The organism is Streptomyces sp. NPDC051963 (genome assembly GCF_044593495.1).
Lineage (GTDB): Bacteria > Actinomycetota > Actinomycetes > Streptomycetales > Streptomycetaceae > Streptomyces.
In genome coordinates this window covers 227,120-342,462 of the sequence record NZ_JBIUCC010000010.1, presented here as the reverse complement: position 1 = coordinate 342,462, position 115,343 = coordinate 227,120, and the positions used below count along the sequence as shown (strand labels likewise).

Here is a 115,343-nt window from a genome sequence, read left to right as displayed (position 1 = left end):
AACAGCGCAAGCCGGGCACCCAGTGGGGAGCCGTGTCCTCGGACACGGGCGACTGGGTCTGACCGGCGGTGGGGAGTGACACGTTGATGGGCACGGCGGAGCGGCGCGAGGCGCCCAATGACGGCATGGCGGCGCAGGCGACGGCAGAACGGATCCCCGAGGCACGGGATCACCACATTCCGGCAACCGACCGGGACACGACGGACGGGCGGGACGCCGCGGCGGCCGACGCCGGGGCGGTGGCAGGGGTGAGCGTGGCGAAGGGCGGTGCGGGCGTGGTGACACAGGAGCGCGTCGCGGAGACCGGTGCGGATGCGGACACGAAGACGCGGGAGCGCGTCTCGGAGGCCGCTGTTCGTGAGGATGTGCAGGAGCAGCTGTATTACCGGCAGTTGTGGGTCGAGGAGCCCGCGCAGCGGCGTCGGATGCCGGATCCGGTGCGTACGGCGGCGGTGCGGGCGGTGCTCGTCATCGCCGTGACACTGATCCAGGCGATGGTGGCCTTCCTGTGCACGCTGGCCGGATCGTGGCTGGCGTTCCCCATGGTGCTCAGCAGCGTGGCCAGCACGGTGGTGGCCACCTGGGGCGCCCTGGACGTCTGGGTGACCCGGCAGGTGTGGAACCAGCGCAACGGCGTGGTGTCCATACCCAGCAGCACCGCGCGAGCCCTGCGGCGCGAACGACGCAGGGCCAGGCGACAGGCACGGACCGCCGAGCGCGCCCAGGAGCGGATACGGAGTCGGGGTGGCGCCGGTCAGCTGTCGCACTCCTGAGGCGACGCCGGGTCAACTGCCACACTTGCGAGCCGACGATGGCGAGCGGTGCTGCTCCCGATCCCAACGATGGCGAGCAGCACTGCTCCCGACCCCGACGACGGCGAGCCGCGCCACTCCCCACCCGGCGATGGTGACCCGCACCGCTCCCGAGACGCCGACGATCACAGCGCAGCCGGCTGCGCCCGGTGCTCCCCGCGTACGAGTTCCCGTCGCGCCCGCATGAAGGGGCGCGGCCGGTCCACTGAGAGCACTGCGGTCGTGCGGCCGTCCCGCTCGTACAGCGCCAGGAAGCCGCCCTCGGCCGGTGCACCGTCGGCCAGTTCGCCCTCGGTGATGCGGACCGTGTCCCCGGCCTGACGCCGGCCGGCGAACTGGATGCGTGCGCTGTACTGGTCGGACCAGAAGTACGGCACCGACCGCACGCTCTGCACGGTGCGTCCGGCGAGCAGGTTGGCCACGGCGACCTTCGGCTGTTCCGTAGCCGACGTCCAGTGCTCGGCGCGGGATCCGCCGACGCGGGCGACATCGCCGACGGCGACCACCTGCGGCAGCGCGGTCGCACAGCCGTCGTCGCACAGGACGCCGTCGTGCAGGGCGAGCGTCGAGCCCGCCAGCCAGCCCGTGTTGGGGACGGCGCCGATGCCGACGATCACCACATCGGCGGGCAGGGTACGACCGTCGGAGAGTTCCACGCCGGTGACCGAGACGGTGCCGCGCAGTCCTGCGACACCGGTGCCGGTGACCAGGTCGACACCGCCACGCCGGTGCAGCGTGGCGCACACGGAGGCCATCTCGGCGCCGAGTTGGGGCACGAGAGGCAGCGGGGCGGCCTCGACGACGGTGACGGTGTGGCCGAGGCCGGCGCACGAGGACGCGGTCTCGGCGCCGATGAAGCCGCCGCCGATGACGACGACCCGGCGTGGGCCGCTGCCGAGTTCGGCGCGCAGGGCACGGGCGTCGTCCAGGGTACGCAGGGTGTGCACCCCGGCGAGGCCGTCGCCCGGGAGACGGCGGGCCGAGGCGCCGGTGGCGATGACGACGCCGTCGGTGGACACCGTCCGGCCGCCGTCGAGCAGCACGGTGCGGCCGCGGGCGTCGAGCCCTCGGGCACGGACGCCGAGAAGCCACTCGGCGTCGAGTTCGGCGGTCTCCTCGGCGTCGGTGAGAGCGAGACGGTCCTCGTCGGCAGCGCCGGTGAAAAAGTCCTTGGACAGCGGCGGCCGATCGTACGGACGGTGGGGCTCGTCACCGACGATCACCAGCCGCCCGTCGAACCCCTGGGCGCGCAGTTCCCGGGCGGCGTACAGCCCGGAGAGCGAGGCACCGACGACGGTCACGGTCCTCATACGGCGCGGCTCCTCTCTCCACCCACGACAGTCACGACACCCACGACACCCGAGGCACTCTCGGCACCCACGACCCCCGCCACCACGACCCTCCGTGTCAGCGCGTTCATGCGGCGGTGCCCTCCTCCACGGCGATGTGGACGTGCACCACGCCGTCGTCGACGCTGACGCGGTGGGTGCGCACGGCGCGGCGGGCCGGGAGGCAGGTCGGTTCGCCGGTACGGAGATCGAATGAAGCGGCGTGCAGCGGGCATTCGACCAGGCAGCCCTCCAGCCAGCCCTCGGAGAGCGAGGCGTCCTGGTGGGTGCAGGTGTCGTCGATGGCGTACAACTCGCCGTCTTCGGTGTGGAACACGGCGATGGGCGGTGACGTCTCAAGACGGACGGACTCGCCCTCGGGGATGTCTTCGAGGCGGCAGACGGGAATCACGGGCCCCCCTCTCGGTCCGGGACACTGGGGTCCGGACCGACTTGGTCCAGGCAGGTAGGGAGTGCGGACCTTCGTTGGTCCGACAGTCAGGAGGTCAGCGGCGCCGGACCCCGCGGGGTCCGAACGGTTCGGACCCCTTACGGGGACCGGACGCTTCGGTAACATGAAGTTTCGTATGGCGCATGAGCAAGCGCTATGCGCAACAGAATCCGGGCGGGACGACCGTCGCGTCAAGGGTTTCCCGCAGATGCGGCCCAAACAGGGCCGCAAGGTGGTGAGAGTTCAGCCATGACCCGCACGCAGAAGCAGTCCGACCGTACCGAGGAGACCGCCGGGAGCAGCGACATCACTGAGAAGCAGAGCGGTCGGGGCGGGGCGGGCGGTGTGCAGTCGGTGGACCGCGCCGTGAGCGTGCTGGAGATCCTCGCCCGCCACGGCGAGGCGGGCGTCACCGAGATCGCCGACGAGCTGGACGTGCACAAGTCCACCGCGTTCCGGCTGCTCGGCGTCCTGGAGAACCGCGGCCTGGTGGCCCAGGCCAAGGACCGCGGCAAGTACTACCTGGGCGCCGGCGTACTGCGCCTCGCGGGGGCGGCGGCAGTGCGTCTGGACGTCTCGCAGGAGGGCGTTCCGGTCTGCCGGGAACTCGCCGACGAACTGGGCGAGACGGTCAACATCGCGGTCCTGGACGAGGACGCGGCGGTCAACATCATGCAGGCCCGCGGCACCGCGTCCGTGACGGCCCAGAACTGGCTGGGCCGCCGCACCCCGCTGCACGCCACGTCCAGCGGCAAGGTGCTGCTCGCACACCTGCCGCCCACCCTGCGCGAGGGCCTGCTGGCCCGCTCGCTCCCGCGTTTCACCGACCGCACGATCACCGGCACCTCCGCGCTGCGGGTCGAGTTGGAGGCCTCGGTCGAGCAGGGGTTCTGCGTGGCCGTCGAGGAGCTGGAGCTGGGCCTGGCGGCGGCGGCCGCGCCGGTCCGGGCGCACGATGGCAAGGTGATCGCGGCGATCAGCGTGTCGGGGCCGGTGTACCGGCTGAGCAGCGATCGGTTGCCGGAGCTGGCCAAGCGCACCGTGGCAGCGGGGGCCGATCTGTCCCGCCGTATGGGATACGGCTTCTGACGGAGCCCGCGTAGACGATCGAGGCAGGGCGGGACCAGGACACTCCTGGTCCCGCCCTGCTGTGTGTCCGGCAGATTTCGTCCGCCCCGTTCCTTTTGCCAAGGGTTAACTCGTACCTCTTGACGGCCCCCTGACGGCGTTCTCACTATGTTCCTCATCGCGCAACCCATCGTGTATTGCGCAACAGCAGAGGAGCTAGGTCGTGCCACACGAGGTCCGTGCCGTAGTCGCTGTGAAGAAGGGCGCACCGGTCGAGGTGCAGACGATCGTGGTCCCCGATCCGGGGCCCGGTGAGGTGCTGGTGAACGTGCAGGCCTGCGGGGTGTGCCACACGGATCTGCACTACCGCGAGGGCGCGATCACCGACGGGTTCCCGTTTCTGCTGGGCCATGAGGCGGCCGGCACGATCGAGGCGGTCGGCGCCGGCGTGACCGACCTGGAGCCCGGCGACTATGTGGTCCTCGCCTGGCGCGCTCCCTGCGGCTCCTGCCGCTCGTGTCACCGGGGCCGGCCTTGGTACTGCTTCGACTCCCGCAACGCCGCCCAGCCGATGACGCTGCTCGACGGCACCCCGCTCTCCCCTGCCCTCGGTATCGGCGCCTTCACCGAGAAGACCCTGGTCGCGGCGGGCCAGGCCGTGAAGATCAACCCGGCTGCCCGCCCCGAGGCGGCGGGGCTCATCGGTTGCGGGGTGATGGCCGGTTACGGCGCCGCCGTCAACACCGGGAAGGTCGGCCGCGGCGACTCGGTGGCCGTCATCGGCTGCGGTGGCGTCGGCAACGCGGCGATCGCGGGCGCCTGTCTCAACGGCGCCATGAAGGTCATCGCCATCGACATCGACGACAAGAAGCTCGACCAGGCCGAGAGGTTCGGCGCCACGCACACCGTCAACTCCCGTGGCACGGACGCGGTCGAGGCGGTCCGTGAGCTCACCGACGGCTTCGGCGTGGACATCGCGATCGACGCCGTGGGCCGCCCGGAGACCTTCAAGCAGGCCTTCTACATGCGTGACCACGCGGGCACGCTGGTCCAGGTCGGCGTCCCCTCCCCCGAGATGAAGGTCGAACTCCCCCTGATCGACGTGTTCTCGCGCGGCGGCGCGATCAAGTCGTCGTGGTACGGCGACTGTCTGCCGAGCCGCGACTTCCCGTTCCTCATCGACCAGTACCTGTACGGGCTGCTCGACCTCAACGCCTTCGTCACGGAGACCATCGCGCTCGACCAGGTGGAGCGGGCGTTCGCCAAGATGCACCACGGCGAGGTGCTCCGCTCGGTGGTGGTCCTGTGAGCGGCGTCCGCGTGGACCGGGTCGTCACCGAGGGCACCTTCAGCCTCGACGGCGACACCTTCGACGTCGACAACAACGTCTGGCTCGTGGGCGATGACGAGGAGGTGCTGATCGTCGACGCCGCCCATGACGCCCGTACGATCCACGAGGCCGTGGCCGGCCGCCACGTCACCGCCATCGTCTGCACCCACGCCCACGACGACCACATCGACGCGGCCGCCGCGCTCTCCGTCCTGACCGGCGCGCCCGTGCTCCTGCACTCCGACGACTTCGAGCTCTGGTCCCACACGTACCCCGCCCGCAAACCGGACGGCGAACTCACCGACGGCCGGATCCTCACGGTCGCCGGGATCGAACTACAGGTCATCCACAACCCCGGCCACACCTGGGGCAGTTGCTCCCTCTACGCCCCGTTCCTCAACGCGGTCTTCACCGGCGACACCCTCTTCCACGGCGGCCCCGGCGCCACCGGCCGCTCCTACTCGGACCGCCCGACCATCGAGGCCTCCATCCGCAACCGACTGCTCACGCTGCCCGCCGACACGGTCGTCCACACCGGGCACGGCCAGGACACGACGATCGCCGCCGAACGGCCGAACGTCCCCACGCCCTAGGCGAGTTCACCCCCTGAGCGGGTTCACCCCCCCGAACGCATTCAACCCTTGAGCGCGTTCACCCCCACCCCGGCAAGGAGGGGCATGTCCAGCACGCCCGAAAACCAGTCCCCCCGCGTGGTCGTCGTAGGCGCCGGCATCGTCGGCTGCTCGCTCGCCGACGAGTTGACCGCCCGCGGCTGGACCGATGTCACCGTCCTCGAACAGGGCCCGCTGCCCGCGCCCGGCGGCTCGACCTCGCACGCGCCCGGCCTCGTCTTCCAGACCAGCCCGTCCAAGACGCTCGCCGAGTTCGCGAAGTACACGGTCGAGAAGTTCGGCTCGCTGGAAGTCGACGGCGTCTCCTGCTTCAACCAGGTGGGCGGCCTGGAGCTGGCCACGACCCCCGAACGCCTCGCCGACCTGCACCGCAAGGCCGGTTACGCCGCCTCCTGGGGTATCCGCGGCGAGGTGGTCACCGCCGCGCGCTGCAAGGAACTGTGGCCGCTCATCGACGAGTCGGTGGTCCTCGGCGGCTTCCACACCCCCGACGACGGCCTGGCCCGCGCCCTGCTCGCGGCCCGCGCCCAGATGGCACGGGCCACCGAAAGGGGCGCCCGCTTCCTGGACCGCCACACGGTCACCGGGATCGAGCAGGAGAACGGCCGCGTCACCGGCGTGGTCACCGATCAGGGCACCTTCCCCGCCGACCATGTCGTCTCCGCCGCCGGTTTCTGGGGCCCGGTGATCGGCCGTATGGCCGGAGTGGACGTACCGCTGCAGCCGCTCGCCCACCAGTACGCGCGGACGAAGCGACTGCCCGAACTCCAGGACGCCGAGGCGGAGGCATCGAAGCCCATCCTCCGCTTCCAGGACCGCGACCTCTACTTCCGCGAGCACACCGACCGCATCGGCATCGGCTCCTACGCCCACAAGCCGATGCCGGTCGACGCGTACGCGATCCTGCCGTACGACGAGGCCCGCGCGCAGGACATGGACATGCCTTCCTCCTACCCCTTCACCGAGGAGGACTGGGCGCCGAGCTGGGACGACTGCCGATGGCTGCTGCCCGCGCTGCGGGACACGGAGATCGAGGAGGGCTTCAACGGCGTCTTCTCCTTCACCCCGGACGGCATGCCGGTCCTCGGCGAGTCCCGCGCCGTCAGAGGCTTCTGGCTGGCGGAGGCGGTCTGGGTCACCCACTCGGCCGGTGTGGCCAGGGCGGTCGCCGAGTGGATGGTCGACGGGCGGCCCTCCATCGACCTGCACGAGTGCGACCTCACACGTTTCGAGGAGGCGCAGCGCTCACCGTCGTACGTCCGGGAACGCGGTTCACAGCAGTTCGTCGAGGTGTACGACGTCCTGCACCCGCTTCAGCCGATGGAGCAGCCCCGCCCGCTGCGCGTCAGCCCCTTCTACGCCCGCCAGCAGCAGCTCGGCGCGTTCTTCCTGGAGGGCGGCGGCTGGGAGCGCCCGCACTGGTACGAGGCGAACGCGCCGCTGGCCGACGGACTCGAACTCCCCGAACGTGACGCGTGGTCGGCCCGCTTCTGGTCCCCCATCGCGGCGGCGGAAGCGAAGGCGACGCGCGAAAAGGTCGCCCTGTACGACATGACACCGCTGCGCCGGCTGGAGGTCACCGGCCCCGGCGCCCTCGACTTCCTGCACCGCATGACCACCAACAACCTCCGCAAGAAGCCCGGCGCGGTCACCTACACCCTTCTCCTCGACGAGAAGGGCGGCATCCGCTCCGACCTGACCGTGGCCCGGCTCGCCCCCGACCGCTTCCAGGTGGGCGCCAACTCCCCCGCCGACCTGGACTGGCTGCTCAGGCACGCACCCGGGGACGTACACATCAAGGACATCACCTCCGGCACCTGCTGCATCGGGGTCTGGGGCCCCCTCGCCCGTGACCTCGTCCAGCCGCTCACCCGCGACGACTTCTCGCACGAGGCCTTCGGCTACTTCCGCGCGAAGGAGACGTACATCGGCCATGTCCCGGTGACGGCCATGCGCCTGTCGTACGTCGGTGAGCTCGGCTGGGAGCTGTACACCACCGCCGACCTGGGGCTCAGGCTCTGGGACACCCTGTGGGAGGCGGGCCGGGAGCACGGCGTCATCGCGGCCGGGCGCTCGGCCTTCAACTCGCTGCGCCTGGAGAAGGGGTACCGCGCCTGGGGCACCGACATGACCGACGAGCACAACCCGTACGAGGCCGGCGTCGGCTTCGCGGTGCGCAGGGACAAGGTGTTCGTGGGCCGCGAGGCGATCGAGGCCCAGGACATCACCCGCAGGCTCACCCCCCTCCTCCTCGACGACCCGGCCGCCGTCGTGCTCGGCAAGGAGCCCGTCCACGTCGACGGCGTCCCCGCCGGCTACGTGACCAGCGCGTCGTACGGGTACACCCTCGGCCGTTGCATCGCCTACGCCTGGCTGCCGGTGCTGGCCACCGGAGCGGCCGTCCACATCGAGTACTTCGGCGAGAAGGTCCCGGCGACCGTCGCCGAAGAGCCGCTGTTCGACCCCAAGATGACCCGCATCCGCCGTTAGGAGACGCGCATGTCCCCCACGTATGACGTCATCGTCATCGGTCTCGGCGGCATGGGCAGTGCCGCCGCCCACCATCTCTCCGCGCGCGGCGTCCGCGTCCTCGGCCTGGAGAAGTTCGGCCCCGTGCACAACCGCGGCTCCAGCCACGGCGGCTCACGGATCACCCGGCAGTCGTACTTCGAGGACCCGGCGTACGTGCCTCTGCTGCTGCGCGCCTATGAGCTGTACGACGACCTGGAGCAGGCCACCGGCCGGGACATCGCCACCCTGTGCGGGGGCGTCATGGTCGGCCCGCCCGACTCGCTGGCCGTCTCCGGCTCGCTGCGCTCGGCCCTCCAGTGGGACCTGCCGCACGAGATGCTGGACGCGAAGGAGATCCGCCGCCGCTTCCCGACGCTCACGCCGAAGGACGACGAGATCGCGCTGTACGAGACGAAGGCCGGTCTGGTGCGGCCCGAGAACATGGTCGCCGCCCATCTCCAACTGGCCACACGGCAGGGCGCCGACCTGCACTTCGAGGAGCCGATGACGCGCTGGGAGCCTTACCGGGACGGCGTCCGCGTGCACACCGCCGAGAACACCTACACCGCGAGCCAACTGGTGATCTGCCCGGGCGCGTGGGCGCCGCAGCTGCTCACCGATCTCGGCGTGCCGTTCACGATCGAGCGACAGGTCATGTACTGGTTCCAGCCCAGGAACGGTGTCACGCCCTTCCTCCCCGCCAGCCACCCGATCTACATCTGGGAGGACACCGCCGGCGTCCAGGTCTATGGCTTCCCGGCCATCGACGGCCCCGAGCTCGGCGCGAAGGTCGCCTTCTTCCGCAAGGGCACGGTCACCACCCCGGAGACCATCGACCGGATCGTCCACGAGGACGAGATCCGGGCGATGGCCGACCACATGGCCGGCTGCATCCCCGATCTGCCCGGCACCTTCCTCAAGGCCGCGACCTGCATGTACTCCACCACCGCGGACGAGCACTTCGTGATCGCCCGCCATCCCGAGTACCCGGAGTCCGTCACCGTGGCCTGCGGCTTCTCCGGGCACGGCTTCAAGTTCGTGCCCGTGGTCGGGGAGATCCTCGCCGACCTGGCCCTGACCGGCACCACCGAGCACCCCATCGGCCTGTTCGACCCCGCCCGCCTCGCCGCCGCGCCCGCCTGAGGAGCACCCTCGTGACGACGACCCCCATCACCCCCAGCCTCATCACGACGCTGCCGGGCCACTACTACACCGACCCGGAGATCTTCCGGCAGGAACAGCAGCACCTCTTCGAGTCGATGTGGTTCTGCGCCGTCCGCAGCGCCGATCTGGCCGGGCCCGGCGCCTTCCGCACCGTCCAGGTCGGCGGCGAGAACGTGATCATCACCCGGACCCGCAAGGGCGAGCTGCGTGCCTTTCTCAACGTGTGCCGCCACCGCGGGGCCCGGCTGTGCATGGAGGAGTCCGGCGAGATCCGGCGCACCCTCCAGTGCCCGTACCACGCATGGACGTACGACCTCGACGGCAAGCTTGTCGCCGCACCGAACCTGATCAAGATGCCGGACGTCGACCGGGTGGAGTACGGCCTGATCAAGGTGGCCCTGCGGGAATGGCTCGGCTACGCCTGGGTGTGTCTGGCCGAGGAACCGCCCTCCTTCGAGGAGACGGTGATGGGTGCCGCCGTGGAACGGCTGGGCGACGTCGCGGCGATCGAGCACTACGGCACGGAGAACCTCGCGCTCGGCAAACGCATCACCTATGACGTGCGGGCGAACTGGAAACTGATCGTCGAGAACTTCATGGAGTGCTACCACTGCGCGACCATCCACCCCGAGCTCACCGACGTCCTGCCGGAGTTCGCGGACGGCTATGCGGCCCAGTACTACGTGGGTCACGGCGCCGAGTTCGGCGAGGAGGTCAAGGGCTTCACGGTCGACGGCAGCGAAGGCTTCGGCAAGCTGCCGCACATCTCCGACGACCAGGACAGGCGCTACTACGCCATCACGGTGAAACCGACGGTCTTCATCAACCTCGTCCCGGACCATGTGATCCTGCACCGCATGTTCCCGATGGCCGAGGACCGCACGATCGTCGAGTGCGACTGGCTGTACGCCCCGGAGGTCGTCGAGTCGGGGGCGGACGTGTCGAGGTCGGTGGAGCTGTTCCACCGGGTGAACGAGCAGGACTTTGCGGCCTGTGAACGGACACAACCGGCGATGGCGTCGCGAGCGTACCGGAAGGGTGGTGTGCTGGTTCCGAACGAGCACCACATCGGGATCTTCCACGAGTGGGTCCTTCAGCGTCTGGGAGGCGGCCATGCCGGATCTGTTCATTGACGGCGAGTGGCGGAGCGCGGTCGACGAGCGCACCCGCGAGATCCGCTGTCCGGCGGACGGCTCACTCGTCGGGGTGGTGGACGAGGCCGGCGGCAAGGACACCGTCGAGGCGATAGCCGCCGCCCGCCGTGCCTTCGACGACGGGCCCTGGCCGCACACACCCTCCGACCAGCGCGGTGACCTGCTGCTTCGGGTCGCCGACCTGCTGCTGCGGGACAAGGACGCGCTCGCCCGCGCCGAGTCCCTGGACACCGGCAAGCGGCTGGTCGAGAGCGAGTACGACATCGACGACATCGCGAACTGCTTCCGCTACTTCGGCCGGACGGTCGCGAGCGAGACGGGGCGGGTCGTCGACACGGGCACGGAGGGCGTGGACAGCCGGGTCGTGTACGAACCGGTCGGCGTCTGCGCGCTGATCACGCCCTGGAACTACCCGCTCCTCCAGACCGCCTGGAAGGTCGCCCCGGCGCTCGCCGCCGGCAACACCTTCATCCTCAAGCCCAGCGAGCTGACCCCGCACACCGCGATCCATCTGATGCGGCTGCTGGAGGAGGCGGGCGTACCCGCGGGCGTCGCCAACCTGGTCCTGGGCGCCGGTCCCGAGGCGGGCGCCCCGCTCGGCGACCACCCGGACGTGGACCTCGTCTCCTTCACCGGCGGACTCCAGACCGGCCGCCGGCTGATGGCGGCCGCGGCCGGGACCGTGAAGAAGGTGGCACTGGAGCTCGGCGGCAAGAACCCCAACATCGTCTTCGCGGACGCCGACTTCGACACAGCCGTGGACATGGCACTGACCGCGGTGTTCCTGCACTCCGGTCAGGTCTGCTCGGCGGGCGCACGCCTGCTGGTGGAGGACTCGCTGCACGACCGGTTCGTCGACGAGGTGGTACGCCGGGCCTCGGAGATCCGGCTCGGGGGCCCCTTCGACGAACGGGCCCAGACCGGACCGCTGATCTCCGCCGCCCACCTTGCCAAGATCGAGGCCTATGTCGCCAAGGGCCTGGAGGAGGGCGCGGTCCTGCGCTGCGGCGGCACCCGCCCCGACGGTCCGGACTTCGACAAGGGCTTCTACTACCGGCCCACCGTGCTGGACGAGTGCACGGGCGGGATGTCGGTGGTGCAGGACGAGTCCTTCGGACCGGTGCTGACGGTCGAGCGGTTCAGCAGCGAGGACGAGGCGGTACGGCTCGCCAACGACACGATCTACGGCCTGGCAGGCGCCGTCTGGACCAGCGACGAGGCCAGGGCCGCCCGGGTCGCGGCGCGACTGCGGATCGGCACGGTCTGGATCAACGACTTCCACCCGTATGTCCCGCAGGCGGAGTGGGGCGGTTTCAAGCAATCCGGATTCGGACGCGAACTCGGGCCGGCGGGCCTGGCAGAGTACCGCGAGCCAAAGCACATCTGGCGCAACACAAACCCCACGCCACAGGGGTGGTTCGCCTGACTCCCGGGTAGCAGCAGGCTCATCACCCGTCCTTGATCCAGGCACCCGCAGGAGCCGCTCTCCCCGTTCCCCTGCCCACCAGGAGTCCGCTCATGACCACAACTCAACAGCCGGCCGGCGAGCACGACGACGCCGAACTGGCCGAATTCGGATACAAACCCGAACTCAAGCGCACCCTCGGCAACTTCCACACCTTCGCCGCCGGCATCAGCTACATCTCCATCCTCACCGGCACCTTCCAGCTCTTCTATTTCGGATACGGCAGCGGCGGCCCCGCCTACTGGTGGTCGTGGCCGATGGTCTTCGTCGGCCAGTTCATGGTCGCCCTCTGTTTCGCCGAGCTGGCCGCCCGCTATCCGGTCGCGGGCTCCGTCTACAACTGGTCGAAGAAGATAGGCAATCCGCACCTGGGCTGGCTGGCCGGCTGGACGATGCTGGTCGCCTCGATCGTGTCGATCGCGGCCGTGGCACTCGCCTATCAGCTGACGCTGCCGCAGATCTCCGACGTGTTCCAGATCGTCGGTGACGGCACGGGCAAGTACGACGTGGCGACCAACGCGGTCATCCTGGCCGCGGTGTTGATCCTGTTCACCACGCTGGTGAACGCCTTCGGCGTCAAGCTGATGGCCACGATCAACTCGGCGGGCGTCTTCATCGAGCTGGTCGCCACCGTCGTACTCATCATCCTGTTCGCCGTGCACATCACCCGTGGCCCGCAGGTGGTCATGGACACCAACGGCACGGGTGCCGGCTACGGCACCGGGTATCTCGGCGCCTTCCTGGTGGCCTCGCTGGCCTCGGCGTACGTCATGTACGGCTTCGACACGGCCGCCTCGCTCGGCGAGGAGTCCCTGGACCCGTCCCGGAACGCGCCGCGCGCCATCATCCGGGCAATCGTCGCCTCGTTCATCCTGGGCGGTCTGATCCTGCTGTTCGCGCTGATGAGCGTCTCCAGCCTGAAGGGCGAGCAGCTGTCCACGGACGGTCTTCAGTACATCGTGCTCGATGTGCTCGGCCCGACGGCGGGCAAGGCGATGCTGTGGTGCGTGATGATCGCGGTGACGGTGTGCGCGCTGGCCGTGCACACGGCGGCGATCCGGCTGACGTTCGCCATGGCCCGGGACAACAACCTGCCCGCGTCCTCGAAGCTGGCGAAGGTGAGCCCGCGCTTCAAGACACCGGTGCTCCCGGCAGTGATCATCGGCATCCTCGCGCTGGCGATCCTGGTCGTGAACATCCGCCAGCCGCAGATCTTCACGGTCGTCACCAGCATCGGCATCATCATGATCTACCTCGCCTACCTGGGCGTCACCGTGCCGTTGCTGGTGGCGCGGCTGCGGGGCCAGTGGCAGCCCGCGGGCGACGGCAAGTTCTCGCTCGGCCGCTGGGGGCTGCTCGTCAACATCCTGGCCGTGCTGTGGGGCCTGGGCATGACCATCAACCTGCTCTGGCCGCGGGCGGCCGTCTACAACGCCACCGCCCCCTTCCACTGGTACCTCCAGTGGGGCGCGGTGCTGTTCGTCGGCGTGATCATGGGCGGCGGCTTCGCCTACTACTGGTTCATCCAGCGGAGCAAGACGGGCGTGCTCGCCGAACACCAGCTGGGCTCCGCACCGGCGACCGGGCCCTACGCCGCCCCGGCGGCCGACTGAAATTCCGCAAGAAGGCTGTCAAGGAGGTCAACTCCCCATGAGTATCGATGAGTTCGACTACGTCGTGGTCGGCGGCGGCACCGCGGGCAATGTGGTGGCGGCCCGGCTGTCCCAGGACCCGTCCGTCACCGTCTGCGTCCTGGAAGCAGGTCCCAGCGATGTCGGCGACGACGACGTCCTGAAGCTGGAACGCTGGATGGGGCTGCTGGAGTCCGGCTACGACTGGGACTACCCCGTCGAACCCCAGCCCAGCGGCAACAGCTTCATGCGGCACGCCAGAGCGAAGGTGCTCGGCGGTTGCTCCTCGCACAACTCCTGTATCGCCTTCTGGGCCCCGGCCGAGGACCTCGACGACTGGGCCGCGGCAGGCTGTACGGGCTGGAGCGCCGCCGACCTCTTCCCGCTCTACCAGCGGCTGGAGAACAACGATGCTCCCGGGAAGCACCACGGCCGCACGGGTCCGGTGAAACTCCGCACGCTGAAGAGCGAAGACCCGTGCGGCACGGCGCTGTTGGAGGCCTGCGCGCAGGCAGACATTCCCACCACGGGTTTCAACACCGGCAAGACGGTGATCCGGGGCGCCAACTGGTTCCAGATCAACTCCGACGAGAACAACATCCGTCAGTCGTCGTCCGTCGCCTATCTGCACCCGGTCCTGGGCAAGCGGCCGAACCTGGAGGTGCGGACGGGGGTACGGGCCAAGAAGCTGGTGCTGGAGGGCCGGCGCTGCGTGGGCGCCGAGTACCTCGACCCGGACCTCATCCACACCCGGACGGTACGGGCCCGGCGGGAGGTCATCGTCTCCTGCGGCGCCATCGACACGCCCAAGCTGCTGATGCTGTCGGGCATCGGACCGGCCGCTCACCTGCGCGAGTTCGGCGTGGACGTGGTGGTCGACTCGGCGGGCGTCGGCGAGAACCTCCAGGACCACCCCGAGGGCGTCATCATGTGGGACGCCAAGCAGCCCATGACCACCACGTCCAGCCAGTGGTGGGAGGCGGGCATCTTCTACGACACCGAACCGGGCCTGGACCGGCCTGACCTGATGTTCCACTACGGGTCCGTCCCGTTCGACATGAACACGGCACGGTGGGGCTATCCGACGTCGGAGAACGCGTTCTGCCTCACGCCGAACGTGACGCGCGCGAAGTCGCGTGGCACGGTACGGCTGCGGACCCGCGACTACCGGGACAAGCCGAAGGTGGATCCGCGGTACTTCACGCATGAGCACGATGCGCGGGTGATGACGTTCGGGCTGCGCCTCGCCCGGCGAATCGCCGAGCAGCCCGCGCTGAGCGGCTGGGCGGGCGCGGAGCTGGCCCCCGGTCCGGACGTCCGGACCGACGACGAGCTCCTCGACTACATCCACAAGACCCACAACACCGTCTACCACCCGTCCTGCACGGTGAAGATGGGCGCCGACGACGACCCGACGGCCCCACTCGACGCACGGCTCCGGGTCAAGGGCGTGGAGGGGCTGCGGGTGGCGGACGGTTCGGTGATGCCGGATCTGGTGAGCGTCAATCCGTGCATCACGACGATGGCGATCGGCGAGAAGTGCGCGGACATGTTGAAGGAGGACGCGTAGCGATACCCGTCTCAGGAGGCGGTCGAAGCCGGGCGCTTGAACATCCGCGTCGCCGTGATCTCGCTGTGTCCGGCTTCCCCGGCGGGAGCCTGCGGCAGCCCCGGCCTCAGGTGCTCCTCCACGCTGATGTACTTGAGGCCGGCCCGCAGATCGGCGTCGTTCCGCAGCCGGATGACCAGCGGGAACTCCGCCAGCGCGGTCGTGTCGAACAGACCGGTGGTGTACAGGAGTTGGACACCGAGAGCGTCTGACACGGCCCGCTGAAGCTCCAGCAGATACGTGGCGTTGGCGCGCCCGATGGGGTTGTCGAGGAACAGCGTGCCGGCGTGCCGGTGCTTGTCGCGTCCCCGGTCGTTGCTTCTGAGGGACGCCATCGTGCAGTACAGCGCGATGGCGGCGGTCAGCAGCTGACCGCCGGAGAACACGTCGCCCATCTGCCCCACCGGTACCCGCTCCGCACGGAGCACCGCGTCCGGCTTGAGGATCTCGACGGCCACACCCTTGGGCTGGAGCGCCGCCGCGACTCCCCGCAGCAGCAAGGACATTCCGTCCCGGCGCAGATCGGAGTTCTTCTTCACCGCGGCCCGCGTCGCCTCGTCGACGACCTCGCCGAGCCGCTCGGTGAGCGTGGCCTGGTCGGGTTCCTCGAAGCGGATGCGGAGGAACTCCTGCCCGGACCACTCCCCGAGCCCCTCGGGCAGCCGGGACAGCCGTTGGGCGGACCGCAGCGTCGCCAGCGCCGACTCGACCAGCCCGCGCAGCCGGTCCACGATCGAGTCCCGGTTCCGCTCCAGCTGCGCCAACTCATCGGTGAGGACCCGCAGTCGGGGCGCGAACGCGTCCGCCCACTTCTGCGCGTGCTCGGGCAGCGCGGCAGCGGGCAGTTCCCGGATCTGCTGCCGCGCCGGCGTCCGTACCTGCTCGTACCGCGTGGAGTTGGCATGCCGTACGAGCACATCGCTCGCTTCTCGTACGGCGGACTCGGCGGCGGACAGATCGGCGGCACAGCCGCGCAGGGAGCGCCGCGCCTCGGCGGCGGAGTGGCGAGCCTCGTCCAGGCTGCCGGGATACGGCTCCGGCTCCTCCTGCTCCTCGTCCGAGCCGTGCTCGCGCAGCAGGTCACGGAGCATGGCGGCGATCTCGTCGAAGCCACCGACCGCGTCCTCGGCGGCACGGTGGGTATCGAGGAGTTCGGCGTGCGCCTCCCGGGCCTGGCTCAACGCCTCGGTGCGGGAGGCGAGTTCGGCCGTGGCGGTCCGCAGCAGGGCCTGCGCGTGCTCGGCGTCCCGCGGCACCAGCTCCTCGGGCAGCTCGGTGTGCGCCTCGCCGTCCTCGGGCGCGTGCCGCTCGGCCTCGCCCCGCAGCCGCCCGAGTTGTTCGCTCGCGCTCGACATCCGGGTCTCCAGGAGCTGCACCAGCTCCTCGGCGCGGGCGGCGGCGGCCTGCCGGGAGGGCCCGTCGGAACCGTCCGGGGACTGGAGCAACTGTGCCGCGCGCGTGCGGACCTTGTTGCTGAGCCGGTCGAGTTCGGTCCGCGCCGCGCTCTCGTCGCTCTCCGCGCGGGCCTGCTCGGCCCGCAGATCGGCGCCGACGCCGACCTTCTCGTACACCTGGGAGGCGGCACGATAGGCCTCGCGGAGGGCGGGAAGGGACGACGTCGAAGCATCCGCGTCGGCTTCCGGTACGTCGTCGGGGGCGCCCGCGATCTCGGCGCGCTCGGCGCGCAGCGCACGGGCCGTGCGGCGCGCGTCGTCGGCGGCACGCTGGGCGCCCCGACGGTCCTCGTCGGCGGCGCGGGCGCGCTCCAGACAGGTCTGGGCGCGGGCCTCCGACTCGGTTGCCTCGTCGGCGAGTTCACGCACCTTGACCTGCCAGCCGGAGCGTTCCCGCAGCCGGAAGGCGAGCCCGGCGAGGGCGTCGGCGGAGCGGCGGGCGCGCTGGGCGGCCTCCTGCCGCTCGTCCCGTACCTGGGTGGCCTCGGCGGCGGCTTCGTCGGCCTCTGCCCGGACGGTGCGCGCCTCGGCCAGCTCTGCCTCGGCCTCCTCGGCGAACGCACGTGTCTCCCGGGCCGCTTCCGCCAGCTCGACCAGTCGCCCGGCCGGACAGCCGGTACGCCAGGACGCGAGCCGCGCGGCCAGCTCCCGGTCCTTGCCGAGCCGTGCCGCGAGCGTCCGGATCTCCTCGTCCCGCTCGGTCGCCCGCGCCCGCAGCGCCTGCCGTTCCTCGTCGGCAGCGTGCTCGTCGTGCATGGCGGGGTTCGGCGGTACGAGGAACACGTCGCCGCTGTTCGCGTCGGCAGCCGGGGTCGGGGCCAGCAGGGCGGCCGCCGTACCGACCGCGACGGCGGACCGCGGCAGCAGCGCGGCCTCGCTGAGCGTCTCCCGGGCACGCGCGTGCGTGTCGGGGTCGGTGATGATCACTCCGTCGACCAGCTCCGGCCGGGCGGCCAGCACGCGTGCGTGGTCGGTGGGATCGACGGCCTGCGCGAGATACCGCCATCCGGGCAGCGCCGGGATGCCGTGCTCGCCGAGGAACTCCACCGTGGCCAGCACGTCCGGCCCGGGCGGCAGCAGTCCTCCGTCGCCGAGCGCACCGAGGATCCTGGAGTCGTCGGCGGCGGCGGTCCGCAGCTCGAACAGCTGCCGCTCGGCGGAGGAGACGGTGTCGTCGAGGAGCTGCCGGAGGTCGTCGGCCGAGCGGTCGAGTTCCTCGGGGGTGAGGAGGCCTTCGGCGAGGGGGCGGGGGGTCGTCAGGGGGCCGCGGGAGCGCGGGACGGCAGCATCGCCGTGCGCGGGGCGCGCGTCTTCGTCGCTCTCGGCGGTCTCGCCCCGGCCCGTTGAGGCGGGGCGCTCGTCTCCCGTCCGAGGGGCCGGCACGACGCCGCCGGTCCCCGTGCCCAAGGCGCCGGTCAGGCTCAGCAGCTCGGCCAGCCGCTCCTCCCCCGCGAGCCCGTCGGCGAGGCGGCGCTCCGCCTCGTACGACCGTTCCGCAGCCGTCGCCGCGTCCGCCGCTCGGGCCGCCGTGAGCTCGGCGCGGGATTCGGTCGACGCTGCTTCCCGCGCGTGCTCGGTGGCCCTGTGGGATGCCTCGCGCGCCGTGTCCCAGGCGGCGACGGCCGTCTTCTCGGCGTCGCTGGCGGCGAGCGCGGCGCGCGCGGGATCGGCGTCGGGCGCGCTGTCGTCGAGCCAGCCCGCCCGCACCGCCTCGGCGGTCTCCTGCTCGACCTCGGACAGGCGCTGCCGCAGGTGCCCGACCTCACTGCGGGCTCGCTGGGCCTCCGTGGCGGCGGAGGTGGAGTCCCGGTGGGCGGTCTCGCTGACCTCCTGGAGCGCGGCGGACCGCTCCTCCCCTTCGTTGGCCAGGGTTTCAGCGCTCTCCGCGGCCGAGTGCAGGGCCCGGACGAGATCGACGGCGGCCTTGGCGCGGGCGGCCAGCGCCGGGGCCGCGTCGCGCTCGGCCTCCTGGATGGCGGAGGCGACGCGCGCGACCCGGTCAGCGGCGGCGCGGTGCCGCAACACGGCCTCGGCGGCCTGCCAGGCAGCGTGCAGAGTGCGCGCGTCGGCGAGCTCCCGCTTCTGTGCGGCGGCCGACTTCTCGGTGCCGGCGAGCGCCAACGAGGCGTGCCGGTAGGCGAGTTCGGCGGCGATCAGCGCGCTGCGCTCCCGTCCGCTCTCGGCATGCGTGACGGCGTACGCGGCGGCCGTGACCCGCTGGGCGAGGTCCGCGGCACGCACGCGTTCCCGGGCGCCGCGCGCCGACAGCCGTCGGGCCAGCGTCCGGGTCCGGCGCTCGGCACCGGCGTGGATGTCACGCGCGCGTGCCCGTGCCTCGGCGGCCTCGACGATCCGCCCCAGCAGATCGACCGAGCCGGCGGTGAAGTCCCGTTCGGCGATCAGCTCGGCACGCCGCCCGAGCTTGTTGCCGAAGCCGCCGACCAGGTCGGCGAGACCGTCGGTGTCCCGCGTGTCGGTCACCGCGCGCAGCAGCAGGTCGGTGAAGTCGGAGTCCTTCTTGACCGCGAAGAGACCGGCCGCCTCGCCTTCGTCTGCGTTCATCTCCCGCTGGTAGCGGAAGAGTTCGGGGTCGAGGCCGAGGTCGCCGAGGTGCTCGATCCACCGGTCGTGGATCTCCTCCCAGTGCACCTCCAGATGCGGATACGCCTTGCCTGCCTCGGTGAGGGCGTCCCGGAAGCCCTTCATGGTGCGCCGCCGCCCCTGCGCACCGGACGCGCCCTCGACGGGCGGCCGTACGAGGGTGGATTCGGCGACCGGCAGATTGTCCAGGCTCAGCCCGGGTCCGGGCCGGAACGAGTACCAGGCCTCGGCGAACTTCCGCGGATCGTTCGAGACCTGCCGCCCGCGCCACTCGCTCACCTTGCCGACGACGACGCACTCGCCCGTCAGCACGTGCTGCCACTCCAGCGCCACATGCCCGCAGTCGTCGGCGAGTAGGAACTTGCGCAGCACACCCGAGCTGGCGCCACCCAGTGTGTTGCGGTGACCCGGCAGCATCACCGAGAAGATCAGCTTCAGCAGAACGGACTTGCCGCCGCCGTTCTCCAGGAAGAGCACGCCGGCGGGCGCGGGGCGGCGCGGCGGGCCGACGGGCTCCTCCTCGAAGAACTCCGCCTGCGTGGGCGCGGGGTCGGGCACGTGCTCGCCGACACCCCGCAGGTCAAGCACGGTGTCGGCGTAGCGCGCACCGGCCGGACCGATGGAGTAGAGGCGGACCCGGGACAGCTCGTACATGGCGGACTCTCGTAGTCGTGAAGGCAGTCGGTGCGGTCAGGAGTGGAACGGCAGCCCGGCGTCGGCCACCAGCTCCAGGTCGTCGGACTCCTCGGCGGGCAGCAGCGTCGGCGTGCCGTCGGTGACCGGGACGACGCCCAGTTCCAGCAGCTCGGCCATGGCGGCGCTGCCCGCCATGTCGCGTACCTGGAGCTGGTAGCGGGCCGTCGTCCGGTATGTGCCGCCGTTGTCGTCGCCCGTGCGCTGGAGGAAACCGGAGTCGGTCAGGAAGGCGACGGCCTTGCCGATGATGCCGGTCGTCGAACCGGCCAGTCTCCGCGCGTCCTTGGTGGCGCCCGTCGCGCTGCGTCTCACCCAGATCCGCCAGGCGGCCTCGAGCCCGGGCGCGTCCGTGGCCGGATCGGTGTTCTCGCCCTGTTCGTCGGCGCGCTCCTCCAACCGGCGGCACGCCTGCCGTACGAAGGCATCCACGCCGTTGACCGTGATCCGCCCGATGTACCCGTCGTCGGCCAGGTCCTCGGGCCGCGGAAACGCCATGGCGGCAACGGCGAGATGGGCGAGCCCGTGCAGGAACCGGTCCCCGGAGTCGGCGGACGTCCGACGCGCGTAGTCCCCCATCCGCACCGCGAACACCGAGTCCTCGCCTGCGGTCACCGCCATCCCCGCGCGCGGGGACACCTCCAGCACGACCAGCCCCAGCCCGGTGGCAACGGCGTCGGCGAGCCGGGCGAAGGGCGGGTCCTCGCGGTACCGGCGCAGCAACTCGGCGTACTCCTGATCCCGCGCGGGCTGCAACTTGGGCTGCAACCCGAACGCGACGAGCCGAGCGGCGTCGGCGGCATCGGCGGGGGTGACGGCTGCGGTCACCGGCGCGGAGGCGACACCCTCCGGCTCACCCCGGTCGACGTGCTCGGTCACGACTGCAACTCCTTGGTCTTGTAACGCCCGCGCCCGAAAGACATCACGCGGCCTCCGTCCGATCCGCGGCCATCCCCACCGCGTCGAGCAATGCCGTCCCCACGATCAGATCGGCCCCACCGAACTCGGGATCATCCAGCTCGGTCCCGTCGTCCACGGCGAAGAGCAGCTTCTCCTCGCCCTGCCGATAGGCGGTCCCCACCGGCGGACTGGCCGCATGGACTGCCAACAGGGCCACCAGATAGGGCAGATCAGGGTCCAGCCGACGCGCGTCGACCAGCAGCCCCGACAACCGCCGAGGCGCGTCCGCGGGCAGATCGAGCAACTCCATGGCGGCCGCCAACTGCTCCTCGCTGAACCGACTGTCGTTCGGCGTGGCGATGAGATCAGGCTCGGGCATCTCCGCGCCGAGATGCTCCCGCTCCACCGGCGGGGTCAGCAGAATGTCCACGAGATCGCCCAGCCGAACGGCCACCGTGGTGCGCAGCCCGGTCCCCCGCGAGAAGAACGCGTCCGTCACCCGAACCGCCTGCTCCACCCCCAACGGCAGTACCGGCGCGACAAGATGGCCGTACAGATCGATCCCCGACGAGGTCATCGGCGTGGCGAAGGCCTGCCGGTCCTGCTCGGCCCGGAACAGCGGCCCGGCCTCCAGCAGTCGCGACTGCAACTGCGTGTGCCGCCGGATGCAGTCCTTGACGATGTCGACCAGCTCGGCGGCCCGCCGCTTCTGCTCGGGGTCCTCGGACTCGTCCCGCGCCTTGCGGATGTTGGTGAGGATCGCGTTCTCGTGGCGATACCGGTCGGCGACATGGTCGAGCGCCTCGGCGATCATGTCCGGCACGGCGCTGAGCCAGTCCACGGCGCGCACATTGCGCCGGGTGGCATCCAGCGCCCGCCGCAGTGTCTCGGAGTACTGCACGGTCCGATACCGGGCCTGCTCGGCCGCGAGCTGCGCATCCGCGAGCCGCCCGCGGTTGATCAGCACCTCCAACTTGACCTCTGCCGCGATCTGGGCGCTGGTGACGTCGGTGTCGAGGGCGCCCACCAGCACATTGACCGCTTCGTCCGTCGTACGGAGGTAGACGCTCCCGCCGGGCCCCGGCACCTCTTCGATCAGCTTGAAGTCGTAGTCCCGCCGCACATACGTGCCGTCCGGGGCGAATGTGCCGTAAACAGCCCGAAAGCCTCGATCGACGCTTCCGACGTTGATCAGGTTCTCCAGCACCCAGCGGGCCACCCGCTCATGCTCGACGACCGGCCGCTGCGGGGCCTGGGCGGCGATGCGGGGGATGAGCCGGGCGACGATCTGGTCGTGGTCGGCGCCGGTGTCGAAGTCCATGTTCAGCGTGACGAGGTCGATGGAGGCGAGGGCCACCTCCGCCATGCCGTACACCGAGTACTCGCCCGCGAGGTTGGCCTTGCGGGCGTCGAGGTCGTGCAGCGGCGCGGTGCAGGCGAGCGCGCGCAGCCGCCGCGCCAGTCCCTCGTCGGCGGCCGGGCCCAGTGCAGGGCGCGGCCCCGCGGTGAACTGGGGCGGAACACGGTCCGTCGAAGCAGGCGAAGTCACGGTGCACAGACTAGGTCCTCGGTCTGACAACGACCCAAACGACGCAGAATGCCTCCGGCGGTCGGCCGGGCGACTACCGGTCGTATCTCGTCTGCGGGCGGGTGGGGGGCTGGTCGCGCTCACGCGGCGGAGCCGCATATCAGATACAGCCCCGCGCCCCTCAGGTGTCCTCTGCCACCCTTCGCTTGTAGACCTCCACCACTCGCTCCAGCGAGTCGCTGAGATACACAGCCAGCAGCTTCTCGGCCTCGAACCGGTCGCCGTCCTGAAGCGCCTGGAGGATCTGCCGGTTGCGCGCCAGATAGGGCTCGTGGAGGCGCCGCGGGTCGTCCACGACGTGGAAGGCGAGCCGCAACTCGGCGAAGACGCTGCGCATCAGCTCGTCGGTGCGTGCGCTGTCGGCGAGGGCGACCAGCTCCCGGTGGAAGTGGATGTTGGCCGTTCCCACCTCTTTCCAGTCACCTTCGCGCGCCGCCCGCTGCCCCTCGGCGACGGCCTCCGCGAGTCCGTCCAGCGCGTACGGCGGCTCGCCCAGTCCGCGGACGACGGCGCACTCGACGAGGCCGCGGGTGCGGTAGATGTCCTCGACGTCCTCGACGGTCAGCACCCGGACGAAGACGCCCCGGTTCAGCTCGTGGACGAGCAGTCGTTCATGGGTGAGCAGCCGGAACGCCTCGCGCAGCGTGTTGCGGGAGACACCGAGGGCGCCGCCGATGCTGTCCTCCGAGAGGCGCGTCCCGGGCGGGAAGTAGCCCTCGGCGATGCGGCTCCTGAGGATGTCCGAGACCCGTTCGGCGGTGCTGGTGCGACCGAGAAGGGCGCGGTCGTCGGCCAGTCCCGACAGCTGCTCTGCCATGCCCGGAATTCAATCGCAGATACAAGAACGAAACAACATGGGTATTGAGGGATCGTTGAACGATCCTCTACGTTGCTACGAACGGCGCCGCCCCGCTCACCACGGTGCCGACGGCTTCCGCACGGCCCGGCTCAGTCCTCACGCACCCTCCGTCCTCCCTCTGCGAGGTGCCCATGAGTACGACCCCTCCACCGCAGGCCCTGACCACCGACGCACATCCGGCCACTGATGAACGCACCGCCGACGACGGCGCGTTGGGCTGGCTCCGCGCCCTGGGTCCGCGCGGCCGACGTGCCTTCGCCGGCGCGTTCGGCGGCTATGCCCTCGACTCCTACGACTACTTCACGCTGCCGCTGAGCATGGTCGCGCTGGCCGCGTACTTCGGCCTGAACAGCGGCCAGACCGGTCTGTTCACCACGGTGACGCTGCTGGCGTCCGGCATCGGCGGCGCCCTGGCCGGGGTGATGGCCGACCGGTTCGGCCGGGTCAGGGCGCTGATGATCACGGTGGTCACCTATGCGGTCTTCACCGTCGCCTGCGGCTTCGCCCCCAACTTCGAGTCCCTGCTGGTCTTCCGCGCCCTCCAGGGCCTCGGCTTCGGCGGCGAGTGGGCGGTCGGCGCGATCCTGGTCGCCGAGTACGCGAGCGCGAAGCACCGGGGCCGTACGCTCGGCGCGATCCAGAGCTCCTGGGCCGTCGGCTGGGCGCTGGCCGCGATCGTGTACACGCTGGTGTTCTCGGTCATGGACGACGACCTGGCCTGGCGCGTGATGTTCTGGACCGGCGCACTGCCCGCGCTGCTCGTCGTCTGGATGCGGCGCCGGGTGCAGGACGCACCCGAGGCGATAGCCGCGCGGAAGAAGAGCGCCGGGAAGGGCTCCTTCAAGGCGATCTTCAGGCCCGGTCTCCTGCGCACCACGATCTTCGCCGGACTGCTCTCCACCGGCGTCCAGGGCGGCTACTACACGCTGGCCACTTGGGTGCCGACGTACCTGAAGAGCGATCGCGGACTGTCGGTCGTCAACACCGGCGGCTATCTGACGTTCCTTATCTCCGGCGCCTTCCTCGGCTATCTGACCGGCGGTTACCTCACCGACCGGCTCGGCCGCCGGCGCAACATCTGGCTGTTCGCGCTGTTGTCGGCCGTCTGCATCGTGGCGTACGGGAACATCCCCAGCGGCGCCGACACCCTGCTCCTGGTGCTCGGCTTCCCCCTCGGGTTCTGTATGTCCGCGATCTTCAGCGGCTTCGGTTCCTATCTGAGCGAGCTGTACCCGACGGCAGTGCGCGGCGCCGGACAGGGCTTCACCTACAACGCCGGTCGCGCCGTGGGCGCCGTCTTCCCCACGACCGTGGGCTTCCTGGCCGACAGCTGGGGTGTGGGCGGAGCACTGGTCTTCGGAGCCATCGGATACGGGCTTGCCGCACTGGCGCTTCTCGGGCTTCCCGAGACGCGCGGGAAGGAGCTGGAGTGAACCGCACGGTGGACCGCCCCCTGACCCTCGTCGACGAGCACGCGCACGCGTGGAGCCCGGAGAACGCCCGCTACCGCTTCCGCGCGGGCCTGACGGGCGCCACCGCGGGGGTCGCCTCGGGCCACACGCAGGCCAACCTGATCTCGGTGCCCGCGGACTGGGCGTACGACATGCTGCTGTTCTGCCAGCGCAACCCGAAGCCCTGTCCGGTCCTCGACGTCACGGACGCCGGGTCCTGCACGACGGTCCTGGCGGACGGCGCGGATCTGCGCACCGATCTGCCGCGCTACCGGGTGTGGGAGCACGGCGAGTTGGTGGACGAGCCGACCGATGTGCGCGGGCACTGGCGGGGCGACCTGGTGTCGTTCCTGATCGGGTGCAGCTTCACCTTCGAGTGGTCGCTCGCCGCGGCGGGGGTCCCGATCCGTCACCTCGAACAGGGCCGCAACGTCCCGATGTACGTGACCGGCCGTCAGTGCCGTCCGGCCGGACGGCTGCGCGGTCCGCTGGTGGTGTCGATGCGGCCGGTGCCGCCGGAGCACCTCTCGGCGGCGATCCGGGAGAGCAGCCTGCTCCCGGCGGTGCACGGCAGCCCCGTACACTGCGGCGATCCGTCGGGGCTCGGCATCGACGACCTCGACCGTCCCGACTTCGGCGATCCGGTGGCTGCCGGACCGGACGACATCCCGGTGTTCTGGGCCTGCGGAGTGACCCCGCAGGCCGCGGTGATGGCGTCCCGCCCGCCGTTCGCCATCACGCACGCACCGGGGCAGATGTTCCTCACCGACGCCCGCGACGCGCAGTTCCGCGTGGCATGAACAGTGACACGAGCACCAGAGGGGACCGATGACCGCGATCGATCTGAACGCCGACCTCGGCGAGGGCTTCGGCCGCTGGCGGCTGACCGACGACGAACAGCTGCTGTCCGTCGTCACCAGCGCCAACGTGGCCTGCGGCTTCCACGCCGGGGACGCGGTCACCATGCGGCGGGTCTGCGAGCTCGCGGCCGAGCGCGGCGTACGGATCGGAGCCCAGGTCGCCTACCGCGATCTGGCCGGGTTCGGACGGCGCGCGATGGACGTGCCGGCCGCCGAGCTGGCGGCCGAAGTGGCCTACCAGATCGGCGCCCTGGAGGTGTTCGCCCGCGCGGCCGGCACGCGCGTGTCGTACGTCAAGCCGCACGGCGCGCTCTACAACCGCGTCGTGCACGACGAGGAGCAGGCCGGCGCGGTCGTCGACGGTGTGCTCCTCGCGGACGCCTCACTGCACGTGCTCGGACTGCCCGGCTCGCGTCTGCTGGCGCTGGCCGGGAAGGCCGGACTCCCGGCCGTCACGGAGGCGTTCGCGGACCGCGCCTACACCGAGGAGGGCACGTTGGTGCCGCGCGGGCAGGACGGCGCCGTGGTCACCGACCCGGACACCGTCGTGGAGCGCTCGATGGACCTGGCCCGCTTCGGCGTCGTCACCTCCCGCTCCGGGTCGCCCATCGAAGTACGGGCGCAGTCCTTGTGCCTGCACGGGGACACGCCCGGCGCGGTGGAACTGGCCCGCCGGGTCCGGGCCCGACTCCAGGAGTCGGGTGTCCGGGTGGAGGCCTTCACATGAGCATCAGGGTGCTGCCCGTCGGTGACAGCGCCCTGCTCGTCGAGGTCGCTTCCGGCGACGAGGCACAGGCCCTGCACGCGGAGCTGCTGCGGCGCCGCGCGGACGGCTCGCTCTCCGTGGGCGAGATCGTCCCCGCGGCCCGCACGGTCCTCCTCGACGGCCTCGCCGATCCCGCCGGACTGGCCTGCGAACTGGCCGCAACCGAACTGCCGCCCACTCCCCCACGCGCGCGTGAGGTGATCGACCTCCCGGTGCGCTACGACGGCCCGGACCTGGCCGACGTGGCGGCGCACTGGGGTGTGGCCGAGCACGAGGTGGCCCGCATCCACGCGGAGACCGAATTCTGCGTCGCCTTCTGCGGTTTCGCGCCCGGCTTCGGGTACCTCACCGGGCTGCCGGAGCGCTACGACGTCCCACGCCGGGCCACGCCGCGAACCGCCGTCCCCGACGGTGCCGTGGCGCTCGCGGGCCGCTACACGGGCGTGTACCCGCGCTCCTCACCCGGTGGCTGGCAGCTGATCGGCACCACGGACGCCGTGCTGTGGGACCACGCGCGCGTGCCGGCCGCGCTGCTGTCACCGGGCACGCGCGTCCGTTTCGTCCCGGTGGGGCACTCATGACGGACCGTGCGCTCGTCGTCGTACGAGCCGGGGCGCTGACCACCGTGCAGGACCGCGGGCGTCCCGGACACGCGCACCTCGGGGTGCCCCGCTCCGGGGCGCTGGACGGTCCGGCGGCGGCCGTCGTCAACCGCCTCGTCGGAAATCCGCCGGAGACGGCCGTCCTGGAGACCACGCTCAACGGCTGTGCCGTGCGCCCGCGTTCGACGGTCACCATGGCGGTCGGAGGCGCCCCCTGCCCCGTCTCGGTGGACGGCCGCCCGGTCGCCTGGGGCGCACCGGTGCGCGTGCCGGCCGGGTCAGTACTGGACGTCGGTTTCGCCGCCTCCGGCATACGCAGCTATCTGGCCGTCACCGGCGGTGTCGCCGTCGAGCCCGTGCTCGGCAGCCGCTCCACGGACCTGCTCTCCGGACTCGGCCCGCCACCGCTCACGAACGGCACGGTACTGCCCCTGGGACATCCCTTCGGACCGCACGCACGCGTGGACGTCGCCCCGCAACCGGCTCCCCCGGCCGAACTCGTACTCCACGTGACGCTCGGCCCGCGTGACGACTGGTTCACCCGAGAGGCGCTCCGCACGTTCACCTCACGGCCCTACCGCGTGTCCGCCTCCAGCAATCGCATCGGCCTGCGCACCGAAGGGCCCACCCTGGAACGGGCCCTCCCCGGTGAACTCCCCAGCGAGGGCATGGTCCTGGGCGCGGTCCAAGTACCCCCCGACGGCCACCCGGTGATCTTCCTGGCCGACCACCCGACGACGGGGGGCTACCCCGTGATCGCGGTGGTCCGCCGGACCGACCTACCACCAACGGCACAGGCGGCCCCTGGAACCCCCATCCGCTTCGTACCCATACGCCGCCACTGACCCCCTGCGCGTCACCTTCGGAGCCTCACCGACATACGTTGCGTACCCGCGCTCCTCCAGGGGCGCGGGGAACTGCGCGACCAGCCCCAACGCACCCGCAGACAGCGACGGCCCAACGCCCAACGCCCAACCAGCGGAGCTAAGCCGCATCAGGCTCCGGCCGCTGGTCCAGCTCCATCGACAGCGCCGCCAGCGCGGCTGACACCGCATGTGCCGCCCGCAGATCGAGCTTCGCGCTCGTCCCGCGCGCACGGTGCCGCATCTCGTCGACGGCGAGCGTCAACAGGTTCGGCAGCAGATCGGTGCACCGCCGGATCACCCAGGCCGTCCCCGCGGTCGCCAGCCACAGCAGGCTCGCCGACTTGGTGGGAGCCGCGAACTCGGGCTCCCGGGAGGGTGCGAAGCCCTTGGCGACGCCGGCCCCGGCCAACAACCCGTGGAACCGCAGCGCCAGCTCCCGGTGCCCGCGCTCGCTGGGGTGCAGCCGGTCCGCGCTCCAGATCGCCCGGTCCTGGATCCAGTCCTCCTCGGCGGCGTGCAGATGCACGACTCCGTACCGCTCGGACAGCGCATGGACCACGGCGTTGACCGCGCGCTGCCTCCGGGCCAGCGGGCGGGCCAGCGAGCCCGGCAGCCTCAGCATCGAACCGGGGTCGGGCAGACAGGCCGTGAGGATGACCGTGCCCTGGGCGGCGAGGGCCGCGTACACCTTGTCGAGCCGTTCGGCCACGGCGTGGATGTCGAAGGTGCAGCGCAGCGTGTCGTTGACGCCGATGACGACGGACGCCACGTCCGGCCGCAGGTCCAGCGCGGCGGGCAGCTGGCGTTCCAGGACGTCGCGCGTCTGCGCCCCGCTCACGGCGAGGTTGGTGAACTGCGCGGGCTCCGCACTGAGCCCGTCAGCGAGCAGCGCGGCCCAGCCACGCCAGACTTTCCCGACGGGATCGCCCACCCCCTCGGTGAGCGAATCGCCGAGGGAGACGAAACTCAGCGGTCTCATATCACACGCTCCGGCACGACCCGATGCACCTGACCCGTCACCACCGCGTCGTGCGCGGCAAGGAACGACTCGACTGCCGCACCCCATCCGAAACACTCGGCACGCGCGCGTGCCGCCTCCCGCCGGTCCGTCTCGGGCCGCTCCAGCAGCATGTCCACGGCGTCCGCGAAGGCCGCGCCGCGATCCGCGGCGGTGGCCCCGGCGGAGCCGATCACCTCCGGCAGCGCCGACGACGCGCTCGCCACCACGGGCGTGCCGCACGCCATCGCCTCCAGTGCGGCGAGCCCGAAGGTCTCGGCGGGTCCAGGCGCCAGGCACACGTCGGCGGACGCCTGGAGCGCGCCCAGCCGGCCACGGTCCTTCAGATGGCCCAGGAAGGTGACCGGAAGCGAACGCTCACGCGCCCGCTGCTCGAGACGCTCCCGCAGGGGACCGTCACCGGCCACGACCAGCCGCACCCGGCGCCCGCGCCGGACCAGCTCCTCGGCGGCGTCGATCGCGGTGATGGGGCGCTTCTCCACCGACAGCCGGGAGCACATCACCAGCAGAATCTCGTCCATGCGCGCGTACTCGGCACGCAGAGAGGCATCCCGCAGGGCAGGGTGCCGTTCCATCACATCGACGCCCAGCGGGGCCCGTACGACGTTGCGCGCCCCGATCCGCACGAACTCGCGCTCCGCGAACTCGGTGGTGCACACGACCCGCGAGTACGTGTGCGCCGTACGGACGTTGATGGCGTCGGCGGTCCGCCGGGACAGGTTCTCCGACAGGCCCCAGGTGCGCAGGACGCCGTCGGCGGTCTCGTGGGAGACCATCACGGCGGGGACCCGGGCGCGGCGTGCCCACTTGCCGGTCCAGCGCAGCGTCGTGCGGTCGGAGACCTCCAGGCGGTCGGGGCCCAGCTCCTCCAGGAGCTTGGCCACGCGCCGCTTGTCGATGAGCACGCGGTAGCCGCCGGTGCCGGGCAGCACCGGCCCGGGCAGGGTGATCACCCGGCCCTGCTCGGTCTCCCGGTCGGAGTACCGCTCACCCGGCACGATCAGCACGGGCTCGTGCCCTGCCGCCTTGAAGCCCTTGCCGAGTTCACGCAGCGCGGTACGCAGACCGCCTGATGCGGGCGCGACGAAGTTCGCCAGCCGCACGATGCGCAATGACTCGCTCACGCCGCCACCACCGTCTTGTTCCGTGTCTTGAGCACCTGGGCATAGTGCCCGATGAGTTGGTCTCCGACGGCCGCCCACGTGCGGCCCTCGACCATGGTGCGCGCGGCGGCGCCGTATTCGGCCCGCAACGTGGGGTCGGCGGCCAGCGTCTGCACCGCGTCCCGTACGGCGCCCGCGTCGCGCGGCGGGACCAGCAGCCCGGTGCGCCCGTGGGCGACCAGGTCCAGCGGACCTCCCGCGGCGGGCGCGATGACCGGCACACCGCTCGCCATGGCCTCCTGGACGGTCTGGCAGAACGTCTCGAAGGGGCCGGTGTGCGCGAAGACGTCGAAGGAGGCGAAGATCCGGGCGAGGTCCTCGCCGGTGCGGCGGCCGAGGAAGACCGCGCCCGGCAGCGCCTCCTCCAGGTTCGGCTGACTGGGTCCGTCGCCCACGACCACGACACGGACGCCGGGCAGTGCGGAGGCACCGGCCAGCAGTTCCACGTGCTTCTCGGGGGCGAGCCGCCCGACGTAGCCGACGATCAGCTCACCGTTCGGGGCGAGTTCCCGGCGCAGCTTCTCGTCCCGGAGGTCGGGGCGGAAGCGGACGGTGTCCACGCCACGCTGCCAGAGCTTCACCCGGGGCACTTCGTGGGCCTCCAGGTCGGTCAGGGACACGCTGGACGGCGCGAGGGTGAGGTCGGCGGCGGAGTGGACGGAGCGGATGCGACGCCAGGCCGCGGCCTCGCCGGCGCCCACATAGGTGCGGGCGTATCCGGCCAGGTCGGTCTGGTAGATGGCTACGGCGGGGATACCGAGCCGGGCGGCGGCGGCCATGCCGCGGACGCCGAGGATGAAGGGGCTTGCCAGGTGGACGATGTCCGCGCGGTGCTCGATGAGCGCCGCGGCGAGGCGCCGGCTGGGGAGGGCGACGCGGACCTGGGGGTAGCCGGGGAGCGGTAGGGAGGGGACGTGGACGACGGGGCACGGCGAAAGGCCGGCCGCCTTGTTCCCGGGAGCGGGAGCCGGGGCGACGACGATGGGGGCGTGACCGCGATCGACGAGGTGTCGGGCGGTCTGGAGCGCGCAGTGGGCCACGCCGTTCACGTCGGGGGGAAAGGATTCGGTCACGATGACGACACGCATACGGGTGTTGTCGCCGTACTGGACGTGGTCGCGTCAACGTGGATCTTTCCCAACGGCGAACGACTCGTGAGCGTTCCGCTGCCCACCCGAGCAGGCCAGATCGCGTCCATGCCCGTCTGACCCGCGAGTCACCTCGTGTTCACACAGCGGGCGCGTCAGGGCCGATTCGGCTGCGTACGGCTGTCTGGACCTCGGCCTCCTCCGCGGGGTCCGCGGCGAGCCTGCGGAGCTGCTCCACGACCCGGGCATCGCCGGTCTCGGCATGCCGGGCGGCGATCTCGCGGGTGGCTTCCTCGCAGTCCCAGAGGCATTCGACGGCGAATCCCGCGGCGAAGGACGGGTCGGTGGCGGCCAGCGCACGGGCGGCCCGACCACGCAGATGGGATGACGCGGTCTCTCGGTACACATGGCGCAGCACGGGTGCCGCACAGAGGATGCCGAGCCGTCCGGCGCCGTCCACCAGGGTCCACAGGGTCGGCGCGTCGGGCCCTTCGCCCCGTACGGCCTCCCGCAGCGCACCTAGGACCAGATCCCGGTCCCCGGTGCCGCCCCGGCAGGCGAGCACCCGTCCGGCGGCGGCGCCCAGGGCGTCGGGCCGGTGGGCCCAGCCGCGGGCCCGGTCGACCGCGGCGACACTGCGCATCCGTTCGAAGGCGTCGACGGCGGCCTCCACGACAGGTGTCGAGCCGGTGGCCACGGCGCCGTCGATCAGGTCGAGGGCCTCCCGGTCGTTGCTGTCGGCGAGGTAGCGCAGCGCCGTGCAGCGGGCGCCCTCGCTGCCGTCCTTGGCGGCGGCGACGATTTCCGGCCGGTCCTCGGGACCGGCCACGGCGGTGAGACAGCGGGCGGCCGGAACATGGAGAGCCACTCCGCGTTCGACGCCCTGCTGGGCCCACTCGAAGACGGCCTGCACGCTCCACCCGGGGCGTGGGCCGGTCGGCCGCATCTGGCGTTGCCAGCGGTCGAAACAGCCGGTCTCCTGGGCGGCACGCACGCGCGTGGCGATGGATTCGCGGTGATCCTCGGCCCAAAGGCGCCATGGCCGCGGCTCGAAGGCGTCGCGTACGGCGGCGGACAGTTCGGCCTCTCCCTCGGCGTCGGCCGGGAAGCGCGCCAGGACGGGGGCCGCGAGGGCACGCAGACCGGCGTCGTCGTCGCGCAGGGCGAGCTCGTCCAGGGCCCAGGCCCAGTTGGAGCCCGACGCCGCGTACCTGCGCAGCAGTCCCAGGGCGTCCAGCCTGCCGTACGAGGCGAGATGGCCGAGGACGGCCAGGGCGAGCCCGGTGCGTGACTCCTCGGTGTCGAGGGCGTCCTCGACGTCGAAGAGGTGGGCCTCGATCTCGTCCAGCTCGCCGTTCAGGTCGAGATAGAGCCGGGCGTAGTACAGGGAGCGGTTCTCCACCTGCCAGTCGTGGCGGGGGTCGAGCAGCACGCAGTGATTGAGTGCCGCGAGCGCTTCGGCGCGCGGGGCGGTGAGCGCGTGCAGTGTGCCGTCGCCGCGGCCCCGCTGGAGCAGGCCGAGCAGCGTACCGCTGGGCGCTATGACCGGATCGAACATGGGAAACAGCCTCACATCAAGCGTCGACGCAACCGGGATCTTGCTCTACCTGGCCGCGTGACAACACGTCGGGGCGCCCGCCGTTTCCTGCTTGCTGTAAGCCATCTTCCTCTGCCTCTCGTTGGTGGCCCGTTGCGGACCGCTCACGGCCCGCGCGGTGCGGCAACATCTGCCCAGCCATCGCGTCCGTGAATCACGACGTCATGATGACTCGGCAGTTCTGCCTGCCGCGACCGAAATATCCGGCGGCCTGGTACCGCCTCCCCCGTTGTCCGTTTCCTGCCTGCTTCGAATACCTGTTTTTCCTGGTCAGGACGTCCGGATCAAAGTGCGCCGAACAGTTCCAGCAGTTCTGCCCTGCCGAACATGCGGGCGGTGTCGATGGCCGACGGAGTACCCGCGGCCGGGTCGGCGCCACCCTCCAGGAGGGCTCTGATCACTTCTTCCTCGCCCTTGAAGACGGCCCCCGCGAGGGGGCTCTGCCCTCGGTCGTTGATCCGGTCGGCCTCGGCGCCCCGGGCGAGCAGCGCCCGCACCGCGTCCGCGTGCCCGTGGTACGCGGCGAGCATCACCAGGGAGTCACCGCGGTCGTTGGTGAGGTTGGCCGGAACGCCCGCGTCGACATAGGCCACGAGCGCCTCGGTCCGTCCCTGCCGAGCAAGATCGAAGATCTTGGTCGCCAGCTCCACGACCTCGGGGTCGGGGGCTTCAGTCATCGACCGGACCGCCTCTCACTAGTACGAGTGAATCGCCAGAGTACTGGCTTCCCGGGCACATGACCGGATGCGCCCGCGGCAAAGATCATTGCAGGACCGCATCCTCCGACCGACCCGCCCGTACCGCCCACGAGCGCTACGCCACCGGAGCGAAATCCACCGAAATTCACCCAGTTGCACCTTTTATAGTATGGATACATCCTGTGAGCCTGGAAGTACTCATGGTGACTGTCCCCACGAACCAGGAGAACTCACATGATCCTGTCCATCTCAGGCGTGGTCCTGCTCGGCATCATCGTCTTCCTCTTCTTCCGCAAGGACGGGCTCAAGGCGTCGCATGCCCTGGTCTCGGCCCTGTTCGGCTTCTATCTGGCGAGTACGGCCATCGCCCCGAGCATCAAGGCCGGCGGCGAGAGCCTGGCGAGCCTCCTCGGCGGAATCAAGTTCTGACGCCGCCCTTCCGCCCGTACGCACGCACTTTCAGGAGACAGCAGTGGCCCGCCGCCCCCTCCCCCGCATTCTGAGCAACGGCAGCGCGCAGCTCGCCCGGAGCCGGGTGCTGGCCCGGACGGCGGCCGACAGCGCCACCGACGTCCTCCACCCGCTGATCACGATCACCCGTGGTCTGCGCCGGCTGGCCGCGGCCGGACGGCGCAAGTGGGCCGACACCCCCAAGGACAGGCGCGGACCGCTGCTGTTCCTGGTGGCCTCGGTGGTCCTGGTCGTGGCGCTCGCTCCGTACGGCCCGCTGCTGGCCGTCATCACCGTGATGGCGGCGGCAGCCTGGCAGGGCCGGGACCGTGCCCCGACGGCCCCGGACGGCCCGGACGAGGCACAGACGAAGCGCCTCCAGGCGTTGTACGAGGCGCTGGTGCCCTACTTCTCGACCGCCGAGGACCCCGCGCCCCTGTATGCGCACGGCGGCGAGTGGGAGAAGGCCTTCCCCACCTACGGGTTCGACGACACCGGCCGCGTCACGCACCTGGTCGTCCGCTACCCGGCGTACTTCACGGACGGCGAGGCCGAGTCCCGGGCCCGCATCGAGCACCTGCTCACCGCCAAGTCCGGTCGCGGCCGCGAATACCACTTCGCCTGGGACGAGGAGGGCAACCTCCTCACGGTCACGGTCCTCGCACCGCTGCCGACCGACATCACCGCCCAGCGTTTCGTCACGTCCCCCGGCGAGACGGTGCTCGGTTTCACCGACCCCATCGGGGTCCAGCGCACGCTCCCCCTCACCTTCGGTGAGGAACAGCGCGACGCACCGCCGGTCGTCTGGCGCACGGGCGTCCGCTCGACCGAGCCGCACCTGCTGGTCATGGGCCAGCCGGGCAGCGGCACCTCGACCCTGCTGCGCTCGATCGCCCTCCAGGCCCTCCAGTACGGCGACGTGCTGATCGTCGAGGGCGGCGGCACCGGCGAGTACGCCTGCCTCACCGGCAGGGACGGCGTCCTGGCCGTCGAGTGCGCGCTGGCCGGGGCACTGGCCAGCCTGGAGTGGGCCGCGGCCGAGACGGAGCGCCGCCTGATCGCGGTCAACCGCGCCCGCCAGGCGGGCCACCCGCCGCCGGAGGACACCAAGCGCCCCCTGTGGATCCTCCTGGACCGCCCGAGCGCCTTCAGCCACGTCGCCGCCGCCGACGGCCGCAAGGACCCGCAGTCCCTGCTCCAGGTCCCCCTGCGGCACGGCCGTTCGGCCAATGTGACGGTGGTCGTGGCCGACCAGTTCGACAGCGTGGACACCCTGAGCGATCCGGTACGACAGCACACGCGCGCGCGGGTCGTCCTGGGCCCGGCCTCGGCCGACCAGCTGAAGACGGTCCTCGGCACACCCCCGCACACCACGCCCGTCGCCCACGTCCCACCCGGCCGCGGCTACGCCCGCCTCGGCACGGGCCCGGTCCACCGCCTCCAGGTCCCGGCGACCCCGGACCCCTACGAGGACGCCGCGACGGACGCCCACCGCGAGGCGGTCCTGGCCCTGCTCCCGCCGAAGACGACACCGGCGGACGCGGAACCGCAGCCGGAACCGCAGCCCGAGCCGCATTCGGAAGCGCAGTCGGCCCCGCAGCCCGAGCCGGTACCGGCAGAGGCGGCCGCGGTGGAGCCCGCGTAGCTACGCGACGAACGTACGAGGCCCCTCCGTCCCCCCGGACATCCCGCTCTCCACCAACCGGGCCGCAGCGGCAAGCCGCGCCGCGGCCTCCTCCGCCACCGCGCCCCCCACCGTGAACGGCAGCCGCACATACCCCTCGAAGGCCCCGTCGACCCCGAAGCGAGGCCCGGACGGCACCCGCACGCCCACCCGCTCCCCCGCCTCCGCAAGCCGCGACCCGGACAGCCCGCCGGTCCGCACCCACAGCGTCAGGCCGCCCTGCGGCACCTCGAACTCCCACTCCGGCAGCTGTCTGCGCACCGCGGCCACCAGCGCCTCCCGGTTGTCCCTGGCCTGACCGCGCCGCACCTGAACGGCCTGCTCCCAACCCCCGGTGCTGAACAACCAGTTCACGGCCAGCTGCTCCAGCACCGGCGTGCCCAGATCTGCGTACGCCCGCGCGGCGACCAGGCTCCGGATCACGTCAGGGGCGGCCCGCACCCATCCGATCCGCATCCCGGCCCAGAAAGCCTTGCTCGCGGACCCCACGGTGATGACGGTCGACCCGGCCGGGTCGAAGGCACACACGGGCCGCGGCATCTCCACATCGTCGTCCAGCCACAGCTCGCTCATCGTCTCGTCGGCGACCAGCACGGTCCCCGCCGAGCGCGCCGCGTCCACCAGTTGCCGCCGCTGGTCCTCGCCGGCCAGCGCGCCGGTGGGGTTATGGAAGTCGGCGACGACGTACGCGATCCGCGGTGCCGCGTCCCGCAACACCTGCCGCCACCGGTCGACGTCCCACCCGGTGAGCCCCTCGGCCATCGCGACGGGCACCAGCCGGGCACCGGCCTCCCGCATCAGTTGCAGGATGTTGGCGTACGACGGCGACTCCACCGCGATCCGCTCACCCCGCCCTCCGAAGAGATGACAGATGGCGTCGATCGCCCCCATCGCCCCCGTCGTCACCATGACCTGCTCGGGCATGGTCGGAATCCCGCGCACGGTGTACCGCTCGGCGATCATCGCGCGCAGCGCGGGCAGCCCGGCCGGATAGTCGCCGTGCGTGTGCGCGTACGGCGGCAGCTCCTCCAGGGCCCCCTGCACCGCACGCGTCAGCCACGGCTCGGGCGCGGGCAGCGCCGCACAGCCGAGGTCGATCATGGATCCGAGCGCCTCCGGCGGCAGGGGTTCCAGGCCGCGCGCCGGCAGCGGGTTGCCGGCCGGCACCGCGGTCCAACTGCCCGCCCCGCGCCGGGACTCCAGGAATCCCTCGGTGCGCAGCGCCTCGTAGGCCGCGGCGACGGTCGTACGACTGACGGAGAGGGAGAGGGCCAGCTCGCGTTCGGCGGGCAGCCGGGCGGCCACCGGGACGCGGCCTTCGAGCACGAGCAGCCGGATGCCGTCGGCGAGCGCGCGGTAGGCGGGCGGGCGGCGCGTGCCCGGTCCCGCCGGGCGGTCCTGCTGGGAGCCGAGCAGCCGGGCGAGCTGAGCCGGCCCCACCGCAGAGGTCCACTGCGCCATGGAAATCAGTCCACCTTCCCCGAATTGGCCATGGTTGTTGTTTCTTTCCAAGCCACAGGGTGTCATGCATCAGGCCACAACCACCACCAGGGGGGAACGTCTTGTCCGCGAAGGGCCAATTGACCCGCCGACTGATCCAGCTGTACGCCGGTCTCGCGCTCTACGGAGCGAGTTCGGCCCTGCTCGTCGAGGCGGGTCTGGGCCTTGAGCCCTGGAACGTGCTGCACCAGGGCCTGGCCGAGCTGACGGGCCTGACGATCGGCGTGGTGTCGATCGTGGCCGGCGCGGCGGTCCTGCTCCTGTGGATCCCCCTGCGCCAGCGCCCCGGCCTCGGCACCGTCTCGAACGTCTTCGTCGTCGGCCTCGCCATGGACGGCACCCTCGCCGCGCTCCCCGACGCCCACTCCCCGGCCGTACGCGTCCCCCTCCTCCTGGCCGGCATCCTGCTCAACGGCGCCGCCACCGGCCTCTACATCGCCGCCCGCTTCGGTCCTGGCCCCCGGGACGGACTGATGACCGGGCTGCACCGGCGCACCGGACGTTCGATCCGGCTGATGCGGACGGCCATCGAGGTGGCCGTGGTCGTGACGGGTTTCGTCCTGGGCGGCACGGTCGGTGTCGGCACACTCCTGTACGCGGTGTCGATCGGCCCGATGGCTCAGTTCTTCCTGCGGGTGTTCGCCGTCCCGTCGGCACCGGACCGCAGCACGGTGGTTGCCGAAGGGCAACCCCGTGGGGCGATACTTCGACCGTGAGCACCCGGATACGCCACCCCTACCTCGACCACCCCGGCCCGATCGCCTTCGCCCACCGAGGCGGAGACGCGGACGGCCTGGAGAACACCGCGCTCCAGTTCCGGCGCGCGGTGGAGGCGGGCTACCGGTATCTGGAGACCGACGTCCATGCCACGTCGGACGGGAAGCTCGTCGCCTTCCACGACTCGACCCTGGACCGGGTGACCGACGGCGCGGGCCGGATCGCCGACCTGCCGTGGAAGGACGTGGTGCACGCGCGCGTGGCGGGCCAGGAGCCGGTGCCCCTCTTCGAGGACCTGCTCGAGGAGTTCCCCGACGTCCGCTGGAACGTCGACATGAAGGCCGAGCCCGCGCTGCACCCGCTCCTCGATCTGATCGAGCGCACGAACACCTGGGACCGGATCTGCGTCGGCTCCTTCTCCGAGGCGCGCGTGGTGCGCGCCCAACGGCTGGCCGGGCCGCGCCTGGCGACCTCGTACGGCACCCGTGGCGTCCTCAACCTGCGGCTGCGCTCCTGGGGCGTCCCGGCGGCGCTGCGCCGCTCGGCGGTCGCCGCGCAGGTGCCCGAGGCCCAGTCCGGCATTCAGGTGGTGGACCACCGCTTCATCCGCACCGCGCACGCGCGCGGGCTCCAGGTGCATGTGTGGACGATCAACGAAGCCGATGACATGCACCGGCTCCTCGAGCTGGGCGTCGATGGCATCATGACCGATCACATCGACACACTGCGCAAGGTCATGGAGGACCGGGGCGTCTGGGTCTGAGCCCCAGGAGACCCCTTGCCTTCACGGGGAAGCGAGGGGCACGGGTGGGCACCGACACCGTGCAGACGGAGGTGGCCGACGAGGCCGCCGAGCGGCGGCGCGAGCAGCGCGGCTGGTACTTCTACGACTGGGCGTGCTCCGTCTACTCGACGAGCGTGCTCACCGTGTTCCTCGGCCCCTATCTGACCTCGGTCGCCAAGGAGGCCGCGGACGGGGACGGATTCGTGCACCCCCTGGGGATCCCGGTCCGCGCGGGGGCCTTCTTCGCGTACTCGGTGTCCCTGTCGGTGATCGTGGCCGTGCTGGTGATGCCTTTGGTGGGTGCGGCCGCCGACCGCACCGGCCGCAAGAAGCCGCTCCTCGCGGCCGCCGCCTACGTGGGCTCCGCGGCGACCACGGCGATGTTCTTCCTCGACGGGAACCGATACCTGCTCGGCGGTCTCCTGCTGGTGGTCGCGAACGCCGCGCAGTCCGTGGCGATGATGCTCTACAACTCCTATCTGCCGCAGATCGCCCCGCCCGAGGAACGCGACGCGGTCTCCTCCCGGGGCTGGGCGTTCGGCTACGCGGCGGGCGCGCTGGTCCTCGTGCTGAATCTGGTGCTCTACCTCGCCCACGACACCTTCGGTGTCTCGGAGGGCACCGCCGTCCGCATCTGTCTGGCCTCGGCCGGTCTGTGGTGGGGCGCCTTCACGCTCGTACCGCTACGACGGCTGCGCGACCGCCGGTCCACCACGGCGAAGGAGGCGACCGCCCCCGGATTCCGGCAGCTGGCGGCGACCGTCCGCGACATGCGCGGCCATCGGCTGACGCTGGCGTTCCTGTTGGCGTACCTCGTCTACAACGACGGCATCCAGACGGTGATCTCCCAGGCCTCCGTCTACGGCTCCGAGGAGCTGGGGCTCGGACAGTCCACGCTGATCGGGGCGATTCTCATGGTCCAGGTGCTGGCGGTGGCGGGCGCCCTCGCATTCGGCCGGCTCGCCCGGGTGTACGGCGCCAAGCGCACGATCCTCGGCTCACTGATCGCCTGGACGGTGACGCTGGCCGCCGGTTACTTCCTGCCCGCGGGTGCACCCGTCTGGTTCTTCGTGCTCGCCGCCGGGATCGGCCTCGTCCTCGGCGGCAGCCAGGCGCTGTCCCGCTCCCTGTTCTCGCATCTGGTCCCGCCCGGCAAAGAGGCCGAGTACTTCTCGGCGTACGAACTGAGCGACCGGGGCATGAGCTGGCTGGGCCCACTTCTGTTCGGTCTCACCTACCAGCTGACCGGAAGTTATCGGGACGCGATCATCTCTCTGGTGGCCTTCTTCATCCTGGGGTTTGTGCTGCTCGCACGGGTTCCGGTACGGCGGGGGATCGCCGAAGCGGGCAACCCCGTTCCGGACAGGATTTAGCACTCGAGGCGAAAGGGCGGTAGTGTACGCGTTTGGCCTGCCAGGCGTACCGTTACTGCGCGTCAAAGATGCCGAAACGCTGGGTGACATCTGCTAGCAGATGTGACAAACCGGGCGCTGGTGGGTACAACAAGGGGCGGCTACGACGGCGACGCATGACCCGGAACGGGACACGGAACGGGAATCTTTACCGCCGACCGGACGTTGACCGGATGACGACGACAGCGACACCTGTCCTGTGGGCGACAAGCCCGGGAGGCACGATTCATGAGTGAGCGAGCTCTTCGCGGCACGCGCCTCGTGGTGACCAGCTACGAGACGGACCGCGGTATCGACCTGGCCCCGCGCCAGGCCGTGGAGTACGCATGCGAGAAGGGGCACCGCTTCGAGATGCCCTTCTCGGTCGAGGCGGAGATTCCGCCGGAGTGGGAGTGCAAGGTCTGCGGGGCCCAGGCACTCCTCGTGGACGGCGACGGCCCTGAGGAAAAGAAGGCCAAGCCCGCGCGTACACACTGGGACATGTTGATGGAGCGACGCACCCGCGAGGAACTCGAAGAGGTCCTCGAGGAGCGTCTGGCAGTACTGCGCTCCGGTGCGATGAACATCGCGGTACATCCGCGCGACAGCCGCAAGTCCGCGTAATCCCTCAGGGGCTTGGGCGGAAAGCAACGCACGCACACAACCGCGGGCGCCGTACGTGAGGTAGACGTACGGCGCCCGCGGTTTCGTGGGTCCGGAGGGCCTCAGCCCGTGAGCGGCGGGCGCGGACCCTGCGGGGCGTCCCCCGGCTCGTCCCGGATGACCTCGCCCGGCACGACCCTGCCGTCGGGGCGGTGCATACGAGCCTGCTGGAAGGCGCCGCCCAGGGTGCCGGGTGCGGCCTGCCGGAGTGTGCGCTCGAAGGTGCGCTCCGCGTACCGGCTGATGGCCTTCTGGACCGGCGGGATCAGCAGGAGCAGGCCCACCGCGTCCGAGACCAGGCCCGGGATCATCAGCAGCAGCCCGCCGAGCATCATCAGGCCGTTCCCCTCGCTGTTGCCCGAGGGTGCGGCGGGCGGCACTCCGCCCTGCTGCTGTTGCAGCGTCTCACTGAGGTTCCGGAAGGCCCGCCGGCCCGCCCGCTTGATGACCACCGCGCCGAGCACGAACCCGGCGAGCAGCAACAGGAACACCGTGAACCCGCTGGAGGCGCCCGCGACCACGGTCAGCAGCCAGATCTCCAGCACCAGCCAGGCGGCGACGCCCAGCGGCAGGAAGGTGCGCAGCCGGGAGCGCCGCGGCCGTGCGGGGTGGGTGGGGGTCGGAGCGCCAGTCGTCATGCGTCCAGTGTGCCTGGGTCCGGCTCAGTACGGGATAAGAGGACGATCAACGGTGCCTGTGAGGTCGTACGGCCGCGAGGGCTACGACTGCGAGGACTTCGGCTGCGACGGCCCGCCCCGGCCGAAGACCTTGCCGACCCGCTCCCCCACACCCCATGTCGTGACCCGCCACAGCGCCTCCACGAGGATGTCCCGGCTCATCTTGGAGTCACCGTGCTCGCGCTCCACGAAGGTGATGGGGACCTCGACAACGTGGTACCCGGCCCTGATCGCGCGGCGGGCCAGGTCGACCTGGAAGCAGTAGCCCTGGGAGGCGACCTCGTCGAGGCCGAGGCCTTCCAGGGTCTCGCGGCGGAAGGCGCGGTACCCGCCGGTGACGTCCCGGATGGGTACGTCGAGCAGCACGCGCGAGTAGAGGCTGCCGCCGCGGGAGATGAACTCGCGGGACTTGGGCCAGTTCACCACCCTCCCGCCGGGCACCCAGCGGGAGCCGAGCACCAGGTCGGCGCCCTTGAGCGCGGTGAGCAGACGGGGCAGCTCCTCGGGCTGGTGGGAGCCGTCGGCGTCCATCTCGATCAGCACGCCGTAGCCGTGCTCCATGCCCCAGTGGAAGCCCGCGAGGTAGGCGGCGCCGAGGCCCTCCTTGCCCTTGCGGTGCAGGACGTGGACCTGGTCGTCGTCGATGGTCAGTTCGTCGGCGAGCTTGCCCGTGCCGTCGGGGCTGTTGTCGTCGGCGACGAGCACGTGCGCCTCGGGGACGGCCTTGCGCACCCGGTCGACGATCGCCTTGATGTTCTCCGCCTCGTTGTAGGTCGGGATGATCACCAAGGCCGGGCCGAGCGGTCCGAACTGCCTCCCCTGGCTCTGTGCCGCGAGGGTCCCGTCGCCGTCGTTCACTACTGCCCCTTCGTGTCCGTGCGCAGGGGTCCACCATAGTGGGCACGGCCTGCGTGGACGCGTCAGAAGGGTCGTACAGAGGTGTCGATTCCGCAAGGGCCGGGTAAGTATCCCGATTTCGCCGTCTGTGATCTCCGACGTCCATGGGTCTGCGGATGGGGGCCCGGCGCCCTTCGGGCCGACCTGGGACCCGCTGGCTGCGGGTCGACCGAAAGGCCGTTGTCTACTGAGCGCCCGGGCCCCACCCGGGTCACACCTCCCCGACCGGCCGGAACGTTCCCTCGCCGCGGCGCGGGCGCTGAGCCTGGCACCCAGTGGCGGTGCCCCGGTGCGGGACACCGTCCCTGACCCAGCGGCGTGGCGACGACTGCACGGAGGTTCTCCGGTCGAGCGTCCGGTGGTGGACTGGGCCGAACCTACCGGCCCCCTGCCATCGGCTGTCAACAGCCGTTTGACCTGCGCATTTACCCTCAAATCCCTGGTCAGTGCGGAGGATGCGCAGGTCGCGCGACAGTGCCTGTGCCGTTGATCTTCTGCGCGCCACCCCGGGAGATCACTCGCCCGGCCGTACGAACACAGTCCGTCCGCCCACCACGGTGCGCAGGCACACGGGAAGGTCGGCGCCGGGGCTCAGATCGGGCAGCCCGGGGGTGCCGGAACGCGGGTCGGTCGACCAGCGCGCGACCCGGTCGTCCGGGGTCTGCACCACCAGTGCGTCGGTGCGCCACACCGCGTAGTCCGCCGGCGCGCCCGGTACCAGCACACCCGCGTCGTCCCGCCCTACGGCCCGCCAGCCGCCCCGGGTGTGCGCGGTGAACGCGGCGCGCACGGAGACCCGGTGCTCGGGTGTCCGGTGGAAGGCGGCGGCCCGGACGGCGCCCCATGGGTCGAGGGGCGTGACCGGGCTGTCGGAGCCGAAGGCGAGCGGGACGCCGGCGCGCAGCAGGGCCGCGAAGGGGTTCAGCAGGCGCGCCCGCCCCGCACCGAGACGCTGGGCGTACATGCCCTCCTCGCCGCCCCACAGCGCGTCGAAGGCGGGCTGCACGGAGGCGGTCAGACCGAGCTCGGCGAAGGCGGCGACGGTGTCGGGGGTGAGCATCTCGGCGTGCTCGACGCGATGCCGGGCGGCGCGTACGCGGGCGAGGCCCACCTTCTCGGCGGCGGCGCGCACGCCGTCCACCACGGCGGTCACGGCGGCGTCCCCGATCGCGTGGAAGCCCGCCTGGAGGCCCGTCTCGGTACAGGCGGCGACATGGGCGGCGACCGCGGCGGCATCCAGGTAGGAGGTGCCGGTGTGGCCTGCGTCGGCGTACGGCTCCTGCAGACAGGCGGTGTGCGAGCCGAGGGAACCGTCGACGAACAGGTCGCCGGCCGCGCCGATCGCGCCCAGTCCGCGCGCCTTCTCGACGTCCTGTTCGGCCCAGTAGCCCACCACACGCGGGCCCGGCTCCTCGGCGGCGAGCCGGAGCAGGTCCGTGAAGTCGTCCTCGGAGGAAATCGCCGGGCCGGCGCACTCGTGGACCGAGCCGATACCGAGGGAGGCGGCGTGGGCGAGGGCGGCCCGCTGGGCCTGGCTGCGCTGTGCGGGCGTTACGGCTGCGAACGCCGCGGCGCGTACGGCGTGATGGGCGTCGCGGGTGAGGGGTTCGTCGGCCCGGGTGATGTCGCCGGAGACCATGTCGAGCAGGGCCGTGGTGACGACCGCCGAGTGGACGTCGATGCGGGAGAGGTACAGGGGTCGGCCGCCCGTGGCCGCGTCGAGTTCAGCGCGGGTCGGCGGGCGGCCGCCGGGCCAGCGGGCGGCGTCCCAGCCATGACCGAGGAGGACACGGTCGTTCGGGCGTACGGCCGCGAAGTCCCGTACGGCGGCGAGGGCCGCGTCGAGGGAGGGGGCGGTGGACAGGTCCAGGCCGGTGAGGGCGAGGCCGGTGGACGTGGTGTGGACGTGGGCGTCGGTGAACGCGGGGGTGACCAGGGCCCCGTCCAGGTCCACGACCTCGTCCACGCCCTCGGCGAAGGCGTCGGCGGCGCCTTCCGAGCCGACCCAGGCGACCTGGCCGCGTTCGACGACCATCGCTGTTGCGAACGGGTCGGCAGGGCTGTGGATCTCTCCGCGGCGGAGGAGGACGGTTCGGGGGGAGGCGGCGGTGCGTTCACTCATGAGGGACAGTCTCGCGCTTTGCGCGCACCGCCCGGTCGGCAGGGCACCGCCGGTGCTCAGATACGCGGTGGCCGTGCCTCGTACGGCGTGGACAGCACGACCGTCGTCCGCGTCGAGACGCCCGCCAGCGACCTCAGCCGGGCCAGCAGTTCCTCCAGCTCGTGCGGTGTGGACACGCGCACCTTGAGGATGTAGTTCTCGTCGCCCGCGACGCTGTGGCAGGCCTCGATCTCGGGCACGCCGGCCAGCCGCTCGGCGATGTCGTCGGGGGCGCTGGGGTCGAAGGGTTTGACCGAGATGAAGGCGGTCATGGGCAGCCCGACGGCCTCCGGGTCGACGACCGCGGCATACCCGCGGATGACCCCGCGCTGTTCCAGCCGGCGCACGCGCTGGTGCACGGCCGACGTGGACAGGCCCGTGGCCTTGCCCAGGTCGGTGTAACTCATCCGCCCGTCCTTGACGAGCAGCTGCACGATCTGTCGGTCCAGCTCCTCCATGGCGCAAGAACCTACAGGGCGCGTGATCTCTTCGGGTACCGGAGCAGCAGGTCATACCCGGTTCGTGATGTGGCCGAGAGAAGCCCGCGGGCCGGCTCGGGGACAAAAGTGCCGCGCCGGGCACCTGCGGGCGGCATGTGACGAACGCCACAGGCCCGCAGCGCTCTCCGTGATGTTCTCGTGATTACCGCCGAGACCGGGCGGGAAGTGCTTGCTGTGGTCGAGGCCGCAGTGCCTTCACGGCCCAGCCCGAGGGGGAGAATCCCATGCAGAGTGTTAAGCGCCCTGGTCGTACCGCGCCCAAGAGGCAGCAGCCGGTGGTGGAGCCCGAGCCGGAGGGCGTCGAACCCGACGCTCTCGAAGCCGAAGAGCTCGACGCCTACGACACGTTCGAGATGTACCGGGTGATCTGCCCGGACTGCGCGCAGCCCATCGCCCTGCTGGCGGACGAAGAGGTCCTGCCGGAGCACGCGCTGTGTGCGTCGCAGTGGAACCCGTTCGGCCTCACGGTCTGTGCCGGCACCGGCCGTCGGGCGTCCGAGGCCCGGCCCGCGGACGAGTCCGTGGAGCCCCAGGAGCAGGACACCGCCCTCCTGCTGACGCTTCCTCAGGGGCTGGACTGGCGGAAGCAGCCCTTCTCGCACGTCGGCGGACCGGGTTCGCGCCCCTTGCGGGTCCCCGTGATGCGGCGGCACGCCGCCTGAGCCGGCTCGCTCAATCCCAGTAGCTGCCCTGCACCATGGCTCGCAGGCTGCCGTGGTGCAGGATCAGTGTGTCCGGGTCCGCCGGGCGGGCGACTTCGCCGAAGTGGACCTGGCGGTAGGCGATGCGCAGCATGACGATGGCGTGCCGCAGAGCGGCGTACAGCGTGTAGAAGTCCATGTCGCGTGGGGTGTGACCGGTGAGGTCCGCGTAGCGCTCCTCGATCCGGTCGCGCCGCAGGAAGTCCGGCAGGCCCGGCTGTCCGAAGGCGACCGTCAGGTCCTGGAAGAAGCGGTGCAGGTACACGGTCCAGCCGAGGTCGACCTCGCGCGGGGCCAGGGCCGCCATCTCCCAGTCGAGGACGGCCGCGGGTTCGAAGCCGTCGTAGACGACGTTCCCGATGCGCGCGTCGCCCCAGTTGAGCACCGGCGTGCCCGTTTCGTGCGGCCAGAGTTCCTCGAGCCGCACGAAGGCGTCCTCGATGAGGGGTGAGCGGTCGAGTCCGTCGACCACCCAGGCGTAGTAGGCGCGTTGAGCCGTGACGTGGCGGCGCAGGGCGTCGCCGTCACCGGGTGGGGCGAGGAACTCGGCCTCCTCCGGCGGGACTTGGTCATGCAGGCGGGCCAACAACCCGATCGAAGCCGCCTCCAGGTGCTCGCGCTCGGTGTCGCTCGCCGCGTGCAGCCAGTTTCCCTCGTACGTGTAAGGCATGACGTCCGGCGGCACCCGCCCCGCCACGCGCTCCATGACGAAGAACGGCGCTCCGAGCGGGCCGGGGTCCTGCTCCAGCCACAGCACGCGGGGCACCGGGAGGTCGGTGTGCTCGGCGACCAGGCGCATGGTGCGGTACTGGCGGGTCATGTCGTACACCGGGAAGACGGTGTACGCCGCCGGGTCCGCCGCGAGCCGCAACGCGCAGGCGCTCAGGGGCGGTTCGGGGTGATCGAGGTCGAAGAGCAGGGTCTCGCTGGACATGCCGTTCGAGGTGGGGACGGTGACGCGGGCGGCCCGGGCGCCGGGCAACCGGGTGTCGAGCCAGGCCGTGAGGCGGCGGGCGACCTCTTCCGGGTCGCGGGTGGACGTGCGGGGACGGGGTGCCGTGACCATGTGCCCTCCAACTCCGTGACGACGCGACAACTGCCTTGCGGCGCACCGGGCGAGCCGACAACTCCCCTACGGCGCAACCGAGTCGAACCCGGTGAATCCGCTCGGGTCGTGCCGGCCGAACGAGCCGTGCTCGAAGATGCCGTGCCCCACCTGTCCGTCCAGCCGGAAGCGCGCGGCGTGATCGGTGACGCCGTAGGCGGCCAGGGCGTTCGGGGCCGAGAGGTCGTAGGTGCGGCGGTCGGTCCAGCCTCGGCCGCGCCAGGTGCCGTGCTGCCAGTCGTCGGCGGGCGGGTATCCGGCACCGATCGCGAGCGGGGAGGAGGTGAGGATCTCCACGTCCAGCTCCGTCGGCTTGCGCAGGTCGCCGAGGTGGATGAGGGCGCGTTCCGGGTGCCGGGTGCCGGAGCGGTAGGTGATCTCGGTCTGGGGCCAGCCGAGTTGACGGTCCCGGTGGCCGTCCCGGACGAGAGTGGCGTCGTTGAGTGAGCGGTATCCGTCGGCGTCCTCCTGGGTGATGACCATCAGAAAGCGGTCCTCGAAGCGGACCGGGCACCAGATCCAGTGGAAGCCCTCGGTCGAGTGCTCCTCCGCCGATCGCCCGCCGTCCTCACCGGGGATGGGGCGCACACCCCAGCTGCGGTCACGGGTGCCCGTCCACTGCGTGCCGGTGACACGGAACTCCTCGCCTGCGGCCCGGATGACGCCCTCGACACCGCCCGCCTGCACGAAACGGCGCCCTTCGAGGGTCAGCCGGTCGCCTCGGCGCTGGACGTGGTGCGGCTCCCAGAGGGCGGGAAACTCCGCGGTCCAGGTGAGGTCGTACGACACCGAGTCCTCGCACCTGAGACGCAGTCGCCGCAGGGGCTCCTCGACGTCGATCCGCAGCGGACCGACGGCGAGCCGCATCCGGTCGTCGCCGAGCGCGTCCGAGGCCCGTACGGCGTGCAGCGTGTCCCCCACCCTCAGCGTCGCGTACGCGTCGATGACGCCCACGTTCGGATACACCCCGAGCCCGAGGATCAGCAGCGCCCGGCCCTCGTGGTCGAAGACGTGGAAGATGCAGCGGTCGTAGGCGTTCCGGTCGCCGGTCGCCATGTGCTTCATGGACAGGGGGACCTGGTGCACCGGGTACTCGTCGAGCGGTACGGGACGATCGTCGGCCACGGCATACCTCCCTGGAGGCGGTCCGGCTGACGGTACGTCAGATCATCGGAGGAAACCATATTCCGAGCAGTACGTCCGCGAACTCACAGCCGATTACGCACCCCGGTGACCTGCGAACCGGCCAGGGCGTTGGCCCGGTATGACCCCCACCTATCCGGCGACGGGACGAGCCCGCCGGGTGTTCGTCCCGGCGCCCGCAAAATCGGTTCCGCCCGCGCCGCCGCAGCCCCAGGATCCCCCCATCTACCGCGATCTCATGCGCACTTGGGCCGATCGCGGCCGCACACTGCCGGGGCGCCACGACCCGGAGTGGGTGCGGCTCGCGGCGCCGCCGCGCGGACTTCAGTCAGCTCAGCGGGTCTCGGGACCCGCGAGATGACGGGCGATGACCATCCGCTGGATCTGGTTCGTGCCCTCGACGATCTGAAGCACCTTGGCCTCGCGCATATAGCGCTCGACCGGGAAGTCGGCCGTGTAGCCGTACCCGCCGAGGACCTGGACGGCGTCCGTGGTGACCTTCATCGCCGTGTCGGAGCAGTGCAGCTTGGCCATCGCCGCCTGCTTGGCGAACGGCCGGCCCGCGTCCCGCAGCCGTGCCGCCGCCAGATACAGCGCATGGCCCGCCTCGATCTGGGTCGCCATGTCGGCGAGCAGGAAGCGCAGTCCCTGGAAGTCGGAGATCGGCCGCCCGAACTGCCGCCGGCCGGTGGCGTACGCCAACGCCTCGTCGAGCGCCGCCTGGGCCAGACCGATCGCGCAGGCCGCGATGCCGAGCCGCCCGGAGTCGAGCGCGGCGAGGGCGATCGCGAATCCCTGCCCCTCGTCGCCGATGCGCCGCTCGTCCGGCACCCGCACCCCGTCGAAGTGCACCTGAGCCGTGGGCGAGCCCTTCATGCCCATCTTCTTCTCCGGCGCCGCGGCACTCAGCCCGTCCGCGTCGCCGGGCACCAGGAACGCGGTGATCCCGCGCGGGCCCTCCTCGCCGGTGCGGGCCATGACCGTGCAGAAGTCGGCGACTCCGCCGTGGGTGATCCAGGCCTTGGTGCCGGTGATCACCCAGCCGTCGCCCTCCCTGACGGCCCTCGTCCGCAGTGACGCGGCGTCCGAGCCGGACGACGGCTCGGACAGGCAGTACGCGCCGAGCAGCCCGCCACCGAGCATGTCGGGCAGGAACTCGACCTGCTGCTGCTTGCTGCCGTAGGTGGCGAGCGCATGGCAGGACAGGGAGTGGACGCTCACGCCGAGGCCGACGGTGAGCCGGGCCGCGGCGAGTTCTTCGAGGACTTGGAGATAGACCTCGTACGGCTGGTCACCGCCGCCGTAGGCGGAGTCGTACGCCAGGCCGAGCAGACCGGATCCCGAGAGCAGGGTGAGGATCTCGCGTGGGAAGCGTCCGGCGTCCTCCTCCTCGGCCGCCTTCGGGGCGATCTCGCGCTGCGCGATGTCGCGAACGAGCGCGAGCAGATCCCGCGCCTCGTCCGTGGGCAGTTGCCGGTCCACCGGCTGCGGGGCGCGGTCATTCATGGCGACGCTCCGGGTCACGGAAGCTGCTGACCAGCGGCTCTGCGCTGGGAGTATGCCCGATCGGGGCATCCCGTCACCGGTTAACGACCGCTTACTCCGGGTAAATCCAAGCGCCTCAAAATTGGTCCGAACCATTGACCTACTGGTCTAGTCCTCCTACTGTTTCGCATCAACGCTTGACCGCGTTCATGCCAATCGGCGCGCGTTCCCTCTCCCCCACGAGGAGACACCCGATGCACCATCCCGACCGTCCCCACAACCGGTTCCGGGCGCTCGTGTCCGCCGTCTGTTGCGCCGTCCTCGGTGCCGGGCTCCTGGCCGGCGCGAGCACCGCCACGGCCACCGCCGAGCCCACCGCGAAGGAAGCCGCCGGTTCGAAAGTGATCGGCTACTTCACGGAATGGGGCACCTACGACCGCAAGTACTACGTCAAGAACGTCGAGACCTCCGGCTCCGCCGCCAAGCTCACCCACATCAACTACGCCTTCGGCAACGTCACCGGCGGCAAGTGCGCGATGGGCGACAACTACGCGGCCACCGAACGGACCTACACCGCGGCCGAGTCGGTGGACGGCGTCGCCGACACCTGGGACCAGCCGCTGCGCGGCACCTTCAACGAGCTGCGCGAGCTGAAGAAGAAGCACCCGAACCTCAAGATCCTCTGGTCCTTCGGCGGTTGGACCTGGTCGGGCGGTTTCGGTGAGGCCGCCAAGGACCCGGCCGCGTTCGCCCAGTCCTGCTACGACCTGGTCGAGAACTCCAAGTGGGCGGACGTCTTCGACGGCATCGACATCGACTGGGAGTACCCGAACGCCTGTGGTCTGACCTGCGACACCTCAGGCGCCGCGGCGTTCAAGAACCTGATGCAGGCGCTGCGGGCGAAGTTCGGCACCGGCAACCTGGTCACCGCGGCGATCACGGCCGACGCCACCGCCGGCGGCAAGATCGACGCGGCGGACTACGCGGGCGCGGCCCAGTACGTCGACTGGTACAACCCGATGACGTACGACTTCTTCGGCGCCTGGGACGCGGCCGGCCCGACCGCGCCGCACTCGCCGCTGACCTCGTACACCGGCATCCCGAAGGCGGACTTCCACTCCTCGGCGACCATCGCGAAGCTCAAGGGCCTCGGTATCCCGGCCTCGAAGCTGCTGCTCGGCATCGGCTTCTACGGCCGCGGCTGGACCGGCGTGACCCAGTCGGAGCCCGGGGGCACCGCCACCGGCCCGGCGGCGGGCACGTACGAGCAGGGCATCGAGGACTACAAGGTGCTCAGGACCAGCTGCCCGGCGACCGGCACCGTGGGAGGCACGGCCTACGCCAAGTGCGGGAGCAACTGGTGGAGTTACGACACCCCCGCGACCATCGCGACCAAGATGACGTACAAGGACCAGCAGGGTCTGGGCGGCACGTTCTTCTGGGAGCTGAGCGGTGACACGGCCAACGGCGAGCTGATCAACGCGATCAACTAGCCCATTCCACGGGGGACTTGGGGCGGAGGACCACGAGACCTCCGCCCCTCGGCCGTCAGTCCTCGCGGCGGGCGGGCGCGGGGGCCGGGTAGGCCGGGTCCAGTTCCTCGATGGCGCGCATCGATCCGCCCAGCGACTTCACCAGCAGCTCGCGCATGATGTCGCGGGAGAGTTCGGGATGGTCGATCCAGTCCAGGGCGGCACCCTCGACGCTGCACACCCAGGCGAGCAGGCCCATCCGGGCCAGCGGGGCGATGTCGCTGCGGCCGTACGCGCCCTCGGCGATGGTCGAGACGATCGCCTCGCGCACCCCGTCCCGGATGGCGTGCACCTCGGTGTCGAAGCCGACACCGCCGCTGACGATGGTGCGGTAGGCGGCCTGGTTCTGCTCGGCGTAGCGCAGATAGCTGTCGATCGTGCGGTGGACCCGCTCCACCGGCGGCAGTTCGAGGCCGCTCGCGGCATAGGTGACCAGGTCGGCGACGGAGTCGTTGATGATCGCCAGGTAATAGCCGCGCTTGGACTGGAAGTAGTAGTAGATCAGTCCCTTGGCGACATGCGCCTGCCGGGCGATGTCGTCCATCGACAGCGCGTCATAGGACGTGTCGGCGAACAACCCCCGCCCGATGGCGATGAGTTCGGCGCGACGCGCCAGGGAGCGCTCGGTGCCACGCACCCGGGGACGGGCGGCGTCGCGCTGGTGACTGATATTCAATTCGACCCTGGTCTCCAACGGGCGGCGGGACAACCGCAGTATGGCAGGTCGAACAGGGGATCAACTCACATCAGTCCGAGTTGGGCCACGAGCATCGCGACGACCACGACGAGGGTCCAGCCCATGGCGTGCTCGAGGAGCTTCGGGCCGTCTTCCTTGGGGCCGCCCGTGCGGGCGCGCGTGGTGGTGGCTGCGTTCGCGGTCATGCTGTCCACCTTGCCACCATCGGAGGCTTTTGCGGCGGAGACCTTGGTCACAGCCGAACGCGCACCTCAGCGCACGCCGACCTCCGCGAGCGCCGTGAGCTGCCCCGGGCTCGGATGCGCCGGGAAGTACAGGTAGCAGACGCCGCCCGTGCCGGAGACGACCTCGCCGTCCGCGTTGTGGCGCTTGGTGCGGAGCCAGATGTTCTCCCACTCCCGGCGCTTGTAGACGTGACGCACCGCCTCGTTGCCCGGCGAAGCCGGGTCGTTGGCGATCACGTCGCCGTCCGCGGTGAACCCTACGACCGTCATGAGGTGCCCGGCGGTCCCGTACCCCGCCCCCGTCAGCTCGCCCGACAGGAAGGACTGGGACGTCAGGGCCGGGATGCCGGCCGCGATCAGCGTCTCCAGGTCGGCGAGCGAGCCGAGCCGGGTGACCACGCCCTGGAGACCCTGGAAGGTCGCCGCGTAGGCGGCGTTGAACGGCCAGTTCCCGCAGCCCTCGTACTGGTGGTCATAGGTGAAGCGGGCCGCGTGGCACACCTGCGGATCGGTGTACGAGGGGTCGACCCAGGCCAGCTGCTCGGGCGTGAGCCGGCCGCCCCAGTACTCGATGATCATCTGCGAGGAGGTGGGGCTGCACCAGGCCTCGCCGCCGTTGTCGTACTCGGGGTACTGGCCTCTGTGGATCTCCTGCGAGTAGGGCGGGACGATCAGCTCCCGGGCGAGGCCCGGCGTGGAGGCCGGGACGGTGAAGCGGTCGGGGACGTCGGAGCCCATCGCGCCCAGCCGCCACACCGTGGGGGTGCTCGTCGTGCCCGGCTTGCGGTAGAGGGTCAGGCGCAGCCGGTACGACGCGAGCCGCAGGCCCGTCGACGGGTCGTCGATCGCGCAGGTGTCCGTCCAGATGCTGCTCTTGCCGTCGCTCTGGTCGTCGACCGAGGTCCGCTTGATGTCCTGGTCGCCCGCCGCCCAGCGGCCCATCACGTACCAGGGGGTGTCCGTGGCGTCCGTGTAGGTGCCCTGAAGCTCGACCTGGAGCCAGGTGCCGTCCGGTGTGTGCGCGTTCCAGGACGCGATCGCCTCGGTCGCGGGGACGGAGAGCCGGTGGACGGGGGACGTCCAGGTCGCGTACTCCCAGGTGGCCGTCGTGCTGGTGTGCGGGTCGGTGTACTCGACGGTCCCCGCGGGGGCGTCGATCACGACGCCGGGACGGGCGCCCGCGACGGCCCGGGTGCCCTGTGCGGTGCCGCCGCCCCAGTCGGCGTAGGCGGTCCAGGCGCGGTTGTCGACGGTGGGGGCCAGGGTCTGCACGGGGTCCTCGGCGTCCGCCGCGGTGTCGGCCGCGGACACGGGGGCCGAGCCGCCCGCGACCGCCGCGACGACCGCGGCGGTCAGGACACTCCTGCGGGACGGCTGTTCGGCTCTGCTCATGGGCGGAAGACCCCCAGGTGTCCGAGTCGGGGCAGGTCCGGTGCACGGTGGTGCGTACAACTATGAACGGAGGCGACGTGCTCCTGCCAGCACATCCACCGATGCCACACCCACCAATATGGGTGCGCCCACTGGGACGACCTGCGGCGCACCCTCGCTCGTAGAATGTATGCACGCCCCGCCCCCGCCACCCTGGGAAGCACCATTCACGACCTCTCGCGCCGCCTCCGCCGCCTCTCCCCGTCCTGCGGCCCGGTCCGGCTGATCGGCATCGACGGGCACGCCGGCTCCGGAAAGTCCACGTTCGCCGGGCGGTTGGCCGACGCACTGGGCGGCGCACCCGTCCTCCGTCTCGACGACATCGCCAGCCATGAGCAGCTGTTCGACTGGACGGAACGGCTGCTGACCCAGGTGATCGAACCGCTCGACCGGGGCGAGACCGCGCGCTACGCCCCCTACGACTGGCGCGCCCGCCGCTTCGGACCGTTCCGTCTCCTGCCGCCCGCACCCGTGATCCTCATCGAGGGAGTCGGCGCCGGGCGCCAGGCGCTGCGGCCGCATCTGGCCCACCTGTTGTGGATGGAGGTGCCCCGCGAGGAGGCCTGGACGCGTGGGCGGACCCGGGACGGGGAGGAGCAGCGGGAGTTCTGGGCCGGGTGGGTCGAGGCGGAGCGGCGGCACTTCGCCGACGACCCTTCGCGCCCCTTTGCCGACCTCCTGGTACAGCAGTGCGAAAAGGGGTACGAGGTGCATTCGGGGCCCGCATGAAGGCCTGGTCCGGACCACGTGCTCACGCACGGTGACGAGCTATCGGCAATGTGCTGAACTTGTGAAGACCCGCGCCGCGGAACTTCCCGGACTCCCCCAACTCGGCTTGACCTGGGGGCCGTACAGGTCTTACGTTCTCAATGTGCGGCCATTTGGAGCCGCCCCACAGACGCGAAGCCCCCGGTTGTTCCCCCGTGATCGGGGGCTTCGTTCTGTCCTCTTCACCCATTTCGGGCGCTGCACGGCATGATTCGCTCACCCTCGGTCACCGAACCGAATGCGCCCCATCTGCTCCCACCTCGTCAAACGGCCTGTGCGGCACCCTGGGGCGGGCGACACCGGCGCAGGTACGATGCCCTCGGTGCGACCTTCGGACGGCTGCTCTGCGCACCGTTGCAACTCCGGTCCGCGGTACGGCGGTTCGGCCAAGGCTGCCGACGGGCACCGGGCCCGGCGGCGAACCGAACGGGGGCACGGTTTGTGGGGGGACGTGATGGACTTCGGCACGCGGGGCCCCGAGGCCCCGGCCGACCTCGCCTGGCTGCGAGGCGTCGATGCTTACACGATGGGCGCCTATCCACAGGCGGAGGAGGAGTTCCGGACCGCGGTGCGGGTGGACCCCGGGATGGCCGACGGCTGGCTCGGACTGCACGCGCTGCGCGTCGACACGACGACCGCGCTGCTCAGGATGTTCCGCCACCGGGACCGCTTCGGCGAACAGCGCACCCGGCACCGCCGCACCCTCAACTCGTGGTACTGGCTGGGCTGGTGGGTGCAGCCCGTCCTGGAGAGCCCGCGCGACCTGCTGCTCGCGCACGCCTCCCACTGGCTGGACGGCCGGCACGTACCTGAACTCGACCGCGCCCTCGCGGGTCTGCCGCCGGTGGACACCGACCACCAGGTCCGCTTCCTGCACGCCTGCCGTGCCTATCTGGTCAAGGACTGGGAACAGCTCGTCCGGCACACCGACCCGCTGATCGACGATCCGCTGCTCGGCATCGAGGCAGGACTCTTCGGCGGCATGGCCCGGGTCCGGCTCGAGATGTACGGCCAGGCCGAACCGCTCCTCTCGTCGGCCCTGATGCGCTGCCGCAGCGAACAACCGCAGCGCAAGGAGCTGCGCTACTGGCTGGCGCGGGCGCACGAGGGAACGGGCAGGTCGGCCGCCGCGCTCCCGCTCTACCGTGCCGTGCACCGCATCGACCCCGCCTTCATGGACACCTCGGCCCGGCTCGCGGCGATCGCCGAGGGCGACGGGTACGACGACTCCACCGACCTCGCGGCGATCACACTGTCCGGCGGCCAGGACGTCATCGAGGGGCCGGACGGCATCGACCCGCTCTTCGGCATCGAGGGCCGTGACCTCAAGCTGTCCGGGCCCGACATGCCGCCGACGGGCCCGCTGCCGTCGGCGATCGACCCGGCGGTGCGGGAGAAGTCGATCGTCCCGACGCCTGCGCTGCCGACCGGCCCGACCGATCCCGCACTGCTCGAGGAGGCACTCGCCGAGCTTGAGCGCATGGTGGGTCTGGAACCGGTGAAACGCCAAGTCAAGGCGTTGTCGGCGCAGTTGAACATGGCTCGGCTGCGGGCCGGACAGGGACTGCCGGTCCAGCCGCCCAAGCGGCACTTCGTGTTCTCGGGGCCGTCGGGGACAGGGAAGACGACGGTGGCCCGGATCCTGGGGCGGGTCTTCTACGCCCTCGGCCTGCTCGGCGGCGACCACCTGGTGGAGGCCCAGCGGGCGGACCTGGTCGGCGAGTATCTCGGCCAGACGGCGGTGAAGGCCAACGAACTGATCGACTCCGCGATCGGCGGCGTCCTCTTCGTCGACGAGGCCTACTCGCTCTCCAACTCGGGATACGGCAAGGGGGACGCGTACGGCGACGAGGCGCTCCAGGTACTGCTGAAGCGGGCCGAGGACAACCGCGACCACCTCGTGGTGATCCTGGCCGGCTACCCCGAGGGCATGGACCGCCTCCTGGCCGCCAACCCCGGCCTGTCCTCCCGCTTCACCAGCCGCGTCGACTTCCCCTCCTACCGCCCCCTCGAACTCACCTCCATCGGCGAAGTGCTGGCCGCGGAGAACGGGGACGTGTGGGACGAGGAGGCACTGGACGAGCTGCGGTCCATCGCGGGGCACGTCGTCGACCAGGGGTGGATCGACGAGCTGGGGAACGGACGGTTCCTGCGCACGCTGTACGAGAAGAGCTGTGCGTACCGGGATCTGCGGTTGTCCGCCTATCCCGGCACGCTGACCCGTGACGACTTGTCGACGTTGCGGTTGCCCGACCTGATGCAGGCGTACGGGGAGGTGCTGTCGGGGCGGGGGCCGCAGGATCCGTCGGCGATGTGAGGGACCCTGCGGCTCCGCTCGCGATCAGCTCGCCAGCACCTCCTCCGCCGCCCCCGACCGGGGCTCGGACACCTTGGGCACGGCGGTGACCTCGCGATGGGCGGGGTCCCGCACCTCGCCCACCAGGAGCTCCAGCACATCCTCCAGCGCCACCAGCCCCAGGACCTTCCCGGCCCCGTCGGCCACCTGCGCAAGGTGCGTCGCGGCCCGCCGCATCACCGTCAGCGCGTCATCCAGCGGCAGCTCCGACCGCAGGGTCGTCATCGGCCGCCAGATCTGCTGCGGCACCGCACGCTCGGACTCCTCCAGGTCGAGTACGTCCTTGACGTGCAGGTACCCCATGAAGGCACCGTTGTCGGCCACGACCGGGAAGCGCGAGTACCCGGTGCGGGCGGTGAGCTCGATGATCTGGCCCGGGGTGACCGAGGGAGGGACGGTCACCAGCGACTCGCGGCCGAGGAGCACATCGGTGACCGGCCGCGAACCCAGCTCCAGCGCGTCCTCCAGCCGCTCCTGCTCCTCGGGGTCGAGCAGGCCGGCCTGGCCGGAGTCCTCCACCAGCCGGTTGAGCTGCTCGCTGGTGAAGACCGCCTCGACCTCGTCCTTGGGCTCGACACGGAAGAGCCGCAGGATGCCCTGGGCGCAGGCGCCGAGGGCCACGGTGATCGGCCTGCACAGCCGGGCGAAGGCGACCAGACCGGGGCTGAGCCACAGCGCGACCTTCTCCGGGGCGGCCATCGCGAGGTTCTTCGGGACCATCTCGCCGATGACGAGGTGGAAGAAGACCACGGTGGCCAGGGCGATGACATAGCCCAGCGGGTGGATCATCGCGTGCGGGAGGTGGATCCACTCGAAGAACGGTTCCAGTATCTTCGCGACCGTCGGCTCGGCGACCGCGCCGAGCGTCAACGAGCAGACGGTGATGCCGAACTGGGCGGCGGCCATCATCTGCGGCAGCCGTTCCAGCCCGTACAGCACCTGCCGGGCCCGGGCGGTGCCGAGCGGTTCGATCTGGCTGCGGCGTACGGAGACGAGGGCGAACTCGGCGCCGACGAAGAAGCCGTTGGTGAGCACGAGCAGCCCGGCGAACAGAAGTTGGAGCACGCTCATCGGACGGCCTCCGCGACAGCCAGAGCCGTCCTGACCAGCCGTACCCGCTCCGCGCGGTAGTGGCCGACCTGGCGCACGGCGAGCCGCCAGCCCGGCAGTTCCGCCTTGTCGCCGACGGCCGGGATCCGGCCGAGCAGATCGGCGACCAGTCCGGCGACCGTCTCGTAGGGCCCCTCGGGCACGTCGAGGCCTATGCGCTGGAGGATGTCGACGCGGCAACTGCCGTCGACGTCCCACGCGGGCCTGCCGTCCTCCGCCGGGGCGGGGGCGAGTTCGGGTACGTCCTGGCCGTCGTGCTCGTCGCGGACCTCGCCGACGATCTCCTCGACGATGTCCTCCAGCGTGACGACGCCCGCCGTGCCGCCGTACTCGTCGACGACCACGGCGATGGGCTGCTCGCTGCGCAGCCGCGCCAGCAGCGGCTGCACGGGCAGGGTCTCGGGGACCAGCAGGGGGGTCTGCGCGATCCGGGTGACGGGGGTGCGCAGCCGTTCGTGGACCGGGACCGCCAGGGCGTCCTTGAGGTGGACCATGCCGACGATCTCGTCGATCCGCTCCCGGTAGACCGGGAAGCGGGACAGACCGGTGGCGCGCGTCAGATTGACCACGTCCTCGGCGGTCGCCGACGACTGCAACGCGCTGACCTTCACGCGCGGGGTCATGACGTGCTGCGCGGTCAGCTCGCCGAGCGACAGGGTCCGTACGAACAGGTCCGCCGTGTCCTGTTCCAGGGTGCCGGCGCGGGCGGAGTGCCGGGCCAGCGAGACGAGTTCGCCGGGGGTGCGGGCGGAGGCCAGCTCCTCGGCGGGCTCGATGCCCAGGGTGCGGACGAGCCGGTTGGCGACCGCGTTCAGGCCTGCGATCACCGGGCGGAACAGCCGGGCGAAGGCGTGCTGCGGGCCGGCGACGAAGCGCGCGACCTGGAGCGGGCGGGAGACCGCCCAGTTCTTCGGCACGAGTTCGCCGATCACCATCTGCACGGCCGAGGCCAGCAGCATGCCGACGACCACGGCCACGCCGGGCACCGCGCCGTCCGGGATGCCGATCGCCGTGAACGGGCCGTCCAGCAGCTGGGCGAGCGCCGGTTCGGCGAGCATGCCGACGACGAGGGAGGTGATGGTGATGCCGAGCTGGGTGCCGGAGAGCTGGAAGGAGAGCTCCTTCAGCGACTCGACGACCGTACGGGCCCGTCGGTCGCCTTCGGCCGCGGCCTTCTCGGCGTCCGGGCGCTCGACCGTCACCAGGCCGAACTCGGCCGCCACGAAGAAACCGTTGGCGAGAATCAGCAGGAATGCGGCTGCCAGGAGCAGCAGAGGGGTGGTCATGATGCCGCCGCCTCGACGCTATGTCGACAGGGGGCGGCGCAGGTACTACAGGACGATCCGTCCATCGCCGGAGGGGGTCACTCCTCGGGTAGCAGGAACCCCTGGGCACCGGGCGGCGCGCAGGGGCGGAGGCGCAGCGAAAAACGCCTCCGCCAACAGATTAATCAAGACAGGGGCATGTGCGGCAGGGTGGACGCCCCCGAGTCAGCCGTGATGTTCCTCGGGACGCGCTGTGGAACGGGCTTCGGCGAGCGCCCGCAGGGTCCTCGCGTCTGCGATGGCACGCTGTTTGGCGATGCCCGGCTGGATGCCGAGCGCGGGCAGGCTGGTGCCGTCGCTGAGGTTGAGGAACACCCAGGGATCGCCCGGACGCAGGTTCACCTGAAGGATTTCGGCCCATTCCAGATGGCGGCTGCCGGCGATGTTCACCACCGTGACGCCCGACTCGTCGGCGACCACCTTCGGCCGGGAGAGCATGAGCAGCACACCGAAGAGCAGCGCCGCCGTGAAGACGAAGCTGAGGCGCTCCCCCGGGCTGAGCTGCTCCAGCAGCATGGCGACGGTCGTGATGACCACGAAGATCGCCGTACCGGCGGTGAGCAGCACGGCCCGGGTGTGGCCCGGCCGGAACGTGACGGGGAGGGCAGGCAGGTCGGACATGTTCTCCACGGCCCCTCAGAGGCGGCAGGCGTGGATGGCGGTGGTCAGGATGGCCCGGGCGCCGATGTCGTACAGGTCGTCCATGATCCGCTGGGCCTCCTTGGCCGGGACCATCGCACGGACGGCGACCCAGCCTTCATTGTGCAGCGGCGAGACCGTCGGGGACTCCAGACCGGGCGTGAGCGCGACGGCCTTCTCCAACTGCTCGACCCGGCAGTCGTAGTCCATCATCACGTACGTCCGGGCGACCAGGACGCCCTGGAGGCGGCGCAGGAACTGCTGCACCTTGGGCTCGGCGCTGTCCTCGGGCTCCGCGCCGGTGCGGCGGATCACCACGGCCTCGGACTTCATGATCGGCTCGCCGATGACTTCGAGGCCCGCGTTGCGCAGTGAGGTGCCGGTCTCGACGACGTCCGCGATGACCTCGGCGACTCCGAGTTCGATGGCGGTCTCGACGGCGCCGTCGAGGTGGACGACGGAGGCGTCGATGCCGTGGTCGGCGAGGTGCCCCTCGACGATGCCCTCGTACGAGGTGGCGACCGTCATACCGCCCAGGTCCTCGACGCCCTTCGCCGTGCCGGGCTTGGTGGCGTAGCGGAAGGTGGAGCGGGCGAAGCCGAGCGGGAGGATCTCCTCGGCCTTGGCGCCGGAGTCGATGAGCAGATCGCGGCCGGTGATGCCGATGTCGAGGCGGCCGGTGGAGACGTAGATCGCGATGTCGCGGGGGCGGAGGTAGAAGAACTCGACCTCGTTGTGCGGGTCGACGATCCGCAGTTCCTTGGACTCGCGGCGCTGCTGGTAGCCGGCCTCATGCAGCATCTCCGCCGCAGGGCCGGACAGGGAACCCTTGTTGGGGACGGCGATGCGCAGCATGAGGTCGGCTTCCTTTGTTCGTGCGTACGGTGCGGGTGTGCGGGTTACGGCTCAGAGGTGGGCGTAGACGTCGTCCAGGGAGATGCCGCGGGCGACCATCATCACCTGAACGTGGTAGAGCAGCTGCGAGATCTCCTCGGCGGCTGCCTCCTTGCCCTCGTACTCGGCGGCCATCCAGACTTCGGCGGCCTCCTCGACGACTTTCTTGCCGATGGCATGGACGCCCTTCTCGACCAGTTCCGCGGTGCGGGACGTGGCGGGGTCGCCGTTTGCGGCCTTGTGCTGGAGCTCGGTGAAGAGCTCCTCGAACGTCTTCTTGGACATGGTGGCGCTCACTTTACGCGGTGTGCCGACCGACCTAGCGCCACGGTTCGGATACTGAGCGGAGCGTCGCCGCGGTCGCCACCGCGGCCGTCACCGCCTCGTGTCCCTTGTCCTCGTTCGAGCCGGGCAGTCCGGCCCGGTCGAGGGCCTGCTCCTCGGTGTCGCAGGTCAGCACGCCGAAGCCGACGGGGACGCCGGTGTCCACGGAGACCTGGGTGAGGCCCTGGGTGACGCCCTGGCACACGTACTCGAAATGCGGTGTGCCGCCCCGGATGACGACCCCGAGGGCGACGACCGCGTCATAGCCCCGGTCCGCGAGGACCTTGGCCACGACCGGGAGTTCCCAGCTGCCGGGGACCCTGAGGAGGGTCGGCTCGTCGATGCCCAGGTCGTGCAGGGCGCGCAGGGCGCCGTCCACCAGGCCGTCCATCACCTTCTCGTGCCACTGTGCCGCGATGACGGCGACCCGCAGGTCGCCCACATTGCGTACGGACAGTTCCGGTGCACCCTTGCCGCTCAACGTCTCTCCTTGATGTTCTCTCACTGGTTGCCGCAGGCGGACACGGTGGCCGTGTCCAGCCAGGGCAGGTCGTGCCCCATCCGGTCCCGCTTGGTGCGCAGGTAGCGGAGGTTGTGCTCGCCCGCCTGTACGGGCATCGGCTCACGGCCGTTGACCTTGAGGCCATGGCGGACGAGCGCGTCGGTCTTGTCGGGGTTGTTGGTCATCAGGCGCACACTGCGGACGCCGAGGTCCTCCAGGATCTGTGCGCCGGCGCCGTAGTCCCGGGCGTCGGCCGGCAGGCCGAGTTCCAGGTTGGCGTCGAGGGTGTCGCGGCCGCGCTCCTGAAGTTCGTACGCCCTCAGTTTGGACAGCAGACCGATGCCGCGGCCCTCATGGCCGCGCAGGTAGACCACCACTCCCCTGCCCTCGGCCTGGATGCGCTCCAGGGAGGCACTCAACTGGGGGCCGCAGTCGCAGCGCAGGGAGTGGAAGATGTCGCCGGTGAGGCATTCGGAGTGGACTCGGACGAGGACGTCCTCGCCGTCGCCGATCTCGCCGTGCACCAGGGCGACATGCTCGACGCCGTCGACGGTGGAGCGGTAGCCGTACGCCGTGAAGTCGCCGAAGGTCGTGGGGAGATGGGTCTGCGCCTCACGGCGGACGGTGGGTTCCGAGGTCCGGCGGTAGGCGATCAGGTCCTCGATGGAGATGATCGTCAGGCCGTGCTTGCGGGCGAACGGGATCAGTTCGGGGAGGCGAAGCATACGGCCGTCCTCTCCCGCGATCTCGACGATGGCGCCGGCCGGGCGCAGGCCCGCGAGACGGGCGAGGTCGACGGCGGCCTCGGTGTGGCCGTTGCGGACCAGCACGCCGCCGGGCCGGGCGCGCAGCGGGAAGATGTGGCCGGGGCGGACGAAGTCGCCGGCCTCGGCGTCGCCGCTCGCGAGGAGCTGGAGTGTGGTGGCACGGTCGGCGGCGGAGATGCCGGTGCTCACGCCGTGCGCGGCGGAGGCGTCCACGGAGACGGTGAACGCGGTCTTCATGGACTCGGTGTTGTCCTCGACCATCTGCGGCAGCCTGAGCCGGTCCAGCTCACCGCCCTCCATGGGGGCGCAGATCAGGCCACGGCACTCGCTCATCATGAAGGCGACGATCTCGGGGGTCGCCTTCTCGGCGGCGATGACGAGGTCGCCCTCGTTCTCCCGGTCCTCGTCGTCGACGACCACGATCGGGCGGCCTGCGGCGATGTCGGCGATGGCCTGCTCGATCGGGTCGAGCGACCAGTCCTCGATGTTGTCTGTGCTGTACAGGATGGGTGCCGCGCTCATGCCGGCGCTCCTTCCAGAACGGGCCGCGCGTCGTTGCGGGAGCGCAGCCACCAGTCGCGCATGCCCCACAGGACGAGTGCGCCGTAGATGACGTAGACGAAGCCGGAGAAGGCGTAGCCGTTGGCGAAGTTGAGCGGCACGCCGACCAGGTCGACGAGCAGCCAGGCGAACCAGAACTCGACCATGCCGCGGGCCTGGGCGTACATCGCGACGACGGTGCCGACGAAGATGTAGGCGTCCGGCCAAGGGTCCCAGGACAGGGTCGGATATGCCTTGAAGAGCAGGGCCACCGCGACCGTGCCGACGGCGGCGGCGGCGACCATCGCGCCGCGCTCGCGCCGGCTGGCGAACCGCGGGGCGATCTGGCCGTCCTTCGACCGGCCCCTGCTGCGGTTCCACTGCCACCAGCCGTACAGGGCGACGGCCATGACGACGGTCTGTTTGCCGGCGCTGCCGGTCAGATGGCCGAAGAAGGCCCCGAAGAGGATGAGGCCGGAGAGGAACTGCACCGGCCAGGTCCACAGGGAGCGCTGCCAGCCGAGCGCGAGGGCGATGAGGCCGAGGACGTTGCCGATCATGTCCGACCAGAGGATGTGCTGGTCGAAGAGGACGAAGGCCTCGGAGTTCAGCCCGTTCACCGTGCTGCCCCCTGGCCCGCCGCGAGCAGCCGCTCGACGTACTTGGCGATGACGTCGACCTCGAGGTTGACCGGGTCGCCGGGCTGCTTGAGGCCGAGCGTGGTCAGGTCGAGGGTGGTGGGGATCAGGCTGACGGAGAAGTAGTCGGGGCCGGCGTCGACGACGGTGAGGCTGATGCCGTCGACGGTGATGGAGCCCTTCTCGACGACGTAGCGCGCGAGGTCCGCGGGGAGGGAGATCTTCACGATCTCCCAGTTGTCGGAGGGCTTGCGCTCCAGGACCTCGCCGGTGCCGTCGACATGCCCCTGCACGATGTGGCCGCCGAGGCGTGCGCCGACGGCCGTGGGGCGTTCGAGGTTGACGCGGGAGCCCACGGCGAGGACGCCGAGGCTGGATCGGTTCAGGGTCTCGGCCATGACGTCGGCGGTGAACTCGTCGCCCTCGTGGTCGACGACGGTGAGACACACGCCGTTCACGGCGATGGAGTCGCCGTGCTTCGCGCCCTCGGTGACGATGGGGCCACGCAGCCGAAAGCGGGACGCGTCGTCGAGGTTCTCGACGGCGGTGATCTCACCCAGCTCTTCGACGATTCCGGTGAACACTTCCCGGGTCCTCCTGCCTCTTCGGGCACGGACTCCGGGGCTGTCGATGACGACAGAATGTACGGACTGCGGCACTGGGGCGACGCCGGACGGACCCGTCCCCGAAAGGACGAGCATGATCGGCGGCGCGCACGAATGCCCGCCCGCCGCGCACTGCCTCCCATCCGGACTTTAACCGTCGGTCCAGGAATTTCACCTGGTCAACCGGCCGCTGGAGGCGACCGGGTCGCGGACTGTAACCGCCGGTTCGGACTTTCACCGACCCCGGAGTGCGCTGCTTCTGGTACACGGCCAGTGTGCCACGCCTGGCCGAAGTCCATACGGGTGAAGCATGTGCAGTGGCTCACAGGCGGCGTCTGTGGACTTCCCTGGCGGGCCGCGAGGGCTCCAACTCGGGCACTGGAGAACCGCTTTGAGATTGGTCCACACCTATTGACGCAATGGTCTAGTCCTTTCTATCGTCGTCTACCAAGGTCTCATCCCGAGCAGACCGGCCCGGCGGCGGTGACGACGGCCCTTGCCCGCCGCCGGGCCCTCCCAACCGAAGAGAGGCCGCCGGCGCGAACAGTTCCTCCTGGGCGCGGTCGCGGGCGGTCAGCAGCGCCCCGCGCAGAACCGCGCCGCCGCCCAGGCTGGTGGCGCGTACTTCTGTGGGCAGCGGTGACATCCGCGCCAAGCGGGCCTGGACGCGTTCGGCCAGTACCTCGCCGCCCGCCCGGCCCACCTCACCCGCCAGCACCAGACAGCCGGGGTCCAGTACGGAAGTGACGGCGGCGGCGCCGAGGACCACGCGGTCGGCGAGGGCGTCCAGGAAACGGCCGGCGGGCGCACCGGGCGAACCTCCGCCCGCCGCCAGCCCCACCGCCTCCCGAACGACCTCCGCGGCATACTCCGCCCCCGCGCCCCCGGAAGCCGTCAACCCGTGCTCCGCGGCGAGCGCCGCCACCGCCCCCGCCGAGGCCAGCGAGTGGAAGCCGCCCTCGCAGTCGGTCGCCGACGGCAGACCCGTGGTCCCCGGAACCGGCAGGAAGCCGATCTCGCCCGTGCCGCCGGAGGCCCCGCGGCGGAGCCGTCCGTCCAGGACGACGGCGGCGCCGATGCCCATGCCGAGCCAGAGCAGGACGAAGGTGTCACGGTCCCGGGCGGCGCCGTCGCGCATCTCCGCCAGCGCGGCGAGGTTGGTCTCGTTCTCCACGCTGACGCGGGCGTCCGGGAACCGTTCCTGAAGGACGGCCACCAGTCGGCGATGCCACTGAGGCAGGCCCGAGGTGTCCCGGAGTTCACCGCCGGCCGGGTCGATCAGGCCGGGGGCGCCGATGCCCACGGTGTGCAGCCTCCCCCACTCCGGAACGGGCTCACGCGGAGGCGCCGCCATCGCCGTGGCCTCCTTCGCCACACGCTCGACCAGCGTCACGGCCTGCTCCACCGCCGGTCCCGTGCCCGCGTCGTCGCCGATCGGCACGGACGCCTCGACGAGCACTTTGCCGAGCAGGTCGGACACGACGACGGAGACGCTCTCGGTGCGCACGTCGAGCGCGGCCAGATGGGCCCGGTCGGCGACGATCCCGTACAACTTCGCGTTCGGCCCCCGCCGCTGTGCGCCCGACTCCCCCACGACCTCGATCAGACCGGCGGCGGCGAGGCGTTCGACGAGGTCGGCGACGGTCGGCCGGGACAGCCCGGTCAGCTCCTTCAACTGCCCTGCCGTCAACGGGCCCTCCCGCTGGAGCAGACGCAGGGCGAGCCGGTCGTTGATGGCTCGGGCGGTACTCGGGGATGCGGGCATGCCGGGATCCTTCCAGATCGGCGACCGGTAATCCGCTATCTATCAGGCAGGGTTCCTGATAGTTTACGCGGCGCCAGCGAGAACCGTGAGCCAGGGAGGGGCCCGAGAATGAGTGCAGTGGTGTACGACCTACGCGAGGTGAGGCGGGCCCGCTATGCCGTGGCCGCCGTCTTCGCCGTGCACGGCGCCGTCACCGGCTCGTTCGCGACCCGTGTGCCCTGGATCCAGGATCATGCCGGGGTGAGCGCGGGCCAGTTGGGGCTCGCCCTCGCCTTTCCGGCGCTCGGCGCCTCCGTCGCGATGCCACTCGCGGGCCGTATCAGCCACCGCTTCGGCGCCCGGAACGCCCTGCGCGGCCTGATCGCGCTGTGGACGCTCTCGCTGGTCCTGCCCTCCTTCGCGCCGAACCTGCTGACGCTCTGTCTGGCCCTGTTCACCTACGGCGCCACGGCGGGCATGGCGGACGTGGCGATGAACGCGCTCGGCGTCGAGGTGGAGAACCGCCTCGGCCGGTCGATCATGTCGGGCCTGCACGGCCTGTGGAGCGCTGGCGCCCTGATCGGCTCGGCGGGCGGCACGCTCGCCGCGCACCTCGGCGCGGACGCCCGGGTGCATCACGTGCTGGCGGCGGCCATCCTGACCGTGCTGGGCGTGGCCGCCTGCACCTGGGTGCTCGACCTCCAGTCGGCCGAGGACGAGGAACCGCCGCCCCGCTTCGCACTGCCGCCACGGTCGGCGCTGCTGATCGGCGCGGTCGGGTTCTGCGCGGTGTTCGCGGAGGGCGCGAGCCTGGACTGGTCGGCGGTCTATCTGCGCGATCAGCTGGCGGCCTCGGCCGGTCTGGCGGCGGCCTGCACGACGGGCTTCACGCTCACCATGGCTATCGCCCGAATAGCCGGGGACAAGGTGGTGGACCGGTTCGGCTCCGTGCGCACGGTGCGCTCGGGCGGTGTCCTCGCCGTGCTCGGCGGGCTGCTGATCGTCGTCTCGGGTCATCCGGCGGTGGCGATGACGGGATTCGCGCTGATGGGCTTCGGGATCGCGGTGGTCGTCCCGCTGTGCTTCGCGGCGGCGGGCCGCAGCGGGACGAACCCCAGCCTGGCCATCGCGGGCGTCGCGACCATCACCTACACCTCGGGGCTGGTCGCGCCGAGCGCCATCGGCACACTCGCCCAGGCGACCAGCCTGGTGGTGTCGTTCGGCCTGGTGACCGTGTTGTCCTGCGGACTCGTCGCCTTCGCGGGCGTGCTGCGCGCCGGTGACCGGGACCGGCCGAAGGTCAGCGCTCCGCAGACCGCGGGGAGCTCCCGCGAGTGACGCGCTCGCGGGAGCGGGTAAGGCGCTGCCGTCAGGGCGCGAGCAGCAGGCTGTCGCCGCGCTCCTTGGCGGCGGCGTAACGCCGGGCCACGTCCTGCCAGTTGACGACGGCCCACATCGCGTCGATGAAGTCGACCTTCTGGTTCCTGTACTGGAGGTAGAAGGCGTGCTCCCAGGCGTCGAAGACCAGGATCGGGGTCGAGCCCTGACCGACGTTGCCCTGGTGGTCGTAGACCTGCTCGACGATCAGCCGGCCGCTGAGCGGCTCAAAGGCGAGGACGCCCCAGCCGGAACCCTGTGTGGTCGCGGCGGCCTTGGTCAACTGCGCCTTGAAACCGGCGAACGAGCCGAAGGACTCGGCGATCGCGTCCGCGAGGTCACCGACGCCGTCCGCGGCGAGGGGCTCGCCGCCGCCGTCACCGGTCATGTTGTGCCAGTAGATGGAGTGCAGGATGTGGCCGGAAAGGTGAAAGGCCAGGTTCTTCTCCAGGCCGTTGATCGCGCCCCACGACTCCTTGTCCCGCGCCTCCGCGAGCTGCTCCAGCGTGTCGTTGGCCCCCTTCACGTACGCCGCATGGTGCTTGTCGTGGTGCAGCTCGATGATCTGCGGGTTGATGACCGGTTCGAGAGCCGCGTAGTCGTACGGAAGCTCCGGGAGCGTGTAAACCGCCATGTCCAACATCCTTCGACGTTATTGCCAATGATGTGCAACTGCACGTTAACAGCAGTACGAGGGGGTTGGCAGTCGGTCCGCGCGACGGTCGGTAAGCTCGCCGCCGTGTCCACGGCTGCACTCCGTTCAAGCCGTACGACGACCGAGATCAGCGAGAAGAGCACCGTGACCACGTACGTCTACGAGAAGGACGGGGCGGCCATCTACCGCCAGTCCTTCGCCACCATCCGCGCGGAGGCGGACCTCTCGGGCCTGCCCGCCGACGTCAGCCAGGTCGCGGTCCGGATGATCCACGCCTGCGGAATGGTCGACCTGGTGCGGGACCTGGGCTACACACCAGGCGTGGTGGCCCGCGCCCGCAAGGCCCTGCGGGCGGGCGCGCCCGTCCTCTGCGACGTCCAGATGGTGGCCAGCGGTGTGACCCGCAGGCGGCTGCCCGCCGGCAACGACGTGCTGTGCACGCTGTCCGACCCGGCCGTCCCGGAGTTGGCGGCGAAGATGGGCACCACGCGCAGCGCCGCCGCGCTGGAGCTGTGGCGCGACCGGCTGGAGGGTGCCGTGGTCGCCGTCGGCAACGCACCCACCGCCCTCTTCCGGCTGCTGGAGATGATCGAGGAGGGCGCGCCCCGGCCCGCCGCCGTCATCGGCGTCCCGGTCGGCTTCGTCGGCGCCGCCGAGTCCAAGGACGCCCTGGCGGCGCACCCCTCCGGTCTGGAGCACCTGGTGGTACGGGGCCGCAGGGGCGGCAGTGCCATGGCCGCCGCCGCGGTCAACGCGATCGCGAGCGAGGAAGAGTGAGCGGTGAGCGCACCCGCTGACCGGCGGTCGCAGACGCGGGTGCCGTCAGCTCCGTTCGGCCGGGGCCGGCTCGGCCAGGCCCGCCGTCCACTTCTCCTCGATCCGGCCGACCTTCCACACCAGCAGGGCCAGCGCCCAGGTGGCGAAGAACAGGCCGACGACGACGTAGCCGATGATGTTGAGGTCGAGGCCGGACACGCGGTCCCAGAAGGGGCCGTGCAGATCCGCCTTCTCGGCGATCAGGCCGAGGAGTTCGACGGTGCCGATGATGAACGCGACGGCGACGGACAGCCCGGTGATGGTGAGGTTGTAGTAGACCTTGCGGACCGGCTTGGAGAACGCCCAGCCGTACGCGAAGTTCATGAACGAGCCGTCGATCGTGTCCAGCAGTGACATGCCGGCCGCGAACAGGACGGGCAGGCACAGGATCGCGTACCAGGGCAGCCCGGAGGCGGCGCCCGAACCGGCAAGCACCAGCAGGGCGACCTCCGTCGCCGTGTCGAAGCCGAGGCCGAAGAGGAGGCCCAGCGGATACATCTGCCACGGCTTGGTGATCGACTTCATCAGCCGGCCCAGCAGACGGTTCATGAACCCCCGGTTGTCGAGCTGCTTTTCGAGGGCGGCCTCGTCGAAGTGACCGGAGCGCATCTGGCGGAAGACCTTCCAGATCCCGGCCATGATCACCAGGTTGATGATCGCGATGAGGTAGAGGAAGGCGCCGGAGACGGTCGTGCCGATCCAGCCCGTGACGTCGTGCAGCCCGGAGTCCTCGTTCTCGACCGGGCCCGTCAGCGCCCTGACGCCGAGGGAGAGCAGGAAGGTGAGGGCGAAGACGATGGTCGAGTGGCCCAGCGAGAACCAGAAACCCACCGACAGCGGCCGCTGCTCCTGGCCCATCAGCTTGCGCGTGGTGTTGTCGATGGCGGCGATGTGATCGGCGTCGAAGGCGTGCCGCATGCCGAGCGTGTAGGCGGTGACGCCCATCCCGATGCCGAAGGTCTTGGTGCCCAGGTCGTAGTGGGCCGGAGCGACGATCACCACCAGCGTGAACCAGCCGACGACGTGCAGCGCCAGGATGAACGCGGCCATCCCGCCGACGCTCGCCCACTCCCTGCGGGTCATCGACGTACGGATGCGGTGCCACGAGAAACCGCGGGCTCCGGCAGTGGCGGAGCGGGCGGAATCGGGAGCGGTGGTCATGGAGACGCGGGCCTTACTTTTCGGCGATCGGCTGTCTTCAGCCGCGCCTTCCAGGTTTGTGCGAACCAGTTGCAGCTACAACACACCCGCGGCAAAGCTCCTGTCAGGTTTCAGTCGGCGTCGGGAAAAGGTGGCAGCCCGAGGCGCTCCCCGATCCAGCGGGCCGCCTGCTCCGGGTCCACCGCGACCGGGACCCCTTCGGGCGCGGGCGGGCGCCGGACCACGAGCACCGGCAGTCCCGCCTCGCGGGCGGCCGTCAGCTTGGGCGCGGCGGCCGCTCCCCCGCTGTCCTTGGTCACGACGACGTCGACGCGGTGACGGCGCAGCAGTTCCCGCTCCCCGGCGAGGGTGAAGGGGCCGCGGTCGAGCAGCACCTCCATGCGGGCCGGGTGCGGGGCCTCGGGCGCGTCCACGGACCGTACGAGGAACCACAGCTCGTCCAGGGACGCGAACGCGGCCAGACCCATGCGACCGGTGGTGAGGAACACCCGTCGGCCGAGCGCGCGCAGCAACTGTGCGGCCTCCTCCAGCGAGCCGGCCTCATGCCAGTCGTCGCCCTCCACCGGCACCCAGCCGGGGCGCCGCAGCGCGAGAAGGGGAACGTGGGCGGCACCGGCGGCCCGCGCCGCGTTGGAACTGATCGTCCCGGCGAAGGGATGCGTGGCGTCGACGAGCGCGTCCACCTCGTGCTCGCGCAGCCACCGAGCCAGCCCCTCGGCGCCGCCGAAGCCGCCCACGCGTACCTCGCCGGGCGGCAGCCGGGGCGTGGACACGCGCCCGGCCAGGGAGTTCGTCACCCTGAGCCCCGGCGACGCCTCGGCCGCGAGGATCTCGGCGAGGCGACGGGCCTCGGCGGTGCCGCCCAGGATCAGTACGTGCACGAAGTCCGCTTTCGTTCCGGAGTGTGAGGCGTGAACCGCGAGGCCAGGGGCGGTCGCGGCGCCCAACTCAAGCACACCGGCCTGATTCTCGACGAGTCCCGCGGGTGACGGCCGACGGCCGGGTCAGCGCGCCAGATCGTAGGCGTACGACGGTGTGAACGTGCCGGGCGCACCCTTGCAGCCGTCCGACTCGCCCGGCAGCTTCACCCACAGATAGCCGTCGATGCCAGCCTCCCCCGTGTTCAGCGTCGGCGCCCGCCCGAGCTTGCGGCCTGACGGGTCGCACCACTGTCCGCCGGCCGGGGCGCCGTTGCCGTTGCGGCTGGTGTCGATCACCGCACCCAGACCCGCCGGGCCGTCGAGGGCGTCGAGGACCTGTCGGTCGTAGGCGATCTCGGCCTCCGTGCGGTGGAAGTTGGAGACGTTGCTGAAGATGCCGTCGGAGGAGGCGGCCGAGGCGGCGCCCGCCTGTTTCAGCAGCGCCGCCTGCTCGGCCGCCGGGTTCCAGCCGGAGTGGCCCGCGTCGAAGTAGACCCGCGCCCTGGGGTTGGCGGACTTCAGGACGCGGCCCGCGCGGGCCAGCGAGGCGAAGCGGTCGGCCCGGGCACCGGCGGAGAGACAGTCGGCCTGGGCGATGGAGTCGGGCTCCAGGATCACGATCACGTCGGCGGAGCCCAGCCCTGCCGCGAAGGCGTCGATCCAGGCGTCGTACGCTCCGAGATCGGGCGCGCCGCCCTCCGAGTACCCGCCGCAGTCGCGGTCCGGGATCGCGTACGGCACCACCACCGGCACCCTGCCCTGTGCCGTGCCGCCGGAGGTGACCGCGCGCACCCGGGCGGTGATGGTGGCCGGGGTGAAGTCGGCGAACCACACCGCCGCCGGATGATCGGCTATACGGGACTCGATGACCGCGCGGCGCGGGTCGCCGGGGTTGGCGCGGACCCAGTCGAGCACCTGGGACTCGGGGTGGCGGTAGAGCCGGGTGGACTCGGCGGCGGTCTGCCGCTCCGGCTCCGTCTCCGTGGCCGAGGGGGTCCCGCTCTCTTCCTCCTTCTTCGAAGGAGAGGGCGACGGCGACGACGGGGAAGCGGACTTCTTGGTCGAGGGGGACGCCGAGGGGACCGCGGGCAGCGGTTCCAGGTGCGGCGAACCGGTCACCTCGGGCCTGGCCTCGTCGGAGCCGCGCCCGTCGTCGAGTGCGGACACCATGCCGGTGACCGTGCCGACGGCGACCACCACGGAGGCCGCCGCGACCATCGCGGCGCGCCGGACGGCGCTCCTGCGCCGGGCCCTGCGTGCGGCCAGGCGGCGGGCACGTGAGCCTGACACAGTAGTGCTCCCCCCTGTGCTCCCCCTGCGCGACGGGCGCGTTCCCCCATTCTGGGGAAGCGTCGGGCCCGGCGGCTCCGCGGACAGCCTAGGGCTGGGACCCTGCGTGCATGGGGCAATTGGAACAGATCACCACACCCGTAGACGCGGTCGTCTCCCGTATGCGCGCCCTCGACGCGACCCTGCCCGAGCGGGACGGGGTCGCCGTGTTCAACCGCGTCTACCTCGCCGTCACCGAGGCCGTCGACGGACAGATCGACGCGGGTCGGTTCGCCGACGCGCGGGCCGCGATCACGCTGGACGTGCGGTTCGCGGAGCGGTACTTGGCGGCGGTGGACGCGGGTGCCGGTGAGCGGCGACCGCCGGCCTGCTGGCGGCCGTTGTTCCAGTACCGCCGCCATCCCGGTGTACGTCCGCTTCAGTTCGCGCTGGCGGGCATCAATGCGCACATCGGTCACGATCTCGCGCTGGCGGTCGTGGACACCTGTCGTACGCTCGACTGCGCCCCGGCCGAGTTGGAGGACGAGTTCGACCGCGTGGGCGATCTCCTCGTCTCGCTGGAGGAGCGCATCCGCGAAGATCTGATGCCGGGCCCCGACCTCCTCCAGATCGCCGACCCGCTCACCCATCTGCTCGGCTCATGGAGCCTGGAGCGGGCCCGGGACGCCACCTGGTCGACGGCGCGGGCGCTGTGGGCCTTGCGTGAACTCCCCGACGTCGCCGAGGAGTTCACCGAGCGACTGGACGCGGTGGTGGGGTTCGCGGGACGGATGCTGCTCACCCCGCTGCCGGACTGATCCGGGTCAGTCCTCCGGGAGCTCCACCGGCGCGATCTCGTCGTACAGGTCGCCCGGACCGGGGTTGGTCCCGTCGGTCGCCCCGCCGAAGTGGTGCATGACGCCCCACACCGCGTTCAGCGCGGTCTGGATCGCACCCTCGGCCCAGCCCGCCGTCCAGGAGATGTCGTCGCCGGCGAGGAAGATGCCCCGCTTGTCCTCGGGCAGCCGGTCCTGCATGAAGTGCGTGAACAGGCGCCGCTGGTAGCGGTAGTGACCGGGCAGGTTCGCCTTGAACGCGCCCATGAAGTACGGCTCGTTCTCCCAGGACACCGTCACCGGGCTGCCGATGATGTGCTTCCTGATGTCGACCTTCGGATAGATCTCGCCGAGCGACTTCAGCATGACCTCCATCCGCTCGTTCGCGGACAGCGGCAGCCACTTCAGGCTGTCGTCGCACCAGGTGTACGACAGACAGATCACCGCGGGCCTGTCGGGGCCGTCGTCGAGGAGGTAAGTCCCGCGCGTCATCCGGTCGGTGAGCGTCATCGACATCACGTCGCGGCCGGTGTCCTCGTCCTTGTCGAGCCAGAAGGGCCGGTCGACCGGCACGAAGAGCTTGGAGCTCTCCATGTAGTGGGTGCGCTCGATCGCCGTCCAGTGGTCGATCGGGAAGAGCGAGTCGTCGCAGGCGATCTTGGAGAGCAGCATCCAGGACTGGGCGGTGAACACCGCGGCCTGGAAGGTGCGGATGTCGCCGTTCGCGTCGGTGACGGTGATGCGGTTGCCGGCGGTGCGGTGCAGGCGGGTCACGGCGGGGCGCGGTTCGCCGTTGTCGTGCAGGGACTTCAGCGATGTGCCGTACGCCCAGTGCACGATCTTCTCCGGCTCGCGCTCCCAGAGCCGCAACGGGAGTTGCTGGCTGCCGCCGACGATGCCGCGGTGGTGATCGTCGGCCTCGGTGTAGACGACGCGCAGGATCTCCAGGATCGAGTTGGGGAAGTCGGTGTCCCAGCCGCCGGTGCCGAAGCCGACCTGGCCGAAGATCTCGCGGTGCCGGAAGGACTTGAACGCCTCGGAGTCGCAGAGGAAGCCGTAGAAGGTCTGGTTGTCGAGCTTCTCGACGAGCCGGGACCAGATCTCGCGGATGCGCGGCACATCGCGCTCGCGCAGGGCGCGGTTCATGTCGGAGAAGTCGGCGCCCTCTTCGAGGCACTTGCTCCAGGCCTCGGCGACATCGCGGTAGACCTGCGGCAGGTCGTCGACCGTCTCGGCGTAGTGCGACTCGCCCTTGAGGTCGACCACCGTCGAAGGGGTGGTTTCCGCAAGGGGGTTGGGGAAGGGCTGGGTCTCAAGGCCGACCAGGTCGATGTAGTGCTGAAGCGCCGTGGAGGACGGCGGGAAGCGCATCGCGCCCATCTCGGCGGTGAGGGAGGGGTCGCACCCGTCGAAGCCGACGGTCCGCAGCCGTCCACCGATCTGGTCGGCCTCGTAGACAACGGGCTGCAGGCCCATCTTCATCAGCTCGTAGGCGGCCACGATGCCGGACAGCCCGCCACCGATGACCGCGACCTCGGTGCCGTGCTCGGTCGCGGGTATCTGGCCGAGGCCCGCCGGGTGGGCGAGGAAGTCGTCGTACGCGTAGGGGAAGTCCGGCCCGAACATGGTGATCGGCGGCTGCTGCGCGTCGGCGTGCTGGACGGCGTTGGGCACCGTGGACGTCATGGGGGCGGACTCCTCGCTGATTTCAGTATTCGTCGGTATCTGTCGGTCGGGGTGAGTAGAGTCGGGGCTGGTCGCCGGGAGTGGCTCGGAGACTCAAAACCTCACGTGGAGCCGGTGTAAGACCCGGGATTGTTGTCCGGGCTGTCGGCGGTGAAGCGTGAACCGTAATCTCCGCTCAGCGAGCAGAGAACGGACAATCCGGACAGAAATGTTCGGATTGCTTGGAGCCATCGAGGCTCTGAGTAACGGTACGGACTCCTTGCACGAGAGTGAGTCTGGGAGGAGCGGGACCTCAGATGAGGGCCCCGTAGAGGTCGGGGCGGCGGTCCTTCAAGTACGGATTCGCCTCGCGGGAGGCGGCGAGGATGGCGGGGTCAGCATCGGCCACCACCAACTCCTCGCCGCGGCCGGCGCGGGTGCGGGCGATCCCGTCGGGGCCGGCCAGTGTGGAGAGCCCGACGAACTCGAACTCGCCCTCCTGGCCGACCCGGTTGACGTACGCGACGTACATCTGGTTCTCGAAGGCCCGCACCGGGACGACGGACTCGGCGACGAACTGGAACGGGTGCATCTGCGCGGTCGGTACGAGGAGGAGGTCGGTGCCGGCGAGGGCGTGGGCGCGGACGTTCTCCGGGAACTCGACGTCGTAGCAGATCATGAGGCCGACGCGGAGGCCGTTCAACTCGGCCTGGACGACCGGCTGTTCGCCCGGGGTGAAGTGATCGCGCTCGAAGCAGCCGAAGAGGTGGGTCTTGCGGTAGTTGGCGAGGCGGTCGCCGTCGGCGGAGATCAGCTGGGCGGAGTTGAAGACGCTGTCGCCGTCGCGCTCCGGGTAGCCGTAGGCGATCACGAGCCGGTGCCGCGAGGCGAGGTCGGCGATCGCGTCGGCGCAGTCGCCGTCCGCGGGCTCGGCGAGGCGGGCGATGTCGTCGCCGATGGCGTATCCGGTGAGGAACATCTCCGGCGCGACCAGCAGCCCGGCACCCGCGGCGGCGGCACGGCCCGCGGCCTCGTCGAGGACCTTGAGGTTCTCGACGGTCGACCCGGGGCGGCCGGAGCTCTGGAGCAGGGCGGTGCGCATGCGTGTCCTCAACGGGGCGGAAGGGTGGTTGCGGGGGCCACGTAGACGGTACGGGTGGCTGACCAGGGCGGACAAGAAGGAGCCGTTGCGCGCCGGTGAGCGGTTCGTTGCGTGCGCCGAGGGGTGGGCGGCGATTCGTTGCGCGACCTCCGTGGTATCTCCGGTCCTCCTCGCAGCGCAGGGCCGGGCGATCTCCCCCGCCGGATGGCGGAGACCGGGCTCCGTCCCCGGCGCGATGTGCCGTGGGCACAGCGCCGGGAGAGTGGGGACCGTCCACCTGACCTGCAGAAAGGACCGCGATGAACCGCCGTACGAAGATCGTCGTGCTTGGCTCCGCGCTGCTGCTCACCGCCGGGGCCACCTCGGCCGCCACCGCGTCGGACGCGCCGCGGCAGCGGGAGGCCGCCGCCCTCACCGGCACCGCCAAGCTGTACCGCTCGGCCGGGGACGACATCACGTTCTCCTTCGATGCGCATCTGGCGGCGAAGGACACCGCCGACCCGATGAAGGCCACGGGCACCTTCGAGTGGAGCCACTACCTGAACGGCGAGGGCGCCCGCGCCGAGGCGAAGGTCGACTGCCTGGTCACCGGCGGGAAGGTGGCCGTCGTCTCCGGGGTCATCACCTCCTCCGACCTGCCGGGCGCCGAGGGCAAGCGGGTCGGCATCACCGTCCACGACGTCGGCCGTCACGACCGGCTCGGCTACAGCTGGGCCTCGACGGGCAGCCCCGTCGAGACGAAGGAGCTGCCCAAGTGCGTCGGGTCCGCCCCCTTCGAGAAGGTCAAGAAGGGGACGGGCGACTTCACGGTCGTGCCGTGGCAGCCCGACTTCTAAGGCCTGTCCTTGCCAGCGCCAGAGCCGTCACCAGGTAGGGAACCGCGAGCATCGCGAAGACCGTGCTGTGCGCCGCGCCCATCCCGAGCAGTGCGTACACGCCGAACGTGGCGACCGTGGCGAGCTCCGTGCCCAGGCTCGCCACGGAGGTGAGCGTGGCCCGGCGGGACTCGTCGATACGGTGCTGGAGACGGACGTCGGCGAGCACCTCGGCGAGTTGGAAGCCGCCGAAGGCGAGGCCGACGAGGGCGATGCCGGCCACCGAGCGGGCGGCGGCGCCCACGGCAAGGGCGAGTGCGGAGGCCGCGAGCAGCGCCGCGAGCCCGGTCGTACCGAGGCGTTCGGCCGGACCGGAGAACAGGCTGCCGACCGTGACGAAGGTCCAGATCAGCAGCAGCAGATAGGGCACGGTCCCCTCCGCCACACCGGTGTCACGGGCCAGGAGGGGCGTGTACTCGTCGAGCGCGCCCCATACGGCGGCGACGGCCGGGACGAGCAGGAGTGCGCCGCGTACCGACCGGTCCCGGTGGACTTCGGCGAGTCCGGTGCGCAGGGTCTTCGCCCAGCCGTCGTCGCCCTTCTCCGACCGGGTCCGGTGTTCCGGAAACCGGGTCGCCGCGAGGGCGGTCAGCAGACAGGCCAGCACACTGGCCGCGCCCACGGCCGGGTAGCCGCCCAGCGTGAAGACCGGTCCGGCGAGGCCGATCGACGCCATCGTGCCCACCAGACGCGCCGCCCGCGCCCGGCCCATCACACGCGCGTACCGGTCGGCCGAGCCGAGCAGCTCCAGTTCGTCGTAGACCAGCGCCTCCAGCGCACCGGAGCCGAGCGCTCCCCCGGTGCCCCACAGGACGAAGCCGAGGGCGAAGGCCCAGTACGACGGGACGATCACCCACAGCGCGAAGCCGGCCGCGGTGAGCAGCGGGCCCACCCACAGCAGCAGTCGGCGCGAGACGGCGTCGGCCCAGGCACCGGAGGGAACCTCCAGCACCACGGCGGTGATCGACCAGAGGGCGAACAGGGAGGAGATCTGCCAGAGCGACAGACCGGTGTCGGCGAAGAGCAGCGCGTACACCGGGTAGAGCAGGACGAAGTCGTCGAGGAACGCGTAGCCGTACAGCGTGCCGGTCAGTCGGCGGACGCCGGTCGCGGGCACGCGCGCGGGTGAGAGTGTCATGAGGCCTTCCCGGAAGGGCGGTTCGGACGTCGTGGGTACGGCGTCCGAGGCGGCCCTCGGGAGGCACGGCTGGTGGATCAATGTCGCCAGGTCATGACACCGATGTTAGACAGGTCGGGGCCCGCTGGCCAGCGAAAATGTGGTGATCACGGCGGCGTGGTCGGACGGCCAGTCGTTGTGCTCGACGTCCGGCCAGGTCCGCGGGGTGCCGCAGACGTAGGTCTCGGAGTCGAGCACGCGCAGCCCCCGGTGCAGGACGAAGTCGATCCGGTCCTGCGGCTCGGGGCGACCGCTGCCGTCCTCGTGCTCGTCGTGGATCGGTGACCAGGTGTGGCCGGGGTCCCGCACGGGGTCCGGGTGGGCCTCGCGGTAGGAGTCGCGGAAGCCTGCCTCCTCGGCCGCCTTCGTGACCGGCCACTCGACGTCCGGCCGGTCCAGGTGGGAGGGGCTGTTGAAGTCGCCCACCAGGACGGCAGGCACGACGTCGTCGATCCGGCGCAGGGTGTCCCGCATCTGGTCGAGCCGGACCTCTTCGTGGGCGATCAGATCGCCGGCCGGCAGCCCGTCGAAGGCGGATTCGTAGGGCCCGTACGGCGTGTAGTCCAGATGCACCGTCCAGACGTCGACCTCCTTGCCTGCTACGGCGATACGGGCTCCGGCCGCTCCGTAGAAGCCGACGTCCGGGTCGCCGAGGGGGGCCGTGATCGGGTGGCGGCTGATGATCCCGAGGTTCTCGCCGGCCCGGTGGTGGTACCAGCCGAGCGCCTCGGCCAGTTCCTCGGCGGCGGTGCCGTACGTCTCCTGCAGCCCGACCACGTCCACGTCGGTCTCCGCGATGGCCTTGAGCTGCTTGGCCCGGTGGTCGTGGACCTTCGTGCCGCCGTACCAGAGGTTCCAGGTCATGACGCGCAGCCGGTGCGGCAGCAGGGCGCCCAGCTGCCCCGGGGTGACGCCCGTCAGGCTGGCCAGGACGGTCCGGCCGGGCCCCGCCTCGATGGGCGCGAGCGAGGGAACGGCGAGCACCGCGCACCCCGCCGCCTCGGCGGAGGCGACGCCGGTCTCCGTGTCCTCGACGGCCACGCAGGCCGACGGGTCGACGCCGAGGCCCCGGCAGGCGGCGAGGTAGGGATCGGGGGCGGGCTTGGTGCGCTCGATGTCGTCGGTGGTGACGGAGACCGCGAAGCGGCTCGCGCCTCCCAGGGCTTCGAGGACGATGTCGGCCACGGCTCTCGGAGACGCGGTCACCAGGGCCGTCGGTACGCTCTCCCGGGCCAGGGCGTCGAGCAGGTCGAGGGCGCCGGGGCGGGGCACGATGCCGGTGCGGACGCGGTCCGCGAACTCCCGGTGGAGCACCTCGGCGAGCGTCTCGGCGGGGGTGCCGATGGCCGCGGCGAGCCACGCGGCGGTGTGCTCGACGGGTCGCCCGAGCACTTCCGGCCGGTCCGCCTCGGTCAGCGTCCGGCCGGCCACCTGTTCCACCGCCTCCCACCACAGGCGCTCGGTGTCGACGAGCGTGCCGTCCATGTCGAACAGGACGGCCTGGAGCGGGAGTCGGGTCACGGTTGTCTCTTTCGTGTGGGGGGATTGCAGGGTGTACGGCGGCTGCGGTCAGCGAATACGTTCGGCCACCAGTACCGGCCGCTGAGGCAGCGACACGCTCACCGCGGCGCCCGCCGTGAGCGCCGTGGCCTCGTGCGCGGGCAGATCGGCCTTGACCTCGGTGCCGTCGGCGAGCCTGACGGTGACGCGGACGGCCGCGCCCAGGAAGGAGGTGGCGGCCACCTGTGCCTTCCCGTCGTCCTCGGCCCGTACCCGCACGGCCTCCGGCCGCACCAGCACGTCCACTTCGGTCGCCGACGGCACGGGACCGTCGACCGGCAGCCGCTGCCCGAGCACCTCGACCTCGCCCTGGACCAGCCGGCCCGGGATCCGGCTCATGGTGCCGACGAACTCGGCGACGAAGGCGGTGGCGGGGCGGCCGTACAACTCGGCCGGGGCCGCGCACTGTTCGAGCCGTCCGGCATGCATGACGGCGACCCGGTCCGCCATGGACAGGGCCTCCTCCTGGTCGTGGGTGACGAACAGGGTGGTGATGCCGAGCTCCTGCTGGAGCCGCCGGATCTCCTCGCGGAGGCTGAGCCGCACCTTGGCGTCGAGCGCCGACAGCGGTTCGTCGAGGAGCAGGACGCGCGGGCGCAGGGCGAGCGCGCGGGCCAGGGCGACACGCTGCTGCTGACCGCCGGAGAGCTCGTGCGGGAACCGCCCGCCCTTGTCGGCGAGGCCCACCAGCTCCAGCAACTCGGCGGCACGCGCCCTCCGTTCGCTCGTCCGTACCTTGCGCATACGCAGTCCGAAGGCCACGTTGTCGAGCGCGTCGAGATGCGGGAAGAGGCTGTACGACTGGAAGACCATCCCGGCGTCGCGGCGATGGGCCGGGACCCGTGAGACGTCCTCGCCGTCGACCAGCACCGCGCCGGAGTCGGGGTGTTCGAAGCCGGCGAGCATGCGCAGCGCGGTGGTCTTGCCGCAACCGGACGGGCCGAGCAGGGCGAGGAGTTCACCCGGCTGGACGGTCAGGTCGAGTCCGTCGAGGGCGACGGTCGCGCCGAACTCCCTTCGGAGTCCCCGGAATTCGACGGTCGCCGCCTTCGTCGAGGTCTGTTCAAGAACGGTCATGGTTCATCCCCGGGAAGTAGTACGGGTACGTCCGCCGAAGCCGGCCAGGACGAGGAGCAGCACCCACGTCACGAGCAGGCTGAGCACGGACACGGCGACGGAGAGCTGGGCCTGCGAGCCGCTGACGTTGACGATCCACACCGCGAAGGGCTGGAAGCCGAGCAGTTGGGCCACGGTGAACTCGCCGAGTACCAGGGCCAGCGTGAGGAAGGAGGCGTTGAGGAGCGCGCCGCGCAGATTGGGCAGAACGGCCTGGACGAGCGCCTGCGGCCAGCCGGCCCCGCAGCTGCGGGCGGCCTCGACGAGGGTGCGGACGTCGACGGCGCGCAGTCCGGCGTCCAGCGCCCGGTAGACGAAGGGCAGCGCCATCACGACGTAGGCCAGGACGAGGACGAAGGGGAAGTCCGGGTTCTGGATCGCCACGAAGGTCTGGAACAGCGGGGTCCTGGAGAGGTGTTCGGGCCCCCACTTCAGGACCGTGCCCATGCCGGCGACGAACGCGATCGGCGGCACGACCAGCGGCAGCGAGCACACCACCTCCACCACCGGCCGCAGCCGGGGCGCGCCCAGCCGCAGCGCGACCATGGCAGGCACCATCAGCAGCAGTACGAGGGCGATGGTGGCGAGGGCCAGCTCCAGCGAGAGCAGCAGGCTGGAGGTGAAGCCGTCGGTGGCGAAGATCTGGGTGTAGGCGTCGAAGGTGACGCCCCGGCCGGGCACGTCGACCGTGAAGACGACGGACGCGGCCAGCGGCACCAGGAAGTACAGGCCGGCGAGGCCGAGCACGCCCCAGCGCCACAGGTTCAGGCGAGCCATCGGGCGCTCCTTCGCTGAAGGGGCAGGTACACGGCCATGACCAGGCCGGCCACCAGGACCATGTCGAGGCTGAGGGCGAGCGCCACGTTCTCCTGGCCGACCAGCACATTGCCGGAGATCGCGTCGGCGATCTGGAGGGTGACCAGCGGGATCGAGCTGCCGACCATGGCGGCGGCGGTGGCGTACGCGGCGAACGCGCTGCCGAAGAGCAGCACGAGCCCGCCCATCAGCGAGGGCAGCAGCACCGGCAGGGCGACATGCCGCCAGTACTGGGTGGGCGTGGCGCCGTTGTTCTGCGCGGCCTCGCGCCACTGGGAGCGCAGCCCGTCGAGGGCCGGGGTGATGGTGAGGACCATCAGCGGGATCAGGAAGTACAGGTAGACGATGACCAGTCCCCAGAAGCTGTAGAGGTCCCAGCCCTTGTCGGTCAGGCCCAGGTGCCGGGTGAGCACGCCCGCGTTGCCGAGGGTGGCGACGAACGCGAAGGCCAGCGGGACGCCGCCGAAGTTGGCGAGGACCCCGGACGCGGTGAGCACGGCTTCGCGCAGCGCGGGGAACCGGGAGGTGACCACGGCCTGCGCGAGCGGCAGCCCGAACAGCGCACCCAGCACCGCTGATACGGCCGACAGCTTCACGCTGCCGAGCAGGGCCGTGAGGTACGCCCCCTGGAGCGAGGACGTCAGGTTGTCCACGGTGTACGAAGTGGCGCCGCTCACCGGGTCCTTGACGGTGAAGGCGCCGTCCAGCATGGCCAGGGCGGGCAGGCCGAAGGCCACGGCGGTGAAGACGAGCAGCGGGACGACGGCGAGCCAGCCGAGCGACCGGCGCCGCCGCTTCACCGCAGCGGCGGACACCGAGTCGACCCGTACGGCGGTGGCCGTCATCCGGAGACGGCCTTCGCCCAGCCCTGCCCGAGGACCGTCTTGGCCTTGGCCTGCTGGGCCTCGGTCGGGAAGGTGGGCGTCCCGGAGACCTCGGGGAGCTTGGCGGCGGCCGTCTTGTCGAGGGTGCCGGCCTTCTCCATGGCGGGCATCAGGACCGGGCGGGCGTAGCCCTTGAGCCACAGGTTCTGGCCCTCGGCGCTGTAGAGGTACTCCTGCCACAGACGGGCGGTCGCCGGGTGCGGGGCGTCCTTGTTGATGGCCTGGGAGTAGTACTGCGAGAACTGGCCGTCGGTCGGCACCGTGACCTTCCAGTCCACGCCCTTGGACTTGAACTCGTCGGCGTAACCGGCGTTCAGGTAGTCCCAGTCGATGCTGATCGGGGTCTCGCCCTTCTCGACGGTGGCCGGGGTGGACTCGACGGGCGTGTAGTTGCCGTTCTTCTTCAGCTCGGCGAAGAAGTCGAGGCCGGGCTGGATGTCGTCGAAGGAGCCGCCGCTCGCGAGGGAGGCCGCGTACACGCCACCGAAGGCCGAACCGGACTTGGTCGGGTTGCCGTTGAGGGCGACCTGGCCCTTGTACTGGGGCTTGAGCAGGTCGGCGAAGGTGGTCGGGCAGGTCTTGACCCGCTTGGCGTCGCAGCCGATGGAGATGTAGCCGCCGTAGTCGTTGTACCAGCGGGCCTGCGCGTCCTTCTGGCCCTCGGGGATGTCGGCGAAGGTCGCCACCTTGTACGGCGCGAGCAGGCCCTGCTGGGCGGCGCTCAGCGCGAAGGAGCTGCCGAGGTCGAGGACGTCGGGTGCACGGCCCTGGCCCTTCCTCGACGTGACGGCGTTGATCTCGTCCTGGCTGGAACCGTCCGGGTTCTCGACCGCGATCTTGATGCCGTACTTCTTCTGGAACCCGTCGATCAGGGCGCCGTAGTTGGCCCAGTCGCGGGGCAGCGCGATGGCGTTGAGCGTGCCCTCCTTCTTGGCGGCCTTCACCAGCGCGTCCATGCCGCCGAACTCGGCGGCGGAGGTGGCGGTGGCGGCGCTCTTGCCGTCGGCGGTGGTGGACTCGTCGTCGGGGGCGGCGCCACAGGCGCTCAGGGCGAGGGCGGCGATGACGCCCAGGGCGGCTGTTCTCGGCAGGGACACGGTCACGGCTTCTCCAGGGGACGCGCGAGGGTGCAGGAGCCAAACAGGGAGAACTTGTCTGAACAAGTTGGCCTTAGTAATGCGGCAACTGGTGTCGCGTTCGTAAACAGTGGCGAAACCCTGAACCCCTAGAACCTGCACAATCCCAGCTGACACGGATCACCAAAGTACGTCGACTAGGCTGGTCACGCTGTGCACAGTGGCCGACTCAGAGGGGAAGCATGGCGGCGCGACATGAGGAGATCGCCGACGAGCTGCGGCGGGCGATCGACCGCGAGGAGTACACAGTCGGCAGTCTGCTGCCGGCCGAGACGGACCTCGCGTCCCACTACGCCGTCTCGCGCGGAACGGTCCGTCAGGCCGTCGCGACACTGACCGCCGAGGGGCTCATCGGCTCCCGCCAGGGCGCCCGCCGGGTGGTGCTGGCCAGCCGGCGCAGCCAGAGCTTCGCCGAGTTGCGCAGCTTCGCCCAGTGGGCGCGCGCGATGGGCCGCGAGGCGACCGGGCAGGTCGTCGCCCAGGACTACCGTCCGGCGACCACCGAGGACGCCGTACGTCTCCATCTGCGTGAAGGGACACCGGTGTTGCACGTGCTGCGGGTGCGGGGTCTGGACGGTGAGCCGGTGCTGCTGGAGCGGACGGTGTACGCCGACTGGATAGCCCCCGCAGTGGAGCCGATCGAGCCGGACTGCGCTTCCGTGACGCAGCGGCTGCTCGATGACACCGGGCTGGTCTTCGCCTACGGCGAGCACGTCATCGACGCGGTGGCGGCGGGCGCGCAGGACGCCGAGCTGCTGCTCGTCCGGCGCACCAGTCCGCTGCTGCGGGTGCGGCGGGTGACCACGACGCGGGAAGGGCGGCCGGTGGAGTGGTCGGACGACCGGTATCGGTCGGACGCGGTGAGCTTCAGCGTGTACAACTCCATTGGAAACAATGCGCTGGCCCGGAAGACTGCGGAGTGAAGACCGCGCAGTGAAGCCTGCGCAGTGCAGCCTGCGGAGTGGAGCTCGGGACGTGGAGATCGCGGCGCTGCCTCAGGTGGACGAACGCACGACGGTCGTGGCGGCCTCGGCCACCGAGGTCTGGCAGGGGCTGGTCGAGACGGTCGACGGAGCCTTCGGGCGTTCCCGTTCGGCCGGTTACGCGCGGCTCGTCGGCTGTGCCGACCGGACGGCGTCCGGGCCACGGCCACTGGCCGAGGGGTCGACGGTTCCCGGGTTCCGGGTGGCCTCCGCCCAACCCGGGCGTGAACTGGTCCTGATCGGGCGGCACCACTTCTCGACGTATGCCCTGGTGTTCCGCCTGGAGGAGGCCGGCGACGGTCGTACCCGGCTGCGCGCCGAGACCCGGGCCAGGTTCCCCGGTCCGGGCGGCACGCTCTACCGGCTGCTGGTCATCACCTCGGGCGGGCATGCCCTGCTCACCGGACGTCTGCTGTCGGCGATCCGGCGCCGGGCGGAGTAGGTGCGGGGCAGATCAGGTCGGCGAGCCCGAGGAGAACCGGCGCAGCAGGGGCGACAGCACCAGCACCGACTTGGTCCGCTCCACGAACGGCTCCCCCGCGATCCGCTCCAGGACCCGCTCGAAGTGGCGCATGTCGGAGGCGAAGACCTGGACGACCGCGTCCGCGTCTCCGGTGACGGTCGACGCGGCCACGACCTCCTGGTAGCGCTCCAGGCCCCGCCGGATGGTGTCCGGCGAGGTGTTGTGCCGGCAGTAGATCTCGACGAACCCCTCGGTCTCCCAGCCGAGCGCCGAGGGGTCCACCCGTACGGTGAAACCCGTGATGGCCCCGGTGGCGCGCAGCCGGTCCACGCGCCGTTTCACGGCGGGCGCGGAGAGGCCGACCAGCTGCCCGATGTCCGCGTAGGAGCGGCGGGCGTCCTCGGCGAGGGCGTGCACGATGCGTTCGTCGAGATCGTTCAGCACTGCGGGTGGTTCACTTCACTTCTGATACGGCTGCTACAGCGAGGCGGGAACGGCGATAGCCGTAACTGAAGTAGAACACGAGACCCGCGGCCATCCAGCACCCGAAGACGACCCAGGTCACGGTGGAGAGGCTGAACATGTTGTACGCGCAGAAGCCGAAGCCCAGCACCGGCAGGACCGGCCCGAACGGCACCTTGAACGTCCGCTCCAGCTCGGGTCGCCGGTACCGCAGGATGATCACCGCGATGTTGACCAGCGCGAAGGCGAACAGCGTGCCGATGCTGGTGGCGTCGACGAGCTTGCCCAGCGGGATCAGGGCGGCCAGCGCACCGCAGAACAGGGACACGATGACCGTGTTGAGGCGTGGTGCGCCGGTCTTCCGGTGGACCTTGCCCAGCGCCTTGGGCACCAGGCCGTCGCGGGACATCGCGAAGAGGATGCGGGTCTGGCCGTAGAGGACGGTGAGGACCACACTCGCGATGGAGATGACGGCGCCGAGGGCGAGCAGGGTGCCGTAGAAGGACTGGCCGCTGACGTCGTTCATGATCGCGGCGAGGGAGGCCTCGGAGCCCTCGAACTTGGTCCAGTTCCAGGCGCCGACGGCGACGGCCGCGACGAGCACGTACAGCGCGGTGACGATGATCAGCGACAGCATGATCGCCCGCGGCAGGTCCTTCTTGGGGTTCTTCGCCTCCTCGCCGGCGGTGGAGGCGGCGTCGAAGCCGATGTACGAGAAGAACAGCGTGGCACCCGCGGCGCTGACCCCGGCCATGCCGAGCGGCATGAAGTCCTCGTAGTTGCCGGACTTGAAGCCCATGAAGCCCACCGTGCAGAACAGCACCAGCGCGGCGATCTTCACGGCGACCATGATCGTGTTGGCGCGGGCGGACTCCCGCACGCCGCCGAGCAGGAACACCATCGCCAGCAGGACGACGATCAGCGCGGGCAGGTTGATGACACCGCCCTCACCCGGCGCCGAGGACAGGGCCGCGGGGATGGTGACCCCTATCGTCCCGTCGAGCAGCTCGTTGAGGTACTCGCCCCAGCCGACCGCGACGGCGGCCACGGACACGCCGTACTCCAGCACCAGACACCAGCCGCAGACCCAGGCGACGAGTTCGCCCATCGTTGCGTATGCATACGAGTACGAGGAGCCCGCGACCGGGATGCTGCCCGCGAGTTCCGCATACGACAGGGCCGAGAACAAGGCCGTGAGACCGGCGATGACGAAGGCGAGGGTGACCGCGGGGCCCGCCTCGGGAACGGCGTCGCCGAGCACCACGAAGATGCCGGTGCCGAGCGTCGCACCGATGCTGATCATGGTCAGCTGCCACAGCCCGAGCGAGCGCCGCAGCGACCCTCCCTCGCCCTGGCCGCCCTCCGCGACCAGGCGTTCCACGGGCTTGCGACGCATCAGCCGCGCGCCGACGCCCGGGGAGGCGGGGACGGGCTGACTGCGGTCGTGCGGGGGTGCGCCTTGGTCTAGCACGCGCTGGCTCCTTCATCGCTGCCGGTCAGGGCGGCAGGAACCAGCGGCACCCCTTCGTGCAGGGACCCACCGAGCGGGGTCCCTGCCACGCCACGTACGAGGCGACAGCCTACGAGCAATCACGTTGCCCGTGTAATGCAGCAACCTTGCGTATGCCCGCAAGATCATTGCGTTGATCATGGCTGGGTGGGTGTTCGTTGCACGGTGGCTGTCGAGCGTTGCGCGCGGCTGTTTGTTTTCGCCCCCGCCGCCCCTACCCGTCCCGTCCTTCAGGGGGCTCCGCCCCCTGGACCCCCGCTCCTCAAACTCCCCCAGAGGGGGGACCCCCAAGGGGCTGGATTTCAGCGCAGGTCCTCAAATCCAGCCCGTCCGGCGATTGAGGACAAGGGGGTCTGGGGGCGCAGCCCCCAGGGACGGGACGGGTAGGGGCGGCGGGGGCGAAAAAAGGCCCTTCAGACCTCAGCTCCAGCTGGCGTGCAGCGGCTTGCCCTCGGCGTAGCCCGCCGCGCTCTGGATGCCGATGACGGCCTTGTCGGCGAACTCCTCCAGGGAGCCCGCGCCGGCGTAGGTGCAGGAGGACCGAACACCCGCGATGATCGAGTCGATCAGGTCCTCGACACCCGGCCGGGCCGGGTCGAGGAACATACGGGACGTGGAGATGCCCTCCTCGAAGAGCGCCTTACGGGCCCGGTCGTAGGCCGACTCGTCGGACGTACGGTTGGCCACGGCACGCGCGGACGCCATACCGAAGGACTCCTTGTACAGGCGCCCGTTGGCATCCTGCTGAAGATCGCCCGGCGACTCGAACGTGCCCGCGAACCAGGACCCGACCATCACATTGGACGCACCGGCGGCCAGCGCCATGGCGACATCGCGCGGATGCCGCACACCCCCGTCGGCCCAGACGTGCTTGCCGTACTTCTTCGCCTCGGCGGCGCACTCCAGAACCGCGGAGAACTGCGGCCGGCCGACACCGGTCATCATGCGGGTGGTGCACATCGCACCCGGTCCGACACCGACCTTGATGATGTCGGCGCCGGCCTCGACGAGGTCCTTCACACCGTCCGCGGACACGATGTTGCCCGCGACGATCGGGACCTTCGGGTCGAGGGCGCGGACCACCTTGACCGCGCTGATCATCGACTCCTGGTGGCCGTGCGCCGTGTCGATGACGAGCGTGTCGACGCCCGCGTCGAGCAGCTGCTTGGCCTTGCCCGCGACATCGCCGTTGATACCGACGGCGGCGGCGATGCGCAGCTTGCCTCGCGCGTCGACGGCCGGCGTGTAGAGCGTGGCGCGCAGGGCGCCCTTGCGGGTGAGGATGCCGGCGAGGCGGCCTTCCTGGTCGACCGCGGGGGCGTAGCGCCGGTTGTGGTGGTCGAGGGTGTTGAAGGCCTCGCGCGGGTCGATGTCGGCGTCGAGCAGCAGCAGGTCCTTGGACATGACGACCTCGAGCTGCGTGAAGCGGTCCACGCCGGACAGGTCGGCGTCGGTGACCACACCGATCGGCCGCTGCTCCGCATCCACGACGACACCGGCGTTGTGCGCCCGCTTCGGCAGCAGGGCGAGCGCGTCGGCGACGGTCTGGTGCGGGGCCAGCACGATCGGGGTGTCCAGGACGAGGTGGCGGCTCTTCACCCAGCCGACGACCTCGGTGATCACGTCGATCGGGATGTCCTGCGGGATGACCACGAGGCCGCCGCGCCGGGCCATCGTCTCGGCCATACGGCGGCCGGCGATGGCGGTCATGTTGGCGACGACCAGCGGGATCGTGGTGCCCGTGCCGTCCGGGGAGCTGAGGTCCACGCCCTGCCGGGAGCCGACCGCACTGCGGTTCGGCACCATGAAGATATCGTCGTATGTCAGGTCGTAGGGAACCGGAGCTGACTCCACGGGCCGTCCCGTACCGGGCTCAAGGAAACGCATAAGTCTCACATTTTCACGCGAAACGGCGCAGGTCACTCCCACATGGACACAGCAAAACGCCCCCGCTTTCGTGTGATCCTCCAATGAGGACGGGGGCTCGGTGTCAGGCAGTGGAACCTGCCTTACCCCGAGAGTTTACCCGAACGCTCCGGACGAGGCCTTGTGGGGCCGATGCGCCGCCGCCCCTCCCCTCAGGGGGCGGCGGCGCGGTTGCCCGGCATGCGTCAGTTCGCCGCGTTCATCAGGTCGAGGGCGCTCTGCTGGCGGGCGGCGTCGGTGGAGTCCAGGGGGCCGGCCCAGTGCAGCCCGTACGCGTCGAGTGCGTTGCGGTCGCTCGCGTACGCGGTGTCGGCCTGCCGCCGGATGTACGACGTGTAGGGGCGGTCGGACAGTCGGGCGTTGAAGGCGCTCAGCCCCCGGACGTACGCGCCCTTGAAGGACGGTCCGTCGCCGCCGCACCCGCCCGTCTCGCACGGCTCGCGCAGGATCCCGCCCGGGTTGAGGTAGGCGGAGGTGGTCGAGGCGTCCGCGATCTGGCGGCCGGTGGTGAGCAGGGCGGAGTCGCCGGTCGCCCGGTGCAGCTCCGACAGACCGCCGAGCAGCACGCCCTGGTTGTACGACCAGGTGGTGTCGCCGTTGTTGCGGCAGGTCGAGAGGTTGATGCCGTCGTTGACCAGATGGGAACTGTTGATCATCCCGGTGCCCTTGAACCACGCCCACTCGGCGTTGGCCCGCCCGAGATACACCGTGTCGCCCGCGATCCGGTTGTGCAGGGCCGCGTTCAGCTCCAGGTAGAGGGAGTTGGCGATGGCGTTCTTGTACGTCCTGGCCGTGCTCCACCACACGCCCCCGCCGCACGTCGAGTCCCAGTACCGCGCCATGTAGTCGGCGTCGGCGCGGGCGGTGTTGAGGTAGCGGCTGTCGCCGGTGAGGTCGTACGCGGCGACCCAGGCGAGCCCCCACCACCCCGTGTCGTCGATGTAGTCGTTGGTGAAGTTGCCGCCCTGGGCGGAGAGGTTGCGGTCGTAGGTGTTGGCGATGGCGTACTTGTAGCTGCCCATTCCGGTGACGCGGGCGTTGTCGATGAGGGCGGCCAGGGCGTTGGCCGAGTTCCACCAGCCGGTGGTGTCGAACAGGCCCGTGGCGTTGTTGTACGACTGCATCAGCGCCGTGGCCGCGGCCGTGGGGCGGTTGTACGCGTTCCAGGTCGTCCGGGCCCATGCGGTGCAGGCGATCTCGGCCCGGTCCCCCGCCTTGCCGCAGGCGCGCAGCGCGCCGACGCCGCGGTTGCCCCAGTCGTCGACGTTGTACATCAGGGTGCGCCAGCCGCTCTGGCCGGCCGGGATCGTGGTGTCGCCGAGCTTGCTGCCCGAGGCCCAGGTGCGGCCGCCGTCGAAGGAGCGGTCGAGCCAGACCTCGTCGCCGGCACTGCCGTTGCCGATCGAGGCCCAGCCCATCGCGTCGGTGTCGTCGAAGTGCAGCGCGATGCTGCGGGCGTAGACGGTGGCGGTGACCGGCTGCCGGTCCTGCGGGGACAGGGCGGGGTCACGGGCGTCGCAGTACTTGTTGCACACGGTCGCCTTGGCGGCGGCGACCGCCGCGCCGCCGGCCGGGACGAGAAGGGCGAGAACGAGGGCGGCGATCAGAGCGGCCCCGGCTCTTCGGATGCGTTCCGCTGTCGGTGTCATGCCGACTCCATGGGTGGGGGATGCGGGAGGTCAGCCCAGGCGCCATTGCTGGTTGGCGCCGCCGTTGCAGGTCCAGAGTTCGAGTTCGGTGCCGTTGACGTTGCCGGAGGCCTGGTCGCCGCCGGTGACATCGAGGCAGAGGCCCGACTGGGTGCCGGTGACGGTGCCGTCGGGGTTCAGGCTCCACTTCTGGTTGGCTCCGCCGTTGCAGGGGAAGAGCTGCACCTTGGTGCCGGCGGTGGTCCCGTTGTCGTAGGCGTCCAGGCACTGGGTGCCGCCGTAGAGGCGGAGTTCACCGGCGGCGGTGATGGTCACGGCCTGGTTGGCGCCGCCGCCGCAGTCCCAGATCTGGATCTTCGTGCCGGGGGTCGTCTGATTGTCGTAGGCGTCAAGGCAGCGGTTGGAGGAGGCGCCGACCAGGCGGCGGGTGGTGCCGACGCTGGTGCCGCTGCCCACGGACACCCGGTACATCACCGAGCCATGGCCGGGGACTCTGGCGGAGATGTTTCCGCTGGTGCTGCCGACGACTTTGGACCAGAGGTTGGTGAGCCGGTAGGAGGACGCCGCGGGGAGACCGGCCGCGGTGGCGGAGGTGGAAATGGTGGCGGCGGACGCGTTCTCGTTGAAGAGGAGCACCGACCGGTCGCCGTTCGCCAGCTGCTTGGTCAGCACATGGAGGCCGCCCGAGGAGGAGATCTCGGTGCCCTGTCTGCCCAGGGAGTCCTGGTCCACGGCGATGACGTCCCGGTTGCCGTAGAGGGAGAGGGTGGCGGCGGACGCCGTACGCATGTCGTTCCCCGCGATCAGCGGCGCGGCCATCTCGGCCCACAGGCTGAAGTGGGAACGGTCCTGATTGAACGACATGCCCCTGCCGACTTCCAGCATGTCCGGGTCGTTCCAGGCGCCGGGCTTGGCGTACGGGGCGAGCCGGACGTTGGCCTTGAAGATCGACACCACCGTGGAGAAGTTGAGGTTGATGTCGTCGGTGGTGCGCCAGCTGTTGCCGACGTCCGCACCCCAGGTCCACACGTCGGCGAGGCCCCAGTTGCAGAGGCTGTAGACGATGGGGCGGCCGGTGTTGGCCAGGGCGTCGCGCATGGCGGTGTAGCGCTGCCGGTCGGGCACGTTCTCGTGGTTGCAGTTGTCGTACTTGAGGTAGTCGACGCCCCAGGAGGCGAAGCTGTCGGCGTCGGTCTGCTCATGGCCGAGGCTGCCGGGGTAGCCCTGGCAGGTGGCGCTCCCGGCGCTCTCGTAGATGCCGAGCTTGAGGCCCTTGCTGTGGACGTAGGCTGCGGTACCGCTGATGCCGCTGGGGAACTTGGCGGGATCCGGGACCAGTTGGCCGGCGGAGTTCCGGGACCGGGTCATCCAGCAGTCGTCGATATTGACGTACTGGTACCCGGCGTCCTTCAGACCGGAGGAGACGAGGTGGTCGGCGGTCTCCTTGACCAGCTGCTCGCTGACGTTGCAGCCGAAGGCGTTCCAGTCGTTCCAGCCCATCGGAGGCGTCCTGGCCAGACCGTTCTCGAGCGCATCGGCCCGGGACGCGGCGCTGAGGACGAGCAGGGGCGGCGCGAGTACGAACAGCAGGAGCAGCGCGAACGCGGCGCTCAGTGATCTCGGGCGTCTCAACGGTCTCAAGAGTGTCATCGGTCTCAAGGAGATGGTCATGTCGATGTCTCCTGCGTGCCGTGGGGGGCGGCCAGGACAGCCTGTCCAGGACCATGGAAACGTAACCATCGAGAAGGTCCCATCACTCCCGCACACGCGTCAATGGTCCGGACCATGACCATCATCGGCGCCAACCACTGGTGCTGTTCGGACCGTTGACGACTCCACAGCGCCATGGCAACGTTTCCATCACCCCAGCACCGGCATCCGAATGGAGACGTTCCCATGCGCAGGTATCCCTCCCGCCGGGCGCTGGTCGGCTCCGGTCTGACGGCCGCGGCCGCGATGGCGGCCTCCTCCACCACAGGCGCGGCCACAGCGGACAGCACCCCTGCGGAAGAAGCGAAACACCGGTCCCGCGCGCTGTCCCGCGCCAGAGCCGCCTATGCCGCCCTGGAGAGACACCTCGGCACGTCAGACGGATCCGGACTGGTCCGCGAGCAGTATCCGGCGGCCCCGGACGACAGGCCGTACTCCTACGAATGGCCCTTCTCCCAGGTGCACATCGCGGCGCTGGACCTGGCGGCGGTGGACACGGCGTACGAGTCGCACCTGACCGCCTGCGCGAAGGCCCAGGAGCACTACTGGAACGCCGGCGGAGGCACTACCGGGCTGCCCGGCTACGACTCCTACCCCCGCGCCCCGTACGGCTCGGGCGGCGACATGTTCTACGACGACAACGAGTGGGTCGGCCTGGCGAAGGTCCAGCGCCATCTGCAGACCGGTGACCCCGCCGCGCTGGCCCGCGCGAAGGAGATCTTCGAACTCGTCAGCTCCGGCTGGGACACCGACCCCTCCCACGCCGCGCCCGGGGGCGTCTTCTGGACCCAGGCGACCTGGAGCCACGACCGCAACACCGTCTCCAACATGCCGGGCGCCCAACTCGCCCTGCGCCTCCACCTGATCACCGGTGAGGGCGGCTACCTGGACTGGGCGAGACGGTTCTACGACTGGACGAACACCCATCTCCAGAGCCCCGGCGGCCTGTACTGGGACCATCTCGACCTCCAGGGCACGATCGAGAAGACGGTCTGGTCGTACAACCAGGGCGTGCCGGTCGGCGTCAACGTCCTGCTCCACCGGGCGACCCGTGAGCGCGTCCATCTGCGCCGGGCCGAGCGGATCGCCGAGGCCGCGTACGCCTACTACGTCGAGCAGGGGCGGCTGTTCAGCCAGCCGGTGTTCTTCAACTCGATCTTCTTCAAGAACCTGCTGCTCCTGGAGTCGGTGACCGGGGGCAGCAGATACCACCGCGCGATGTCCGACTACGCCGACCAGGTGTGGTCCACCATGCGCGATCCCGCGACCGGACTGGTGCACTTCAACTCGTCCGGCGGCACGGAGGCGATCCAGCAGGCGGCCTTCGCACAGCTCTACGCGGTGCTCGCCTGGCCCCGCGCCCTCTGGCCGACGCTCTACTGAGACTGGGGCTCGGGCCGAGGAACCAACTCCCCCGTGCCGCGGGCGATCAGCCGTACCGGCAGCACGGTCCTGCGGTACGGGGCAGCCTCGCCGTCGATGCGGTCGATGAGCAGATGCGCGGCCCGGCGGCCGAGTTCCTCGGTGTCGGAGGTCACCACCGTGACCGGGGTCGGGAGCATGTCGGCCAGCTTGAAGTCGTCGAACCCCACCACCGCGACGGGCGCCCCCAGTCGCTGGCTCGCCCGCAGGACGCCCTCGGTGAGGAAGCCCGTGGTCGAGAAGATCGCCGTTGGAGGTCGCTCCGACGTCAGCAGGGCGTGGGTGGCGGCTGAGGCGTCGTCCGTGGTGCCGCGCCGCAGGGTGACGACCAGGTCTTCGTCGACGGGGATGCCGCTGCGCCGCAGGGCCTTGCGGTAGCCGCGCAGCCGGCGACCGGTGGTGTAGTACGAGGGCGCGACGAGGATCGCGATCCTGCGGTGGCCGTGGTCGATGAGGTGCTGGGTCGCCGCCGCTCCCCCGCCTTCGTTGTCCACCACGACGACGTCCGCCTCGGCGCCGGTGGCGGGCCGGTCGACGAAGACGATGGGCACCTGGTCGTGGGCGTTGACCTCGTCGAGAAAGGCGTGGTCACCCTGGTCGGGCACGATGATGAGCCCGGCCACCCGCCGTCCGATGAGCTCGCCCACCGCACGGCGCTCGACCTCCGGGTCCTCGTCGGCGGTGCTGAGGACCACCGCGTACCCGGCCCGGTTGGCCACGTCGACGGCCGCCTTGGCCAGGGACGCGTAGAACGGGTTGGTCAGATCGCCGAGCAGCAGTCCGACGGTCATGGAGGTCTGGCCGGGGCGGAGCGACCGCGCGATCTCGTTGCGCTGGTACCCGATGGCGTTGATGGCGGCGTTGACCCGCTCGGCCGTCTCCTCACGGACGGTTCCGATGCCGTTGACGACGCGCGACACGGTGACGACGGCGACTCCGGCCCGCTCTGCGACATCGCGCATCGTCGGCCTGGTGTTCTGGCGCTGCGGGGAACGACTGCTCACGTGGTGCCGAGACCAACTTTCTTCGCCGGGCGGCCGGGTGATCGCCCTCAGGATACGTTTCAAGGTCCCCACGCGTGCCCCGGTCGACAGGGCGGATTCACGGGTTGACCGGGGCTGCGCGTGCGCACCGTTCGAGCCTGCGGACCGTCCTAGCCGTTGCTCTTGATCACATCGTTGATCTTGTCCGTCATGGTCTTCAGATCGGACAGCGGCTTCTTGCCCTGGAGGATGTCCGGCCAGTACGCCGTGATCACGTCGTTGGACTGGCTGGCCCAGGGTGTGGTGAAGCGCACGCCCATGGTCAGCGAGGCGTCCAGGTCCGCCTTGACGGTGGACGCCACGGTCGTCAACCCGGCCTTGTCCAGGGCGTCGTAGTAGGCCTGCTGGGCGCCGGTGTAGGCGGGCACGGCCACGGGCGAGTCCGGGAGGACCTTGGTCCACACCGTGGAGTTGAGGTATGAGAGGACCTTGAAGGTGGCGTCCGCGTTCTGGGTGTACGACGGGGTGCAGATGCCCACCGCGTCGTACAGGGTGGCCGCCTTGTCGACCTGGGGCAGGGGCGCGAAGCCGTACTTGATCTTCGGCTTGTCGGTGAGGAATCCGGCGGCCAGCCACTGACCGCTCCACAGCATCGGGATCTCCCCCGCGGCGAACAGCGACTGCTGGCTGGAGATGTCGTAGCCGGGAGGGGCCACGGCACCGCTCTTGATGCCCGCCACGAGCTTGCCGACGCCCTCGGTGTAGGTCGCGTCCGCGGTCACCTCGGTGGGCTGGTGGACGCTGTCGGCGAAGGGCGCGCCGCCGGCCGACAGGGAGTAGAGGCTGAGGCTGAAGGGCGCGTCCAGAGCGGTCATGGCGTCGGCGACGAGGCCGTACTTGGCGCCCTTCTGGTGCAGTTTCTCGGCGGCCGCGTACATCTCGTCCCAGGTCCAGCCGGCGGCCGGCAAGGCTACTCCGGCGGCCTTGAAGGCGTCGATGTCGTACCAGATGCCGTAGGTGTTCATCAGGGAGGGGACGCCGCCGATCCTTCCGTCGGCGGTCTTCCAGTTCTTCATGGCGGTGGGGTCGAAACTGCCGGCGGTGAAGTCACCGGAGCCCGACAGCTTTTCGGACCAGTCGGTGAGCAGGCCCTGGCCGGTGTACTGGAGTTCGGTGTCGTTGCCGCACCAGAACAGATCGGGCAGCTTCTTGGCCTGGGTGAGGGAGGCGAGCTTGTCCCCGTAGTTGCCGTTGGGGGTGTCGATGCGCTTGACCGTGATGTCGGGGTCGTGGAAACCGGCCAGGGCCTGGTCGATGAGCTTGTTGGTCGCGTTCGACTCCCAGGTCATCACGGTGACCGTGGTCTTCCCGCCGGACTCCTTCCCCGAGGAGCCGCCACAGGCGGACGTGGCCAGCAGTCCGCCTGCCACCAGCAGGGCTCCGGCGACGTGCACTGTTCGTTTCAACATGGCCTCCGGGTACGTGGTTCGGGTCGGCCGACCTCGGTACGGGTCAGCGCTGGTTGACGGTGCCCAGTGCGCTCAGGCCTTGGATGAAGTAGCGCTGGGCCACGAAGAACACGGCCAGTGGGGGGAGCATGTAGAGCAGGTTGGCGGCCATGTAGAGGTTCCAGTCCGGGGTCTGGCCGGCGAACTGGGAGACGAACGAGGCCATGCCGACGCTCAGCGGCCACTTCTCGGACGAGTACAGGTAGATCAGCGGGTTGAGGTAGTCGTTCCACGAGAACTGGAAGGCCAGGATGGCCATGGTGATCCAGGCCGGCCGGGTGATGGGCAGCATGACGCTGAAGAAGATCCGGATGTGTCCGGCGCCGTCCACCTTGGCGGCCTCGTCGATGGAGTGCGGCACCGAGAGGAAGTACTGCCGGGCGAGGAAGATGAACAGCGGATTCCCGCCGAGGAAGGCCGGCACGATCAGCGGCAGCCAGGTGTCGTACCAGCCGATGTCCTTGAAGAGCTGGAACAGCGGGATGATGCCGACCACCGGGGGCAGCATCATGCTGCCGACGAAGACGTAGAACCAGAGCCTGCGGCCCGGGAAGCGGAGCCGGGCCAGGGCGTATCCCGTCATCATCGAGGTCATGACCCCGCCGAGCACCGACAGGCCGGTGATGACAAGGGAGTTGAGCAGCAGGCGGGGGAAGTGGATCGCCTTCGGCCCGTCGATGAAGTTCTCGAAGTGGAACTCGTCGGGCAGCAGCCGGGGCGGGACCTGGAAGACCGCCGAGCTGCCCTTCAGGGCGATGGTGAGCATCCACAGGATGGGCAGGACCATCACCGAGGAGATCAGCAGCGCGACGGCGTACCAGGACGCGGTGCGTACGGCCTTCCGGGGCGGCCGGGGCACGTTCACGGCGGGTGTCGGTCGCGGGGACGGCGCCTGCTCCGACGCCGTCGCGACATCAGGAGGCGTGGTCACTGTAGGTCCAAATCGATGAGAAGCGGGCGGTGGCGGCGATCACGACGACGATGACCAGGAAGAGCACCCACACCTGGGCGGAGGCGTAGCCGAAGTCGGCGACCCGGCCGAGCGTGGGGAAGCCGTTGTTGTAGATCGACAGCATCAGGACCCTGGTGCTGAAGCCGGGTCCGCCGAGGCCGTCCGGCGAGAGGATCTTCGGCTGGTTGAAGGTCTGCAGTGCGGTGACCAGTTGGAGCACGACCTGCAACACCATGATCGGGCTGATCAGCGGCAGGGTGATCCGGAAGAACACGGTCCCGGAGCCCGCGCCGTCGATGCGGGCCGCCTCATAGAGCTCGGTGGGCACCGCCTGGAGCGCGGCGAGGAAGATGATCATCGTGGAGCCGACGCTCCACAGCATGACGATCACGATCGACGGCATCGCCGAGCCCGAACCCGACAGCCACTCGCTGGTCGGGAGGTGAAGCCACGTCAGCACCTGGTTGGCCAGGCCGACTTGAGGGTTGAAGACGAACTTCCAGAGGGTGATCGTGGCGACCACCGGCAGCACCACCGGCAGGTAGACCAGGGTGCGCAGGACACGCACGCCCCGCATACGCCGGTTGCAGAACACCGCCAGCGCCAGCCCGATGGCCAGCGACAGCGGCACGTACAGGACGACCAGCAGCAGGGTGGCGCGCACCGACGGCCAGAACGACGGGTCGGTGGTGAACATCCGGCGGAAGTTGTCGAGGCCGACGAAGGTCGGGGCGGTCAGGCCGTTGTAGCGCGTCAGCGCGAAGTAGGCCGAGCGGATCAGCGGGTAGACGACGAAGACCGTGAAGCCGACGATCGCCGGCGCCATGAACGCGTACGCGGCCCGGGTGTCCGACCCGAGTTTCCCGCGCCGGCGCCAGGGGCGGCGCGGTGACGGACGCGGGGGTGGGTGCAGCTGCCCGTCCGGAGTGGCTGTCACACGCGTTCACCTTCTCCTCTTCTCCCACGAGGAGTTGGCGAGGACGCAGACCGGGGCGGACCCGACCGTCTGGTGGTCTCCAGCTCCTTCAAGGTAACGTTTCCATTCCCTGTTGATCACACGGTGGCGCACGCCATATGAGGGAGTCAAGAGGCGCGATGGTAACGTTTCCCGGATCAACGTCCGGCACAGTGTGGGCAGTTCCGGAGTCGTTGAGGACGCTCGGACGAGGGCTGGCCTCCGAGTTGCGGGGCAGCCCGGCAGCGGACATCGTCGAGAGTTGCCTGACCAACACATGGACGACGTCGATGAGTTGGGGCACCGATCCGACGGGACCGTCGTCGCAAGTCCCGGAAGTCTTCGTCAGGACCGGGGACATCCCGGCGATGTGGCTGCGGGACAGCACGGCCCAGGTCCGCCCCTACCTCGCCCTGGCCAAGGACCCGGCGGTCGGCGACGTGCTGGCCGGCGTCTCGCGTCGCCAGATCCGCTGCGTCCTGCTGGACCCGTACGCCAACGCCTTCAACGACGGCCCCACGGGCGCGCACGGCGAGCCCGGCGACCGGCCCGCACCGGGCGACTGGGTGTGGGAGCGCAAGTACGAACTCGACTCCCTCTGCGCGCCGTTGCAGCTGGCGTACGCGATCCGGCGGGCGAGCGGTCGTGAGGACCATCTCGACGACGCCTTTCACCGCGCCGCCTGGACGATCGTACGGATCTGGTGGGCCGAGCAGTCCCACACCCACTCTCCCTACTGGTTCATCCGGCCGTCCGGCCCCTTCGCCGGGGACAGCCTTCCCCAGGGCGGCCGGGGAGCCAGCGTCCGGCGGAACGGCATGACGTGGTCGGGCTTCCGGCCGAGCGACGATCCTTGCCGGCACGGCTATCTCGTCCCGGCCAACGCGCTGGCGTCCACGACCCTGCACGGGCTGGCCGAGCTGGCCTCGTCCGCCCTCCGCGATCCGGAACTCGCCCAGGAGTCACGGCGGTTGGCCGACGAGATCGACGCCGGAATCCTGGCCAACGCGGTGGTCAAGGCCGGCGGTGCCTCCGTCCTCGCCTACGAGGTGGACGGCCTCGGCGCGGTGCTGCTCGGCGACGACGCCAACCAGCCCAGCCTGCTGAGCCTTCCCCTGAGCGGCTGGTGCACACCGGAGGACCCGCTCTATCAAGCGACCCGGAATCTGGTGCTCTCCCCGTCCAACCCGTCGTTCTTCAGCGGCCGTCACGCCGCATCCATCGGCAGCACGCACACTCCGGACGGTCACGTCTGGCCGCTGGCGATCGCCACCGCCGGTCTGACCGGCGACGAGAACGCCGCGGCAGAGGCCCTTCAGACACTGGCGGCCACCACCGCCGGCACCGGCCTGATGCACGAGAGCTTCCATGTCGACGACCCCGGCCGCTACACCCGGGACTGGTTCGGCTGGGCCAACGCCATGTTCTGCGAACTCGCCCTCGATCTGTGCGGGAGCGGCGTGCGGGACCTGTTTCCCGTACACCCGCGGACACTGCCCGCCGCGCCGATCGCGAACAGCGGGCCCGCCTGACCGGCACCGTCGCCGTCCCCACCCCGAGGAGTCCGCCGTGCCGCACCTGCCCGACGCCGTCCACGTCATGACCGACGACACCCGTCCGCACCCGGCGACTTCGACCACCGAAGGCGCCTGGACGGTACGCGGCACCCGGGTCACCGCCGAGCGGACGGCCGACGGTCTGCGCGTGTGCGCCCGCGCAGGCGCCGAGGGCCTGTCACGGATCGTGCTGCGCTGGAGGCATCGCACACCCGATGACGCACGGATCCTGGGAGATGCCTGGGAACGCGGCTACGGCGACCTTCAGTGGCGCACTCTCCAGCCGGAGCGCGCTCTGCCCTGGTACGCCCTGATCACCGGCGCATCCGGGGAACCGACGACCGGGTGGGGTGTGCGGACCGGAGCCGGCGCTCTGTGCTCCTGGACGGTCGACGAGAGCGGCATCGCCCTCTGGGCGGATGTCCGCAGCGGCGGCCTGCCGGTCCTGCCGGGCGAACGCGAGTTGGACGTGGCCACGGTGGTGACCGCCACGGCCCCGACACCGTTCGCCGCACACGAGACCCTCTGCACCGCCATGAGTCCGGACCCGCTGCCCTCCCCCGACCCCGTCGTCGGCAGCAACAACTGGTACTACGCCTACGGACGTGGCTTCGGCCCCGACGCGGTTCTGCGTGACGCCCGGACGGTCGTGGAGTACGCCGACGGGCACCCCGTCCGCCCGTACTGCGTGATCGACGACGGTTGGACCGAAGGCGGCGGATCGGCGCCCGGCGGGCCCTGGGACACCGGACTGCCGGGCGTGTTCGACGGCATGGCGGACATGGCGGCTCGGATCACGCAGACCGGCGCCCGGCCGGGCCTGTGGTTCCGGCCGCTGCTCTCCCGGACCGAGACCGCGGCTGTCCGGCCCGGCGTGCTGAGGGACACCGGTTTCCCTCTCGACCCTTCCCTGGACGTGGCATTGGAGACGGTCGCCGAGGACGTGACCAGGTTCCGGCGGTGGGGGTACGAACTGATCAAGCACGACTTCTCGACGTACGACGTGTTCGGCCGGTTCGCCGCCGACTCCCCGGCCGAACTCGCCTCGCCGGGCTGGTCGTTGGCCGACCGGTCCGTCACAAGCGCCGAGATCCTGGTCCGGCTGTACCGCACGATCGCGGAGGCCGCCGGGGACACGGTGGTGATCGGATGCAATACGGTCGGTCATCTGTCCGCGGGGCTGGTGCGGGTCCAGCGGTCCGGCGACGACACCTCGGGCCGCAGCTGGGAGCGGACCCGGCGCATGGGCGTGAACACCCTGGCGTTCCGACTGGCCCAGCACAACAGGTTCTTCACCGTGGACGCGGACTGCGTGCCCTGCACTCCGCAGACGGACTGGAATCTCAACCGGCAGTTCCTGGACCTGGTTTCGCGCTCCGGTACCGCCCTGTTCGTCTCGGTGGACCCCGCCGCCCGCACGGACCGCACGGACACCGACCTCTCCGCGGCCATCAGACATGCTCTGAACGGCGGAACGCCCGGTGGCGTCGAACCCCTCGACTGGCTGTCCACCACCGCTCCTCGCCGCTGGCGGGCCGGTGCCGAGACCCTCGTCTACGACTGGGCCGAACCCTGGGGAGCGACCCCGCTGGCGGTCTGAGTCCAGGGACGGCTACGGCGTGATGGTGAGGCCGCCGTAATCCGAGAGGCTGGTGAGGTTCACTTGGCTCAGTGTGGTCGCGGGTGCCGTGCTCCCCGGCATCACGATGTGGCGCAGGGCGACCCCGGTGATGGGGGCGCCGACGATGCGTCACTCCAAGCGGGCCGGACATCGACGTCAAGGACATGACAAGTCAATGGGGAGGCCGCTCTGCCTCGCAGGAGGACGCCCTACCTCGCAGGAGGGCGGCCCACCTCAGATGGAGGCGGCCTCCGGTCCGGCCGGACGAACGTGGCCCAGACCGGTCAGGAGGAGCCACCCAGCGCGAGCGCCACGGTCAGCGCCGAGGTGTGGTCCGCCGCCTGCGAGAACACGTCCCGGGCGATCCCCCACTCCTTCGGCTGCGCCCCGGCGTACGGCTGCCAGTTCCGTACGACGATCAGCAGCCCCTGTTCCACGGCGCCCTCGGGCCACACGGTGTGGTCGGACAGGGAGTCGGCCAGCGCGTCCCAGTTGCGGCCGAACCAGTCGGGCAGCTCCAGCGCACGGGCGCAGCGGTCCATCAGGCCCGCCTTGTCCGTGACCCCGTCGAGGTCCAGCGTGACCACCAGCTCTGTCATCTCAGCTCCGCCCGGAACGATTCGTAGTGATCATTGGTGATCATCGGTGTGCCAGATCTTGCCATCCCACCCGCCGACGATCCACCGTTCCCGGCGACCGCAGGGCACCCTCCGCCTCCACAACCCCGCCCTGTACGCTGCCGAGCGCCAACGCGGGAAGGGAAGTCCATGGACGTCGGCGCAGTGCAGTCCCAGCGGCAGTTCCACATCCACCAGCGGGTGACCATGATGGTCAACCGCTACGAGATCTTCACCGACGACGGCAAGGGCGGGCCGGGCGCGAAGGTCGCCTTCGTCGAGCAGAAGCGCATGAAGTTCAAGGAAGAAGTCACCCTCTACACCGACGAGTCCCGGCAATCCGTCTTCGCCGCCTTCAAGGCCCGCAAGGTCGTCGATCTCGCCAGCGCCTATGACGTCACCGGCGGCGGGCAGCCGATCGGCGTGTTCGGCAAGAAGTTCGGGAAGTCGCTGCTGCGCTCGACATGGACGCTCGACCAGCCGGGACTCCCGGCTCTCACCATTCAGGAACGCAACGCCGCGCTGGCCCTCTTCCGGCGGGTGTGGGGGCTGCTGCCGTTCGTCGGCGACCTGCCCTTCATCTGGAAGTACCACTTCGACTTCGTCGACGCGGACGGCCGGAACGTGGGGTCCTTCGAGAAGAAGACCCGCTTCCGTGACCACTACGTCGTCCGGATCGAGGACGACCGGCGCGACCGGCGACTGATGCTCGCCCACGCGGTCGCCCTGGACGCGCTCCAGTCACGCTGACCGTCCGGGCCTCAGCCCACCGCCTTCTTCACGAGCGCGGCGATCGTCTTCTCGTGCGCGGGCGTCAGCTCCCGCACGGCGAAGGCGGTCGGCCACATGCTGCCGTCGTCGAGCGTCGCCGAGTCATTGAAGCCGAGCGTCAGGTAACGGGACTTGAACTTGGCCGCGGCCTGCACGAAGCAGACGACCTTGCCGTCCTTGGCGTACGCCGGCATTCCGTACCAGAGCTTCGGCATCAGCTCGGGGGCGCTCTCCTTGACGATGGCGTGCAGCCGCTCGGCGATGACGCGGTCCTCTTCCGGCATCTCGGCGATCTTCTCGAGTACGGCGGCTTCCGCGTCGGCCTTGGTCTTGCGCTTCCCGCCGCGCACGGCCTTGAGCTCCTGGGCGTGCTCCTTCATCGCGGCCCGCTCGTCGTCCGTGAAGCCGTCGTACGACGTGCCGGTCGTGCTCTTGCCGGACTTCTGTGCGTTCTCCATGGCGGGGATCCTTCTGCGCGATCGGCTGGGACACCCTCATGCCAGGAAGCCCGCGGCGGCATCGGCTTCTTCAGAACTGATCGATGCGCAGGTGGCGCAGAAGCAGCGAGGGACGGACCGCGGCGGCAGGCCGCCGCGGTCCGTCCCTTCACAAGCTCCCCTGAAAGACCGTCAGGGGCCGTCCGGGTCGGCCCTGTTGAGGGCGGGCCGCGGCGTCGGTCCCGTCGTCAGCAGATAGTCGGCCGCGGAGGTGTCCGTCACCAGGCTGGTGACGAGCCCCGACCGCAGCACCGCGTCGATCGCGGCCGCCTTCCGCTGTCCGCCCGCGATCGCCACGACCTCGGGGATACGGCGGAGCTGGTCGGCCTTGACGGTGATGCACCGCTCGCCCAGGTCCCGTCCGACCCGGCGGCCCTCGGCGTCGAAGAGGTGCGCGGACGTCTCGGCGGCGACACCGAGGGACGAGTAGTGCGCCCGCTCCTCGTCGCTGAGCATGTCGTACACCGTCGAGATGCCCGGCTCCCAGGAGCCGATGGAGACACAGGCGACGGTGACCTTGTCGAAGTACTCGAAGGCGCGGGCGATCCCGGTCTGGTTGCGCAGCGCCGCCGCGGTGGCCGCGTCCGGCAGCAGCATCGGCGCGTAGATGGGGTGGGCGTCGCCGCCGGACACCTGGGCGGCCCGCCGCACGGCCTCCACCGAACCGCGCTCTGCGGTCCCGGCGTCGTACACGCCCGTCAACTGCACCACCGTGCACGGCGGCAGCCGGTCGAGGGCCGCGGCCATGTGGATGGTGGAGCGGCCCCAGGCAAGGCCGAGGACATCGCCTTCGTTGACGAGTTCGCCGAGCAGGTCGGCGGCCACTTCACCGAGGTTCTCGGGGTCGGGCGAATCCTCGGGCTCGGCCGGGGACTCGACCACGACGGCATGCCTGAGGCCGTAGCGGGCGCGCAGCGCGTCGGAGCGGTCGGCGTCCAGTTCTGCCGGGACACGGATCTCGATGCGTACGAGATCCCGTTCGAGGGCGGTCTCCAAAACCCGGGCCACCTTGAAGCGGCTGACGCCGAACTCCTCGGCGATCTGGATCTTGGACTTGCCCTCGAGGTAGAAGCGGCGGGCCATGGCCGCCGCCTGCACCAGCTCTGCGGGTCCCATCCGCATGGCTGACCGGCCCGCCGACATTGCCGACACGGCGCTCTCCTCACTGCTGTTCACACTCTGGATTCGCCGTTCATCCTTGCAGATCCGGCGTACTTGATCCGCCCTGATGGGCGCCGTTCACGTTCCCTTGGCTCAGTGGTCGCACGCCCACGACGCACGGGCTGTCACCGCCTCGGCTTGGGTGCGTAGTGCACGTACCGCCTCGGCCGGATCATCGGCCGAGTACACCGCCGAACCGGCCACGAAGACATCGGCGCCGGCCTCCGCGCAGCGCTCGATCGTCGTCGCCGAGACTCCGCCGTCGACCTGGAGCCACAGCTCAAGGCCGTGCTTGCTGATCAACTCGCGGGTGCGGCGAATCTTCGGGAGCATGATGTCCAGGAACGCCTGGCCACCGAAGCCCGGCTCGACCGTCATGATCAGCAGCATGTCGAGTTCGGGGAGCAGATCCTCGTACGGCTCGATGGGCGTCGCCGGCTTGAGCGCCATGGAGGCACGGGCACCCTTGGCCCGGATCTCCCGGGCCAGCCGCACCGGAGCGGAGGCCGCCTCGACATGGAACGTGACGGAGCCGGCACCCGCTTCGACGTACTGAGGCGCCCACCGATCGGGGGCCTCGATCATCAGATGGCAGTCCAGCGGGGTGTCCGTCGCACGGGCCAGGGACTCTACGACCGGCACGCCGAGCGTGAGGTTCGGGACGAAATGGTTGTCCATGACGTCGACGTGGAGCCAGTCGGCCCCTTCGACCGCCTTCGCCTCTTCGGCGAGCCGGGCGAAGTCGGCGGACAGGATGCTGGGGTTGATCTGCACGGCCATAGGCCAAGACTGCCATGTCCGGGCACGAATGTTCGCCCCGGTACGGACCTAAGACGTTCATCGGATGTTGTGCGAGGGCCGCGCGTGCCATGCTGGGCGGCCCACAGGCTCCACGGGCGGCTACGGGGGTGGCCATGACGGGGACCGGATCCGAGACCGACGAGACCAGGACGAGCAGCAAGGGCATCGCGCACCTGGTGTGCGGACGCCGCGCGAAATGGGTCGTGCTGGTGCTGTGGCTGGCGGCGCTCTTCCTGACGGCGCCCTTTGCGCAGAAGCTCACCGACGCCCAGGACAACGACGCGGCCTCCTGGCTGCCCGGGTCCGCCGAATCGACCCAAGTCCTGGAGATCTCCGAGGACTTCAGGCCCGAGCAGATCCCGGCGATCGTCATCTACGCCCGCGAGAGCGGCCTGACCGCACAGGACCGGGCGCAGATCAACGAGGACGTGCAGCAGCTCAAGCAGCTGACCGACCACGGCATCCGGGGCGATGAGACCCGGGGCCCGACCTTCGACCGGCAGACGGACCCGAGGGCCGCCCAGATCTACGTCCCGATCACCATGGACGAGAAGGGCTGGGAGCGCATCGCGCCGGCCGTCGACTCGATCCGGGACGACGTCGGGAAGGGCGGCGGCGGGCTCGCCGTGCACATCACGGGCCCGGGCGGCACCTCCGCGGACTTCTCCGAGGCCTTCGAGGGCATCGACTCGACGCTGCTGCTGTCCGCGATGGCCGTCGTCATCGTCATGCTGCTGCTGACGTATCGCAGTCCGACGCTCATCCTGGTCCCGCTGCTCTCGGTGATCGCCGCCCTCTTCACCGCCCAGGCCGTGGTCTACTTCTTCGCCGAGCACGCGGGCCTGACCGTCAACGGCCAGAGCGCCGGCATCCTCACCGTGCTCGTCTTCGGCGCGGGGACGGACTATGCCCTGCTCCTGGTCGCCCGCTACCGGGAAGAGCTCCGCCGTCACGAGGACCGGCACGAGGCGATGGCCCTTGCCCTGCACCGGGCCGGACCCGCGGTGATCGCCTCCGGCGCCACGGTCGTGCTGAGCATGCTGGTGCTGCTGGCCGCCGAGATGAACTCGACCCGGGGCCTCGGCCCGGTCGCGGCGATCGGCGTCGCCGTCGCGCTGGTGGCGATGATGACGCTGTTCCCGGCCCTGCTGGTGATCTTCGGCCGCTGGATCTTCTGGCCGGTGATCCCGCACTTCGGCTCGGCCGACCCGACCGAGCGGGGCATGTGGGCTCGCATGGGCCGCCGTATGGCCCGTACCCCGCGCATGGTCTGGGCGGTCACGGCGATCGCCCTAGCGATCTGCTCGCTCGGTCTGATCCAGCTCCGCGCGGAGGGCATCAGCAACGCGGACGCCTTCACCGGCAAACCGGACTCGATCACCGGCCAGGAGGTCTCGGAGCGCTACTTCCCGGCGGGCACCGGAGATCCGCTGGTCATCGTCAGCAACCAGGCGCAGGCCCAGCAGGTCGGCCGGGCGGTCGCGGACACCCGGGGCGTCGTCCCCGAGTCGCTGGGCCTGCCACCGGGCACCAAACCGTCCTTCGAGGGCAAGGTCCTCTTCGAGGCCACCATGACCGACCCGGCCGACAGCGAGGCCGCGAAGCAGACGGTCGAACGGGTCCGCGACGCCGTGCACGCGGTGCCGGACGCCGACGCCCAGGTGGGCGGCGGTACGGCGGCCCTGCTGGACATGGACAAGGCGACCACGCACGACAACATCCTGATCATCCCGCTGGTACTGGTGGTCGTACTGCTGATCCTCTGTGCCCTGCTCCGCGCCCTGATCGCCCCGCTGCTGCTGATCGGGACGGTGATCCTGTCGTTCGCGGCGGCACTCGGCATCAGCGCTCTGGCCTTCCGGTACGTCTTCGACTACGCGGGCGAGTCGACGGACTTCCCACTGTTCGTCTTCGTGTTCCTGGTGGCCCTGGGCATCGACTACAACATCTTCCTGACCACCCGTATCCGCGAGGAGGCGGGCCGTCAGGGCACCCGCCCGGGCGTGATCACCGGCCTGGCCGCGACCGGCGCGGTCATCACCTCCGCCGGCCTGGTCCTGGCCGGCACGTTCGCCGCCCTGGGCACCCTGCCGATGGTGGCCTTCGCCGAGATCGGCTTCACGGTCGCGCTCGGCATCCTCCTGGACACCTTCCTCGTCCGCTCGGTCCTGGTGACATCCCTGTTCCTGGACGTCGGCCCGAAGGTCTGGTGGCCGCACCGCATGGCGAAGGAGGACGGATCGGCTTCGGCGCCCGAACCCACAGGAAGCGTCACGCGGTCCGGCGGATGAGCGCCAGATACATCGCGTCGGTCCCGTGCACATGCGGCCACAGCTGTACGTCGGGACCCTCGCCGAGATCCGGTACGCCGGGCAGCAGCGGACGGGCGTCGAGGAGTTCGGCGTGCGGATGCTGCTTGAGCACGTCGTCGACGACGGCCCGGGTCTCCGCGAGGTGCGGAGAACAGGTGGCGTAGCCGACGACCCCGCCGACCCGCACGGAGTCGAGCGCGCTCCGCAGCAGGTCGCGCTGGAGCGGACCGAACCCGTCGAGATCCTCGGGACGCCGCCGCCAGCGCGCCTCGGGACGGCGGCGCAGGGCCCCGAGCCCGGTGCACGGCACGTCCATCAGCACCCGGTCGAAGGAGCCGGGCCGCCACGGCGGCCGGGTCCCGTCGGCGGCGATGACCTGGTACGGCCCCGGGTTCCCGGCGAGCGCCTTCGCGACCAGCCCCGCGCGATGGGGCTGCTTCTCGGAGGCCAGCAGTGCGGCGCCCCGCTCGGCCGCGAGCGCGGCGAGCAGAGCGGCCTTGCCGCCGGGCCCGGCACATCCGTCGAGCCACTTATCGTCGGGCCCGTCGACGGGGGCGTTGGCGAGGGCCAGCGCCACGAGCTGGCTGCCCTCGTCCTGCACACCGGCCCGTCCCTCCCGCACCGCCTCGATCGCACCGGGCTCACCGCCCTCGGCAAGCCGTACGGCATACGGCGACCAGCGCCCCGCCACCGCGGCCTCCTCGCCGAGCAGTTCCTCGGCCGTGGCCCGCCCGGGCCGCGCAACCAGCGTGACCTCGGGCCGCTCGTTGTCGGCCGCCAGCAGCTCCTCGATCCCGGCGCGCCCGCCACCGAGGGAGTCCCACAGCGCGGAGACGACCCAGCGGGGGTGCGAGTGCACTACGGCGAGATGCTCCTCGGGATCGTCCTCGTAAGGCGGAGCGACCTTGGCGATCCACCCGTCGAGATCGTCCTGAGCGACCTTCCTCAGGACCGCGTTCACGAACTTGGCCCGCCCGTCGCCGAGCACGACCCGGGCCAACTCGACGGAGGCGGACACGGCGGCATGCGTGGGAATCCGTGTCCCGAGCAGCTGATGGACACCGAGGCTCAGCACATCGAGCACCGGCGGATCGACTTCCCTGAGCGGCCGGTCGACACAGGCGGCGATGACGGCGTCGTACGTCCCCTGCCGCCGCAGCGTCCCGTACACCAGCTCGGTGGCGAGCGCGGCGTCCCGTCCGTCGAACTTCTCGGGTCCCTCCTTCTCCCGCGCCCTCCTGAGCAGCGGCGGCAGGACGAGGTTGGCGTACGCGTCCCGCTCGTCCACCGCCCTGAGCGCCTCGAAGGCAAGGATGCGGACGGGGTCTTTCTGCGGCCGGCGGTAGGGCTTGCGGGGCCGGCGGGACTGCTCGCTCACGAAAAAGGTGCTCCGGATGAAAAGGGGAGAGACGTGCTCCCAGCGTACGTCGGCGCCGGGGCCGTGTTACGCGCCGAGCGTCTCGCCGTCGGCGTCCCGCACCCCGCGCGCCCAGTCGGCGGCCCGCATGGGCTTCTTGCCCTGGGCCTGGACCCAGAGCAGTTCGACGGCGTACGAGCCCGTACCGACGTACACATGGTTCTTGCCGACGGAGAGCGCACCCGGGGCGAGCTCGTCGCGGTCGGGCACGGTGGCGACCTGGATGAGCTTGAGCCGCTCACCGCGGAAGACGGTCCAGGCGCCGGGGGCCGGGGTGCATCCGCGCACCACGCGATCGACCCGCAGAGCGGGCGCCGTCCAGTCGACGTGAGCGTCCTCGACGCTGATCTTCGGCGCCATGGTGATGCCCTCGGACGGCTGCGGTACGGCCTTCAGGGTGCCGTCCTCGATACCGTCCATGGTCGCGGAGAGCAGTCCGGCGCCGGCGAACGCGAGCCGGGTCAGCAGGTCGCCGCTGGTGTCCGTGGGCCGGATCGTCTCGGTCACCGTGCCGTAGACGGGCCCGGAGTCGAGCCCCTCCTCGATGAGGAAGGTCGAGGCGCCCGTGATCTCGTCCCCACTCATGATCGAGTGCTGGACGGGAGCGGCCCCACGCCAGGCGGGCAGCAGCGAGAAGTGCAGATTGACCCAGCCGTGGGCGGGGATGTCGAGGGCCACCCGGGGCAGCAGGGCACCGTAAGCGACGACGGGACAGCAGTCCGGGGCGATCTCCGCGAGCCGCTCCAGGAACGCCGGGTCCCGCGGCTTGGCGGGCTTCAGCACCTCGATCCCGGCCTCCTCCGCCCGCTCGGCCACCGGACTCGCGACCAGCCTGCGCCCACGCCCGGCCGGCGCATCGGGCCGCGTGACAACAGCCGCCACCTCGTGCCGCCCGGAGGCGATCAGAGCGTCCAGTGCGGGAACGGCGACCTCGGGGGTACCGGCGAAGACGAGCTTCATGTCTGGGTACGGGCCTCTCGGGCGGGGGTTGGGCGCGGGCGACGCACCAGTCTATGGCGGAGAACGGGGAGAAGCGCCCTGGGCCCACAGCGGAACGGTTCCGATGCCGGCGGACACCCTTGGGCCCGCCCGACACCACCGCCACCGCCAGCTGCCACCGCCACCCGACTCCCGCCACCCGTCATTCCCCACCGGCCACAGTCAGCCGCCAACGGCGAGGAACCCCCACAGGAGAGGTCCACTTCTCTGTCCAACTGGAAACGGGTGGTGCGCGGGTGGGACAACCCCGGCGCAAGGCCGAAGGCCGCCGCGCCAGCGCACGCCCCGGCGCCAAGGGCGCACGCATATGCCCATACGCCCCCACTGCGTGACCCGCGGAGCGAATCCGCGTTGGTCAAGAAAGAGTTGACCACAACGGGCCGCACCTCGCGCGGCCCGATCCTTTTCAACGCCGGTTCGAGAGGCTTGTTCATGGCCGACCACGCAACCCACGACGCCCAGGCTCGGGCCAGCCTGCACTTGCTGGTGCGGGACATCGAGCGGGTCCGCCGGCAGGTGGACGCACTGCGCACGCTCACCGCCCAGTTGGGCAACGTCTACCGTCCGCGCCGCTCCGGCCCCTCCACGGGCTTCGTCGTCTACGGACGCGCCCCCGCCCCGACGGTCCGGCTCGCACAGGAACTGCGCGACAGCGTCGAGACCCTGGTCACGGCCGCCGTGGACTTCGACCGCTCACTCGGCTTCTCGTGGGACGCGGTGGGCTCCGCGCTCGGCGTCACCAAGCAGGCCGTGCACCGCCGTTACGGATCACGCCGCGCCACGACACAGGCGGCCGCCGAGGCCGAGCGTCCGGCAGAGCCGACGGTGGCCCGCACGGTCAACGTCAACACCGGCATCCCCACGATGCCCACGGTCCCCGCCGCCCGCTCCATGCCCACCCAGCCGACGGCCGGCAGCCCGGTCCTCCGCGACGAGGTCAGGCCGACGGCCTTCCCGGGCCCGCGCAACGGCTGACGACGACACTCACCGCACTGCCCTCCCGGCAAGGATCCGGGAGGGCAGAATCATGCTGCGTCCGCACCCGACGACGAACCGCGACGACTTGCCGCCGGCCGATCCGCGCGGCGCTCACCCGATATCGGGCGGATCGATCCGAATCCGAACCGCCTCCTCGCTCCCCTTGGCCATCCGCGCGGCCTGCGCGGCCTTCAACGCGGCCGCCAGCGCAGACCCCCGCCCCGGCGGCACCCTGATCAAGGCCCGCTCCCAGTGCTCCCCGGGCGGCGGCGCCCCCACCTGCCGGGGCCGCCCCACGGCAGTGGCGGGCAGCGGCACGGGCCCCAACACCTGAGCCTCCCTCGGCAGTTCCACCGCCTCCAGGAACACCGCGACCGCCTCCCGCGGCCCGGATACGGCGGCCATCCGCGACACCGGCGGAAACCCCAGCTCGGCCCGCTCGCCCAGCTCCCGCACCGCATGTCCGACGGGATCCCACCGCACCAGCGCCTGCACGGGCCGCAACGTCGGTTCGGCGACCACGACCACGGTGCCGCCGTCCCCCTGCGGCCGTACCAGCGCCGCCGCGGCGATCCACCGCCGCAACGCGTCCTCACCGGCGCGCAGATCGGGCCGCCCGAGCATGGCCCAGCCGTCCAGCAGCAGGGCCGCCGCGTACCCGCCCTCCGCCACCGGCTCGGCCCCCGGCGTGCTCACGACCAGCGCGGGAGCCCCGGGCACGGTGTCCAGCACATGCTCACGCCCTGACGTCCGAACCGCGACGGCAGGAAAGGCGCGCCCCAGCTCCTCGGCGGTCCGCCGCGCCCCCACGACCTGTGCCCGCAGCCGGAACGACCCGCACTCCGGGCAGTGCCAGTCGCCCTCCTCCCGCCCACACCAGCCGCACCGCAGCGCCCCGGCGTCCTGCGCCTCCAACGGCCCGGCACAATGCCGGCACCGCGCGGCCGCCCGGCACTGGGCGCAGGCCATCCGCGGCACATACCCCCGCCGCGGCACCTGCACCAGCACCGGCCCGGTGCGCAACGCGTCCCTGACGGCCTGCCAGGCAAGGGTGGGCAGCCGCGCGGCTCTCGCGGCCTCGTCCCGCGCGAGATCCCCGTCCCCCACGGTCCGTACGAGGGGAGCGGCGCCCCGCACCTGCTCGCGCGCCGCCACCAGGGGCCCGGCCCACCCGCTCTCCACGAGCTGCGCGGCCTCCACCGTGCAGCTCCAGCTGCCCAGCAGGAAGGCGCACTTGTCCTGGGCGGCCCGCAGCAACAGCACCTCACGCGCATGCGGCTGCGGCGCGTGCAGCTCGCTGTGGCTGTCGTCGCCGTCGTCCCAGATGGCGACGAGCCCGAGGTCCGGCACCGGGGCGAACATCGCGGCCCGCGTCCCCACGACGGCTCGCACGGACCCCCGCCGGACGGCCAGCCACTCCCGATACCGCTTCTCGGGCCCGGCGTCGGCGGTGAGCACCGCATGCCGCCCCTCCCCCAGCAGCGAGGTCAACGCGGCGTCGACCCGCGCGACCGCCCGTCCGTCCGGCACCACGACCAGCGCACCGCGCCCGGAGGCGAGCGTCGCCACGACAGCCCGGGCCAGCTCCTCGCTCCACGCGTCGGCCCCGGGCAGGGCGTTCCACACGGCACGCGGCGCACCCCCGGAGGCCAGTGCCTCCAGAAACGCGGCCCCCCGCTCGTACCGCCGCCAGGACCCCGCCTCGGGCGCCCCCGGCGCGGGCAACGGCTCGGGGGACGGCCGCTGCTCGGCCCGCGCGCTGCGCGGAGGCACGGCGAGCTGGAGCACATCGGCGAGACTGCCGGCGTACCGGTCGGCGACAGCGCGAGCCACCCCGAGCAGTTCCTCGCTCAGCACGGGCTCGGGGGAAACGACCTGGGCCAGCGCGGCGAGCGGCCCGGAGTAGTCGGACTCGGCCCGCCGCTCGACGAGAAACCCGTCGATCAGCCCGCCGCCCTCACGCCGCCCGTCCCGCACCCTGTTCCGCCCGGCCCCGAACCGCACCCGCACCCGCACGCCCGGCTGTGCCTCGGCGTCGAGCTCCTCGGGCACCGCATAGTCGAAGTACCGATCAAGATGCAGCACCCCCTTGTCCACGAGCACCCGCGCAACAGGCAGCTCCTTGGCCAGCGCGGCCCCCCGCCACGTCCGCGGCTTGGCCCGCGGCGTCTTCGCCTTGCGCACACTCTCCCGAATGAACGCGAGCTGCTCAGGCGGCGCACCCTCCCCGCCACCCGCCCCCGCCCCGTCCTCGCTGCTCACCCTTGCATTCTTCCAAACGCCACTGACAACCGAACGCGCCCGACTCCCCCGCATGTCCCGCGGCCGTCCACCGGCCCCGAAACGCGCCGAGGCCCGGCGCCCCGAAGGGCGCCGGGCCTCGCAGAGAGCCGGGGGACTTAGAGCCCCGCCGCCTGCCGCAGCGCGTCCACGCGGTCCGTGCGCTCCCAGGTGAACTCGGGGAGCTCACGGCCGAAGTGGCCGTACGCGGCGGTCTGGGCGTAGATCGGGCGGAGCAGGTCGAGGTCGCGGATGATCGCGGCCGGGCGGAGGTCGAAGACCTCGTCGATCGCCTTCTCGATCTTCTCGTGGTCGATCTTGGCGGTGCCGAAGGTCTCGACGAAGAGACCGACCGGCTCGGCCTTGCCGATCGCGTAGGCGACCTGGACCTCGCAGCGGGAGGCCAGGCCGGCCGCCACGACGTTCTTCGCGACCCAGCGCATGGCGTAGGCGGCGGAGCGGTCGACCTTGGACGGGTCCTTGCCGGAGAAGGCACCGCCGCCGTGGCGGGCCATGCCGCCGTAGGTGTCGATGATGATCTTGCGGCCGGTGAGGCCGGCGTCGCCCATCGGGCCGCCGATCTCGAAGCGGCCGGTCGGGTTGACCAGCAGGCGGTAGTTCTCGGTGTCGAGCTTGATGCCCTCGTCCAGCAGCGCCTTCAGCTCCGCTTCCACGACGAACTCGCGGATGTCGGGGGCCAGGAGGGACTCCAGGTCGATGTCGCTCGCGTGCTGCGAGGAGACCACGACCGTGTCGAGGCGGACGGCCTTGTCGCCGTCGTACTCGATGGTGACCTGGGTCTTGCCGTCGGGGCGCAGGTACGGGATGGTGCCGTTCTTGCGGACCTCGGACAGGCGCTTCGCCAGACGGTGTGCCAGGAAGATCGGCAGCGGCATCAGCGTCGGCGTCTCGTCCGTCGCGTAGCCGAACATCAGGCCCTGGTCGCCCGCGCCCTGCTTGTCGAGCTCGTCCTCATCGCCTTCGACGCGCTTCTCGTACGCCGTGTCGACACCCTGCGCGATGTCCGGGGACTGCGCGCCGATGGACACCGAGACACCGCAGGAGGCGCCGTCGAAGCCCTTCTTCGAGGAGTCGTAGCCGATCTCGAGAACCTTGCTGCGGACGAGCGTCGCGATGTCCGCGTACGTCTTGGTGGTGACCTCGCCGGCCACATGCACCAGGCCGGTCGTGATCAGCGTCTCGACGGCGACCCGGGAGGTCGGGTCCTCGCGCAGAAGCGCGTCGAGAATGGTGTCGCTGATCTGGTCAGCGATCTTGTCGGGGTGACCCTCGGTCACAGACTCCGAGGTGAACAGGCGACGGGACACAACGCTCCCTGGGGTTGCAGCGGCTGCTGTCTGATCATGGTCGGACGGGCTCGGGGGCTGCGCCCGGCTCCGTCCGAGAACAGTTTATCGGTCGCGCTCGGCCATCGGCCCCCTTGTCTCGCCTCTCGGATCCACTGTGACCTGCGGCACGGGCATTCTGCCCAATGCCGCACCGCCTTGGCCAGGGGCGCCACGCCTCAATGTACGAGGTGCGAGAGAGCAGTGAAACGAATGGAACCCTCAGCTCAGCCGCTGGGCCACCAGATCCCACACCGTTTCGGCCAGGGCTTCCTTCGGTCCGTGCGGGACCGGGGTCTCGGTGCCGTCGGCGCCCAGCACAACGGCCTCGTTCTCCTCGGCACCGAACGTCTTGCGCTCCCCCACCTCGTTCACCACGAGGAGGTCGCACCCCTTGCGTTCCAGTTTCGTACGGCCGTTGGCCAGGACGTCGTCCGTCTCCGCGGCGAAGCCGACGATCACCTGTCCGGGGCGGGCGCGCACGGCCGAGATCTCCGCGAGGATGTCCGGATTCCGTACCAGCGTGATGGGGTCCGGCTCCTGGCCGTCCTTCTTCTTGATCTTTCCGGCCGCGTAGGTCGCCGGGCGGAAGTCCGCGACCGCTGCGGCCATGACGACCGCGTCGGCGTCCGCGGCCGCCTTCAGCACCGCCTCCCGCAGCTGCACGGCCGTCCCGACCGGGACGATGTCGACGCCCGCCGGATCGGGCAGGGCCGCGTTCGCGGCGATCAGCGTCACCCGGGCGCCTCGGGCGGCCGCGGTGCGGGCGAGGGCGTAGCCCTGCTTGCCGGAGGAGCGGTTGCCGAGGAAGCGGACCGGGTCGAGGGGTTCGCGGGTGCCACCGGCGCTGACGACGACGTGCCTGCCGGCGAGATCGGGTTCCGCGACTCCTCTGGCGAGCACACGGCGGCAGACCTCGAAGATCTCGGCCGGGTCGGGCAGCCGGCCCTTGCCGGTGTCGACGCCGGTGAGACGGCCGACGGCCGGTTCGATGACGACCGCGCCGCGGCGGCGGAGTGTCGCCACGTTCTCCTGGGTGGCCGGGTGCTCCCACATCTCCGTGTGCATGGCGGGGGCGAAGACGACCGGACAGCGGGCGGTGAGCAGCGTGTTCGTGAGCAGGTCGTCGGCGAGGCCGTGGGCCGCCTTGGCCAGCATGTCGGCGGTCGCCGGGGCGACGACCACCAGATCGGCGTGCTGCCCGATACGGACGTGCGGGACCTCATGGACGTCGTCCCAGACCTCGGTCGAGACCGGGTGGCCGGAGAGCGCGGACCAGGTGGCGGCGCCGACGAAATGCAGGGCGGAGGCGGTCGGCACCACGCGTACGTCGTGCCCGGACTCGGTCAGTCTGCGCAGCAGCTCGCACGCCTTGTAGGCGGCGATCCCACCGCTGACCCCCAGAACCACCTTCGGCTTGTCCACCGGGCCCTCCCCGCACTCGACGACGTTCGACTCCATGACACACCACAGGCCCGACAGTCGCGCTGCCGGGCCTGTGGAAAAAGCTACTGCGGTCTGCAGATATTACTTACTGCCAGTGCTTACTGCGCCGGGCCCTCAACGGCCTCGGACGTCAGCAGACCCGCGTTGATCTCACGCAGGGCGATCGAGAGCGGCTTCTCGTGGACGTGGGTGTCGACGAGCGGACCGACGTACTCAAGGAGACCCTCGCCGAGCTGCGAGTAGTACGCGTTGATCTGGCGGGCACGCTTGGCCGCGTAGATCACCAGGCTGTACTTCGAGTCGGTGGCCTCAAGCAACTCGTCGATCGGCGGGTTGATGA

At 70.7% G+C, this 115,343-nt stretch carries 100 protein-coding genes and 1 riboswitch (1 of these 101 cut by a window edge); of the genes, 37 read left to right on the top strand and 63 right to left on the bottom strand.

Translation table 11 applies throughout. The features are described 5' to 3' along the window. Positions 1-86: 86 nt before the first annotated feature. The gene (locus ACIHFB_RS38485; RefSeq protein ID WP_400129331.1) at positions 87-773 is read left to right on the top strand and encodes a hypothetical protein; all 687 of its coding nucleotides are present in this window, start codon (positions 87-89) and stop codon (positions 771-773) included. A 164-nt stretch (positions 774-937) separates the two neighbouring features. On the opposite strand, the gene ACIHFB_RS38480 is transcribed toward ACIHFB_RS38485, so the two are convergent. Both ACIHFB_RS38480 and ACIHFB_RS38475 read right to left on the bottom strand, forming a co-directional pair. Then, positions 938-2,122, bottom strand: coding sequence for an NAD(P)/FAD-dependent oxidoreductase (locus tag ACIHFB_RS38480; protein WP_400129330.1), 1,185 nt, complete (start codon positions 2,120-2,122; stop codon positions 938-940). 106 nt (positions 2,123-2,228) lie between these two features. Then, positions 2,229-2,552: a bifunctional 3-phenylpropionate/cinnamic acid dioxygenase ferredoxin subunit gene (locus ACIHFB_RS38475; protein ID WP_365282644.1), complete on the bottom strand. Its 324-nt coding sequence runs from the start codon at positions 2,550-2,552 to the stop codon at positions 2,229-2,231. A gap of 288 nt (positions 2,553-2,840) precedes the next feature. Between ACIHFB_RS38475 and ACIHFB_RS38470 the strand changes: the two genes are divergently transcribed. The 9 genes from ACIHFB_RS38470 (at position 2,841) to ACIHFB_RS38430 (ending at position 15,116) form a co-directional block, all read left to right on the top strand. Further along, entirely contained in the window at positions 2,841-3,680 is an 840-nt protein-coding gene (locus ACIHFB_RS38470) for an IclR family transcriptional regulator (RefSeq protein ID WP_365282643.1), read from the top strand. Positions 3,681-3,882: 202 nt separating this feature from the next. After that, on the top strand, positions 3,883-4,968 hold the full coding sequence (locus ACIHFB_RS38465) for an S-(hydroxymethyl)mycothiol dehydrogenase (RefSeq protein WP_400129329.1): 1,086 nt from the start codon (positions 3,883-3,885) through the stop codon (positions 4,966-4,968). After that, positions 4,965-5,582 (top strand): MBL fold metallo-hydrolase, encoded by a 618-nt coding sequence (locus ACIHFB_RS38460; protein ID WP_400129328.1) that lies wholly within the window; start codon positions 4,965-4,967, stop codon positions 5,580-5,582. Before ACIHFB_RS38465 ends, ACIHFB_RS38460 begins: the two co-directional genes overlap by 4 nt. Before the next feature lie 84 nt (positions 5,583-5,666). Further along, entirely contained in the window at positions 5,667-8,111 is a 2,445-nt protein-coding gene (locus ACIHFB_RS38455) for an FAD-dependent oxidoreductase (protein ID WP_400129327.1), read from the top strand. Positions 8,112-8,120: 9 nt separating this feature from the next. After that, a complete protein-coding gene (gene solA / locus ACIHFB_RS38450; RefSeq protein ID WP_400129326.1) occupies positions 8,121-9,275 on the top strand; it encodes an N-methyl-L-tryptophan oxidase in 1,155 nt (384 codons plus the stop codon). An 11-nt stretch (positions 9,276-9,286) separates the two neighbouring features. Further along, the gene (locus ACIHFB_RS38445; protein ID WP_400129325.1) at positions 9,287-10,429 is read left to right on the top strand and encodes an aromatic ring-hydroxylating dioxygenase subunit alpha; all 1,143 of its coding nucleotides are present in this window, start codon (positions 9,287-9,289) and stop codon (positions 10,427-10,429) included. Next, positions 10,410-11,876 carry an aldehyde dehydrogenase family protein gene (locus ACIHFB_RS38440; RefSeq protein WP_365282637.1) on the top strand — a complete coding sequence of 489 codons (1,467 nt, stop codon included), beginning with the start codon at positions 10,410-10,412 and terminating at the stop codon, positions 11,874-11,876. The genes ACIHFB_RS38445 and ACIHFB_RS38440 overlap by 20 nt, the downstream gene beginning before the upstream one ends. A 92-nt stretch (positions 11,877-11,968) precedes the next feature. Then, positions 11,969-13,528, top strand: coding sequence for an amino acid permease (locus ACIHFB_RS38435; RefSeq protein WP_365282636.1), 1,560 nt, complete (start codon positions 11,969-11,971; stop codon positions 13,526-13,528). A gap of 37 nt (positions 13,529-13,565) precedes the next feature. Further along, the gene (locus ACIHFB_RS38430; protein WP_400129324.1) at positions 13,566-15,116 is read left to right on the top strand and encodes a GMC family oxidoreductase; all 1,551 of its coding nucleotides are present in this window, start codon (positions 13,566-13,568) and stop codon (positions 15,114-15,116) included. Between the two features lie 11 nt (positions 15,117-15,127). Here the strand turns inward: ACIHFB_RS38430 and ACIHFB_RS38425 are convergent, their stop codons facing one another. From ACIHFB_RS38425 to ACIHFB_RS38410, 4 genes are all read right to left on the bottom strand, one after another. Further along, positions 15,128-19,864 (bottom strand): hypothetical protein, encoded by a 4,737-nt coding sequence (locus tag ACIHFB_RS38425; RefSeq protein WP_400129323.1) that lies wholly within the window; start codon positions 19,862-19,864, stop codon positions 15,128-15,130. A gap of 36 nt (positions 19,865-19,900) precedes the next feature. After that, positions 19,901-20,782 (bottom strand): hypothetical protein, encoded by an 882-nt coding sequence (locus tag ACIHFB_RS38420; protein ID WP_365282633.1) that lies wholly within the window; start codon positions 20,780-20,782, stop codon positions 19,901-19,903. 43 nt (positions 20,783-20,825) lie between these two features. Continuing rightward, positions 20,826-22,352 (bottom strand): hypothetical protein, encoded by a 1,527-nt coding sequence (locus ACIHFB_RS38415; RefSeq protein WP_365282632.1) that lies wholly within the window; start codon positions 22,350-22,352, stop codon positions 20,826-20,828. Between the two features lie 160 nt (positions 22,353-22,512). After that, a complete protein-coding gene (locus tag ACIHFB_RS38410) occupies positions 22,513-23,208 on the bottom strand; it encodes a GntR family transcriptional regulator (RefSeq protein ID WP_400129322.1) in 696 nt (231 codons plus the stop codon). A 173-nt stretch (positions 23,209-23,381) separates the two neighbouring features. Between ACIHFB_RS38410 and ACIHFB_RS38405 the strand changes: the two genes are divergently transcribed. Genes ACIHFB_RS38405 through ACIHFB_RS38385 form a run of 5 tightly spaced genes read left to right on the top strand, consistent with a single transcriptional unit; the run spans position 23,382 to position 27,774 of the window. Beyond that, positions 23,382-24,683, top strand: a complete 1,302-nt coding sequence (locus tag ACIHFB_RS38405) for an MFS transporter (RefSeq protein WP_365282630.1) — start codon at positions 23,382-23,384, stop codon at positions 24,681-24,683. Continuing rightward, on the top strand, positions 24,680-25,501 hold the full coding sequence (locus ACIHFB_RS38400; protein ID WP_365282629.1) for a putative hydro-lyase: 822 nt from the start codon (positions 24,680-24,682) through the stop codon (positions 25,499-25,501). The genes ACIHFB_RS38405 and ACIHFB_RS38400 overlap by 4 nt, the downstream gene beginning before the upstream one ends. A gap of 28 nt (positions 25,502-25,529) precedes the next feature. After that, positions 25,530-26,288, top strand: coding sequence for a 5-oxoprolinase subunit PxpA (locus tag ACIHFB_RS38395; RefSeq protein ID WP_365282628.1), 759 nt, complete (start codon positions 25,530-25,532; stop codon positions 26,286-26,288). Between the two features lie 2 nt (positions 26,289-26,290). Then, the gene (locus ACIHFB_RS38390; RefSeq protein WP_365282672.1) at positions 26,291-26,908 is read left to right on the top strand and encodes an allophanate hydrolase subunit 1; all 618 of its coding nucleotides are present in this window, start codon (positions 26,291-26,293) and stop codon (positions 26,906-26,908) included. After that, positions 26,905-27,774 carry a biotin-dependent carboxyltransferase family protein gene (locus ACIHFB_RS38385; RefSeq protein WP_365282627.1) on the top strand — a complete coding sequence of 290 codons (870 nt, stop codon included), beginning with the start codon at positions 26,905-26,907 and terminating at the stop codon, positions 27,772-27,774. The genes ACIHFB_RS38390 and ACIHFB_RS38385 overlap by 4 nt, the downstream gene beginning before the upstream one ends. A 139-nt stretch (positions 27,775-27,913) precedes the next feature. Here the strand turns inward: ACIHFB_RS38385 and ACIHFB_RS38380 are convergent, their stop codons facing one another. The 5 genes from ACIHFB_RS38380 to ACIHFB_RS38360 all read right to left on the bottom strand — a co-directional run bounded on the left by ACIHFB_RS38380 (position 27,914) and on the right by ACIHFB_RS38360 (position 33,338). Then, complete coding sequence (locus tag ACIHFB_RS38380; protein ID WP_400129321.1) at positions 27,914-28,774, bottom strand: SGNH/GDSL hydrolase family protein; 861 nt, start codon at positions 28,772-28,774, stop codon at positions 27,914-27,916. Then, positions 28,771-29,937, bottom strand: coding sequence for a glycosyltransferase (locus ACIHFB_RS38375; RefSeq protein WP_400129320.1), 1,167 nt, complete (start codon positions 29,935-29,937; stop codon positions 28,771-28,773). The genes ACIHFB_RS38380 and ACIHFB_RS38375 overlap by 4 nt, the downstream gene beginning before the upstream one ends. Continuing rightward, entirely contained in the window at positions 29,934-31,064 is a 1,131-nt protein-coding gene (locus ACIHFB_RS38370; protein ID WP_400129319.1) for a glycosyltransferase family 4 protein, read from the bottom strand. The genes ACIHFB_RS38375 and ACIHFB_RS38370 overlap by 4 nt, the downstream gene beginning before the upstream one ends. A gap of 139 nt (positions 31,065-31,203) precedes the next feature. After that, a complete protein-coding gene (locus tag ACIHFB_RS38365) occupies positions 31,204-32,622 on the bottom strand; it encodes a HEAT repeat domain-containing protein (protein WP_400129318.1) in 1,419 nt (472 codons plus the stop codon). Positions 32,623-32,945: 323 nt separating this feature from the next. After that, the gene (locus ACIHFB_RS38360; RefSeq protein WP_365282622.1) at positions 32,946-33,338 is read right to left on the bottom strand and encodes an ankyrin repeat domain-containing protein; all 393 of its coding nucleotides are present in this window, start codon (positions 33,336-33,338) and stop codon (positions 32,946-32,948) included. Between the two features lie 255 nt (positions 33,339-33,593). On the opposite strand from ACIHFB_RS38360, the gene ACIHFB_RS38355 reads away from it, so the two are divergent. Continuing rightward, the gene (locus ACIHFB_RS38355; RefSeq protein ID WP_016434155.1) at positions 33,594-33,788 is read left to right on the top strand and encodes a hypothetical protein; all 195 of its coding nucleotides are present in this window, start codon (positions 33,594-33,596) and stop codon (positions 33,786-33,788) included. 43 nt (positions 33,789-33,831) lie between these two features. Further along, a complete protein-coding gene (locus ACIHFB_RS38350) occupies positions 33,832-35,454 on the top strand; it encodes a hypothetical protein (RefSeq protein ID WP_400129317.1) in 1,623 nt (540 codons plus the stop codon). On the opposite strand, the gene ACIHFB_RS38345 is transcribed toward ACIHFB_RS38350, so the two are convergent. Next, the gene (locus tag ACIHFB_RS38345) at positions 35,455-36,954 is read right to left on the bottom strand and encodes a PLP-dependent aminotransferase family protein (RefSeq protein ID WP_400129316.1); all 1,500 of its coding nucleotides are present in this window, start codon (positions 36,952-36,954) and stop codon (positions 35,455-35,457) included. It abuts the gene before it with no gap. Positions 36,955-37,055: 101 nt separating this feature from the next. On the opposite strand from ACIHFB_RS38345, the gene ACIHFB_RS38340 reads away from it, so the two are divergent. The 4 genes from ACIHFB_RS38340 to ACIHFB_RS38325 all read left to right on the top strand — a co-directional run bounded on the left by ACIHFB_RS38340 (position 37,056) and on the right by ACIHFB_RS38325 (position 40,509). Next, positions 37,056-37,709 carry a YitT family protein gene (locus ACIHFB_RS38340; RefSeq protein WP_400129315.1) on the top strand — a complete coding sequence of 218 codons (654 nt, stop codon included), beginning with the start codon at positions 37,056-37,058 and terminating at the stop codon, positions 37,707-37,709. Next, on the top strand, positions 37,706-38,473 hold the full coding sequence (locus ACIHFB_RS38335; protein ID WP_400129314.1) for a glycerophosphodiester phosphodiesterase: 768 nt from the start codon (positions 37,706-37,708) through the stop codon (positions 38,471-38,473). Before ACIHFB_RS38340 ends, ACIHFB_RS38335 begins: the two co-directional genes overlap by 4 nt. A 44-nt stretch (positions 38,474-38,517) precedes the next feature. Continuing rightward, a complete protein-coding gene (locus tag ACIHFB_RS38330) occupies positions 38,518-39,867 on the top strand; it encodes an MFS transporter (RefSeq protein WP_365282617.1) in 1,350 nt (449 codons plus the stop codon). 267 nt (positions 39,868-40,134) lie between these two features. Continuing rightward, a complete protein-coding gene (locus ACIHFB_RS38325; protein ID WP_003977404.1) occupies positions 40,135-40,509 on the top strand; it encodes an RNA polymerase-binding protein RbpA in 375 nt (124 codons plus the stop codon). Positions 40,510-40,610: 101 nt separating this feature from the next. Here the strand turns inward: ACIHFB_RS38325 and fxsA are convergent, their stop codons facing one another. The 4 genes from fxsA to ACIHFB_RS38305 all read right to left on the bottom strand — a co-directional run bounded on the left by fxsA (position 40,611) and on the right by ACIHFB_RS38305 (position 44,741). Continuing rightward, positions 40,611-41,186, bottom strand: coding sequence for an FxsA family membrane protein (gene fxsA, locus ACIHFB_RS38320; RefSeq protein ID WP_400129313.1), 576 nt, complete (start codon positions 41,184-41,186; stop codon positions 40,611-40,613). 81 nt (positions 41,187-41,267) lie between these two features. Continuing rightward, on the bottom strand, positions 41,268-42,083 hold the full coding sequence (locus ACIHFB_RS38315; RefSeq protein ID WP_365282615.1) for a polyprenol monophosphomannose synthase: 816 nt from the start codon (positions 42,081-42,083) through the stop codon (positions 41,268-41,270). A gap of 553 nt (positions 42,084-42,636) precedes the next feature. Beyond that, positions 42,637-44,244 carry an amidohydrolase gene (locus tag ACIHFB_RS38310; RefSeq protein WP_365282614.1) on the bottom strand — a complete coding sequence of 536 codons (1,608 nt, stop codon included), beginning with the start codon at positions 44,242-44,244 and terminating at the stop codon, positions 42,637-42,639. 56 nt (positions 44,245-44,300) lie between these two features. Then, the gene (locus ACIHFB_RS38305; RefSeq protein WP_301978267.1) at positions 44,301-44,741 is read right to left on the bottom strand and encodes an Lrp/AsnC family transcriptional regulator; all 441 of its coding nucleotides are present in this window, start codon (positions 44,739-44,741) and stop codon (positions 44,301-44,303) included. Between the two features lie 266 nt (positions 44,742-45,007). On the opposite strand from ACIHFB_RS38305, the gene ACIHFB_RS38300 reads away from it, so the two are divergent. Then, on the top strand, positions 45,008-45,445 hold the full coding sequence (locus ACIHFB_RS38300) for a hypothetical protein (protein WP_365282613.1): 438 nt from the start codon (positions 45,008-45,010) through the stop codon (positions 45,443-45,445). 10 nt (positions 45,446-45,455) lie between these two features. Here the strand turns inward: ACIHFB_RS38300 and ACIHFB_RS38295 are convergent, their stop codons facing one another. The 3 genes from ACIHFB_RS38295 to ACIHFB_RS38285 form a co-directional block, all read right to left on the bottom strand. After that, on the bottom strand, positions 45,456-46,550 hold the full coding sequence (locus ACIHFB_RS38295; RefSeq protein WP_365282612.1) for a phosphotransferase family protein: 1,095 nt from the start codon (positions 46,548-46,550) through the stop codon (positions 45,456-45,458). Positions 46,551-46,616: 66 nt separating this feature from the next. After that, positions 46,617-47,714, bottom strand: a complete 1,098-nt coding sequence (locus tag ACIHFB_RS38290) for a hypothetical protein (protein WP_365282611.1) — start codon at positions 47,712-47,714, stop codon at positions 46,617-46,619. A 351-nt stretch (positions 47,715-48,065) separates the two neighbouring features. Next, positions 48,066-49,238, bottom strand: a complete 1,173-nt coding sequence (locus tag ACIHFB_RS38285; protein WP_400129312.1) for an acyl-CoA dehydrogenase family protein — start codon at positions 49,236-49,238, stop codon at positions 48,066-48,068. 233 nt (positions 49,239-49,471) lie between these two features. On the opposite strand from ACIHFB_RS38285, the gene ACIHFB_RS38280 reads away from it, so the two are divergent. After that, positions 49,472-50,710, top strand: coding sequence for a glycoside hydrolase family 18 protein (locus ACIHFB_RS38280; protein ID WP_365282610.1), 1,239 nt, complete (start codon positions 49,472-49,474; stop codon positions 50,708-50,710). Between the two features lie 55 nt (positions 50,711-50,765). Here the strand turns inward: ACIHFB_RS38280 and ACIHFB_RS38275 are convergent, their stop codons facing one another. From ACIHFB_RS38275 to ACIHFB_RS38265, 3 genes are all read right to left on the bottom strand, one after another. After that, entirely contained in the window at positions 50,766-51,425 is a 660-nt protein-coding gene (locus ACIHFB_RS38275; protein WP_365282609.1) for a TetR/AcrR family transcriptional regulator, read from the bottom strand. Positions 51,426-51,490: 65 nt separating this feature from the next. Next, positions 51,491-51,631 carry an SCO1431 family membrane protein gene (locus ACIHFB_RS38270; protein ID WP_400129311.1) on the bottom strand — a complete coding sequence of 47 codons (141 nt, stop codon included), beginning with the start codon at positions 51,629-51,631 and terminating at the stop codon, positions 51,491-51,493. Positions 51,632-51,697: 66 nt separating this feature from the next. After that, a complete protein-coding gene (locus tag ACIHFB_RS38265) occupies positions 51,698-53,062 on the bottom strand; it encodes a peptidase C39 family protein (RefSeq protein ID WP_400129310.1) in 1,365 nt (454 codons plus the stop codon). A gap of 165 nt (positions 53,063-53,227) precedes the next feature. On the opposite strand from ACIHFB_RS38265, the gene ACIHFB_RS38260 reads away from it, so the two are divergent. Further along, positions 53,228-53,830: a uridine kinase gene (locus ACIHFB_RS38260; protein ID WP_400129309.1), complete on the top strand. Its 603-nt coding sequence runs from the start codon at positions 53,228-53,230 to the stop codon at positions 53,828-53,830. A 493-nt stretch (positions 53,831-54,323) separates the two neighbouring features. Next, on the top strand, positions 54,324-56,186 hold the full coding sequence (locus ACIHFB_RS38255; protein WP_400129308.1) for an AAA family ATPase: 1,863 nt from the start codon (positions 54,324-54,326) through the stop codon (positions 56,184-56,186). A gap of 24 nt (positions 56,187-56,210) precedes the next feature. Here ACIHFB_RS38255 and ACIHFB_RS38250 read toward each other — a convergent pair whose 3' ends face one another. The 10 genes from ACIHFB_RS38250 to ACIHFB_RS38205 all read right to left on the bottom strand — a co-directional run bounded on the left by ACIHFB_RS38250 (position 56,211) and on the right by ACIHFB_RS38205 (position 65,334). Continuing rightward, entirely contained in the window at positions 56,211-57,296 is a 1,086-nt protein-coding gene (locus ACIHFB_RS38250; RefSeq protein ID WP_365282604.1) for a hemolysin family protein, read from the bottom strand. Then, positions 57,293-58,621 (bottom strand): hemolysin family protein, encoded by a 1,329-nt coding sequence (locus ACIHFB_RS38245; protein ID WP_365282603.1) that lies wholly within the window; start codon positions 58,619-58,621, stop codon positions 57,293-57,295. The genes ACIHFB_RS38250 and ACIHFB_RS38245 overlap by 4 nt, the downstream gene beginning before the upstream one ends. Positions 58,622-58,825: 204 nt before the next feature. Then, positions 58,826-59,281: a PH domain-containing protein gene (locus ACIHFB_RS38240; RefSeq protein ID WP_400129307.1), complete on the bottom strand. Its 456-nt coding sequence runs from the start codon at positions 59,279-59,281 to the stop codon at positions 58,826-58,828. Between the two features lie 15 nt (positions 59,282-59,296). Beyond that, positions 59,297-60,154, bottom strand: coding sequence for an ATP phosphoribosyltransferase (gene hisG / locus ACIHFB_RS38235; RefSeq protein WP_365282601.1), 858 nt, complete (start codon positions 60,152-60,154; stop codon positions 59,297-59,299). A gap of 51 nt (positions 60,155-60,205) precedes the next feature. Next, complete coding sequence (locus ACIHFB_RS38230; RefSeq protein WP_257562976.1) at positions 60,206-60,478, bottom strand: phosphoribosyl-ATP diphosphatase; 273 nt, start codon at positions 60,476-60,478, stop codon at positions 60,206-60,208. 34 nt (positions 60,479-60,512) lie between these two features. Further along, entirely contained in the window at positions 60,513-60,998 is a 486-nt protein-coding gene (ribH, locus tag ACIHFB_RS38225; RefSeq protein ID WP_365282600.1) for a 6,7-dimethyl-8-ribityllumazine synthase, read from the bottom strand. A 20-nt stretch (positions 60,999-61,018) separates the two neighbouring features. After that, a complete protein-coding gene (locus tag ACIHFB_RS38220; RefSeq protein WP_400129306.1) occupies positions 61,019-62,308 on the bottom strand; it encodes a bifunctional 3,4-dihydroxy-2-butanone-4-phosphate synthase/GTP cyclohydrolase II in 1,290 nt (429 codons plus the stop codon). Then, on the bottom strand, positions 62,305-62,946 hold the full coding sequence (locus tag ACIHFB_RS38215; RefSeq protein ID WP_365282598.1) for a nicotinamide mononucleotide transporter family protein: 642 nt from the start codon (positions 62,944-62,946) through the stop codon (positions 62,305-62,307). Before ACIHFB_RS38215 ends, ACIHFB_RS38220 begins: the two co-directional genes overlap by 4 nt. Further along, on the bottom strand, positions 62,943-63,548 hold the full coding sequence (locus ACIHFB_RS38210) for a riboflavin synthase (RefSeq protein WP_365282597.1): 606 nt from the start codon (positions 63,546-63,548) through the stop codon (positions 62,943-62,945). The genes ACIHFB_RS38215 and ACIHFB_RS38210 overlap by 4 nt, the downstream gene beginning before the upstream one ends. 146 nt (positions 63,549-63,694) lie before the next feature. Beyond that, a riboswitch (FMN riboswitch) is annotated at positions 63,695-63,825 on the bottom strand. A gap of 168 nt (positions 63,826-63,993) precedes the next feature. After that, positions 63,994-65,334, bottom strand: a complete 1,341-nt coding sequence (locus ACIHFB_RS38205) for an ROK family transcriptional regulator (RefSeq protein ID WP_365282596.1) — start codon at positions 65,332-65,334, stop codon at positions 63,994-63,996. A 108-nt stretch (positions 65,335-65,442) separates the two neighbouring features. On the opposite strand from ACIHFB_RS38205, the gene ACIHFB_RS38200 reads away from it, so the two are divergent. Then, on the top strand, positions 65,443-66,651 hold the full coding sequence (locus tag ACIHFB_RS38200; RefSeq protein ID WP_400129305.1) for an MFS transporter: 1,209 nt from the start codon (positions 65,443-65,445) through the stop codon (positions 66,649-66,651). A 31-nt stretch (positions 66,652-66,682) separates the two neighbouring features. On the opposite strand, the gene ACIHFB_RS38195 is transcribed toward ACIHFB_RS38200, so the two are convergent. Beyond that, positions 66,683-67,324 carry a superoxide dismutase gene (locus tag ACIHFB_RS38195; protein ID WP_365282594.1) on the bottom strand — a complete coding sequence of 214 codons (642 nt, stop codon included), beginning with the start codon at positions 67,322-67,324 and terminating at the stop codon, positions 66,683-66,685. A gap of 165 nt (positions 67,325-67,489) precedes the next feature. Between ACIHFB_RS38195 and ACIHFB_RS38190 the strand changes: the two genes are divergently transcribed. Then, entirely contained in the window at positions 67,490-68,122 is a 633-nt protein-coding gene (locus ACIHFB_RS38190) for a precorrin-8X methylmutase (protein WP_400129347.1), read from the top strand. A 45-nt stretch (positions 68,123-68,167) separates the two neighbouring features. Here the strand turns inward: ACIHFB_RS38190 and ACIHFB_RS38185 are convergent, their stop codons facing one another. From ACIHFB_RS38185 to ACIHFB_RS38175, 3 genes are all read right to left on the bottom strand, one after another. Continuing rightward, positions 68,168-69,322 (bottom strand): HoxN/HupN/NixA family nickel/cobalt transporter, encoded by a 1,155-nt coding sequence (locus ACIHFB_RS38185; RefSeq protein ID WP_400129304.1) that lies wholly within the window; start codon positions 69,320-69,322, stop codon positions 68,168-68,170. A gap of 110 nt (positions 69,323-69,432) precedes the next feature. Continuing rightward, positions 69,433-70,203 carry a cobalt-precorrin-6A reductase gene (locus tag ACIHFB_RS38180; RefSeq protein ID WP_400129303.1) on the bottom strand — a complete coding sequence of 257 codons (771 nt, stop codon included), beginning with the start codon at positions 70,201-70,203 and terminating at the stop codon, positions 69,433-69,435. Between the two features lie 123 nt (positions 70,204-70,326). Continuing rightward, positions 70,327-71,460, bottom strand: coding sequence for a glycoside hydrolase family 6 protein (locus ACIHFB_RS38175; protein ID WP_400129346.1), 1,134 nt, complete (start codon positions 71,458-71,460; stop codon positions 70,327-70,329). Between the two features lie 182 nt (positions 71,461-71,642). Between ACIHFB_RS38175 and ACIHFB_RS38170 the strand changes: the two genes are divergently transcribed. Beyond that, complete coding sequence (locus ACIHFB_RS38170; protein WP_400129302.1) at positions 71,643-72,329, top strand: DUF5995 family protein; 687 nt, start codon at positions 71,643-71,645, stop codon at positions 72,327-72,329. Between the two features lie 6 nt (positions 72,330-72,335). Here the strand turns inward: ACIHFB_RS38170 and ACIHFB_RS38165 are convergent, their stop codons facing one another. Next, the gene (locus ACIHFB_RS38165) at positions 72,336-74,033 is read right to left on the bottom strand and encodes a flavin monoamine oxidase family protein (RefSeq protein ID WP_400129301.1); all 1,698 of its coding nucleotides are present in this window, start codon (positions 74,031-74,033) and stop codon (positions 72,336-72,338) included. A gap of 292 nt (positions 74,034-74,325) precedes the next feature. Beyond that, a complete protein-coding gene (locus ACIHFB_RS38160; protein WP_400129300.1) occupies positions 74,326-75,114 on the bottom strand; it encodes a carbon-nitrogen hydrolase family protein in 789 nt (262 codons plus the stop codon). Positions 75,115-75,413: 299 nt separating this feature from the next. Between ACIHFB_RS38160 and ACIHFB_RS38155 the strand changes: the two genes are divergently transcribed. After that, positions 75,414-75,950 (top strand): Repetin, encoded by a 537-nt coding sequence (locus ACIHFB_RS38155; protein WP_365282588.1) that lies wholly within the window; start codon positions 75,414-75,416, stop codon positions 75,948-75,950. Here ACIHFB_RS38155 and ACIHFB_RS38150 read toward each other — a convergent pair. The 6 genes from ACIHFB_RS38150 to ACIHFB_RS38125 form a co-directional block, all read right to left on the bottom strand. Next, a complete protein-coding gene (locus ACIHFB_RS38150) occupies positions 75,919-77,127 on the bottom strand; it encodes an MFS transporter (RefSeq protein ID WP_400129299.1) in 1,209 nt (402 codons plus the stop codon). The genes ACIHFB_RS38155 and ACIHFB_RS38150 overlap by 32 nt on opposite strands. A 105-nt stretch (positions 77,128-77,232) precedes the next feature. After that, a complete protein-coding gene (locus ACIHFB_RS38145; RefSeq protein WP_400129298.1) occupies positions 77,233-78,687 on the bottom strand; it encodes an HAD-IA family hydrolase in 1,455 nt (484 codons plus the stop codon). 48 nt (positions 78,688-78,735) lie between these two features. Next, positions 78,736-79,803, bottom strand: coding sequence for an ABC transporter ATP-binding protein (locus tag ACIHFB_RS38140; protein WP_400129297.1), 1,068 nt, complete (start codon positions 79,801-79,803; stop codon positions 78,736-78,738). Between the two features lie 3 nt (positions 79,804-79,806). Further along, positions 79,807-80,619 (bottom strand): ABC transporter permease, encoded by an 813-nt coding sequence (locus ACIHFB_RS38135; RefSeq protein WP_400129296.1) that lies wholly within the window; start codon positions 80,617-80,619, stop codon positions 79,807-79,809. Continuing rightward, positions 80,607-81,503 (bottom strand): ABC transporter permease subunit, encoded by an 897-nt coding sequence (locus ACIHFB_RS38130; RefSeq protein ID WP_365282583.1) that lies wholly within the window; start codon positions 81,501-81,503, stop codon positions 80,607-80,609. The genes ACIHFB_RS38135 and ACIHFB_RS38130 overlap by 13 nt, the downstream gene beginning before the upstream one ends. Next, positions 81,500-82,645, bottom strand: coding sequence for an ABC transporter substrate-binding protein (locus ACIHFB_RS38125; protein WP_400129295.1), 1,146 nt, complete (start codon positions 82,643-82,645; stop codon positions 81,500-81,502). The genes ACIHFB_RS38130 and ACIHFB_RS38125 overlap by 4 nt, the downstream gene beginning before the upstream one ends. A gap of 215 nt (positions 82,646-82,860) precedes the next feature. On the opposite strand from ACIHFB_RS38125, the gene ACIHFB_RS38120 reads away from it, so the two are divergent. Both ACIHFB_RS38120 and ACIHFB_RS38115 read left to right on the top strand, forming a co-directional pair. After that, positions 82,861-83,601, top strand: a complete 741-nt coding sequence (locus ACIHFB_RS38120) for a GntR family transcriptional regulator (RefSeq protein WP_400129294.1) — start codon at positions 82,861-82,863, stop codon at positions 83,599-83,601. A gap of 52 nt (positions 83,602-83,653) precedes the next feature. Further along, a complete protein-coding gene (locus tag ACIHFB_RS38115) occupies positions 83,654-84,103 on the top strand; it encodes a hypothetical protein (RefSeq protein ID WP_400129293.1) in 450 nt (149 codons plus the stop codon). Positions 84,104-84,115: 12 nt separating this feature from the next. Here ACIHFB_RS38115 and ACIHFB_RS38110 read toward each other — a convergent pair whose 3' ends face one another. The 5 genes from ACIHFB_RS38110 to ACIHFB_RS38090 form a co-directional block, all read right to left on the bottom strand. Further along, on the bottom strand, positions 84,116-84,568 hold the full coding sequence (locus tag ACIHFB_RS38110; protein ID WP_048581051.1) for an Lrp/AsnC family transcriptional regulator: 453 nt from the start codon (positions 84,566-84,568) through the stop codon (positions 84,116-84,118). A gap of 10 nt (positions 84,569-84,578) precedes the next feature. Further along, positions 84,579-86,057: an amino acid permease gene (locus tag ACIHFB_RS38105; RefSeq protein ID WP_365282579.1), complete on the bottom strand. Its 1,479-nt coding sequence runs from the start codon at positions 86,055-86,057 to the stop codon at positions 84,579-84,581. Between the two features lie 459 nt (positions 86,058-86,516). After that, a complete protein-coding gene (locus tag ACIHFB_RS38100; protein WP_400129292.1) occupies positions 86,517-87,983 on the bottom strand; it encodes a GuaB1 family IMP dehydrogenase-related protein in 1,467 nt (488 codons plus the stop codon). Positions 87,984-88,207: 224 nt separating this feature from the next. Further along, the gene (locus ACIHFB_RS38095) at positions 88,208-89,671 is read right to left on the bottom strand and encodes a glycoside hydrolase family 76 protein (protein ID WP_400129291.1); all 1,464 of its coding nucleotides are present in this window, start codon (positions 89,669-89,671) and stop codon (positions 88,208-88,210) included. A 30-nt stretch (positions 89,672-89,701) separates the two neighbouring features. Continuing rightward, on the bottom strand, positions 89,702-91,321 hold the full coding sequence (locus tag ACIHFB_RS38090) for a glycoside hydrolase family 27 protein (RefSeq protein WP_400129290.1): 1,620 nt from the start codon (positions 91,319-91,321) through the stop codon (positions 89,702-89,704). A gap of 246 nt (positions 91,322-91,567) precedes the next feature. On the opposite strand from ACIHFB_RS38090, the gene ACIHFB_RS38085 reads away from it, so the two are divergent. Beyond that, positions 91,568-92,764, top strand: coding sequence for a glycoside hydrolase family 76 protein (locus tag ACIHFB_RS38085; protein WP_365282575.1), 1,197 nt, complete (start codon positions 91,568-91,570; stop codon positions 92,762-92,764). Here ACIHFB_RS38085 and ACIHFB_RS38080 read toward each other — a convergent pair. The 4 genes from ACIHFB_RS38080 to ACIHFB_RS38065 form a co-directional block, all read right to left on the bottom strand. Further along, the gene (locus ACIHFB_RS38080) at positions 92,758-93,765 is read right to left on the bottom strand and encodes a LacI family DNA-binding transcriptional regulator (RefSeq protein WP_400129289.1); all 1,008 of its coding nucleotides are present in this window, start codon (positions 93,763-93,765) and stop codon (positions 92,758-92,760) included. The two genes, ACIHFB_RS38085 and ACIHFB_RS38080, sit on opposite strands and share 7 nt — an antisense overlap. Before the next feature lie 191 nt (positions 93,766-93,956). After that, on the bottom strand, positions 93,957-95,255 hold the full coding sequence (locus ACIHFB_RS38075) for an ABC transporter substrate-binding protein (RefSeq protein WP_400129288.1): 1,299 nt from the start codon (positions 95,253-95,255) through the stop codon (positions 93,957-93,959). A 43-nt stretch (positions 95,256-95,298) separates the two neighbouring features. Then, a complete protein-coding gene (locus ACIHFB_RS38070) occupies positions 95,299-96,159 on the bottom strand; it encodes a carbohydrate ABC transporter permease (RefSeq protein WP_400129287.1) in 861 nt (286 codons plus the stop codon). A 49-nt stretch (positions 96,160-96,208) separates the two neighbouring features. Next, the gene (locus ACIHFB_RS38065; RefSeq protein ID WP_400129286.1) at positions 96,209-97,183 is read right to left on the bottom strand and encodes a carbohydrate ABC transporter permease; all 975 of its coding nucleotides are present in this window, start codon (positions 97,181-97,183) and stop codon (positions 96,209-96,211) included. A 212-nt stretch (positions 97,184-97,395) separates the two neighbouring features. Here ACIHFB_RS38065 and ACIHFB_RS38060 point away from each other — a divergent pair, with 212 nt between their 5' ends. After that, positions 97,396-98,733, top strand: coding sequence for a glycoside hydrolase family 125 protein (locus ACIHFB_RS38060; protein ID WP_400129285.1), 1,338 nt, complete (start codon positions 97,396-97,398; stop codon positions 98,731-98,733). Between the two features lie 37 nt (positions 98,734-98,770). Beyond that, positions 98,771-100,357, top strand: a complete 1,587-nt coding sequence (locus ACIHFB_RS38055) for a hypothetical protein (RefSeq protein ID WP_400129284.1) — start codon at positions 98,771-98,773, stop codon at positions 100,355-100,357. A 305-nt stretch (positions 100,358-100,662) separates the two neighbouring features. Here the strand turns inward: ACIHFB_RS38055 and ACIHFB_RS38050 are convergent, their stop codons facing one another. Beyond that, positions 100,663-100,977 carry a barstar family protein gene (locus tag ACIHFB_RS38050; RefSeq protein ID WP_365282568.1) on the bottom strand — a complete coding sequence of 105 codons (315 nt, stop codon included), beginning with the start codon at positions 100,975-100,977 and terminating at the stop codon, positions 100,663-100,665. 168 nt (positions 100,978-101,145) lie between these two features. Here ACIHFB_RS38050 and ACIHFB_RS38045 point away from each other — a divergent pair, with 168 nt between their 5' ends. After that, complete coding sequence (locus tag ACIHFB_RS38045; RefSeq protein ID WP_365282567.1) at positions 101,146-101,745, top strand: hypothetical protein; 600 nt, start codon at positions 101,146-101,148, stop codon at positions 101,743-101,745. An 11-nt stretch (positions 101,746-101,756) separates the two neighbouring features. Here the strand turns inward: ACIHFB_RS38045 and ACIHFB_RS38040 are convergent, their stop codons facing one another. From ACIHFB_RS38040 to rpe, 3 genes are all read right to left on the bottom strand, one after another. Further along, positions 101,757-102,224: an iron chaperone gene (locus tag ACIHFB_RS38040; RefSeq protein ID WP_400129283.1), complete on the bottom strand. Its 468-nt coding sequence runs from the start codon at positions 102,222-102,224 to the stop codon at positions 101,757-101,759. Positions 102,225-102,395: 171 nt separating this feature from the next. Then, complete coding sequence (locus ACIHFB_RS38035; protein ID WP_210591895.1) at positions 102,396-103,439, bottom strand: sugar-binding transcriptional regulator; 1,044 nt, start codon at positions 103,437-103,439, stop codon at positions 102,396-102,398. Positions 103,440-103,517: 78 nt separating this feature from the next. Continuing rightward, complete coding sequence (gene rpe, locus ACIHFB_RS38030; RefSeq protein ID WP_400129282.1) at positions 103,518-104,204, bottom strand: ribulose-phosphate 3-epimerase; 687 nt, start codon at positions 104,202-104,204, stop codon at positions 103,518-103,520. A gap of 134 nt (positions 104,205-104,338) precedes the next feature. On the opposite strand from rpe, the gene ACIHFB_RS38025 reads away from it, so the two are divergent. After that, complete coding sequence (locus ACIHFB_RS38025) at positions 104,339-106,516, top strand: MMPL family transporter (RefSeq protein ID WP_365282564.1); 2,178 nt, start codon at positions 104,339-104,341, stop codon at positions 106,514-106,516. Here the strand turns inward: ACIHFB_RS38025 and ACIHFB_RS38020 are convergent. Both ACIHFB_RS38020 and fmt read right to left on the bottom strand, forming a co-directional pair. After that, positions 106,497-107,915, bottom strand: a complete 1,419-nt coding sequence (locus ACIHFB_RS38020) for a transcription antitermination factor NusB (protein WP_365282563.1) — start codon at positions 107,913-107,915, stop codon at positions 106,497-106,499. The two genes, ACIHFB_RS38025 and ACIHFB_RS38020, sit on opposite strands and share 20 nt — an antisense overlap. A gap of 66 nt (positions 107,916-107,981) precedes the next feature. Continuing rightward, positions 107,982-108,914, bottom strand: a complete 933-nt coding sequence (fmt, locus tag ACIHFB_RS38015; RefSeq protein ID WP_365282562.1) for a methionyl-tRNA formyltransferase — start codon at positions 108,912-108,914, stop codon at positions 107,982-107,984. A gap of 471 nt (positions 108,915-109,385) precedes the next feature. On the opposite strand from fmt, the gene ACIHFB_RS38010 reads away from it, so the two are divergent. Then, positions 109,386-109,928, top strand: coding sequence for a hypothetical protein (locus ACIHFB_RS38010; protein WP_365282561.1), 543 nt, complete (start codon positions 109,386-109,388; stop codon positions 109,926-109,928). A gap of 114 nt (positions 109,929-110,042) precedes the next feature. Here ACIHFB_RS38010 and ACIHFB_RS38005 read toward each other — a convergent pair whose 3' ends face one another. The 4 genes from ACIHFB_RS38005 to rpoZ form a co-directional block, all read right to left on the bottom strand. Continuing rightward, entirely contained in the window at positions 110,043-112,193 is a 2,151-nt protein-coding gene (locus tag ACIHFB_RS38005) for a primosomal protein N' (protein ID WP_400129281.1), read from the bottom strand. Positions 112,194-112,330: 137 nt separating this feature from the next. Beyond that, positions 112,331-113,539 (bottom strand): methionine adenosyltransferase, encoded by a 1,209-nt coding sequence (gene metK, locus ACIHFB_RS38000; RefSeq protein ID WP_365282559.1) that lies wholly within the window; start codon positions 113,537-113,539, stop codon positions 112,331-112,333. 240 nt (positions 113,540-113,779) lie between these two features. Then, a complete protein-coding gene (coaBC, locus tag ACIHFB_RS37995) occupies positions 113,780-114,982 on the bottom strand; it encodes a bifunctional phosphopantothenoylcysteine decarboxylase/phosphopantothenate--cysteine ligase CoaBC (protein WP_400129345.1) in 1,203 nt (400 codons plus the stop codon). Positions 114,983-115,101: 119 nt separating this feature from the next. Further along, positions 115,102-115,343, bottom strand: the 3' portion of a protein-coding gene (rpoZ, locus tag ACIHFB_RS37990) for a DNA-directed RNA polymerase subunit omega (protein WP_003982715.1). The gene runs 31 nt beyond the window's last position; the window shows 242 of its 273 coding nt (coding positions 32-273); the start codon falls outside the window, past its right edge — the gene reads right to left on this strand; its stop codon occupies positions 115,102-115,104.

Coding starts and splice junctions, on each gene's coding strand:
- ACIHFB_RS38355 (WP_016434155.1), top strand. CDS start 33,594: ATGATCCTGTCCATCTCAGGCGTGGTCCTGCTCGGCATCATCGTCTTC.
- ACIHFB_RS38255 (WP_400129308.1), top strand. CDS start 54,324: ATGGACTTCGGCACGCGGGGCCCCGAGGCCCCGGCCGACCTCGCCTGG.
- ACIHFB_RS38470 (WP_365282643.1), top strand. CDS start 2,841: ATGACCCGCACGCAGAAGCAGTCCGACCGTACCGAGGAGACCGCCGGG.
- ACIHFB_RS38300 (WP_365282613.1), top strand. CDS start 45,008: ATGCAGAGTGTTAAGCGCCCTGGTCGTACCGCGCCCAAGAGGCAGCAG.
- ACIHFB_RS38075 (WP_400129288.1), bottom strand. CDS start 95,255: ATGTTGAAACGAACAGTGCACGTCGCCGGAGCCCTGCTGGTGGCAGGC.
- ACIHFB_RS38385 (WP_365282627.1), top strand. CDS start 26,905: ATGACGGACCGTGCGCTCGTCGTCGTACGAGCCGGGGCGCTGACCACC.
- ACIHFB_RS38405 (WP_365282630.1), top strand. CDS start 23,382: ATGAGTACGACCCCTCCACCGCAGGCCCTGACCACCGACGCACATCCG.
- hisG (WP_365282601.1), bottom strand. CDS start 60,154: ATGCTGCGCATCGCCGTCCCCAACAAGGGTTCCCTGTCCGGCCCTGCG.
- ACIHFB_RS38050 (WP_365282568.1), bottom strand. CDS start 100,977: ATGACAGAGCTGGTGGTCACGCTGGACCTCGACGGGGTCACGGACAAG.
- ACIHFB_RS38130 (WP_365282583.1), bottom strand. CDS start 81,503: ATGACGGCCACCGCCGTACGGGTCGACTCGGTGTCCGCCGCTGCGGTG.
- ACIHFB_RS38430 (WP_400129324.1), top strand. CDS start 13,566: ATGAGTATCGATGAGTTCGACTACGTCGTGGTCGGCGGCGGCACCGCG.
- ACIHFB_RS38435 (WP_365282636.1), top strand. CDS start 11,969: ATGACCACAACTCAACAGCCGGCCGGCGAGCACGACGACGCCGAACTG.
- ACIHFB_RS38455 (WP_400129327.1), top strand. CDS start 5,667: ATGTCCAGCACGCCCGAAAACCAGTCCCCCCGCGTGGTCGTCGTAGGC.
- ACIHFB_RS38045 (WP_365282567.1), top strand. CDS start 101,146: ATGGACGTCGGCGCAGTGCAGTCCCAGCGGCAGTTCCACATCCACCAG.
- fxsA (WP_400129313.1), bottom strand. CDS start 41,186: ATGACGACTGGCGCTCCGACCCCCACCCACCCCGCACGGCCGCGGCGC.
- solA (WP_400129326.1), top strand. CDS start 8,121: ATGTCCCCCACGTATGACGTCATCGTCATCGGTCTCGGCGGCATGGGC.
- ACIHFB_RS38010 (WP_365282561.1), top strand. CDS start 109,386: ATGGCCGACCACGCAACCCACGACGCCCAGGCTCGGGCCAGCCTGCAC.
- ACIHFB_RS38205 (WP_365282596.1), bottom strand. CDS start 65,334: ATGCCCGCATCCCCGAGTACCGCCCGAGCCATCAACGACCGGCTCGCC.
- ACIHFB_RS38410 (WP_400129322.1), bottom strand. CDS start 23,208: ATGGCAGAGCAGCTGTCGGGACTGGCCGACGACCGCGCCCTTCTCGGT.
- fmt (WP_365282562.1), bottom strand. CDS start 108,914: ATGAAGCTCGTCTTCGCCGGTACCCCCGAGGTCGCCGTTCCCGCACTG.
- ACIHFB_RS38185 (WP_400129304.1), bottom strand. CDS start 69,322: ATGACCACCGCTCCCGATTCCGCCCGCTCCGCCACTGCCGGAGCCCGC.
- ACIHFB_RS38090 (WP_400129290.1), bottom strand. CDS start 91,321: ATGACACTCTTGAGACCGTTGAGACGCCCGAGATCACTGAGCGCCGCG.
- ACIHFB_RS38230 (WP_257562976.1), bottom strand. CDS start 60,478: ATGTCCAAGAAGACGTTCGAGGAGCTCTTCACCGAGCTCCAGCACAAG.
- ACIHFB_RS38260 (WP_400129309.1), top strand. CDS start 53,228: ATGTATGCACGCCCCGCCCCCGCCACCCTGGGAAGCACCATTCACGAC.
- ACIHFB_RS38480 (WP_400129330.1), bottom strand. CDS start 2,122: ATGAGGACCGTGACCGTCGTCGGTGCCTCGCTCTCCGGGCTGTACGCC.
- ACIHFB_RS38220 (WP_400129306.1), bottom strand. CDS start 62,308: ATGAGCGCGGCACCCATCCTGTACAGCACAGACAACATCGAGGACTGG.
- ACIHFB_RS38135 (WP_400129296.1), bottom strand. CDS start 80,619: ATGGCTCGCCTGAACCTGTGGCGCTGGGGCGTGCTCGGCCTCGCCGGC.
- ACIHFB_RS38265 (WP_400129310.1), bottom strand. CDS start 53,062: ATGAGCAGAGCCGAACAGCCGTCCCGCAGGAGTGTCCTGACCGCCGCG.
- ACIHFB_RS38295 (WP_365282612.1), bottom strand. CDS start 46,550: ATGGTCACGGCACCCCGTCCCCGCACGTCCACCCGCGACCCGGAAGAG.
- ACIHFB_RS38365 (WP_400129318.1), bottom strand. CDS start 32,622: ATGTTCGATCCGGTCATAGCGCCCAGCGGTACGCTGCTCGGCCTGCTC.
- ACIHFB_RS38360 (WP_365282622.1), bottom strand. CDS start 33,338: ATGACTGAAGCCCCCGACCCCGAGGTCGTGGAGCTGGCGACCAAGATC.
- ACIHFB_RS38100 (WP_400129292.1), bottom strand. CDS start 87,983: ATGCGTTTCCTTGAGCCCGGTACGGGACGGCCCGTGGAGTCAGCTCCG.
- ACIHFB_RS38025 (WP_365282564.1), top strand. CDS start 104,339: ATGACGGGGACCGGATCCGAGACCGACGAGACCAGGACGAGCAGCAAG.
- ACIHFB_RS38240 (WP_400129307.1), bottom strand. CDS start 59,281: ATGTCCGACCTGCCTGCCCTCCCCGTCACGTTCCGGCCGGGCCACACC.
- ACIHFB_RS38140 (WP_400129297.1), bottom strand. CDS start 79,803: ATGACCGTTCTTGAACAGACCTCGACGAAGGCGGCGACCGTCGAATTC.
- ACIHFB_RS38195 (WP_365282594.1), bottom strand. CDS start 67,324: ATGGCGGTTTACACGCTCCCGGAGCTTCCGTACGACTACGCGGCTCTC.
- ACIHFB_RS38245 (WP_365282603.1), bottom strand. CDS start 58,621: ATGACCACCCCTCTGCTGCTCCTGGCAGCCGCATTCCTGCTGATTCTC.
- ACIHFB_RS38270 (WP_400129311.1), bottom strand. CDS start 51,631: ATGACCGCGAACGCAGCCACCACCACGCGCGCCCGCACGGGCGGCCCC.
- ACIHFB_RS38425 (WP_400129323.1), bottom strand. CDS start 19,864: ATGTACGAGCTGTCCCGGGTCCGCCTCTACTCCATCGGTCCGGCCGGT.
- ACIHFB_RS38250 (WP_365282604.1), bottom strand. CDS start 57,296: ATGAGCGTGCTCCAACTTCTGTTCGCCGGGCTGCTCGTGCTCACCAAC.
- ACIHFB_RS38155 (WP_365282588.1), top strand. CDS start 75,414: ATGAACCGCCGTACGAAGATCGTCGTGCTTGGCTCCGCGCTGCTGCTC.
- ACIHFB_RS38095 (WP_400129291.1), bottom strand. CDS start 89,671: ATGACACCGACAGCGGAACGCATCCGAAGAGCCGGGGCCGCTCTGATC.
- ACIHFB_RS38310 (WP_365282614.1), bottom strand. CDS start 44,244: ATGAGTGAACGCACCGCCGCCTCCCCCCGAACCGTCCTCCTCCGCCGC.
- ACIHFB_RS38175 (WP_400129346.1), bottom strand. CDS start 71,460: ATGGTCGCGGCGGCCTCCGTGGTGGTCGCCGTCGGCACGGTCACCGGC.
- rpe (WP_400129282.1), bottom strand. CDS start 104,204: ATGGCCGTGCAGATCAACCCCAGCATCCTGTCCGCCGACTTCGCCCGG.
- ACIHFB_RS38485 (WP_400129331.1), top strand. CDS start 87: ATGGGCACGGCGGAGCGGCGCGAGGCGCCCAATGACGGCATGGCGGCG.
- ACIHFB_RS38285 (WP_400129312.1), bottom strand. CDS start 49,238: ATGAATGACCGCGCCCCGCAGCCGGTGGACCGGCAACTGCCCACGGAC.
- ACIHFB_RS38440 (WP_365282637.1), top strand. CDS start 10,410: ATGCCGGATCTGTTCATTGACGGCGAGTGGCGGAGCGCGGTCGACGAG.
- ACIHFB_RS38325 (WP_003977404.1), top strand. CDS start 40,135: ATGAGTGAGCGAGCTCTTCGCGGCACGCGCCTCGTGGTGACCAGCTAC.
- ACIHFB_RS38150 (WP_400129299.1), bottom strand. CDS start 77,127: ATGACACTCTCACCCGCGCGCGTGCCCGCGACCGGCGTCCGCCGACTG.
- ACIHFB_RS38345 (WP_400129316.1), bottom strand. CDS start 36,954: ATGGCGCAGTGGACCTCTGCGGTGGGGCCGGCTCAGCTCGCCCGGCTG.
- ACIHFB_RS38120 (WP_400129294.1), top strand. CDS start 82,861: ATGGCGGCGCGACATGAGGAGATCGCCGACGAGCTGCGGCGGGCGATC.
- ACIHFB_RS38040 (WP_400129283.1), bottom strand. CDS start 102,224: ATGGAGAACGCACAGAAGTCCGGCAAGAGCACGACCGGCACGTCGTAC.
- ACIHFB_RS38085 (WP_365282575.1), top strand. CDS start 91,568: ATGCGCAGGTATCCCTCCCGCCGGGCGCTGGTCGGCTCCGGTCTGACG.
- ACIHFB_RS38080 (WP_400129289.1), bottom strand. CDS start 93,765: ATGCGCGATGTCGCAGAGCGGGCCGGAGTCGCCGTCGTCACCGTGTCG.
- ACIHFB_RS38170 (WP_400129302.1), top strand. CDS start 71,643: ATGGGGCAATTGGAACAGATCACCACACCCGTAGACGCGGTCGTCTCC.
- ACIHFB_RS38380 (WP_400129321.1), bottom strand. CDS start 28,774: ATGAGACCGCTGAGTTTCGTCTCCCTCGGCGATTCGCTCACCGAGGGG.
- ACIHFB_RS38370 (WP_400129319.1), bottom strand. CDS start 31,064: ATGCGTGTCGTCATCGTGACCGAATCCTTTCCCCCCGACGTGAACGGC.
- ACIHFB_RS38395 (WP_365282628.1), top strand. CDS start 25,530: ATGACCGCGATCGATCTGAACGCCGACCTCGGCGAGGGCTTCGGCCGC.
- ACIHFB_RS38165 (WP_400129301.1), bottom strand. CDS start 74,033: ATGACGTCCACGGTGCCCAACGCCGTCCAGCACGCCGACGCGCAGCAG.
- ACIHFB_RS38160 (WP_400129300.1), bottom strand. CDS start 75,114: ATGCGCACCGCCCTGCTCCAGAGCTCCGGCCGCCCCGGGTCGACCGTC.
- ACIHFB_RS38305 (WP_301978267.1), bottom strand. CDS start 44,741: ATGGAGGAGCTGGACCGACAGATCGTGCAGCTGCTCGTCAAGGACGGG.
- ACIHFB_RS38200 (WP_400129305.1), top strand. CDS start 65,443: ATGAGTGCAGTGGTGTACGACCTACGCGAGGTGAGGCGGGCCCGCTAT.
- ACIHFB_RS38280 (WP_365282610.1), top strand. CDS start 49,472: ATGCACCATCCCGACCGTCCCCACAACCGGTTCCGGGCGCTCGTGTCC.